General features: G+C 71.9%; 110 protein-coding genes, 1 tRNA gene and 1 pseudogene (1 of these 112 running past the window's edge). 54 read left to right on the forward strand and 58 right to left on the reverse strand.

Annotation, left to right across the window (positions count from 1 at the left end; translation table 11 throughout):
• The coding region (locus tag AB0C33_RS29575) for a transposase (protein WP_358293665.1) at positions 1-224 on the forward strand (224 nt) is incomplete at its 5' end.
• A 471-nt stretch (positions 225-695) separates the two neighbouring features.
• Here the strand turns inward: AB0C33_RS29575 and AB0C33_RS29580 are convergent.
• Positions 696-1019: a hypothetical protein gene (locus AB0C33_RS29580; RefSeq protein ID WP_358293666.1), complete on the reverse strand. Its 324-nt coding sequence runs from the start codon at positions 1017-1019 to the stop codon at positions 696-698.
• Positions 1020-1194: 175 nt separating this feature from the next.
• On the reverse strand, positions 1195-1401 hold the full coding sequence (locus AB0C33_RS29585) for a hypothetical protein (protein WP_358293668.1): 207 nt from the start codon (positions 1399-1401) through the stop codon (positions 1195-1197).
• A gap of 1207 nt (positions 1402-2608) precedes the next feature.
• Between AB0C33_RS29585 and AB0C33_RS29590 the strand changes: the two genes are divergently transcribed.
• A complete protein-coding gene (locus tag AB0C33_RS29590; RefSeq protein WP_358293669.1) occupies positions 2609-2869 on the forward strand; it encodes a hypothetical protein in 261 nt (86 codons plus the stop codon).
• 269 nt (positions 2870-3138) lie between these two features.
• Here the strand turns inward: AB0C33_RS29590 and AB0C33_RS29595 are convergent, their stop codons facing one another.
• Positions 3139-3798, reverse strand: coding sequence for a response regulator transcription factor (locus AB0C33_RS29595; protein ID WP_358293671.1), 660 nt, complete (start codon positions 3796-3798; stop codon positions 3139-3141).
• Positions 3795-5009, reverse strand: a complete 1215-nt coding sequence (locus tag AB0C33_RS29600) for a sensor histidine kinase (protein WP_358293673.1) — start codon at positions 5007-5009, stop codon at positions 3795-3797. Before AB0C33_RS29600 ends, AB0C33_RS29595 begins: the two co-directional genes overlap by 4 nt.
• Before the next feature lie 155 nt (positions 5010-5164).
• Here AB0C33_RS29600 and AB0C33_RS29605 point away from each other — a divergent pair, with 155 nt between their 5' ends.
• The 3 genes and pseudogenes from AB0C33_RS29605 to AB0C33_RS29615 all read left to right on the forward strand — a co-directional run.
• Positions 5165-6184, forward strand: coding sequence for a hypothetical protein (locus tag AB0C33_RS29605; protein WP_358293675.1), 1020 nt, complete (start codon positions 5165-5167; stop codon positions 6182-6184).
• Positions 6181-7983 (forward strand): alpha/beta fold hydrolase, encoded by a 1803-nt coding sequence (locus AB0C33_RS29610; protein ID WP_358293677.1) that lies wholly within the window; start codon positions 6181-6183, stop codon positions 7981-7983. Before AB0C33_RS29605 ends, AB0C33_RS29610 begins: the two co-directional genes overlap by 4 nt.
• A 118-nt stretch (positions 7984-8101) precedes the next feature.
• Positions 8102-8472, forward strand: a pseudogene (locus AB0C33_RS29615) (IS5/IS1182 family transposase); the annotation flags it as partial.
• 2 nt (positions 8473-8474) lie between these two features.
• Here the strand turns inward: AB0C33_RS29615 and AB0C33_RS29620 are convergent.
• Entirely contained in the window at positions 8475-9218 is a 744-nt protein-coding gene (locus tag AB0C33_RS29620; RefSeq protein ID WP_358293679.1) for a hypothetical protein, read from the reverse strand.
• A 357-nt stretch (positions 9219-9575) separates the two neighbouring features.
• On the opposite strand from AB0C33_RS29620, the gene AB0C33_RS29625 reads away from it, so the two are divergent.
• Positions 9576-10112, forward strand: a complete 537-nt coding sequence (locus AB0C33_RS29625; protein ID WP_358294286.1) for a recombinase family protein — start codon at positions 9576-9578, stop codon at positions 10110-10112.
• 284 nt (positions 10113-10396) lie between these two features.
• Here AB0C33_RS29625 and AB0C33_RS29630 read toward each other — a convergent pair whose 3' ends face one another.
• Complete coding sequence (locus AB0C33_RS29630; protein ID WP_358293681.1) at positions 10397-11581, reverse strand: hypothetical protein; 1185 nt, start codon at positions 11579-11581, stop codon at positions 10397-10399.
• Positions 11582-12075: 494 nt separating this feature from the next.
• On the opposite strand from AB0C33_RS29630, the gene AB0C33_RS29635 reads away from it, so the two are divergent.
• Entirely contained in the window at positions 12076-12927 is an 852-nt protein-coding gene (locus tag AB0C33_RS29635; protein ID WP_358293682.1) for a tyrosine-type recombinase/integrase, read from the forward strand.
• An 82-nt stretch (positions 12928-13009) separates the two neighbouring features.
• On the opposite strand, the gene AB0C33_RS29640 is transcribed toward AB0C33_RS29635, so the two are convergent.
• Positions 13010-13083, reverse strand: a tRNA-Pro gene (locus tag AB0C33_RS29640).
• 90 nt (positions 13084-13173) lie between these two features.
• Here AB0C33_RS29640 and AB0C33_RS29645 point away from each other — a divergent pair.
• The 4 genes from AB0C33_RS29645 to AB0C33_RS29660 all read left to right on the forward strand — a co-directional run bounded on the left by AB0C33_RS29645 (position 13174) and on the right by AB0C33_RS29660 (position 15565).
• Positions 13174-13602: a hypothetical protein gene (locus AB0C33_RS29645; RefSeq protein WP_358293684.1), complete on the forward strand. Its 429-nt coding sequence runs from the start codon at positions 13174-13176 to the stop codon at positions 13600-13602.
• A 71-nt stretch (positions 13603-13673) separates the two neighbouring features.
• The gene (locus AB0C33_RS29650) at positions 13674-14219 is read left to right on the forward strand and encodes a hypothetical protein (RefSeq protein ID WP_358293686.1); all 546 of its coding nucleotides are present in this window, start codon (positions 13674-13676) and stop codon (positions 14217-14219) included.
• Between the two features lie 6 nt (positions 14220-14225).
• Entirely contained in the window at positions 14226-15365 is a 1140-nt protein-coding gene (locus tag AB0C33_RS29655) for a hypothetical protein (protein WP_358293687.1), read from the forward strand.
• 5 nt (positions 15366-15370) lie between these two features.
• Complete coding sequence (locus AB0C33_RS29660; protein ID WP_358293688.1) at positions 15371-15565, forward strand: hypothetical protein; 195 nt, start codon at positions 15371-15373, stop codon at positions 15563-15565.
• Positions 15566-15838: 273 nt separating this feature from the next.
• On the opposite strand, the gene AB0C33_RS29665 is transcribed toward AB0C33_RS29660, so the two are convergent.
• Positions 15839-16252: an ATP-binding protein gene (locus AB0C33_RS29665; protein ID WP_352330973.1), complete on the reverse strand. Its 414-nt coding sequence runs from the start codon at positions 16250-16252 to the stop codon at positions 15839-15841.
• Positions 16253-16288: 36 nt separating this feature from the next.
• Entirely contained in the window at positions 16289-17062 is a 774-nt protein-coding gene (locus AB0C33_RS29670; RefSeq protein ID WP_352330971.1) for a SigB/SigF/SigG family RNA polymerase sigma factor, read from the reverse strand.
• Between the two features lie 175 nt (positions 17063-17237).
• Here AB0C33_RS29670 and AB0C33_RS29675 point away from each other — a divergent pair, with 175 nt between their 5' ends.
• Positions 17238-17594: an STAS domain-containing protein gene (locus AB0C33_RS29675; RefSeq protein WP_358294288.1), complete on the forward strand. Its 357-nt coding sequence runs from the start codon at positions 17238-17240 to the stop codon at positions 17592-17594.
• Between the two features lie 4 nt (positions 17595-17598).
• On the opposite strand, the gene AB0C33_RS29680 is transcribed toward AB0C33_RS29675, so the two are convergent.
• On the reverse strand, positions 17599-18321 hold the full coding sequence (locus AB0C33_RS29680) for a GAF and ANTAR domain-containing protein (RefSeq protein ID WP_358293690.1): 723 nt from the start codon (positions 18319-18321) through the stop codon (positions 17599-17601).
• Between the two features lie 58 nt (positions 18322-18379).
• Between AB0C33_RS29680 and AB0C33_RS29685 the strand changes: the two genes are divergently transcribed.
• The 3 genes from AB0C33_RS29685 to AB0C33_RS29695 all read left to right on the forward strand — a co-directional run bounded on the left by AB0C33_RS29685 (position 18380) and on the right by AB0C33_RS29695 (position 22257).
• Positions 18380-20212 carry a SpoIIE family protein phosphatase gene (locus AB0C33_RS29685; RefSeq protein ID WP_358293691.1) on the forward strand — a complete coding sequence of 611 codons (1833 nt, stop codon included), beginning with the start codon at positions 18380-18382 and terminating at the stop codon, positions 20210-20212.
• Between the two features lie 106 nt (positions 20213-20318).
• Positions 20319-21422, forward strand: coding sequence for a glycosyltransferase (locus AB0C33_RS29690; RefSeq protein ID WP_358293693.1), 1104 nt, complete (start codon positions 20319-20321; stop codon positions 21420-21422).
• 112 nt (positions 21423-21534) lie between these two features.
• Positions 21535-22257 (forward strand): glycoside hydrolase family 16 protein, encoded by a 723-nt coding sequence (locus tag AB0C33_RS29695; RefSeq protein WP_358293694.1) that lies wholly within the window; start codon positions 21535-21537, stop codon positions 22255-22257.
• Here AB0C33_RS29695 and AB0C33_RS29700 read toward each other — a convergent pair.
• Positions 22242-23309, reverse strand: coding sequence for a helix-turn-helix domain-containing protein (locus tag AB0C33_RS29700; RefSeq protein WP_358293696.1), 1068 nt, complete (start codon positions 23307-23309; stop codon positions 22242-22244). The two genes, AB0C33_RS29695 and AB0C33_RS29700, sit on opposite strands and share 16 nt — an antisense overlap.
• Positions 23310-23385: 76 nt before the next feature.
• On the opposite strand from AB0C33_RS29700, the gene AB0C33_RS29705 reads away from it, so the two are divergent.
• Together AB0C33_RS29705 and pruA are read left to right on the forward strand one after the other, a co-directional pair.
• Positions 23386-24303 (forward strand): proline dehydrogenase family protein, encoded by a 918-nt coding sequence (locus AB0C33_RS29705; protein ID WP_358293698.1) that lies wholly within the window; start codon positions 23386-23388, stop codon positions 24301-24303.
• Positions 24304-25929, forward strand: coding sequence for an L-glutamate gamma-semialdehyde dehydrogenase (gene pruA, locus AB0C33_RS29710; RefSeq protein WP_358293699.1), 1626 nt, complete (start codon positions 24304-24306; stop codon positions 25927-25929).
• A 57-nt stretch (positions 25930-25986) separates the two neighbouring features.
• Here pruA and AB0C33_RS29715 read toward each other — a convergent pair whose 3' ends face one another.
• Together AB0C33_RS29715 and AB0C33_RS29720 are read right to left on the reverse strand one after the other, a co-directional pair.
• A complete protein-coding gene (locus tag AB0C33_RS29715; RefSeq protein WP_358293701.1) occupies positions 25987-26565 on the reverse strand; it encodes a PIN domain-containing protein in 579 nt (192 codons plus the stop codon).
• Between the two features lie 21 nt (positions 26566-26586).
• Positions 26587-27039, reverse strand: a complete 453-nt coding sequence (locus tag AB0C33_RS29720; protein WP_358293703.1) for a helix-turn-helix domain-containing protein — start codon at positions 27037-27039, stop codon at positions 26587-26589.
• A gap of 127 nt (positions 27040-27166) precedes the next feature.
• Here AB0C33_RS29720 and AB0C33_RS29725 point away from each other — a divergent pair, with 127 nt between their 5' ends.
• Positions 27167-28129: a GlxA family transcriptional regulator gene (locus AB0C33_RS29725; RefSeq protein WP_358293704.1), complete on the forward strand. Its 963-nt coding sequence runs from the start codon at positions 27167-27169 to the stop codon at positions 28127-28129.
• 4 nt (positions 28130-28133) lie between these two features.
• Positions 28134-28757: a DJ-1/PfpI family protein gene (locus AB0C33_RS29730; RefSeq protein WP_358293705.1), complete on the forward strand. Its 624-nt coding sequence runs from the start codon at positions 28134-28136 to the stop codon at positions 28755-28757.
• 58 nt (positions 28758-28815) lie between these two features.
• Here the strand turns inward: AB0C33_RS29730 and AB0C33_RS29735 are convergent, their stop codons facing one another.
• A complete protein-coding gene (locus tag AB0C33_RS29735; RefSeq protein ID WP_358293707.1) occupies positions 28816-29424 on the reverse strand; it encodes a helix-turn-helix domain-containing protein in 609 nt (202 codons plus the stop codon).
• Positions 29425-29489: 65 nt separating this feature from the next.
• Between AB0C33_RS29735 and AB0C33_RS29740 the strand changes: the two genes are divergently transcribed.
• Both AB0C33_RS29740 and AB0C33_RS29745 read left to right on the forward strand, forming a co-directional pair.
• Complete coding sequence (locus AB0C33_RS29740; RefSeq protein ID WP_358293709.1) at positions 29490-30743, forward strand: MFS transporter; 1254 nt, start codon at positions 29490-29492, stop codon at positions 30741-30743.
• Positions 30744-30799: 56 nt separating this feature from the next.
• The gene (locus AB0C33_RS29745) at positions 30800-31606 is read left to right on the forward strand and encodes a serine/threonine-protein kinase (RefSeq protein WP_352358144.1); all 807 of its coding nucleotides are present in this window, start codon (positions 30800-30802) and stop codon (positions 31604-31606) included.
• 25 nt (positions 31607-31631) lie between these two features.
• Here the strand turns inward: AB0C33_RS29745 and AB0C33_RS29750 are convergent, their stop codons facing one another.
• The gene (locus AB0C33_RS29750; protein ID WP_352358146.1) at positions 31632-32378 is read right to left on the reverse strand and encodes a lysophospholipid acyltransferase family protein; all 747 of its coding nucleotides are present in this window, start codon (positions 32376-32378) and stop codon (positions 31632-31634) included.
• Between the two features lie 155 nt (positions 32379-32533).
• Here AB0C33_RS29750 and dhaK point away from each other — a divergent pair, with 155 nt between their 5' ends.
• The 3 genes from dhaK to dhaM are packed head-to-tail and all read left to right on the forward strand — an operon-like array spanning position 32534 to position 34592.
• The gene (dhaK, locus tag AB0C33_RS29755) at positions 32534-33514 is read left to right on the forward strand and encodes a dihydroxyacetone kinase subunit DhaK (protein ID WP_358293710.1); all 981 of its coding nucleotides are present in this window, start codon (positions 32534-32536) and stop codon (positions 33512-33514) included.
• Positions 33514-34218: a dihydroxyacetone kinase subunit DhaL gene (gene dhaL, locus AB0C33_RS29760; RefSeq protein WP_358293712.1), complete on the forward strand. Its 705-nt coding sequence runs from the start codon at positions 33514-33516 to the stop codon at positions 34216-34218. Before dhaK ends, dhaL begins: the two co-directional genes overlap by 1 nt.
• Positions 34218-34592 (forward strand): dihydroxyacetone kinase phosphoryl donor subunit DhaM, encoded by a 375-nt coding sequence (gene dhaM / locus AB0C33_RS29765; protein ID WP_352358152.1) that lies wholly within the window; start codon positions 34218-34220, stop codon positions 34590-34592. Before dhaL ends, dhaM begins: the two co-directional genes overlap by 1 nt.
• Positions 34593-34614: 22 nt before the next feature.
• On the opposite strand, the gene AB0C33_RS29770 is transcribed toward dhaM, so the two are convergent.
• From AB0C33_RS29770 to AB0C33_RS29790, 5 genes are all read right to left on the reverse strand, one after another.
• On the reverse strand, positions 34615-36330 hold the full coding sequence (locus AB0C33_RS29770; protein ID WP_358293714.1) for a thiamine pyrophosphate-binding protein: 1716 nt from the start codon (positions 36328-36330) through the stop codon (positions 34615-34617).
• Positions 36327-37100: a cyclase family protein gene (locus AB0C33_RS29775; protein WP_352321865.1), complete on the reverse strand. Its 774-nt coding sequence runs from the start codon at positions 37098-37100 to the stop codon at positions 36327-36329. The genes AB0C33_RS29770 and AB0C33_RS29775 overlap by 4 nt, the downstream gene beginning before the upstream one ends.
• A 75-nt stretch (positions 37101-37175) precedes the next feature.
• Positions 37176-38117: a carbohydrate kinase family protein gene (locus AB0C33_RS29780; RefSeq protein ID WP_358293716.1), complete on the reverse strand. Its 942-nt coding sequence runs from the start codon at positions 38115-38117 to the stop codon at positions 37176-37178.
• Positions 38093-38746 carry a hypothetical protein gene (locus AB0C33_RS29785; RefSeq protein ID WP_358293718.1) on the reverse strand — a complete coding sequence of 218 codons (654 nt, stop codon included), beginning with the start codon at positions 38744-38746 and terminating at the stop codon, positions 38093-38095. The genes AB0C33_RS29780 and AB0C33_RS29785 overlap by 25 nt, the downstream gene beginning before the upstream one ends.
• A gap of 46 nt (positions 38747-38792) precedes the next feature.
• Positions 38793-39221 carry a CBS domain-containing protein gene (locus tag AB0C33_RS29790; protein ID WP_358293720.1) on the reverse strand — a complete coding sequence of 143 codons (429 nt, stop codon included), beginning with the start codon at positions 39219-39221 and terminating at the stop codon, positions 38793-38795.
• 139 nt (positions 39222-39360) lie between these two features.
• On the opposite strand from AB0C33_RS29790, the gene AB0C33_RS29795 reads away from it, so the two are divergent.
• The 3 genes from AB0C33_RS29795 to AB0C33_RS29805 all read left to right on the forward strand — a co-directional run bounded on the left by AB0C33_RS29795 (position 39361) and on the right by AB0C33_RS29805 (position 42183).
• Positions 39361-40755 carry an aminopeptidase P family protein gene (locus AB0C33_RS29795; RefSeq protein WP_358293722.1) on the forward strand — a complete coding sequence of 465 codons (1395 nt, stop codon included), beginning with the start codon at positions 39361-39363 and terminating at the stop codon, positions 40753-40755.
• Positions 40756-40858: 103 nt separating this feature from the next.
• A complete protein-coding gene (locus AB0C33_RS29800; protein WP_358293723.1) occupies positions 40859-41572 on the forward strand; it encodes a hypothetical protein in 714 nt (237 codons plus the stop codon).
• A gap of 17 nt (positions 41573-41589) precedes the next feature.
• Complete coding sequence (locus AB0C33_RS29805) at positions 41590-42183, forward strand: 4'-phosphopantetheinyl transferase superfamily protein (RefSeq protein WP_358293725.1); 594 nt, start codon at positions 41590-41592, stop codon at positions 42181-42183.
• A gap of 8 nt (positions 42184-42191) precedes the next feature.
• Here AB0C33_RS29805 and AB0C33_RS29810 read toward each other — a convergent pair whose 3' ends face one another.
• Entirely contained in the window at positions 42192-43118 is a 927-nt protein-coding gene (locus AB0C33_RS29810) for a cation diffusion facilitator family transporter (RefSeq protein ID WP_358293726.1), read from the reverse strand.
• Positions 43119-43198: 80 nt separating this feature from the next.
• On the opposite strand from AB0C33_RS29810, the gene AB0C33_RS29815 reads away from it, so the two are divergent.
• The 3 genes from AB0C33_RS29815 to AB0C33_RS29825 are packed head-to-tail and all read left to right on the forward strand — an operon-like array spanning position 43199 to position 45933.
• Positions 43199-43657 (forward strand): MarR family transcriptional regulator, encoded by a 459-nt coding sequence (locus AB0C33_RS29815; protein ID WP_358293728.1) that lies wholly within the window; start codon positions 43199-43201, stop codon positions 43655-43657.
• A gap of 60 nt (positions 43658-43717) precedes the next feature.
• A complete protein-coding gene (locus AB0C33_RS29820; RefSeq protein ID WP_358293730.1) occupies positions 43718-44371 on the forward strand; it encodes an LppX_LprAFG lipoprotein in 654 nt (217 codons plus the stop codon).
• A 5-nt stretch (positions 44372-44376) separates the two neighbouring features.
• Positions 44377-45933, forward strand: a complete 1557-nt coding sequence (locus AB0C33_RS29825) for an MFS transporter (protein ID WP_358293731.1) — start codon at positions 44377-44379, stop codon at positions 45931-45933.
• A gap of 24 nt (positions 45934-45957) precedes the next feature.
• Here the strand turns inward: AB0C33_RS29825 and aspS are convergent, their stop codons facing one another.
• The 5 genes from aspS to AB0C33_RS29850 all read right to left on the reverse strand — a co-directional run bounded on the left by aspS (position 45958) and on the right by AB0C33_RS29850 (position 51603).
• Positions 45958-47214 carry an aspartate--tRNA(Asn) ligase gene (gene aspS / locus AB0C33_RS29830; protein WP_358293733.1) on the reverse strand — a complete coding sequence of 419 codons (1257 nt, stop codon included), beginning with the start codon at positions 47212-47214 and terminating at the stop codon, positions 45958-45960.
• Between the two features lie 272 nt (positions 47215-47486).
• Entirely contained in the window at positions 47487-48878 is a 1392-nt protein-coding gene (gene der / locus AB0C33_RS29835; RefSeq protein WP_352358193.1) for a ribosome biogenesis GTPase Der, read from the reverse strand.
• Between the two features lie 36 nt (positions 48879-48914).
• Positions 48915-49571: a (d)CMP kinase gene (cmk, locus tag AB0C33_RS29840; RefSeq protein ID WP_358293734.1), complete on the reverse strand. Its 657-nt coding sequence runs from the start codon at positions 49569-49571 to the stop codon at positions 48915-48917.
• A gap of 54 nt (positions 49572-49625) precedes the next feature.
• Positions 49626-50984, reverse strand: a complete 1359-nt coding sequence (locus AB0C33_RS29845) for a carotenoid oxygenase family protein (protein ID WP_358293736.1) — start codon at positions 50982-50984, stop codon at positions 49626-49628.
• 13 nt (positions 50985-50997) lie between these two features.
• Positions 50998-51603, reverse strand: coding sequence for a TetR/AcrR family transcriptional regulator (locus AB0C33_RS29850; protein ID WP_358293737.1), 606 nt, complete (start codon positions 51601-51603; stop codon positions 50998-51000).
• 118 nt (positions 51604-51721) lie between these two features.
• Between AB0C33_RS29850 and AB0C33_RS29855 the strand changes: the two genes are divergently transcribed.
• Positions 51722-52576, forward strand: a complete 855-nt coding sequence (locus AB0C33_RS29855) for a glycosyltransferase (RefSeq protein WP_358293738.1) — start codon at positions 51722-51724, stop codon at positions 52574-52576.
• 64 nt (positions 52577-52640) lie between these two features.
• Here the strand turns inward: AB0C33_RS29855 and AB0C33_RS29860 are convergent, their stop codons facing one another.
• The 9 genes from AB0C33_RS29860 to AB0C33_RS29900 all read right to left on the reverse strand — a co-directional run bounded on the left by AB0C33_RS29860 (position 52641) and on the right by AB0C33_RS29900 (position 62307).
• The gene (locus tag AB0C33_RS29860) at positions 52641-53735 is read right to left on the reverse strand and encodes a prephenate dehydrogenase (protein WP_358293739.1); all 1095 of its coding nucleotides are present in this window, start codon (positions 53733-53735) and stop codon (positions 52641-52643) included.
• A gap of 91 nt (positions 53736-53826) precedes the next feature.
• Positions 53827-54186 (reverse strand): chorismate mutase, encoded by a 360-nt coding sequence (gene aroH / locus AB0C33_RS29865; RefSeq protein ID WP_357968329.1) that lies wholly within the window; start codon positions 54184-54186, stop codon positions 53827-53829.
• Positions 54187-54257: 71 nt separating this feature from the next.
• A complete protein-coding gene (locus tag AB0C33_RS29870; RefSeq protein ID WP_358293740.1) occupies positions 54258-56378 on the reverse strand; it encodes a pseudouridine synthase in 2121 nt (706 codons plus the stop codon).
• On the reverse strand, positions 56375-56896 hold the full coding sequence (gene scpB / locus AB0C33_RS29875) for an SMC-Scp complex subunit ScpB (protein WP_358294290.1): 522 nt from the start codon (positions 56894-56896) through the stop codon (positions 56375-56377). The genes AB0C33_RS29870 and scpB overlap by 4 nt, the downstream gene beginning before the upstream one ends.
• A 340-nt stretch (positions 56897-57236) precedes the next feature.
• The gene (locus tag AB0C33_RS29880; RefSeq protein WP_358293741.1) at positions 57237-58058 is read right to left on the reverse strand and encodes a segregation/condensation protein A; all 822 of its coding nucleotides are present in this window, start codon (positions 58056-58058) and stop codon (positions 57237-57239) included.
• The gene (locus AB0C33_RS29885; RefSeq protein WP_352358210.1) at positions 58055-58996 is read right to left on the reverse strand and encodes a ParA family protein; all 942 of its coding nucleotides are present in this window, start codon (positions 58994-58996) and stop codon (positions 58055-58057) included. Before AB0C33_RS29885 ends, AB0C33_RS29880 begins: the two co-directional genes overlap by 4 nt.
• Positions 58997-59113: 117 nt before the next feature.
• Positions 59114-60019 carry a site-specific tyrosine recombinase XerD gene (locus AB0C33_RS29890; RefSeq protein ID WP_352358212.1) on the reverse strand — a complete coding sequence of 302 codons (906 nt, stop codon included), beginning with the start codon at positions 60017-60019 and terminating at the stop codon, positions 59114-59116.
• Positions 60020-60034: 15 nt separating this feature from the next.
• Positions 60035-60646 carry an NUDIX hydrolase gene (locus tag AB0C33_RS29895; protein ID WP_358293743.1) on the reverse strand — a complete coding sequence of 204 codons (612 nt, stop codon included), beginning with the start codon at positions 60644-60646 and terminating at the stop codon, positions 60035-60037.
• Positions 60643-62307 carry a CTP synthase gene (locus tag AB0C33_RS29900; RefSeq protein ID WP_358293745.1) on the reverse strand — a complete coding sequence of 555 codons (1665 nt, stop codon included), beginning with the start codon at positions 62305-62307 and terminating at the stop codon, positions 60643-60645. The genes AB0C33_RS29895 and AB0C33_RS29900 overlap by 4 nt, the downstream gene beginning before the upstream one ends.
• Before the next feature lie 110 nt (positions 62308-62417).
• Between AB0C33_RS29900 and AB0C33_RS29905 the strand changes: the two genes are divergently transcribed.
• The 3 genes from AB0C33_RS29905 (at position 62418) to AB0C33_RS29915 (ending at position 65102) form a co-directional block, all read left to right on the forward strand.
• Positions 62418-63101 (forward strand): DapH/DapD/GlmU-related protein, encoded by a 684-nt coding sequence (locus AB0C33_RS29905; RefSeq protein WP_358293747.1) that lies wholly within the window; start codon positions 62418-62420, stop codon positions 63099-63101.
• A gap of 67 nt (positions 63102-63168) precedes the next feature.
• Entirely contained in the window at positions 63169-64287 is a 1119-nt protein-coding gene (locus AB0C33_RS29910; RefSeq protein WP_358293749.1) for a nitronate monooxygenase family protein, read from the forward strand.
• Between the two features lie 35 nt (positions 64288-64322).
• A complete protein-coding gene (locus tag AB0C33_RS29915) occupies positions 64323-65102 on the forward strand; it encodes a GntR family transcriptional regulator (protein WP_358293751.1) in 780 nt (259 codons plus the stop codon).
• Here AB0C33_RS29915 and AB0C33_RS29920 read toward each other — a convergent pair.
• The gene (locus AB0C33_RS29920) at positions 65059-67449 is read right to left on the reverse strand and encodes an FAD-dependent oxidoreductase (RefSeq protein WP_358293753.1); all 2391 of its coding nucleotides are present in this window, start codon (positions 67447-67449) and stop codon (positions 65059-65061) included. The two genes, AB0C33_RS29915 and AB0C33_RS29920, sit on opposite strands and share 44 nt — an antisense overlap.
• Before the next feature lie 68 nt (positions 67450-67517).
• On the opposite strand from AB0C33_RS29920, the gene AB0C33_RS29925 reads away from it, so the two are divergent.
• The 3 genes from AB0C33_RS29925 to AB0C33_RS29935 are packed head-to-tail and all read left to right on the forward strand — an operon-like array spanning position 67518 to position 70230.
• A complete protein-coding gene (locus AB0C33_RS29925) occupies positions 67518-68423 on the forward strand; it encodes a phosphotransferase (RefSeq protein WP_358293754.1) in 906 nt (301 codons plus the stop codon).
• 4 nt (positions 68424-68427) lie between these two features.
• On the forward strand, positions 68428-69033 hold the full coding sequence (locus tag AB0C33_RS29930) for a DUF4126 domain-containing protein (RefSeq protein WP_358293756.1): 606 nt from the start codon (positions 68428-68430) through the stop codon (positions 69031-69033).
• A gap of 60 nt (positions 69034-69093) precedes the next feature.
• Complete coding sequence (locus AB0C33_RS29935) at positions 69094-70230, forward strand: ScyD/ScyE family protein (protein ID WP_358293757.1); 1137 nt, start codon at positions 69094-69096, stop codon at positions 70228-70230.
• Positions 70231-70383: 153 nt separating this feature from the next.
• On the opposite strand, the gene AB0C33_RS29940 is transcribed toward AB0C33_RS29935, so the two are convergent.
• The 3 genes from AB0C33_RS29940 to AB0C33_RS29950 are packed head-to-tail and all read right to left on the reverse strand — an operon-like array spanning position 70384 to position 72885.
• Positions 70384-71178, reverse strand: a complete 795-nt coding sequence (locus AB0C33_RS29940) for an alpha/beta hydrolase (RefSeq protein ID WP_358293759.1) — start codon at positions 71176-71178, stop codon at positions 70384-70386.
• Positions 71179-71189: 11 nt separating this feature from the next.
• Positions 71190-72098 (reverse strand): alpha/beta hydrolase, encoded by a 909-nt coding sequence (locus tag AB0C33_RS29945; RefSeq protein WP_358293761.1) that lies wholly within the window; start codon positions 72096-72098, stop codon positions 71190-71192.
• On the reverse strand, positions 72088-72885 hold the full coding sequence (locus AB0C33_RS29950; protein ID WP_358293763.1) for a glucose 1-dehydrogenase: 798 nt from the start codon (positions 72883-72885) through the stop codon (positions 72088-72090). Before AB0C33_RS29950 ends, AB0C33_RS29945 begins: the two co-directional genes overlap by 11 nt.
• Before the next feature lie 161 nt (positions 72886-73046).
• On the opposite strand from AB0C33_RS29950, the gene AB0C33_RS29955 reads away from it, so the two are divergent.
• Entirely contained in the window at positions 73047-73652 is a 606-nt protein-coding gene (locus AB0C33_RS29955) for a hypothetical protein (RefSeq protein WP_358293764.1), read from the forward strand.
• A 59-nt stretch (positions 73653-73711) separates the two neighbouring features.
• Positions 73712-74275: a Uma2 family endonuclease gene (locus tag AB0C33_RS29960; protein WP_358293766.1), complete on the forward strand. Its 564-nt coding sequence runs from the start codon at positions 73712-73714 to the stop codon at positions 74273-74275.
• Between the two features lie 72 nt (positions 74276-74347).
• Here AB0C33_RS29960 and AB0C33_RS29965 read toward each other — a convergent pair whose 3' ends face one another.
• Both AB0C33_RS29965 and AB0C33_RS29970 read right to left on the reverse strand, forming a co-directional pair.
• A complete protein-coding gene (locus AB0C33_RS29965) occupies positions 74348-74911 on the reverse strand; it encodes a dihydrofolate reductase family protein (RefSeq protein ID WP_358293768.1) in 564 nt (187 codons plus the stop codon).
• Positions 74912-74995: 84 nt separating this feature from the next.
• Complete coding sequence (locus tag AB0C33_RS29970) at positions 74996-76495, reverse strand: hypothetical protein (protein WP_358293769.1); 1500 nt, start codon at positions 76493-76495, stop codon at positions 74996-74998.
• A 176-nt stretch (positions 76496-76671) separates the two neighbouring features.
• Here AB0C33_RS29970 and AB0C33_RS29975 point away from each other — a divergent pair, with 176 nt between their 5' ends.
• Complete coding sequence (locus AB0C33_RS29975; protein WP_358293771.1) at positions 76672-77145, forward strand: hypothetical protein; 474 nt, start codon at positions 76672-76674, stop codon at positions 77143-77145.
• The gene (locus AB0C33_RS29980) at positions 77145-77468 is read left to right on the forward strand and encodes a transcriptional regulator (protein ID WP_358293772.1); all 324 of its coding nucleotides are present in this window, start codon (positions 77145-77147) and stop codon (positions 77466-77468) included. Before AB0C33_RS29975 ends, AB0C33_RS29980 begins: the two co-directional genes overlap by 1 nt.
• 262 nt (positions 77469-77730) lie before the next feature.
• Here the strand turns inward: AB0C33_RS29980 and AB0C33_RS29985 are convergent, their stop codons facing one another.
• Positions 77731-78288, reverse strand: coding sequence for a hypothetical protein (locus tag AB0C33_RS29985; protein ID WP_358293773.1), 558 nt, complete (start codon positions 78286-78288; stop codon positions 77731-77733).
• Positions 78289-78537: 249 nt separating this feature from the next.
• Between AB0C33_RS29985 and AB0C33_RS29990 the strand changes: the two genes are divergently transcribed.
• A complete protein-coding gene (locus tag AB0C33_RS29990) occupies positions 78538-79410 on the forward strand; it encodes an RIO1 family regulatory kinase/ATPase (protein ID WP_358293775.1) in 873 nt (290 codons plus the stop codon).
• Between the two features lie 57 nt (positions 79411-79467).
• Here AB0C33_RS29990 and AB0C33_RS29995 read toward each other — a convergent pair whose 3' ends face one another.
• The 4 genes from AB0C33_RS29995 to AB0C33_RS30010 all read right to left on the reverse strand — a co-directional run bounded on the left by AB0C33_RS29995 (position 79468) and on the right by AB0C33_RS30010 (position 83797).
• A complete protein-coding gene (locus tag AB0C33_RS29995; protein ID WP_358293777.1) occupies positions 79468-80412 on the reverse strand; it encodes a COX15/CtaA family protein in 945 nt (314 codons plus the stop codon).
• A gap of 199 nt (positions 80413-80611) precedes the next feature.
• Positions 80612-81235, reverse strand: coding sequence for a PepSY domain-containing protein (locus AB0C33_RS30000; RefSeq protein ID WP_358293779.1), 624 nt, complete (start codon positions 81233-81235; stop codon positions 80612-80614).
• A gap of 184 nt (positions 81236-81419) precedes the next feature.
• Positions 81420-83528, reverse strand: a complete 2109-nt coding sequence (gene uvrB, locus AB0C33_RS30005) for an excinuclease ABC subunit UvrB (protein WP_358293781.1) — start codon at positions 83526-83528, stop codon at positions 81420-81422.
• Between the two features lie 35 nt (positions 83529-83563).
• Positions 83564-83797 carry a helix-turn-helix transcriptional regulator gene (locus AB0C33_RS30010; protein ID WP_358293782.1) on the reverse strand — a complete coding sequence of 78 codons (234 nt, stop codon included), beginning with the start codon at positions 83795-83797 and terminating at the stop codon, positions 83564-83566.
• Between the two features lie 140 nt (positions 83798-83937).
• On the opposite strand from AB0C33_RS30010, the gene AB0C33_RS30015 reads away from it, so the two are divergent.
• Genes AB0C33_RS30015 through AB0C33_RS30025 form a run of 3 tightly spaced genes read left to right on the forward strand, consistent with a single transcriptional unit; the run spans position 83938 to position 87576 of the window.
• Positions 83938-85554, forward strand: a complete 1617-nt coding sequence (locus AB0C33_RS30015; RefSeq protein ID WP_358293784.1) for an SPFH domain-containing protein — start codon at positions 83938-83940, stop codon at positions 85552-85554.
• Entirely contained in the window at positions 85551-86792 is a 1242-nt protein-coding gene (locus AB0C33_RS30020) for an SPFH domain-containing protein (protein WP_358293786.1), read from the forward strand. Before AB0C33_RS30015 ends, AB0C33_RS30020 begins: the two co-directional genes overlap by 4 nt.
• Before the next feature lie 10 nt (positions 86793-86802).
• Positions 86803-87576: a sporulation protein gene (locus AB0C33_RS30025; RefSeq protein ID WP_358293788.1), complete on the forward strand. Its 774-nt coding sequence runs from the start codon at positions 86803-86805 to the stop codon at positions 87574-87576.
• A 34-nt stretch (positions 87577-87610) separates the two neighbouring features.
• On the opposite strand, the gene AB0C33_RS30030 is transcribed toward AB0C33_RS30025, so the two are convergent.
• Positions 87611-88495, reverse strand: a complete 885-nt coding sequence (locus AB0C33_RS30030; RefSeq protein WP_358293790.1) for a PIG-L family deacetylase — start codon at positions 88493-88495, stop codon at positions 87611-87613.
• A gap of 192 nt (positions 88496-88687) precedes the next feature.
• Between AB0C33_RS30030 and AB0C33_RS30035 the strand changes: the two genes are divergently transcribed.
• From AB0C33_RS30035 to AB0C33_RS30045, 3 genes are read left to right on the forward strand one after another with little or no spacing between them, the layout of a single operon-like run.
• Positions 88688-89740, forward strand: a complete 1053-nt coding sequence (locus AB0C33_RS30035) for a hypothetical protein (protein ID WP_358293792.1) — start codon at positions 88688-88690, stop codon at positions 89738-89740.
• A 9-nt stretch (positions 89741-89749) separates the two neighbouring features.
• Positions 89750-90370, forward strand: coding sequence for a hypothetical protein (locus AB0C33_RS30040; protein ID WP_358293794.1), 621 nt, complete (start codon positions 89750-89752; stop codon positions 90368-90370).
• Between the two features lie 10 nt (positions 90371-90380).
• Positions 90381-91184 carry an inositol monophosphatase family protein gene (locus AB0C33_RS30045; protein WP_358293796.1) on the forward strand — a complete coding sequence of 268 codons (804 nt, stop codon included), beginning with the start codon at positions 90381-90383 and terminating at the stop codon, positions 91182-91184.
• A 12-nt stretch (positions 91185-91196) separates the two neighbouring features.
• Here AB0C33_RS30045 and AB0C33_RS30050 read toward each other — a convergent pair whose 3' ends face one another.
• Positions 91197-92351: an SLC13 family permease gene (locus AB0C33_RS30050; protein WP_358293798.1), complete on the reverse strand. Its 1155-nt coding sequence runs from the start codon at positions 92349-92351 to the stop codon at positions 91197-91199.
• 75 nt (positions 92352-92426) lie between these two features.
• Here AB0C33_RS30050 and AB0C33_RS30055 point away from each other — a divergent pair, with 75 nt between their 5' ends.
• On the forward strand, positions 92427-98021 hold the full coding sequence (locus tag AB0C33_RS30055) for a TIR domain-containing protein (RefSeq protein WP_358293799.1): 5595 nt from the start codon (positions 92427-92429) through the stop codon (positions 98019-98021).
• Positions 98022-98035: 14 nt separating this feature from the next.
• On the opposite strand, the gene coaE is transcribed toward AB0C33_RS30055, so the two are convergent.
• From coaE to AB0C33_RS30070, 3 genes are read right to left on the reverse strand one after another with little or no spacing between them, the layout of a single operon-like run.
• Positions 98036-98638: a dephospho-CoA kinase gene (gene coaE / locus AB0C33_RS30060; protein ID WP_358293801.1), complete on the reverse strand. Its 603-nt coding sequence runs from the start codon at positions 98636-98638 to the stop codon at positions 98036-98038.
• 48 nt (positions 98639-98686) lie between these two features.
• A complete protein-coding gene (locus AB0C33_RS30065; protein ID WP_358293803.1) occupies positions 98687-98845 on the reverse strand; it encodes a hypothetical protein in 159 nt (52 codons plus the stop codon).
• A gap of 24 nt (positions 98846-98869) precedes the next feature.
• On the reverse strand, positions 98870-99442 hold the full coding sequence (locus tag AB0C33_RS30070; RefSeq protein ID WP_358293805.1) for a dihydrofolate reductase family protein: 573 nt from the start codon (positions 99440-99442) through the stop codon (positions 98870-98872).
• A gap of 72 nt (positions 99443-99514) precedes the next feature.
• Here AB0C33_RS30070 and AB0C33_RS30075 point away from each other — a divergent pair, with 72 nt between their 5' ends.
• Positions 99515-100087: a TetR family transcriptional regulator gene (locus AB0C33_RS30075; RefSeq protein WP_358293807.1), complete on the forward strand. Its 573-nt coding sequence runs from the start codon at positions 99515-99517 to the stop codon at positions 100085-100087.
• A 306-nt stretch (positions 100088-100393) separates the two neighbouring features.
• Here the strand turns inward: AB0C33_RS30075 and AB0C33_RS30080 are convergent, their stop codons facing one another.
• The 3 genes from AB0C33_RS30080 to AB0C33_RS30090 form a co-directional block, all read right to left on the reverse strand.
• The gene (locus AB0C33_RS30080; RefSeq protein ID WP_358293809.1) at positions 100394-100849 is read right to left on the reverse strand and encodes a GNAT family N-acetyltransferase; all 456 of its coding nucleotides are present in this window, start codon (positions 100847-100849) and stop codon (positions 100394-100396) included.
• Positions 100850-100948: 99 nt separating this feature from the next.
• The gene (locus AB0C33_RS30085) at positions 100949-103033 is read right to left on the reverse strand and encodes an alpha/beta hydrolase (protein ID WP_358293811.1); all 2085 of its coding nucleotides are present in this window, start codon (positions 103031-103033) and stop codon (positions 100949-100951) included.
• 434 nt (positions 103034-103467) lie between these two features.
• Positions 103468-104172, reverse strand: a complete 705-nt coding sequence (locus tag AB0C33_RS30090; protein WP_358293812.1) for a TetR/AcrR family transcriptional regulator — start codon at positions 104170-104172, stop codon at positions 103468-103470.
• A gap of 110 nt (positions 104173-104282) precedes the next feature.
• Between AB0C33_RS30090 and AB0C33_RS30095 the strand changes: the two genes are divergently transcribed.
• Both AB0C33_RS30095 and AB0C33_RS30100 read left to right on the forward strand, forming a co-directional pair.
• Positions 104283-105017 (forward strand): SDR family oxidoreductase, encoded by a 735-nt coding sequence (locus tag AB0C33_RS30095; protein ID WP_358293813.1) that lies wholly within the window; start codon positions 104283-104285, stop codon positions 105015-105017.
• 283 nt (positions 105018-105300) lie between these two features.
• Positions 105301-105507 (forward strand): 4-oxalocrotonate tautomerase family protein, encoded by a 207-nt coding sequence (locus AB0C33_RS30100; protein WP_358293814.1) that lies wholly within the window; start codon positions 105301-105303, stop codon positions 105505-105507.
• Between the two features lie 231 nt (positions 105508-105738).
• Here AB0C33_RS30100 and AB0C33_RS30105 read toward each other — a convergent pair whose 3' ends face one another.
• Complete coding sequence (locus AB0C33_RS30105; RefSeq protein ID WP_358293816.1) at positions 105739-106338, reverse strand: TetR/AcrR family transcriptional regulator; 600 nt, start codon at positions 106336-106338, stop codon at positions 105739-105741.
• A 120-nt stretch (positions 106339-106458) separates the two neighbouring features.
• Between AB0C33_RS30105 and AB0C33_RS30110 the strand changes: the two genes are divergently transcribed.
• On the forward strand, positions 106459-107199 hold the full coding sequence (locus AB0C33_RS30110) for an SDR family oxidoreductase (RefSeq protein WP_358293817.1): 741 nt from the start codon (positions 106459-106461) through the stop codon (positions 107197-107199).
• A gap of 130 nt (positions 107200-107329) precedes the next feature.
• Entirely contained in the window at positions 107330-108079 is a 750-nt protein-coding gene (locus tag AB0C33_RS30115) for an SDR family oxidoreductase (RefSeq protein ID WP_358293819.1), read from the forward strand.
• A 420-nt stretch (positions 108080-108499) separates the two neighbouring features.
• On the opposite strand, the gene rpsA is transcribed toward AB0C33_RS30115, so the two are convergent.
• The 3 genes from rpsA to polA form a co-directional block, all read right to left on the reverse strand.
• Positions 108500-109981, reverse strand: a complete 1482-nt coding sequence (rpsA, locus tag AB0C33_RS30120) for a 30S ribosomal protein S1 (protein ID WP_352358288.1) — start codon at positions 109979-109981, stop codon at positions 108500-108502.
• A 189-nt stretch (positions 109982-110170) separates the two neighbouring features.
• Positions 110171-111226, reverse strand: a complete 1056-nt coding sequence (locus tag AB0C33_RS30125; protein WP_358293821.1) for a polysaccharide deacetylase family protein — start codon at positions 111224-111226, stop codon at positions 110171-110173.
• A gap of 161 nt (positions 111227-111387) precedes the next feature.
• Positions 111388-112340, reverse strand: the final stretch of a protein-coding gene (gene polA / locus AB0C33_RS30130) for a DNA polymerase I (protein ID WP_358293823.1). 1738 nt of this gene lie beyond the right edge of the window; only the last 953 of its 2691 coding nucleotides appear in the window; its start codon lies beyond the right edge, outside the window — the gene reads right to left on this strand; it ends in the stop codon at positions 111388-111390.

Raw genomic sequence — 112340 nt, forward strand, 5'->3', positions numbered from 1 at the left:
GCTCCACCAACGCCATCGAGAGCGTCAACGCCCGCATCCGCAAGGCCGTCCGGGCCCGCGGCCACTTCCCGAACGAGACCGCCGCCCTGAAGTGTGTGTTCATGGCCCTGATGAGCCTCGATCCCACCGGGCAGGGCCGCAAGAGATGGACCATGCGCTGGAAGGCGCCGTTGAACGCCTTCCAGATCGCCTTCGAAGGCCGCCTTACCCCTGCCAACCTCTGAACAATTCAACAACCAAGATCAGCCGTTAAGTTGACACTCCCGGCAGCAACGCCCCCCGGACATCACAACGCCGCCCACCCACGACGTGACCGACCTCAACGATCAGCGAACCGTCCATCGAAGACCCGTCGTTGCCGGCATGATCAGCGAATACCACCACGCCGCTTAACCGCAGCTCAGGCCACGTAACTCAATATTCGAGCGGCACAGGTATAGGCGTCCACTGATCCGCGACGCGGTCCGCCTCGCCGCATAAACGGACTGCATGACGCCTGCATAAACGGATATCAGGGAACGATTCACCGCGCGGGTCGGATACGCGTTCGAGGCGAAACGCCGTGAGCTGCGATAACGCTGAATGCCACCGAACGGAACGTATGCACTCTTTCCTTACCAGCGAGTATGCCTCAGCGCGGAGGGCCCACCGACCTCAGAGTCGGAGGGCCCCTTTCGCTGGCTCGCCCGGCCGGATTAGCGCTTGATGTCGTAGCTGTGGCCCACAGCCTTGGGGTAGGAGCTGGGGCAGTGAGCGTACGCAGTGCGCGCGAGCTTGTCGCCCGCGTTCACCTTCCAGGAGCTGTAGACCTTCTTCTTCGCGGTGCCGCTAGCGCAAGTGGCGACTGCGCGGACGTAGCCTCCACCGCCCGAGCAATTCGCCCAGGTGTAGGCGTGCTGATACCCAACTCCGCTGTTGCAGCCGCTGGGGAGCGGCTCGGCCTGGGCGGCGGACGGCATCATCGTGATGGTGGCCGCAGTCAGCATCGTGGCTGCAAGACCAAAGATCGTCTTCTTCATCTGCGCGATCCTAGGCAGCTACGCGCCTTGACGTACCGATCGCGCGTAAATATCCCCCTGTAGGGGGAGAGACTGCCAGGGGTCTCTCCCCTGCAGGGACCAGAAGCCTGCTCCCCCTGCCATCCCCGCTCGCAGCTCACAGGGCGACCGCGAGCGCGTGCCCTCACGCCAGCGGCTACGGCACCCACCCGAGTACCTCAATGCCAAGTACCTTGACGACCGCCGCCGCCTGCGCCTGCACGACCGTCGAGTCCGCCGTGTTCGATACGATGCGCGCCGACCGGAACCCTGCCCCGGCCTCGCCAGCGATCGCGACGACTGGAGGCGCGGTGAAGGTGCCGGCGAGCCAGGTGAAGGTCGCGTTGCCGTCGCCGTCGGTCACCCTGTGCCCGCGTTCCATGCAGGGACCTGCTGGGGCGGCCTTGCCGGGCGGCCCCTGCGGTCCGAGCGGCCCTGCCGGTGCGAGGATGGCGGCGCTGCCGCTGGTGCCGCGCATTCCGCCGCCGTGGTGTAGGTGACGGTCACGGTCCCAGCCGAAGCGGTGACCGACAGCGGCCTGGTCAGGACCGCGTCACTGTCGCAGGCGACCGGCCAGGACACGGATTCCCCCTCGTGCAAGGTCGAGGCACCGTCCGCGGTGCTGACCTGTTCGTCGCCTCCCCACGCGACGAACGTGACCGCCTGCAGGAGTGCCACGCCGTCAGCGCTCCACGATCCGCCCGCGGGAACCTCGATGCGGTGGGCCTGCACCGTGACCGGGGGGTGCGCCCTCGACCGGGCAGGCGGCCGGTGCGATCGGCGTGTACTGCGGTGAGGTCGTCGGTGTAGGTGCCGAGCGTCGTGAGTGTGCCGTCGTCGGCGACCGCGATCAGCTCGATGTGCTCGGTGTCGCCGATGCCGTCGCCGTCGGTGTCGTCGCATCGGCACTCCTGGAACACCGCGACGGGCTGATCATGATCGGGTCGGAATATGCCCATGGTGCCGGTCGTGGTGTGAGTGGTGGCGCCGTCAAGGAGGGGGTCGACGACGGCGGTGACGCCGCCCAGGGCCTCGCCCGCGGCCGTCGCCGCGCCGGACCAGTCGAGCCCTGCCCCGGCTCTCGGCTGGCGGGGAGGCTGTGTCCTTGCGGCTCGGGGATACGATGCGACACTACGACCTGCACTACACCGGACAGACAAGAGCTGCGCCGCTTCCGATGAGGTGCCGAGCCCGCCGCGACAAGCGGAAGCGCACGCCCTCATCCCTGGTGGAGCGGATCACTGTAGTGCGCCTGACCACGAAGTGGCTGATCAGTGAGCACACGCGATTCGTCCAGGGCTCTCACTCACGTGATGCCGCCTGACGATGGCGGGCTTTGGCCTTGGTATGACTTGAGAGGATCGTTGCGCTGGATATCGATCGTACGAGCGCGGGTGTCGTCCAGGCGTTGCGCGGGGCAGGTCGACCTCGGGCGAGAGTGGGGGGAGAGCGTGGCGCCGAGCCGTGCCAGCGCCTGGTCCATACCGGCGATCACCTCCTGGCGTTCCCTGCTGAGGTTGCTCGCTCCGGCGAGCATGGCCGCCTGATGGGCCTGCACGAGGAACTTGGAGGTGGTGGTCTTGCCGTTGTCTAGGGCCGGCCACGATGAGATGGCGCGGACCCCGGCGGGTGGTGAGAGTGGGCCGCAGCATGTGCTCGCTGCGGTCGAGCACATGGCGGATCACGCTGCCGCACTCGGCCACACCGCCAGCGGTGACGGGCAGGTCAATGGCGACCTCGTGGACAGGCAGGCCCCTACCGTCGCTGCTGCCGGCTTTGTCAAAGTAGATGGTGCCTTCGCCGATCACGGTGATGCGGGCGTGGGCACGTAGGCCCGGTTCGAGTGGATCCAGAGGCAGGGAACCGGCGATCTCGGCCAGGTTGGCGAATGCGTCGGTGGCGGTGAGGAAACCCGGGAAGGCCTGCCGCACGCCCGGGTGAGCACTCAAGGCGCTTCACGCCGACGACCCCGGGACATATCGGCAGGCCGTGTCGAAGGACAGCTCAAGCACCTGACGGAGATCTACGACGCCTGCTTCTTCAACAGTCTCGGTCCGTCGCAGTCGCCGGGTTGATCGCGCAGCAGGGGCGTGACAGCGGCCTATGAGGCGCGCACCAGGCGGTTCTCGTAGGCGAAGATCACAGCCTGGACCCTGTCACGAAGCCGGAGCTTGGCCAGGATGCGGCCGACATGGGTCTTCACCGTGCCCTCGGACAGGAACAACAGGCCGGCGATCTCGGCGTTGGACCGGCCGAGCGCGATCTGGTGGAGGATCTCGCGTTCTCTCGGGGTGAGCGCGGCCAGCGGGTCGGGCTCCGCGTGGAGGACGGGCAAGTCGGCGGCGACATGGTCGATGAGCCGGCGGGTGGTGGACGGGGCGATGACCGCGTCGCCGCGGTGCACGGTGCGGATGGCGGCCAGCAGGTCTTCCGGCGGCGCGTCCTTGACCAGGAAGCCGCTGGCCCCGGCTCGTAGCGCCGCGAAGGCGTACTCGTCGAGATCGAACGTGGTGAGCACGACCACCCGGGGCGCGGGCCCGGTGCCGGCGAGCAGGCGGCGGGTCGCCTCGACCCCGCCCATGCGCGGCATCCGGACATCCATGAGGACGACGTCGGCGGTGGTGACGGCCAGCTTCTCCAGCGCTTCCGCGCCGTCGCCGGCCTCGCCGGCCACCGTCATGTCGGGCTGGGCCTCGACCACCATCACGAAGCCGGCCCGGACCATAGCCTGGTCGTCGACGAAAAACACTCTGATCGTCACGTCTGCTCCGTTCGCTGGAGGTAGGGCAGGCGGGCGGACACGTGAAACCCGCCGGTCGTCGCCGGTCCGGCGGCAACCGTACCGCCGAAGGCCTGGAACCGCTCGCGCATGCCGACCAGGCCGAGCCCGGTGCCGCCGGGCGGGCGGGAATCCCCGGGGCCGTCGTCCTGGACCTGGACGGCGAGCCCGGCGCTTCCCCAGCTGAGCACCACCTGGGCCCGGCGGCCGGCGCCCGCGTGCTTGAGCGTGTTCGTCAGCGACTCCTGGACCAGCCGGTAGACGGCCAGTTCGGCGGCGGGACTGAGCCGCCGCTCGGCGCCGTCCTGCCGGAACGTCACCGCGAGCCCGGCGGCTCTGGTGCCCTCCAGCAGCCGGGGCAGCTCGGCCAGCGTCGGCGCGGAGCCGGCCGATTCGGACTCCAGCGGCGTCTCGGCGCGCAGCACGCCCAGCAGGCCGCGCATGTCGGCGAGCGCGTGGCGGCCGGCGTCGGCGATCGTGGTGAGGATGCCGGCGGCCCGGTCCGGGTTGGTGCGCACCGCGTACGTGCCGCCCTGCGCCTGGCTGATCACCACCGACAGCGAATGGGACACCACGTCGTGGATCTCCCTGGCGATCCGGGCGCGCTCGTCGTGCACGGCCCGCCGGGCGCGTTCCTCCCGGTCGGCCTCGGCCCTGCGGGCGCGGTCCTCCAGCGATTCCAGGTACGCGCGTTGCGTCCGCCGCCACAGGCCGAAGCTCCACATCATCATCGTCACGGCGAGCAGGAAGAGGAACACGAACGCCGGGGGCAGGCCGGACGCCTCCCGCGGATTGAGCCAGAACCGCAGACCGACCGCGGCGGACCCGAGCAGGGCCGCGACCGGCCCCCATCCCAGCGCACGCCGTGATCCGTAGGCGCACATCGAGTAGAGCGACCACGGGAACACCAGCATCGACGGGGGCAGCAGCAGACCTCCCGCGCCGGCGAGCATCGCCGCGCATCCGGCGGCGACCGCGCCGAAGGACGCCAGCGGCGCGGTACGGCGCAGCGCCATCGCGGAGTGGGCCAGCAGCGCGCCGGCGAACGCCACCGGCGACGGGCCGGGCGCGATGGTCAGCACGACCCAGGTCCAGCCGAGCAGCGGCAGGCCCACCAGCGTCGCGAGCGCGGCGTCGGCGGCCGGCGTCGGCGTCCTGACCTGTGCGAGCAGCCTTCCGATCACCTGTGACATGGCTCCGAGTCTACGAACGCGCCGGGGGAGGCCGCGTCTGCCTGCGGGCCCGCCCGTGTACGCCTGAGGTCGCATCTTTCCCGGCCGGCAGGCAGACGCGGGAACCGCGTCCGTGGCGGGAGTGTGGAGCACCGGACGACATCGAATGGAGAGTCATGAGGCATCGATCACCCGTCGCGGGCCATCTCGCCGCGGGCTGGGCGGCGGCGTACGCGGGACTGCGCGCCTACTGGAGCATGGGCGGCGAGTGGCTCGCGGCCCGCTGCACCCCCATCGAGGCCGCCACCGCGGCGGATCAGTGCGCCGGCCGGCCGCTGCCGCAGCTCGACGGCCTGGCCGGCTGGGGGAGCGTGCTCGCGCTGGCGGGGCTGGCCGTGCTCGCACTGGCCACGGTGCGGCCCTTCGGGCGTCGCCTGCCACGCACCGCCCTGCTCGCGGCGATCTGGGTCGGCACGCTGGCGCTGCTGTGCTTCGGCGGCCAGATCCTGCTGCTCAACCTGCTGCGGGTGCTCCTGTGGGTCGCCGGGCTGCCCGGCTGGGCGGCCGAGCCGTACTGGACGCTGGTCGTCGACCAGCTCATCGTGCTCGCGGGTGTCGGCGCACTCGCCGTCGCCGCCTGGTCCTTCCAGCGCCGTACGCGGCCGGGGTTGACGGACGCGCGAGCCACCGGCCGGCGGCTGCGCGTGTACGGCTGGACGGCGGCGCTCGCGCCGTTGCCCTACGCGACGCTCAAGGCGGTGTGGGCCCTGGGCCACCCGGTGGGCGGCTACCAGGAGTCCGGGCTGGCGGGCGCGCACCATTGGTACAGCCCGCTGACCGACTTCAGCGTGACCATCCCGGTGTTCGGGGCGCTGTGCGCGGTCGCGCTGATCCAGGGCTGGGCACGTTGGGTGCCCCGGCCGCTGGTGCTGGCCGCCGGCTGGACCGGTGGGGTGGGGCTGCTGTCCATGGGGCTGCCCGCGGCGGTGACCACGCTCGGCGCGCTCGCCGGTCTCAGCGAGCTCCCGAGCGCGCCCGGCAGCGCGAACCCGTGGGTGTTCGGTGTGACGTACGGCGGATTCCTGGTCTGGGGCGCGGCCCTGGTCGGGCTGATCACCTGCTATCAGGCACTCAGCCGGCGCCCGGAGCAGCTCCGGGCCGTCCGGCCCGCCGCGCGGAAGGAGAGCATGCGATGAGGAAGAGACTGACGTGCGTCTTGGCGGTCCTGGCGCTGCTCACGACCGTGCAACCGCAGGCACAGGCCGCGGCCGTGTCATGCGCGGGCGCGACCGAGCGCTGCGACGCCACGCTGGAGACGCCGCTGGACCCGGCGGACCCGGCGGGCGAGAAGCTTTCGATCGCCTACACCTGGGTTCCGGCCACGGACCGGACGCGCCCGCCCACCGGCACGATCCTCGTCCTGCCCGGCGGGCCCGCGCCCTCCCTATGGGCGGTCGACAGCACCAGGGCCTGGCTCGGGCCCGCCCTGGAGCACCAGAACCTGCTCATGCTCGATCAGCGTGGCTGGGGCGGGTCGAGCCCGCTGGCCTGCCCGGGACTCGACCTGACCGAGCCGGCTAGCGTACATGACTGCGCGGGCCGCGGCCGCTTCTTCAACACCGCCCATGCGGCACGTGACATCGAAGCGCTGCGCGCCACGCTCGGAGTGCCGAAGCTGACCGTCTACGGCTATTCCTGGGGCACGCTGCTCGCTCAGGCGTACGCGGCCCGATACCCAGACAGGATCCGCGCGGTGCTGCTCGACAGCGTGCTGTCGGTCGACTCCCGCGGCTACGCGGACATGTCGTTCGCCCCCGCCGCGCGACGCGGCGTGGCCAACCTCGATGCCATCTGCCGGCCGTCAGCGCGGTGCCGGCGTCTGCCCGGCCGGCCGGCCGAGCGCTGGACGGCGCTGATCAAGCGACTGCGGTCGCACCCCGACCCGAAGGTTTCGGTTCGCGACCTGGCCCGTCTCACCGGCAACCTGGCCGATCCGAGCATCGGCCGGGAAGCCGGCGCAGCCGCCGACGCCTTCCTGCGCGGCGACTCCGCGCCCCTGCACCGCCTGGTGACCAGCTTCCCCGACCCGGGGGCGATGCCCAGCAGCCCGGCACAGCTGGCTTACGTCTGCGCGGACTCGGCGTTGCCGTACGACCGGGCGGCCGGTCCGGCGCGGCGGCGCGAGCAACTGGAACGATACCGGTCCCGGCAGCCATCGCGTCCCTACACGGCTGCGGAGGCGTTCGGGGCGGCAGGAGAGGCCGCCGACTGGTGTCTCACCTGGCCCGCACCGAACCCGGCGCCGCCGGTGCCCGCGAAGGCCGCCTACCCGTGGGTGCCCGCGCTAGCCGTCGGCGGCCAGTTCGACACGACCACCCCGCCGGGCAACGCAGCCCGCGCGGCGCGGCGGTTCGGCGGTACGGCCGTGACGGTGCCGTTCGGCGCGCACGTCGGCGCCTCGGCCGGGCAGAGCGGCTACCGTCTGTGCCTGCGATCCGCCGTGCGTTCGTTCGTGACCCGCTTCGACGCCCCCGCGGGGGCGGGCGGCTGCAGCGCGGAGAACTACCGGGCGATGGGCCGCTTCCCGCGCACCTCCGGTGAGCTGCCGCGGCCCCGTGTCCAGGGGCTCGGCCACGAGCAGCGGAAGTTGCTGGCCGCGGCGTTCGCCACGGTGGACGACGCGCTGGCAGCCCGCAACCCCAACGTGGCGATGCCGCCGGGAGACGCCGCCGCCCCCGGGCTGCGCGGCGGGCGGATCGACCACCGCGCCGGCGTGACGCGCCTGGTCGCCGCTCGGTTCGTCGCCGACGTCGCGGTGACGGGGGAGATCCGCACCGGCGACGCCGGGCGGGCCACGGCGGCCGTGGAGATCTCCCGAGCCGGGTCGACGGTGAAGGCGGTCATCACCTGGACGCCGTTCGAGGCGACCGACCGGCCGATGGTCAACGGCACCCTTGACGGGGTCGCCTTCCGAGCCGCGGTCCCGAGGCACTAAGAATGTCCTGAAGATCTTGGTGGTCTGGCCAGGTGGGATTTCAGGATTCAGACTCGGGTCATGATGGGCCGTCGGAGGAGTCCAGCCGGTGCCTGAGGTGTGGGCTGTGTGCCGGGAGATGATCCCGGCACGGAGCATGTTCGCGTTCCTGGCCGAGCATCGTGGGGTTGTTCCCGCCGCAGGCGTTCACGGATATGTACGCGCCGGTCAACGGACGTCCGTCGGTGCCGCCGGGCCTGCTGGCCACGGTCGTCGTCCTGCAAGCCCTGTAGGGAGTGTCCGATGAGGAGGCCGTCGCTGCTGACCTACTTCCGGCGCCGGTTGGCCCGCTCATCGGACCCCGACCGCATCTTTCGGGCCGTCCGCACCGTGGTGGAGCATACCGGGGTGCTGACCGGCCGCACCCGGCGGGCGCTGGATTCGACGGTGCTGCTGGACGCGGTCGCCACCCAGGACACCATCACCCAGCTGATCGCCGCGATCCGCCGCCGTCAAGACGAGCACGGCCCTCCACCAGCAGCAGATTCCCGGCTCCGCATCGGGCCTCCAGTTTCTCCGCCGCGCGGGGGCGAGGCTTCTCTACCAGCTCGATGACCCCGCTGTCCTTGTGGCCCGGCCTCAGTAGCCATCACAACACGCGAAGAGGCCAGCTGCGCCTGATAGGCGCGGCCGAGCACGGTCACGCCGGGCAGAGCCAACGACAACTGCTCCAGCGGATTCACCGCCGGATACAGGTTGTCGCCGAACGCGACATACACCTGTCCGCCCACACCACCCAGATGGTCGGCGCCGTTGAGCAGAGAGGTGAGGTCCCCGTAGGCGCCCTTCTGGGTCACCCACTCCACTGTCATCCCCGTTACGGGCCCCTCGCCCGGCAGGGGAAGGCCCGCTGCCCGAAGGTACTGCTCGCCACCGCCGGCCAGGGCCTGGCGCGCCCATGAGACGAACGGCTCGTAATACGGGTGGTAGACGATCACGACGCGGGCGGGGCCCAGCACGCCCGCGGCGACCACCACCCTCGCCTGCTCAAATGTCCCGCCCGCCGTCGGCGGTTCCCAGCCGAGACAGACGTGGAGATCGGTGGAGATCGCGGGCAGCGAAACCGTGTTGGTGATCACCCGCAGGTGGTCGCTGTGGGGGCCGCTCACGGTCGTCATGAAGTACTCCGACAAGGAGCGGGACGAGGCATTCGACGAAATCGCGCAGGAGCCGGGCATCTCGACTGTGCTCGTCACGAGCTACATGATCCCCCGATGGGGAGCGGTGCAGCTGACCGACGCCATCACAGTGATGTCCTCCCGTGCGCATCTTCCCCGAACCGAGCACAAGCCGGCGACCAGGTGGAACAGGTATCGAAGACAGGCTCGGGAGCCGTGGTTTCAAGCGAAGACCGGACAGTCCAGAGTGGCCGAGACAGAGTTGCGCTTTCTCACTGATGCGCTGCGACGGGGGACTGCTCACCCACAATAGAGGGGCCAGGAGCTCCTACGCCACGTGAGGAGCGAAGCTGGCCGGCCTTCATGCAGCACAAAGGGCTCACCGTACCGCCGGAGGCTTGCCTACGAGTCTCCAGGCGCCGCTAGCAGCTCTGCCTGGTCCGGGTCAGCACCGACAAGCAGAAGACCCAACGCCAGCACGACGCCCTCGACCCGATCTGCCTGAAGGTGTTCGAGGAGAAGATCAGCGGCAACCTAGCCACCGACGACCGGCCCACACTGCTGGAGGCGCTGTCCTACCTGCGCGACGGGGACATGCTGACCGTCCAGGAGGTCGACCGGCTCCGCCGCAACCTCCTGGAAGGGCTCATCGTCCTCAACGACCTGTTCCAGCGCGACATCGCGGTCAAGGCGCTGGAGGGCATCGCGGCCGGCGAGCACACCGAGCGCTCCCTCATCCTCGACCTGGCCCTGGCCCTGTCAGAAGGCCGGCGCCGCGACATCGTCCGCAAGACCAAGAACGGCCTGGAGGCGGCCCGCCGCCGCGGCCGGGTCGGCGGCCGCCCGCCTGTGGTCGACGACGACAAACGCGCCGCCATCCTCGCCCGCCGCCAGCGCGGGGAATCCATCCGCACCCTCGCCGCCGGAGTCGGCGTCGTTCACAAGACCCTCACAGACGCCAAGGATTCGTAGGCCGCCCCGGCAACCAGCCGGATCGGAACGGCGAGTGGCGATAGGCCGCGCCCCGACGCCTCGCTAACGCCACTGGCCGTTCCGTTGCCGCTCGACCCCGTCGCCGCGGCGAAGGCCGCCGCCGATCCGGCCTGGCTGGTCGAAATGATGCGCGGCTGCACCGGATGACCTCAGGAAAGCGTCGAGAGTTGATCTTGATGCCGGTTCGATGGCCGTCCGCTCGGGTCGCTGCGACCGGCACGGCGAAGGTCAGGGCTGGGCAACCTCGGGCGCCACTGAGCCGTTCACGACCCAGCGTCCCTGCGAGTGACCCAGAGGTTCCCCTGGCTCAGCACCCAGACCTCGCGGGTGCCAGGACGCTGGGACAGCCGCATGCCCAGCCCGAAATCCTCCTCCGTATCGGGTAGCTTGATCGGCTCGTGACGCCGGCCGGTGACGTGTTCGAGGGCGGTGTCGTCGAGGGAGGTGAGCCAGACGCCACCCTGCCCATCCGGGGCCAGGTCGGCCTCTCTGTTGGGCAGTGCCACCTTCCCCGTGTGCCACGACCAGGCCGAGCCGTTCCAATGGGCCAGGACCTGCCGCCCGGGCTCGGACTCGTCGCTCGCGTACCAGGTCCAGTAGGCGGCCACCCAGACGTCATCAGGCCCGGTCGCGACCATGCTGTCGCACGCGAGCCAGGCCCTCGGCTCTCCCTTCGGATGGGGCAGCGCCAGGTCGGGAACGCGCTGCCACCGCCCGCGATCCCATCGTGCGAGCTGGATGCGACGTGCACCCTGGACCCCCGCCGCCCAGAGCGCGCGCCCATGCCCTCGCGCGAGCACGTCAGCCTCCGCCACCGGCGTGTGAGCGGAGAGCTTCCCCTTGCTCAGCCGGACGGTTCTCCCCCGGGAGTCGATGAACCACGGATCGGTGCCGCTGACGGTCAGCGCCTTGGCCTCCTCGGCCGGGTCCTCCGTTCGGACGGTCCGCGCCTCCCAGCCGCTGCCGTTCCATCGAGCCACGCAGGACACGTGGTCATTCTTCTCCAGTCGCTTGCCGTATACCCACAGGCTGCCGTCCTCGGTCACGTCGACCTTGGACAGGTGGTCCGAGCACCTCCGCGGCGGAGCGACCACATGCCACGTACCCGCCTCGTACCGCCACACCTTCCCCCGGCGCTCGGTGTCGGTCGTGACCAGGCACCCCTGTTCCTTGTCCAGATAAGGCTCAACCGGCACCTCGGCCGTGCCGACCACCCAGACTGTCCCGTCCCGCTTGACCGCCAGGTCGTCGGGAAACCCGTCCTTGACGGCCTTGGCGAGCTGCCAGTCATCGACGCGATCGGTGTAGGCGGTCTTCTCCGGCCCCGTGGGCGGCAGCCGGCCGTCACAGATGGGGGTGGATGTCGGCTTGGCCAGGGCGGTCGGGGACGGTGGGGCCGCCGCCGACGTGGCCGAGCAACCGCAGAGGAGGATCGACACTGCCAGCACGGCCGCACGTAAGGATCCGGGCATCGGGCCACTTTCAAAGATCATTTCATGCCCCTTCGTGCGTTGGATCCTCCATGCTGCCAAGGTGAGGTGCGGGCCGGCGATCATGCGCGAGGTAGTGCAGGGGATCACGCCTGCCGTACGGACCCTGTCGCTGTCCCGACGAATCGGATCGCGTCCCGCGTCCTGACGTCGTCCTCCGGTCTCAGGTGCCCGGTCGTCGCGGTCATGAGCCCCACCGTTCAGTCCCAAGCTGGATACAAGACGCCTCCTTGATCCTTCCGAACATGACGTTCAAGCAGCTCGCATGGCCAGCGGCCCTGCTGGCCATGGCCTCATGCCTCACCTTCTCCGCCACTACGGCGACCGCGGCGGCCGTCCCCGCGCCCAGGTCCGCCGCGATGGCCTTACGGCCAGCCACACCTCGGCCTTTCAGGTGGCGATGGCCTGCTCGTCGCGTTCCAGGGCGCGCCGGGCCGGTACCTGCACCACGCATGATCACGAACGGGGCGGTCGACCGTGGCGTGCATGGCTGGATCGCCGACGAGTGCGGCCGCTCCACCGTCAAGAACAGCCTGGCCATCCTCGTACGCGTCATGGAGCAAGCCGTGCGCGACGGCATCATCGACCGCAACCCCGCCCGTGTGTCCGGCTGGCAACGCGAGTACAAGAGGGCCGAAGACGAACTGGACGACCCGCGCACGCTGGCGCTGCCGAACTGGGCGGCGCTGGAGCGGCTCTCCCATGCGCTCGTAGCACGTTCGGCCGACCACTTCCCGGGCTGGGGACAGGTCATCGTCTTCGCCGCCTGCACGACCGCACGCATCGGTGAGGTCTCGGGGGTACGTGCGGGAGACATCGACACCCACACGTGGACCTGGACGGTTCGCAGGCAGACCACGCCGAGTCCCGGTGGGCTGGCGGACAAGGGGACGAAGGGCAAGCGGGCCCGGCGAGTGCCACTCATCGCCGAGGTTCGCGATCTGGTGCTCACGCGGTTGCAAGTCACCGGAAACGATCCAATGGCCCGCTTGTTCACGGGCCCGAGGGGCGGTCGCATCACGACGGCGGTACTGCGTGATGCCACGCACTGGGACGAGGTGGTGGCCGCGCTCGGTTATGAGCACCTGCGCCGTCACGATCTTCACCACACCGGCCTGACGTGGATGGCCGAAGCGGGAGTGCCCGTGCACGTTCTTCGTAAGATCGCCGGTCACGGGTCCCTGACGACCACGCAGTGCTATCTCCACCCGGACGGCGCTTCCATCGCCGCCGCGGGTAACGCCCTCAGCGCCCACCTTTCAGGGGGCTGGTCCCAAACTGGTCCCAAACTGAGAGCGGTCTAGATCATCGATCAAGGTTGAGTGATCAACAGAAAAGGCCAGCCGACCTGGGCTTTCACCCAAATTGGCTGGCCTTTCGCAACCGTCGGGACGACAGGATTTGAACCTGCGACCCCTTGACCCCCAGTCAAGTGCGCTACCAAGCTGCGCTACGTCCCGGTTGTGTCGGCCGCCCCCTGCGGGGCGGGACGTCATAACCTTAGCGCACATCGGAGGTAGGCGCGTACACGGAAAGCGGGAGCGGAGGGCGTGGTGGGGCGGAGGCCGAGCGTTGATCGGGCGGAGCTGGCGCGGCTGGTGGCCGGCGGGATGAGCGTGCAGGAGCTGGCCGCTCATTTCGGGGTGTCCGAGTCGGGGGTGCTCCAGGCCAAGCGGGCCGCCGGGCTGGCCAAGCCGATGCTCGACCACAGTGCCGCCGTACCGTGGAAGCTGTCGCGCGTGCACGCGCAGTCCGGGCCGGCCACCAATCTGCGGAACCTGTCGGCGGCGGCGCAGGGGAAGCCGCCGGCGGCGGAGCGGTTGAACACGGCGCTGCGGTGGGCGCAGCGGCTCGTGGACGCGGGGCTCGACGTCCGGTACGACGCGACTGAGGGGTTCAGTGAGGTTCCGGCGTCACCTGCGGGCTCGCACGTCGCGACGGTGCTGGAGGCCGCCAGGAAAGGGCTTGCAGCTCACTGAGCACGCGAGTTTCGACGGCCTTGATCGTGGGCAGTCGCAGGTCTCATTACAGAGACCGGAGGCGAACATCAATGACCACCTTGATCTGGGTGGCCGTCGTCGTGGTCGCGGTGGTGGCGCTCGCCGCAGTGGGCTATGTCGTGCTACAGCAGCAACGCCGCAGCCGTCTCCGCGAACGTTTCGGCCCTGAGTACGAGCGTACGGTGGCCGAGAGTGACAACCGGCGTGAGGCCGAGCGGGAGCTCATCGCCCGCGAGCAGCGCCATTCCGAGCTCGACATCCGGCCGCTGCCGGAGGAGACGCGCGACGCGTACGCCAACCGGTGGACCGAGGTCCAGGAGCGTTTCGTCGACGCCCCCGGGTTCGCGGTGACCGAGGCGGACCAGCTCGTCACCTCGGTGATGGCGGACCGTGGCTACCCCACGGACGACTTCGAGCAGCGGCTGTCCGATCTGTCGGTCGGGCACGCGGCCACTCTCGACCACTACAGGACGGCCCACGAGATCAGCGGGCGGGCGGCCAGGAAGGAAGCCTCGACCGAGGAGCTCCGGCAGGCCATGGTTCACTACCGCGCGCTGTTCGAGGAACTGCTGCACGAGACCACGCGAGGGCGGTGAACGTAGATGAGCAGCAGCAGTAGCAGAAGAAGTGAGGACGAGCTCAAGGTCCCGTCGCAGCGGTCGGACGAGGCCGGCAGGGACGACGAGCACAGGGACCTCACCGACGGGTCCGGCGACCGTTACGACGACACCACCGGACGGCACGACGGCGGCTACCCGAACGACGCCGGTCACACCCCGGCGAGCCACGGGTACGCCCCCGCGGTCCCCGACCGGGACCATGACGACGAGCCGTCCTACAAGGACCCCTATGCGAGCACCGGCGACGCCGGCGACCTGCCGACCGAGCCGCACCGCGAGACCCCTCTGGGACATGGTGCCGATCACCACTCCCCCGACCCCGACCCCGACCCCGCTCACGCCGGCGTCCCCGCCGACGAGACGCCCGGGCACGAGACCTCCCGGGACGTGCTGTCCGGAACCGGGGCACGCCACGACACGCCAGGGACCGACCGGTCCGACGACGTGCTCGTGCACAGCGACCGGTCCGACGACGTGCTGGTCCACGGCGACCGGCCCGAGGACAGGTCGGTGCACGGCGACCGGCCCCACGACGAACTGGCCCATCACGGGCAGGCCCAGGACGACGTCCTGGTCCACGGCGAGCGGGACGACGACGATCTCGCGCGCGACGACCTGATCACTGCTGGAGCGGCCCGCGACGGGCTGGCGACCGACGGCGGTCTCACCGACAACCGTCGCACCGACAACGATCTCACCGGCGGTGAGTTCGGCGAGGGCGGGCGGCCGGTCGAGGGGGCTCCCCTAGAAGGGGCGCCCGTCCAGGGAGCGCCCGTCGAGGGCGCTCCGGTCGAAGACGTTCCCTCGCACGCGGCCCCTCAGGAGGTCGCCCTGTTCGACCAGGACCCCGCCGAGGTGCAGGCCCGCTGGCGGGACGTCCAGGCGTCCTTCGTGGACGACCCCGCCGAGGCGATCCAGCGCGCGGACGGCCTGGTAGGCGAGGTGGTGGAGTCGCTGACCAACTCCCTCACCAGCCGTACCGGCGCTCTGCGCGAACGCTGGAAGGACGTCGACTCCCCCGACACCGAGGACCTGCGTCAGGCGTTCCGCGACTACCGCAACGTCCTGGAGCAATTGCTCGCGCTGTCCACGCATAATCTGACCCCCGAAACGAGGAGGTGATCGGCATGCTCGCAGTCGTCGCAGCGATCATCTTCGGGTTGGGCTTCCTGCTCGACCTCGTGGGTGTGAAGATCGGCGGGATCTCCGGCATGACGTTCGTCCTGCTGGGGCTGACCTTGCTGGCCCTGCATCAGGCAGGCGTCGGCACGGCGAGCATCCGCGGCGGGACCGGCCACTGGCGCGGCCGCAGCCGCCGCTGAGCAGGCTACCGACCAGCCGCTGAGCGCGCTGTCCGGGCGCCGAGCAGCTACTAACCAGCCTGAGAACGCTGTCCGGGTGGGAGGCCAAACGGCCTCCCACCCGAAACACCCAAACACCCAAACACCCCAAAGAACTAAATAGCGCAAAAAATCCGAAAAAACGGGCCTAGGTGAAGAAGCGGGGCCAGGCGAAGGAGCCGGTCCCGGTGGAGAAGCGGGGTCAGGCAAAGGAGCGGGCCCTGGTGAAGAAGCGGGGCCAAGCGAAGAAGCAGGTCACCCCTTACCGGGGAACCTCATGATCACGGTGCTCCCGCCGCTCCCCACCCGCAACGTGAAATCAGAGGACAGCAGCCGCGCCACCCACAACCCCATCCCCCCCACCGCCCCCGGCAGCGGCCCCGGCTTCCAGAAGCCCTCGTCGTGCACCTCGACCACCAGGTCCCCGCTGATCACCCAGGTCCGCATGGCCGCCCGGTCGGCCCCGTGCGTGACCGCGTTGGTCGCCACCTCGTTGACCGCGATGACGAAGTCGCCGACCGCCTCCTCGGGCATCCCCACGGCGCGGGCCTCGTCCTCGGCGAACTGCCGGACCTCCGGCAGGTCCGGCAGGCGGAAGCGCAGCTCCTTCACGGGCACGCCGGGTGGCGGGCTCGTGTAGCCCGACTGAGGCTCGACGTCCTCGTTCACCCGGCGACTCGCCTTTCTCTCACAGCCGGCCAGCGGCTAACCGACCAGCAGCTCACTGCGGAGCTGGTCGAGTACCTTACGGAGAATCCGTGAGACGTGCATCTGCGAGATGCCGAACTCGGCGGCGATCTCGGCCTGCGTCATGTTGCCGAAGAAGCGCAGCAGCAGGATGTGCTTCTCGCGGCTGGGCAGCGCGTCGATGAGCGGCTTGACGGCCTCGCGGTCGACCATGGTGCTCAGCGTGTCGTCGTCCTCGGGGATGACGTCGCCGAGCGAGGCCGCGTCGTCGTCGGTGCCGAGCGGCGCGTCGAGCGACAGCGTGCTGTACGCGGCCGAGGCGTCGAGGGTGAGCAGGACGTCCTCCTCCGAGATGTTCATCTTCGCGGCCAGCTCGGCCACGGTCGGGGACCTGCCGAGGTCCTGGCTGAGGTCGGCGACGAGCCGGTTGAGCTCGGACCGTCGCTCCTGGTAGAGACGCGGGACCCGGATGGCCCAGGTGCGGTCGCGGAAGTGCCGCTTGACCTCACCGGTCATCGTGACGACGGCGTAGCCCCTGAAGGCGTGGCCGAGGGTCGGGTCGAAGCCGTTGACGGCCTTCATCAGGCCGACGTACGCGGCCTGGAGGAGGTCCTCCAGAGGTTCGCCCCGGTAACGGTAACGCCTGGCGATTTCCATGGCCAGCGGCCGGTGCATCTCCACGATGCGCTCGCGCAGCCGTTCCCTGTGGCTGTCGGGTGTGTCTTCCCTGACCATCTCAGCCAGGAGTTCTTCCGCGGTCATCTCCTCGAGGACGTACTCCTGCACAGCCATCGCTGCTCCTCATATGGGTCGCAGGGCGGCCTCCGCCAGCAGAAAAGCCCAGGCAGAGGCACGCCTCGCTCTACTCTCGAGACGGAAGCCCTCTGCTGGACTTCGGTCCCAGTCTCCCCCCTGCCGCGGGAAGTATTCCTCGGTCGCGTGGTGACAGTAGGGTTGCTTCGTGACAATGCCCGAAAACGGCGAAGGGCCCGTGGCCGCCCTGAGCCTGACGTCATCGCCCGTCGGCGAGATCACCGTCGTCAAGGTCGACGGTGTGCTCGACGCCACGACGCGTGAGCAGTTCGCCGACTACCTGTCGCTGGCCGGAGCCGACCTGATACTCGATCTGGCCGGGGTGACGTTCATGGATTCGCGGGCACTCGGGCTGATCGTCCATCACTGGCAGACGAGCCTCGCCTCACGTGCGAAGTTCGCGCTGGTCGGCGTGGAGTACTCCAAGTCGAAGGTGATGTGGATCACCGGGCTGGCCCAGCGTCTGCCGCTCTACGACACGCTCGACGACGCCCTGGCCGCCATCGGCTGAGGCCCTATGAGCGACGCATCGACTTGCGCTGGTGCTCCTCCACCAGCAGCCTGGCCAGATCGGCCACCTTGACCTGATGGTGCTGCGAGATCCTGCGCAGCTCCTCGAAGGCGGCCTCGGCCGTGCATCCGCTGGTCTGCATGATGATGCCCTTGGCCTGGTCGATGACCGACCGGCCGGCCAGGGCCTCCTGGAGCTGGGCGGCGTCGGTGCGCACCTCCTCGAACTCCCACATGTTCGCCATGGCCACCCCGACCTGCTCGGTCAGCATGTCGGCCAGCGAGTGGGCGGCCTGCGGGGAGAAGGCACCCGGCCGCACGGAGTAGAGTCCGACGATGAGCTGCGCCGGCGCCACCTCGATGGGCACCATCAGTACCGAACGCACCCCCCATCGGGTCGCCAGTGCGTTGTAGCGGGGCCAGCGGCTGTCGCTCAGCACGTCGCTCACGCTCGCGCGGGCGCCGCTCTGGCGGGCCTCCAGGGACGGTCCCTCACCGAGTTCACGTTCGCCCTCGACCAGCATGATCAGCTCGCTGTGCGAGCCGGAGACCAGCACCCGCTGGTCGCGCCAGTGTTCGGCCGAGCCGCCCGAGCACCCGGGCACACCGGCCGCCAGCGCCGTGGTCAGCCCGCGCAACACGCTCTCCGTGGAGGTGTCCTCACCCAGTCGCCCCAGCGCCGCCAGGTCTCGGGCGAGCCCGGGAGTGATCATCGCGGTCGATTCCATAGCAAGAAGCCCCTACCCCTTATGGCTACCGTTATCCCCGGTGGCGTAGCGTCAAAGGATGACCATGCCGGACCTCGAACACGCTCTGGACGCGCTGGCGGGACGCGTGTCGTCCTTGCGTGAGGCGAGGACCGCCTACCCTACCGACCTCGCGCCCACGCTCGACGCGGCCCTGGCCGAACTGGACACCGCCGCCGAGCTGCTCGCCGAGGCGCGCGAGGCGCTGCGCAAGGCGCCCAAGCGCGCCGCGAGCAAGAAGGACGGCACCCAGCGGGAGCTGAAGCTGCTGCGCCAGGTGTTCCGGGCCTTCCCGGTGCCGGTGATCGTGCTCGACGGCGGCGGGGTGGTCCGGCGGATCAACCCGGAGACCTCGCGGGTGCTCGGCAGCCCCGACGGCTACCTGGTGGGGCGGTCGTTCCCGCTGCTGGTGGACGTCTCCAGGCGGGCGGCGTTCCGCTCGCACCTGAACTCGGTGCTGCAGACCGGGCAGCCGTCGGCGTTCGAGACGCGGCTGGCGCACCAGGGGCGGACGCACACCGTGCAGCTCGCGCTGACGCGGGTGACGATGCCGGGCGAGCCGCAGCAGATGGTGGCGGCCGTGGCGCTGCCCACCGAGGTGCAGCTCCCCGAGCCCGGGGGGCGGCGGCCCGAGCAGTCCGACGGGGCGCTGCTGCTGGCCGCGTCCAAACGGCAGGACCTGCTGGCCAGGGTCGGCGGGCTGCTGCTGGACGAGGAGGCGCTGCTGCGCCCGGTGGCGCTGCCGCGGACGACGCGCCTGCTGGCGGCCGAGTGGGCCGACTGGGTGATCGCCGACCTGGTGCGCGACGGGCTGCCGCGGCGTTCGGTGGTGGTGGCGCCGAAGAACCATCCGCTGGGCGACCTGGTGCGGCTGGTGGAGTCGGCCGACCCGGCCGGCAGCCAGGTGGTGATGCAGGTGCTGGAGCGCGGCTCGGGCGTGGTGCACGAGATGGTCGACGACGAGTCGCTGCTCGGCTTCACCGCCGACGGGCCGCTGCTGACCGCGATGGGCGCCGGCTCGCTGCTGTCGGTGCCGATCGGGCAGTCCGACGGGGTGCTGACGCTGGTGCGCACGCACGACCGGCCGCCGTTCTCGCTGGCCGACCTCGGTGTGCTCCAGGACGTGGGGATGCAGCTCGGCCTGGCCGTACGCGCCCAGTCGAGCTTCCAGAGCCGTTCGCGGGCCGCCGACGCGCTGTCGGCCAGCGTGGCCCCGCGCAACCTGCCCGACGTGCCCGGCTACGAGGCGTCGGCGGTCTACCATCCGGGTGCGTCGGTGGGCGCGGAGTTCTACGACGTGTTCCCGGTCGCGGGCGGCTGGGGGTTCGCCCTGGGCGGCGCGGCGGGCAAGGGCGAGGAGGCGGCCTCGGTCAGCGCCATGGTGCGCGGCGGGCTGCGGGTGCTCAGCACCTGGGAGTCCCATCCCGACCTGGTGATGCGCAAGGTCAACGAGGCTCTGGTGGCGCAGGGCACGGGCATGTTCGTGATGGCCGTGGTGGGGTTCGTCAAGGGCCGGACGATCCAGCTCTCCTCGGCCGGTCACCATCCGGCGGCGCTGCTGCAGCCCGACGGCAACGTGCGCTTCGCGGCGGGCGGCGGCGTGCCGATGGGCATCTCCCCCGAGGCCGAGACGGGCGTGCAGGAGCTGACCGTCTCCGTCGGGGAGACGCTGGTGCTCTACTCGGAGGGCCTGATCTCCTCCAGGAACGACGCCGGCGAGCCGTACGGCGAGGAGCGGCTGGCCGACGTGCTGGGCCGTTGCGCGGGCCAGTCACCGGCCACCGTGGTCAAGGCCGTGGAGGCCGACCGGCACGCCTTCTCGGGCGGCCAGGTGTGGGACGAGATCGTCGTCCTGGCCCTCAAGGGTGTCTGATCTGCGGGGGTTTGCGATTCGGCTAAACATGGGTATTGTCTTTCCGTAGAACAACGTGCCTAAGACGCAGGCACACCTTGAAGGCTTTTCCACGCTGAGGTGTGCCATGAATATTGCGATCGTCGCGTCCGCCAAGGGAAACCAGCGCCACCGTATCCTCTCCGTAGCGCGCGAGCTGGGCCGCGAACACCACGTCACCATCTACTCCCGCCGTGACGACGCCGAGGGCAAGCCCAAGACGCGGGTGGCCCCGGGGGTCACTCTGGAGCAGATCGACGTGGGCCCGGCCAAGGACCTCACGCCCGAGGACGTCGTGCCGTACCTGAACGACGTGGGCGAGCACCTCATGAAGCGCTGGAACCAGGAGCGCCCGGACGTGATCCACGCCCACTCGTGGACCGGGGGGCTCGCCGCCGTGGCGGGCGCCAAGGGGTTGGACGTTCCGGTCATGCAGACCTTCCACACCGTGGACGCCGCGCACCAGAAGCTGGAGCGGGCGCTCGGACGCCGGGCCAAGGCGGTCATCGCCGGCTCGGGCGACGAGGAGTCGGCGTTGATCAGGCTGGGCGTGCCGCGCGGGAACATCGCGATCGTGCCGCACGGTGTGGACACCGAGCGTTTCCAGCGGCGCGGGGCGATCGCCACCAAGGGCGCCCGCAAGCGGCTGCTGCACGTCGGCCCGCTGTCCCCCGAGCGCGGGGCGTACACGGCGGTGCGGGCGCTGCAGGGGCTGACGGACGTCGAGCTGGTCATCGCCGGCGGCCCCGAGCCCGAGGAACTGGACGACGACAGGGACGCGCGCCGGCTGCGCGCCCTGGCCGAGCAGCTCGGCGTCGCCGACCGGGTGACGCTGCTGGGGCAGGTCAAGCGGGCCTCGGTGCCGAAGCTGATGCGCAGCGCGGACGCCGTGGTGTCGGTGCCGCGCGAGGCCGCGACGGGCGTCGTCGCGCTGGAGGCCATGGCCTGCGGCGTGCCGGTGATCGCCTCGGCCGTGGGCGCCCACCTCGACTCCGTGATCGACGGCGTGACCGGCCTGCTGGTCCCGCCGGACCGGCCGGCGCGCACCGCGCGGCTGGCCCGCGAGATCCTGTGCGACCCGACGCTGCGCACCGCGCTCGGGTACGCCGGCGCCGACCGGGCGCGCTCGCGCTACTCCTGGGAGCGCGTGAGCCAGGAACTGGTCCGCGTCTACGAGTCGGCCTGCGTCTGACGGAGACCGCGCGGGAGGCGGGCGGCGCAAGCCGTCCGCCTCCCGCCGTTCCCGGAGCCTGTCCGGAAGGGGCCCTTGTTACCGGAGTGAGATCTTTGCTTCGATGGTCCGCATGTCTACTCGCGGTTCGAAGCGGGCGGCGGTGGCGGCGCTGATCACGGCCCTCGCCCTGCCCCAGAGCGCACAGGCGGAGACGTCGAGGTGGGGCGCGCCCGTCCTCGTCGAGAACTTCGACGGCTCCTCGGTCGACACGGGCAGGTGGATGGTCTACCACTCGCCGGACGCGGCCCGTAACCCCCGTACGGGCCGGGCCGCCACGGTCGCAGGCGGGATGCTGCGCCTGAAGGGCGGCCGGTACGGCGGCAAGGACCTGTCCGGCGGCGTGGCCACCCGGCTCACCCAGCGGTACGGCAGGTGGGAGGTGCGGTTCAGGGCCGAGGCGGGCAACGGCTACACGCCGGTCGCGCTGCTGTGGCCCACCGCCCAGAGCGAGGGCGACGGTTACGCCGAGGTCGACTTCGCCGAGATCGTGGACCCGCGCCGGCAGGGCGGCGGCATCTTCGTGCACGGCGGGCGCGGGCGGGCGCAACGGCAGCTGCGGGCCGACTTCACCCGCTGGCACACCGCGGCCGTGGACTGGCTGCCCGGCCGATTGACGTTCTGGCTGGACGGCAGGAAGGTGTGGGACTACCGCGGCCCGTACGTGCCCGACGGCGACCGCATGGGCCTGGCGCTGCAGAACGACGTGGTGTGCGAGCCGCGCTGCCGCGACTCCTCCACCCCCGCGACGGTGTCGATGTACGTGGACTGGGTGAAGGTCTACCGGCCGTCCTGAGGCAGCAGCCTGGCCGCCTTCAGCCCGAGGTGCACGGTCAGCCGGTCGTCGCCGTCGGACAGGTCCCGGTGCAGGAGGCGTTCGGCCTTGCCCAGGCGGTAGTAGAGGGTCTGGCGGTGAACGCCCAGCTCGGCGGCCGTCTTCTGGGCGTGGCCGCCGAGATCGAGGTAGACCTCCAGCGTCTGGGCCAGCTCGGCGTCGAGGGCGGCGGTCTCGGCGGCCAGCTCGCGCAGGTCGGCGCGGCCGAGGCGGGCCAGCAGGCGGTGCACGCCCAGGTCCTGCCAGCGGGCGATGGGGGCGTGCCGGGGGAAGTGCTCGGCGATGCGCAGCGCCTGGCGGGCCTCACGCCAGCTCTGCCACGCCTCGGCCGGGTCGTTCCTGGGGGCGCCGATGCCGGCGGCGGTGCCGTACGCGCTCTGCAGGGTCTGGGCGACCTCCCCGGCCAGGTGGGCGGGTGCCAGCAGGGCGACGGGCGAGCCGGTGCGGGCCAGCACGCCGCGCGGAAGCGTCCAGAGGGCGGCCACGCGCTCGCTGGACTCGCGCACGGCGACCGCGGTGACCGGGCCGGGGACCTCGATGGAGGCCGCGGCGCGTTCCTCGGGGTCGGCGGAGAGCAGGGCGAGCAGGCCGCGGCCGAGGTCCTGGCGGCTCCTGGCCTCCTGGGCGAGCGCCGCGGCGGCCCTGGCGACCAGCGGCGCGACGCGGCGCAGCGCCTCGTCGGCGAGGCTGCCGGAGTCCAGCAGCCACAGGTAGCCGTAGGTGACCTCGCCGTGCCGCAGCGGCCAGCAGACCCGGGCCAGCACCTTGAGCTCGGCGTCGGCCGGGATCCGGACCGGGCCGCCGGCCCTGGCGATGCCATAGCGTTCGAAGTAGTCGCGCACCTCGCCGGTGGCGCGCCGGCGCAGGATCGACTCCTGGCGGACCGTGTCGATGTCGCCGTGCTGGGCGCCGTAGGCGAGCAGCCGGAACGAGCGGTCCTCCAGCGTCACGGACGCCCCGAGCGTGGCGGCGATCTCGTCGACGATTTCCTGAAGGTCGGACGTGTTGTGCATTTGTATGACAGCCTGCCACATCGATCGTTACGCGCGTTCATGGCCCCCTCTGACCTGGGGTTTCTAGACTTGAGGCATGTTGGGTCAACTGCTCCTTGCCGCCTCCGGGAGCGGCGTCGTGCGCCGTTCCGTGTCAGGCTTTCCGCTCACCCGCAAGGTGGTGGACCGGTTCGTCGCGGGCGAGAGCGTCCAGGAGGCCCGGAACGCCATCGAACGGCTGCGTGACGCCAACCTGGCCGTTACCGTCGACCACCTCGGCGAGGAGACGCGCGACGCGCGCGCCGCCGAGACCGTGGCGCAGGCGTACGTGACGCTGCTGGAGGCGCTGAAGCCGCTCCAGCTCGGCACCCGGGGCGAGGTGTCGGTCAAGTTGTCGGCGGTCGGGCAGCGGCTCGACGACGGCATGGCCCTGGAGCACGCCCGCGAGATCTGCGCCGCCGCCGCGGCGGGCGGCTCGACCGTGACGCTCGACATGGAGGACCACACCACCGTCGACTCGACGCTGGGCATCCTGCGCAAGCTGCGCGAGGACTACCCGTCCACCGGCGTGGCGATCCAGGCCTACCTGTTCCGCAGCGAGGACGACTGCCGCGACCTGGCCCACGAGGGCTCGCGCGTCCGGCTGGTCAAGGGCGCCTACCGCGAGCCCGCCTCGGCCGCGCACCAGGACAAGCAGGCCGTGGACAAGGCGTACGTGCGATGCCTGCGCATCCTCATGGCGGGGAAGGGTTACCCCATGGTGGCCACGCACGACGACCGGCTGATCTCCATCACCGAGCTGCTCGCCGACCGCTTCGGCCGCACGCTCGGCGACCACGAGTTCCAGATGCTCTACGGGATCCGGACCGACCGGCAGGAGGCCCTGGCCGGGGCCGGCCACACGGTCCGCGTGTACGTCCCCTACGGCGACGACTGGTACGGCTACTTCATGCGCCGGCTGGCCGAGCGTCCCGCCAACGTCGCCTTCTTCCTTCGTGCCCTTGGGGGTAAGTAAATGGATGCCATCAGCAACGTCCCCGTCCCCGTGAACGAGCCCGTGCTCGGCTACGCGCCGGGCAGCGCCGAGCGTTCGGCACTGGAGGACCGCATCAAGGAGCTGGCCGGCTCCCCCGTCGACCTGACCATGACCATCGACGGCGAGCAGCGGCTCGGCGGCGGCGCGCCCATCGACGTGGTGCAGCCGCACAACCATGCCTCCGTCCTGGGCCGTACCAACGACGCTACGGCTCAGGACGTGCAGGACGCCATCGACAGCGCCCTGCGGGCGGCGCCCGCCTGGCGGGCGCTGTCCTTCGACGAGCGGGCCGCGGTCTTCCTCAAGGCCGCCGACCTGCTGGCCGGTCCGTGGCGCCAGACGCTGAACGCGGCCACCGTGCTGGGCCAGTCGAAGTCGGCGCAGCAGGCGGAGATCGACGCGGCCTGCGAGCTGATCGACTTTCTGCGCTTCAACGTGACCTACGCCCGTCAGCTCTACTCCGACCAGCCGATCTCGTCGCCCGGCGTGTGGAACCGGATGGAGTACCGGCCCCTTGAGGGGTTCGTGCTGGCGATCACGCCGTTCAACTTCACCGCCATCGCCGGAAATTTGCCGACTTCTGCCGCTTTGATGGGGAATGTCGTCGTCTGGAAGCCGTCGCCGACGCAGCAGCTCGCCGCGCACCACACGATGCGCCTGCTGGAGGCGGCCGGGCTGCCGCCGGGCGTGATCAACATGGTCACCGGCAACGGGCAGGCCGTCTCCGAGGTCGCGATGACGCACCCGGCCCTGGCCGGCGTGCACTTCACCGGCTCGACCCCCACCTTCCAGCACCTGTGGGGCACGATCGGCGCCAACATCGCCTCCTACCACGGCTACCCGCGCCTGGTGGGCGAGACCGGCGGCAAGGACTTCGTGCTGGCCCACCCGTCGGCCGACCCGGCGGTGCTCTCGACCGCGCTGGTCAGGGGCGCCTTCGAGTACCAGGGCCAGAAGTGCTCGGCGGCCTCGCGGGCGTACGTGCCGCGTTCGGTGTGGAACCGCATGCGTGACGACTTCGTGGGCGTGGCCGAGTCGCTGACCGTGGGCGACGTGGCGGCCGACCTGTCGACGTTCATGGGGGCGGTCATCGACGAGCGGGCCTTCGCCAAGCACAAGGACGCCATCGACCGGGCGCGGGCCGCCTCGAACATCGACGTGCTCACCGGCTCCTACGACTCCGGCGTCGGCTACTTCGTCAAGCCGACCATCCTGGAGTGCGCCGACCCGACGGACGAGATCTTCGTCAAGGAGTACTTCGGGCCGATCCTCGGCGTGCACGTCTACGAGGACCGCGACTTCGACACGGTGCTCGACCAGATGGAGGGCATCGCCCCGTACGCGCTGACCGGCTCGATCATCGCCCAGGACCGGTACGCCATCGCCGCGGCCTCGGAGCGGCTGCGCTTCGCGGCGGGCAACTTCTACGTCAACGACAAGCCGACGGGCGCGGTCGTGGGCCAGCAGCCGTTCGGCGGCGCGCGCGCCTCGGGCACCAACGACAAGGCCGGTTCGATCTTCAACCTGATCCGCTGGGTGAACGCCCGCACGATCAAGGAGACCTTCGTCCCGCCGACCGACCACCGCTACCCCCACATGGGCTGACGCCCCCAAGAGCCACGGCCGGCACCCCCACAGGGGTGCCGGCCGTCTCCAATTCCGTCAGAAACCGCCCTCTACGATCGTCAGTACATTCCGCGCTCCTCTGGCGAAGCCGGGAACCCCTGCCCTGTCCAGCGCAGTGAGGACGTCGTACGTGGTCATGGGCGGACGGCGTTTCCCCGCCGCCATCCGGGCGAGCACGCCCAGCACCTCACGCGGACTGCGGTTCAGCAGCGAGCGCAGGTACGCATCGGGAGTGCTGACGCGCACCCCGTGGCGGCCGAGGAACGACGCCGGGAAGTCCGTGACGTTCCAGGTGACCAGGATCTGGGCGTGACCCGCTATCGCGGCAGCCATGTGATGGCGGTCGTCGAGGTCGGGGCCCTCCATCTGATCGATCAGGTGCTTGTAGTCGTCCTCGGAGACCCGGCTGTCGGCGAAGAACTCACGGATCACCTCCCCGATGCGCGCCGCCGCATGGGCTGAGCGGTGCTGCTCGCGCACGATGACACGTTCCCATTCCGACAGCAGGTGATCGCTCCAGACCCACGTGTGCACGGCGTCCTCGGTCAGCGCGAGCATGAGGTCCGTCAGCGAGAACGGGAACAGCACGTTGGTGTCGACGAAGACCCGCGCCATCAGCCAATGTCCCTTGGGAGATCAGTAGGGTAGTTCCGCCTCCTCGGCGACCTCCATGATCCTGCGACGGGCTTCGGCGCGACGCTCCCGGCGATCCTGGAACTCCAGGACATCTTCCAGGCGAACGACACGATGGCGGCTGCCTGGAAGACGTTGCGCGGGGATCTCGCCCTCGTCCAGCAGTCGCACGACGAAGGGACGCGACAGGCCGAGCAGCTCCGCGACCTCGTTGGGGCTCAACAGGGCTTCGGCGGGCAGGGCCCAGACGGCGTGCCCCTTGCCGAGATCGTGCGCCGCGGCGACCAGCAGCCTGACCAACGAGCGCGGCAACACGAGGTCGGTGCCGTCCGGCCCGCGCAGCACCAGCGACGCGTTCCCTGCGGCAGCCGTCGCCTCCAGGTGTTCGAGCAGCTCGCGGTCACCGCTGTCGGCTTCGACGCGCGTCGCGCCGGCCAGGACGCCGCTGCGGGGCATGACCACCTCCGACCCTCGATATCTGCAATAAGTGTAACCCGCCACCGCCAGCAGGCGGGAGCGGGTGGCGTAATGTGCAAGGTTTGTGTCATTGACGCCAATGCAGGGCCGCGACCAGCATGAAGGCATGCAGCGACGGATCGTGATCGTCGTCTTCCCGGGCTTCCAGTTGCTGGACATGGCCGGGCCGGCGGACGTGTTCGCGACCGCCGACCTGATCGCCCGGGGGCGGGGTTACCGGGTCGAGGTGGCCGGTGTGGATGCGGGGGCGGTGAGCGCGTCGAACGGGGTCACCGTCATGGCGGGGGCGCTCGGCGAGGTGTCGGAGCCGATCGACACGCTCATGGTGGCCGGCGGGCTGTCGGTGCCCCGGCAGCTGGAGGACCGCGCGCTGGTCGGGGCGGTCGCCGCCCTGGCCGCGCGGGCGGGACGGGTGGCCTCGGTCTGCAACGGGGCCTTCCTGCTGGCCGAGGCCGGGCTGCTCGGCCGCCGCCGGGCCACCACCCACTGGCTGTCCGCCGACGACCTGCGCCACCGCTACGCCGACGTCGAAGTGGACCCCGATCCGCTCTACATCGAGGACGGCAACGTGTGGACCTCGGCGGGCGTGCTGTCCGGCGTGGACCTCGCCCTCGCGCTGGTGGCCAGGGACCACGGCCACGAGCTGGCCCGCGACGTCGCCCGCGGGCTCGTCGTCTACCTGCACCGGCCGGGCGGGCAGAGCCAGTTCAGCGCGCCGATGCGGGCCATGACGCCGCGCAGCCTCCCCCTGCGGGAGCTGCAGGGCTACATCGACGCCAACCCGGCCGCCGACCTGAGCGTGCCCGCGCTCGCCCGGCGCGTCGGAATGAGCGAACGGCACTTCTCCCGCGTCTTCACCGAGCAGACCGGCCTGCCACCCGGCCGGTACGTCGAACGCAGCCGCGCCGACGCCGCCAGACGCCTCCTGGAGGTCACCGGGCACCCCCTGGAGACCGTGGCCAGGGAGGCGGGCCTGGGCACGCCGGAGACCCTCTACCGCGTCTTCCGCCGCCACTGGCGGGTGTCGCCGGGCGAGCACCGCCGCAGATTCCAGTCGAAGGAGAAATGACACCATGCACGTGGCAATCCCGCTTTATCCCCGTTTCACCGCTCTTGACGCGGTCGGCCCCTACACCGTGCTGGCGTTCGCGCCCGGCGTCACGGTGACGTTCGTCGCCGGGGAGGTGGGGCCGGTGACCGACGACCAGGGCACCCTGTCGATCGCCGCCACCGCCTCCTACGCCGACCTGCCGCGTCCCGACGTGGTGCTCGTGCCCGGCGGGCCCGGCACCGCGGAGGCGATGTCGGACGAGGCGCTGCTCGGCTGGCTGCGCGAGGCCCACGAGCACACGCGGTGGACGACGTCGGTGTGCAGCGGCTCGTACGTGCTGGGCGCGGCGGGGCTGCTCAAGGGCGTGCGCGCGACCACCCACTGGGCGGTGCTGGACGGACTGACGGGCGTCGGCGCCGAGCCGGTGGGCGAGCGCGTCGTCACGGAGGGCAAGATCGTGACGGCCGCCGGGGTGTCGGCCGGGATCGACATGGCCCTGACCCTGCTGGCCCAGGCCGACGGCGTCGAGACAGCACAGGCGGTGCAGCTCGCGATCGAGTACGACCCGCAGCCGCCGTTCGACGCGGGCTCGCCCGCCAAGGCGCCCGAGGGCACCGTCGAGCGGGCCATGACCCTGATCTCCTGATCGTCCGGCCACGGCGCCCCCGTCCCTCCAGGGACGGGGGCGCCGCGCGTCGCAGGGGTCAGGACCGGTCCTGCGCGGGCGGGTCGCCCGTGGCACCGAGCGGCAGGACGTCGAAGTGCACGACGACGTGGGCGCCGTCGGCGGGGGCGTCCCTGCCGTCCGACAGGCGGCGGAAGCGGTCCAGCACCTCCAGCACCCGGTCGCGCAGGTCGGCCGTCTCCTCGGGGGTGAGCCGCAGCGAGCGGCGGGCGAACACGCCGGCCTGAACCCATTCCTCGGGAGCCCGCATCGCGCCTTCCCGCCACCGGGTCAGCTCCGCGCCGCGCTGCCGGACCATGTCGTCCAGCAGGAACCTCAGCGCGGCGTCCACCTCCTCGGGGTTGTCCTTCGCCGGTCCGAAGCTGAAGCCCCCGGGCGTGATCCGCCAGTACTTCTCCTTGCCCCGGCCCAGCTCGGGCGCGATCTCGATCATGCCGTGGCGGGCCAGCTCGCGCAGGTGGTAGCTGGTGGCCCCGGTGTTCTGCCCGAGCAGGCCGGCCAGGCCGGTGGCGGTGGCCGGGCCGTGCTCGTCGAGCAGCTCGTAGATGCGCAGCCGCAGCGGGTGCGCGAACGACTTCAGCGCCTTCGCGTCGAGGGTGCGGGCGGAGAAGCCCTTGCCTTCTGTCACTGTGCAAGCCTATCTTTGCAAAGGAAACTATGCACACTTTTCCTTACACACTATCGGAGTGAGTCGTGAACCGTCTCGGGCGGGCCTTTTGGTTCCTGTGGTCGTCCACCGCGCTGTCGAACCTGGCCGACGGTGTGCTGCGGGTGGGCGCGCCGCTGCTGGCCGTGTCCATGACCCGCTCCCCCACGCTGGTGTCGCTGGCCGGGGCCGCCGCGACCGCGCCCTGGCTGCTGCTGGCGCTGCACGCGGGGGCGGTGGCCGACCGGGTCGACCGCCGCCGGATCATGACGCTGGCCAACGCCGCGCGTACGGCGGTGCTGGCGGTGGCGGCGCTGCTGGCGACGGCGGGCCTGCTGAACCTGTGGACGCTGCTCGCGGTGATCTTCGCGGCCGGGGTGAGCGAGGTCTTCGCCGACACCTCGGCGCAGTCCGTCCTGCCCATGACCGTCGCCAAGGACGACCTCACCAGGGCCAACGCCCGGATCGTCGGCGTCCAGACCGTCGGCAACGACTTCGTCGGCGCGCCGGTGGCCGGGCTGCTCGCCGGCCTGCTGCCCGCCGCCCTCTTCGGCGCCCCCGCCCTCCTGTACGCCGCCGCGGCCCTGCTGCTGACCGGCATGGCCGGCTCCTTCCGGGCCGCTCCGGCCGCATCCGGGCCGCGCCGCCCGCTGCGCGCCGACATCGGCGAGGCGCTGCGCTACCTGTGGGCCCACCGGCTGCTGCGCAGGCTGGCGATCTCCGCGGGCATGCTGAACATGGCCAACGCCGGATACTTCGCCGTCTTCGTCCTGTGGGCCGTCGGCGACGGGTCGCGCATCGGCCTCGACCCGAGCGGCTACGGCCTCATGATGACCGCGTTCGCGGCCGGCGCGGTGCTCGGCTCGCCGCTGACCGGGCCGGTCACGCGGCTGATCGGCGAGGCCGGCACGCTGGTCGGGGCGTGGCTGATCAGCAGCCTGCTGCTGCTCGTCCCCATGCTCGTGCCGTCGCCGTGGGCGCTGTACCCGGTCGCGGTGGTGTGGGGCGTGACGGGGGCGGCGGCCAACGTGCTGGTCGTCTCGATCCGCCAGCGGCTGATCCCCGGCGAGATGCTGGGACGGGTGAACTCCGCCTACCGGCTGGTCGGCATGGGCGGCATGCCGGTGGGCGCGGCGCTCGGCGGCCTGGCGGGCGACCTGTTCGGGCTGGCCGCCGTCCTGGCCGGGGCCGCGGGGCTGTGCCTGGTGGCGGTGGGGCTCGTGTGGCGCGCCCTGCCTGGGCGAATTTCTGCGGCGCTGACCAGCGAACCTACACTTCCCGACATATCCAGATCACGTTAGGCACCCTATGCCGTGTGCGGAGATGACATGATTATCCCCGAGCTTGAGGGGATGGTATGCGGGAGATCGGCGGACGGTACCTCCTGAACGAGGAGGCCGGTCGTGGGGGTATGGGAGTCGTCTGGCGGGCGTTCGATCGGCTCCTCCACCGAGAGGTGGCGTTGAAGGAGCTGACTCTGGCCGGTGAGGCCGAGATGGTTCGCCGCCGGGTGCTGCGTGAGGCCCGGATGGCGGCCGGCCTGACGCACCCCAACATCGTCACGGTCCACGACCTGATGGAAGTGGGCGGCAAGCTCTGGATCGTGATGGAGTACCTGCACGGGCTCTCACTCCACCAGCTGCTCTCCCAGGTGGGCACGTTGCCCGCGCAGTCGGTGGTGGCGATCGGCCAGCACCTGCTCGCCGCGCTGCGCACCGCGCACAAGGCAGGCGTGCTCCATCGCGACGTCAAGCCCGCGAACGTGATGCTGACCGGCGACCGCGTGGTGCTGACCGACTTCGGCATCGCCACGGCCGAGGGCGACATCCGCATGACGACCTCGCGGCGGCTGCGCGGCACGCCCGCGTTCATGGCCCCGGAGCGGCTGCACGGCGGGCCGGCCAGCAAGGAGGCCGACATGTGGTCCTTCGGCGCGACGCTCTACAGCGCCGTCGAGGGCCAGCCGCCCTACCCCGGGCAGGACGCGGCCACGGTGCTCGGCATGGCCCGCAGCGGCCCGTACCCGCCGCCGCGGCGGGCCGGGGTGATGCGCCCGCTCATCGAGGGGCTGCTCCACCACGACCCGGTGCGCCGCTACACGCCGGAGCAGACGGCGGGCCTGCTGGCGGGCATGCGCGCCAGCGCCTACCAGGCCGCCATCTGACCGGTTCAGGCGGGCTCAGGCGGGCTCAGTCCCGCTGGGCTCGGGCCTCGGCCTCGGCGGCGTCCATGGCGGCCGCCTCCTCGGGGGTGGGCGCGGTGCCGCCCAGGTGCGCGGGCTGCCACCACACGCCCGGCGGCACCTCGGGATAGGTGCGCTGCGCCCGGTCGACCAGCTCCGACAGGCGCGTGTGCAGGTCGACGGTGTGCTGGTTGACGTCCTCCCCGCGCTTGGGGTGGAACGGCTCGCCCACCAGGATGGTGATCGGCACGTGCCGCTGGGTGAGCTGCTTGGGACGGCCCTTCGTCCACAACCGCTGGCTGCCCCACAGGGCGACCGGGATGACCGGCACGTTGGTGGCCTGGGCCATGCGGATCGCGCCGTTCTTGATCTCCTTGACGGTGAAGGAGCGGCTGATCGTGGCCTCGGCGAAGACGCCCACCACCTCGCCGGCCTTGAGCTTGCGCAGCGCGGTGGCGTACGAGCCGGCCCCGGCCCCGCGGTCGACCGGGATGTGGTGCATGCCGCGCATCAGCGGCCCCGAGACGCGGTGGTCGAAGACGTCCTGCTTGGCCATGAAGCGCACCAGCCGCTTGGACGGCACCGCGGCGAACCCCGCGAAGATGAAGTCGAGATAGCTGATGTGATTGCTCACCAGCACCGCTCCCCCGGTCCGCGGCACGTGCTCCGTGCCCTCCATGTGGAAGCGGTAGTCGAGCACGCGAAAGAGGGTCCGCGCGGCGGCGATCACCGGCGGGTACACAATCTCAGCCATGAGCAGAAGGTAGCCTACTCACGCCGGTCGGCAGGCCACCCGGGAGACCTGGTCCCGCCCGGAAAAGATCGGCTCGGGTCACGAGATCGTAGGACATCCCCCCTGTTCACGCGGCGGCGCTTGCCCTCCCGTGAGAACGGGCAGATGTTTTGACCATGAAGAAGCTCATCAACACCGCCGACTCCGTGGTGGAGGACGCGCTGAACGGCATGGCCGCGGCCCATCCCGAGCTGAGGGTCCAGGACCGCGTGGTCTACCGGGCCGCAGGGCCGCGCCCCGGCAAGGTGGGGCTGGTGTCGGGCGGCGGCTCGGGCCACGAGCCCCTGCACGCCGGGTTCGTCGGCCACGGCATGCTGGACGCCGCCTGCCCCGGCGAGATCTTCACCTCGCCCGTGCCCGACCAGATCATCGAGGCCACCAAGGCCGTCGACGGCGGCGCCGGGGTGCTGCACATCGTCAAGAACTACACCGGCGACGTGCTCAACTTCGAGATGGCCGCCGAGCTGGCCGAGGACAACGACGTGGCCTCCGTGCTGGTCGACGACGACGTGGCCGTCCAGAACTCGCTCTACACGGCCGGGCGGCGCGGCACGGGCGCGACGCTGTTCGTGGAGAAGATCGCGGGCGCGCTGGCCGAGGAGGGCGCGCCACTGACCGAGGTGGCCAGGGTGGCCGCCGAGGTGAACGAGCGCAGCCGGTCCTTCGGCATCGCGCTGACCTCGTGCACGACGCCGTCGGCGGGCAAGCCGACGTTCGACCTGCCCGAGACGGACGTGGAGCTGGGCATCGGCATCCACGGCGAGCCCGGCCGCACGCGGGTGCCGATGGCCTCGGCCCGCGAGCTGGCCGCCGTCGCGATGGAGGCCCTGCACAGCGACCTGCCGCTCCGCGGCGACCTGCTGGTGATGGTCAACGGCATGGGCGGCACCCCGCTCATGGAGCTGTACGTGCTGTTCGCCGAGGTCGCGGCGTTCGTGAAGGGCAAGGACGCGCGGGTGGCCCGCTCGCTCGTCGGCAACTACGTGACGAGCCTGGACATGCAAGGCTTCTCGGTCACCGTGTGCCGGGTCGACGACCCGCTCATCCGGCTCTGGGACGCGCCCGTCGAGACGCCGGCGCTGCGCTGGGGGTGTTGATGGACACCAGCTTCTTCGCGGACTGGCTCGACGAGGCAGCCCGGCTGGTCCGCCGCGACCGCGAACGGCTGACGGACCTCGACGCGGCCATCGGCGACGCCGACCACGGCGCGAACCTCGACCGCGGCTTCACCGAGGTCGCCAAGGCGCTGGCCGACCGGCCGCCGGGCTCCCCCGGGCAGGTGCTGGCCGACGCGGGCACGGCCCTCATCCGCCGCGTCGGCGGCGCCTCCGGCCCGCTGTACGGGTCGATGTTCCGGCAGATGGGCCGGACGCTGGAGTCCCCGGTGACGCTGGCCCGCTTCGAGGCGGCGTTCGAGGAGGGGGTGGTCGCGCTGGAACGGCTGGGCAAGGCGGCCGTGGGCGACAAGACCATGGTGGACGCGCTGGTCCCGGCCTCCCGGTCACTGGCCCTGGCCGTACGGGACGGCATCGGGGCGCTGGAGGCGTTCGAACGGGCGGCGGACGCGGCTGCCGAGGGCGCGCGGGAGACGATCCCCCTCCAGGCCCGCAAGGGCCGGGCCAGCTACCTGGGCGAACGCAGCGTGGGCCACGAGGACCCGGGAGCCGCCTCGGCGGCCCTGATCATGCGCGCCCTGGCCACGGTGGCCCGGAACCGGGCAGAGGGCCAGGACCAGGCCGAGAGCCGGACCCCCGGAGAGGGCCGGAGCCCGGCAGAGGGCCAGGGGCGGGCGGAGGGCTGATGGTCGGGGTGGTGCTGGTCTCGCACAGTGCCGGGCTGGCGGCCGAGACGGCGGCGCTGGCCCTGGGGATCGCCGCGGAGCCCGTGCCGGTGGCGGCGGCCGGCGGCACCGCGGACGGCGGCCTGGGCACCAGCTTCGACCTCGTCGAGCAGGCGGTGCGCAGCGTGGACCGGGGCGACGGCGTGCTGATCATCCCCGACCTCGGCAGCTCGGTGCTGACCGCCCGGCTGCTGGAGGAGGACGGGCGGGTGGTGATCGCGGACGTGCCGTTCGTGGAGGGGGCGGTGGCGGCGTGCGTGGCGGCGTGCACGGGCGGGTCGCTGGCGGAGGTGCTGGCCGCCGCCGAAGAGGCCCGCACCTATCGCAAACTCTGACCGTCCCGGCCCCTGGCCCCGCTCAGTGGCCCTTGAAGGCCTCCTCCAGCCACCAGGAGCCGCGTTCGCCGGTGATCCTGGCGTGCACCAGCAGCGGGCGGTCCCTGGGCCCCTTGAGCCATTCGGCCACGCCCGCCAGCCCGGCGGCGTCCGTGACGGTCACCGCCGCGAACCCGTGGCCCCGGGCGATCGCGGCCAGGTCGGCGGGCGGGAAGCGGACCATGCCGAGCGGATGCCCGTGCGGCCCGAAGTGGTGCACCTCCGCCCCGTACGCTTCGTCGTCGTAGACCACGACCACCATGGGCAGCCCCAGCCGGACGACGGTCTCCAGCTCGGCGATGCCCATGAACGCGCCGCCGTCGCCCAGGGCGGCCACCGGGAGCCGGTCCGGACGGGCCAGGGCGGCCCCGATCGCGGTCGCCAGCCCGAGCCCGACCGACTGGAACGCCTGGGTGAAGCAGAACCCGCCCGCGTCCGGCACGTCCAGGAACATCGAGGGGTATCCCATGAAGTTGCCCGAGTCGACGGACACGACGCGCTCGCTCGGGAGCAGGTCGTCCAGGGCGATGGTGAGCGTTCTCGGGTCGATGCGGCCCGCGCCGCTCTCGTCCCGGTACGGCACCGCGCGCCAGCGCCCCTCGTCCCTGATCCGCCGGGCCAGCTCGGCCGACCGGTAGCCCGGCGCGGCGCCGCCCGGCCCGGTGAGGGCCGCCGCCACGGCGCGGACGTCCCCGACCACGCCGAGGTCGGCCCGGACGTGCGCGCCGACGGCCGCCGGGTCGAGGTCGACCTGGGCCACCTTCGCCTCCGGCGGGATCAGCGTGCCGTGGCGGGTCGTCCACATGTTCAGGGCGCAGCCCCAGCCGACGATCAGGTCCGCGCCGCGGATCAGCTCGGCGGCCAGCGGGGTGGCGAAGCCGCCGCTCACGTCGAGGTCCCAGGGGCTGCCGCGGAACAGGCCCTTGGCGACGGCGGAGGTGGCCAGCAGGGCGCCGGTGCGGTCGGCCAGCGCCTCCAGCTCGCGGCGGGCGTGCCGGGCGCCGCGGCCCGCGACGAACACCGGCCGCCGCGCCCCGGCCAGCAGCCGCCCGAGCGCGGCCGTCGCGTCGTCCGCGGCTGCCCGGTCGGGCCCGGCCGTCATGTCCTGCGCCGCTGAGCGGTCGGGCCCGGCGGTCGTGTCCTGTGCCGCTGAGCGGTCGGGCCCGGCCGCGCCGGTCAGGGCAGGTGCGGGGGCGCGGCTGCGGGAGGGGGCGGACTGCACGGCGAGCGGCAGGTTCAGCAGGACCGTGCGGCGTTCCCGCGAGGCCACGCGGAAGGCTTCGAGCGCCTGCTCCTCGGCCCGCGCGGCGTCCGTGAGACGCATGGGGACCGCGCCCACCGCCGCGGCCAGGGCGTCCTGGTCGATGTGGAAGTTGGAGCGCGCGTCCGTCGCCTCACCGGCCAGGACGATCATCGGCGTACGGCTCTTGGCCGCCTCGGCGATCCCCGTCATCGCGTTGGTCAGCCCCGGCCCCTGGTGGACCGTGACGACGCCGACCTCGCCGCTCATCCGGGCGTAGGCGTCGGCCATGGTCGCCGCCCCGCCCTCGTGCCGCGCGGCGACGAACCGCACGCCGTGCTCGACCAGCGCGTTCGTGACGTGGAAGTTGCCGCTGCCGACCACCCCGAACGCCGTGCGGACGCCGCCGGCGGCCAGCGCCCGGCCGACCGCCGCGGCCGCCGTCTCCGGGACGGTCAACGTTCCACCAGGGCCAGGACGCGGACGGGGCTGCCGGAGCCGCCCACGATGGGCAGCGGCGGGGCGACCACGGCGGCCCCGGTCACCGGCAGGCGGTCGAGGTTGCGGAGCTGGGTCAGGCCGTACTTGCCCGCGCCGAGCAGGAAGGAGTGGCAGGGGAAGGGCGGGTCGAAGGAGTGGGCGGCCCCGGCGTCGGTGCCGACGGTCTCCACGCCGAGCCCGAGGATCGGGGTCTCGGCGGCCAGCCAGGACGCGCACTCGACCGAGATGCCCGGCGAGTGCGGGCCGGTCTCGTCGGCGTTGAGGAAGGCGGCCTGGTCGGCGGAGCGGGCGTCCCAGCCGGTGCGGTAGAGCAGCCAGCCGCCGTCGGGCAGCGGGCCGTTGGCGCGTTCCCATTCCTTGACGTGGTCGATCTGCAACAGGAAGTCGGGGTCCTTGGCCGCCTCGGCGGCGAAGTCGAGCACGACCGCGGGCGCGATCAGGCTGCGTACGGGCACCTGGGAGACGTCCTGGCCGTCGCGGGCGGTGACCCAGTGGACGGGGGCGTCGAAGTGGGTGCCGGAGTGCTCGCCGGTGTGGATGTCGTTCCAGTACCAGGCGGGGCCGCGGTCGTCGTAACGGCTGATCTCCTCCAGCCGGAACGGGATGGTGTTGCCGAACGGCTCGGGCAACTGGAGGATCGGCGTCTCGGAGGACAGGGGCGCGGTCAGGTCGACCACCTCGATCGCACCGCCGCGCACGCTGTCCAGGAAGCTCTGCAACACCGACATGTCATCCTCCTTGTTGGGCTGAGCGCATCCTCCTCCAGCGGGACTCACCCGCGCAACGACACGGCAGGGCGGTCTTCACAGGTCGTCCCAGGTGGGTTGGGCGGCGGTGCCGCCGGCCGCGCGGGTGGACAACGATCCGCAGGCCACGGCCACGTCGAGGCACTCACGCGGGCTCATCCCGCGCAGCCTGGCGGCGAGGTAGCCCGCGTCGAAGCTGTCGCCCGCGCCGACGGTGTCCACGGGCTCGACGGCCCTGGCCGGGGCCCGCGTCACCAGGCCGGACTCCCAGGCCAGCGCGCCGTCCGCGCCGTCCTTGACGACGACGGCCGGTCCGAGGGCGCCCAGCCGCGCCGCGACGGCCTCCAGCGGCCCGTCACGGACGCCGGACAGGCGGGCCGCGATCGCCCTGGCCTCGCCGGCGTTGGGCAGGAACACGTCGGTGGCGGCGAGCACGTCCGCCAGGCCGTCCCAGCGGCCAGCCGGGTCGTCGTTGGTGTCCAGCGAGGTCGTGGCGCCCGCCGCGCGCAGCTCCGCCAGCAGCGCGGGCAGCCCGTCCGCCAGTCCCGGCTGCAGGAAGTACGACGACACGTGCACGTGCCGGGCCAGGCCGCGCGGCACGTCCGCGGCGGTCAGGTACGGCAGGCAGCCCGGCGAGGTGAGGATGGCCCGGTCCGTCCCGTCGGCGAGCACGACGGTCATGGCCGTGGGCCGGGGGTCGGTGACGCAGTGGGAGACGTCCACCCCGCGCTCGGCCAGCGCGCCGAGCACGAAACGCCCCGCCGCGTCGTCGCCCACGCGGCCGGCGAAGGCGGCGCGCAGGCCGAGCCTGGCGGCCCCGCACGCGGTGATCGCGCCGGACCCGCCGAGGACCAGGTCGCCGCCCGCGACGAGCTGTTCGCGCTGGCCGTACGCCAGGTCGCGCGGCGCGCCGGTCAGCACGATGTCGGGGTTGGCGTCCCCGACGACCAGAAGGTCGAACCCACCGGCCGCCGTCACGCCTTGGTCCACTGTGCGCATCCGGCGGTCTGGAACGCCTTGTCGCCAGGCTCGATGGTGACGCTCGCCGGCCCGGTCGGCGCGCCCGCGTTGATCACCGAGCCGAGGTCGGGGGACGTGCTGTTCAGCCGGGCCCAGAAGCAGTTCGTGGAACCGGCGACGGGACCGGTCGTGCGGTAGGTGCCGGGCGGCATGTCCACGCCCACGACGAACGTGCGCATCCCGGCCATCGGCCCGGTCTGCGCGGGTCCGGGCTGCGTGGGACCGGTCTGCGCGGGTCCGGGCTGTGTGGGACCGGTCTGTGCCGGTCCGGGCTGCGTGGGACCGGTCTGTGCCGGTCCGGGCTGCGTGGGACCGGTTTGGGCGGGACCGGTCTGGGCTGGACCGGTCTGGAGGGGGTCCGTCTGGAGGGGGCCGGTCTGCGGGGCGTCCGTCGGGGCGGGCTGGGTGGCGGGGACGGAGGCCGAGGGCGGGCCGGTGCCCTCGACCGTCACCGTGACCCTGGGCGCCGGCGAGGCCGACGAGCCCTCCGCGCCGTACCCGACGAAGATGCCCAGGATGAAGGCCACCACGGCGGCCAGCCCGGACACGAGCAGGATGATCGGCGGACTGCTCGTCGCCCGAGGGGGCTCAGGGGGGCCGTACGTCACGGACCCAAGGGTGCCATCTCCATCGACGCCCCTGTCAACGCCCCGGTCAGCGGTGGAGGTAGTCGACGAGCGACGCCTTCTCCGTCTCCAGCTCCTCGATCGCGCTCTTGACCACGTCGCCGATGCTGACGATGCCCACCAGCCGGCCGTTCTCGACCACGGGCATGTGGCGGAACCGGTGGGTGGTCATCGTGCGGCGCAGCTCGTCGACGTTGTCGCCGGGCCCGGCCGTGCGGACCTCGGTCGTCATGATCGAGGAGACCGGCGCGTCGAGGATCTCGGGGCCCCGGTCGTGCAGCCGCCGCACCACGTCGCGCTCGGAGACGATCCCCTGGATCGTCGTGCCGTCGGTGGAGACGACGACCGCGCCGATGTTGTGGTCGGCGAGCTTGCCGAGCAGTTCCCGGACCGTCGCCGCCGGCGCCACCGTGGTGACAGCGTTTCCCTTGTTGCGCAGGATCGTCCCGATGAGCATGTGCACCACCTCTGCTCCCGTTGTCCCCGGCCGAGGGCCGGCTTATGCCCGGTCCTCACAGGCAAACAACCGAGTGGGGACCCCGTCAAGCGGTCACGTAGGCTGACTTGCCGCATCTCCGACGACGTGGAAGGCATCGATGACCGAGCAGCTCAACACCGGAAGCCACGACCTGCCCATCACCCCGGAGCTGGCCGCGTTCATGCGCACCGGCTGGGCCGACACCCGGCGCACCGGCGTGACCGCGCTGCCGATCGCTCCCTGGGCGGCCCGGCGCAGGGCGGCGCTGGCCGCGCGTTTCCCCGGTGAGCGGCTGGTCGTCCCGTCGGGCACGCTCAAGGTGCGCAGCAACGACAGCGACTACCGGTTCCGTCCGCACAGCGCGTACTCCTACCTGACGGGCGCGGGCGAGCCCGGCGACGTGCTGGTCATCGAGCCGTCCGGGCAGGCCGTGCTGTACGTGCGGCCGCGCTCGCCGCGCGAGGAGGGCGAGGAGTTCTACCGCGACCGCCGCTACGGCGAGTTCTGGGTGGGCCGCAGGCCCGACCTGGCCGAGGCGTCGGAGCTGTACCAGATCGAGTGCGCGCACATCCGCGACCTGCGCTCCGAGGGCCCGGCCCGGGTGCTGCGCGGCGTCGACGCCTCCGTCGACGCGCTGGTGCCGGCGGGCGGCCGCGACGCCGAGCTGGAGGTGTTCCTGTCGGAGATGCGGCTGGTCAAGGACGAGTGGGAGGTCGGCGAGTTGCAGTCGGCCGTGGACGCCACCGTGCGCGGCTTCGAGGACGTCGTGCGCGCCCTGCCCGCGGCCCTCGGCCACCCGCGCGGCGAGCGTTACCTGGAGGGCGTCTTCGGGCTGCGCTCGCGCCTGGAGGGGAACGCGGTCGGCTACGACAGCATCGTGGCCTCCGGTGCCCACGCCTGCGTGCTCCACTGGATCCGCAACGACGGCGCGCTGGCCGAGGGCGACCTGCTCCTGCTGGACGCCGGCGTCGAGACCGACACTCTCTACACCGCCGACGTCACCCGGACGTTCCCGCTGTCGGGCCGGTTCACCGCGGCGCAGCGGCAGGCGTACGAGCTGGTGCTGGCCGCCCAGGACGCCGGCATTGCGGCGCTGAAGCCCGGCGCGAGCTTCCGCGACTTCCACCTGGCGGCCATGCGCGTCATCTGCGAGGGCCTGCACGACTGGGGCCTGCTGAAGGACTCCCCCGACGCCCTCATGGAGTCGGGCCTGTACCGCCGCTACACGCTGTGCAGCAGCGGCCACATGCTCGGCCTCGACGTGCACGACTGCGCCAGGTCGCGGGCCGAGGTCTACCTCGACGGCGTGCTGGAGGAGGGCAACGTCCTGACGGTCGAGCCGGGCCTGTACTTCCAGCCCGACGACCTGACGCTGCCCGCCGAGCTGCGCGGCATGGGCATCCGCATCGAGGACGACCTGGTGGTCACCGCCGAGGGCGCCACCCTGATGTCGAAGGCCCTCCCCCGCCACCCCGACGAGATCGAGTCCTGGATGAACGTCGTCCGCTCGTGACGGCCCGGTCACTTCTCGTGGCCGACTGACAAGGTGCGACCTGGGCTGGCATCGTGGGCTGGATCGCGGCGGGCCGGGCAGCCCGCCGCCGTGAGGAGTCCCCATGACCGCCGACCACCACCTCGCCGCCCCCACCACCCCGGACACCGGGGCACCTCCACAGCCCCCCACCGAGGCTCCCACCGAGGCGGAGAGCGGCCGAGAGGCGGAGGGCGGCGGGACGGCGGCGGTGGGCGGCGGGACGGCGGCGGTGGGCGGGTGGTTCACACGGGGGCGGGTGCTCGGCGCGCTGGCGGCGATGCTGGCGGCGGCCGTCGCGGCCGCCGCCGTGCCGCAGTGGATCGACGCCTCCCGGGCCCGGGACGCGCTGGCCCGCCTGGAGCGCGAACGCGCCCTGCGCCTGGAGGTCTCCGGCGCCGCGAGCGCCTTCGGCCAGGCCCTGCTCAGCTACGACTACAAGGACCTCCAGAGCACCCGCTCGACCCTGTCCGCCCAGGCCACGGGCGACTTCCAGGCCACCTACGACGCGGCGTTCGGCGGCGCGACGTCCCAGGTGATCGTCAAGCTCAAGGCCGTCTCCCAGGCCACGGTCCGCGAGGTCTACCTGGCCGACGCCGACGCGGCCACCGCGCACGCCATCGTCGTCGTGGACCAGCAGGTGAACACCGCGCAGGCGATTCGCTCGGTGAAGGATTCGCACCTTAAGATCACGCTTGTGAAGCAGAAGGGCGCCTGGAAGGTCCAGGACGTGACCGTGCTCGGCGCGGCCTCGCAGGACCAGCACAAGCTCGACGACCCCGCGGCGAAGAAGGACTGACGATCGTCCCCCTGGCGATGGGCGGCCGCCCCGAAGAGGTGCGCGCCCCCGAGACGTGGCTGACCGAGGCCGAGCGCGAACGCGCCGACCGGTTCGTCTTCCCCGCCGACCGCGCCTGTTTCGTCGCGGCCCACCTGCTCGTCCGCCTGTGCGCCGCGGCCGTGCTGGATCTGCCGCCGGAGGGGCTGACCCTGCTGCAGCACTGCGAGGTGCACGGCCCCGGCCACGGCAGGCCGTACCTGCGCGAGGCCCCCGAGCTGGGCGTGAGCTTCAGCCACACCCGCGGCTACGTGTGCGCCGCGGCCGGCCCCGGCCGGGTCGGCGTGGACGCCGAGCACGTGCCGACGGGCCCGCTGAACGAGGGCCTGGCCGACCACGCGCTCACGCCCGCCGAACGCGCCCTGGTGACCGGCAACGACGACCTGATCCGCCACTGGACCCGCAAGGAGGCCCTGGTCAAACGCGGCGAGCTCACCCTGGACGAGCTGCGCACGACCGGCGTCGACCCGCTGCCGGTCGGCCACCTGCTGGAATGGCGGGCCGCCCCGGACATCAGGGTCGCCGTCGTCACCGACACGCCGGCCGAGCGGATTCCCGTCCCCGCGCTCTGAGGGCCCGGTCAGCGGCGGCGGGTCGGGGTGGGGTCGAGGAAGACCAGGGTGACGCCGGAGAAGCGGTCGCGCAGCCGCCGGTCGATCTCGTCACAGGCGATCTCCACGCCCGCCGCGCTCGCCTCGTCCCGGAAGTCGATCTTGGCGGCGATCATGATGGAGCCCGGCCCGATCATCATCGTCAGCAGCTCGACCACGTCGTCCACCTCGGGCTGGGCCAGCAGCACCGCGCGGATGCCGACCTCGATCTGCCTGGGGGCGGCCTGGCCGATCAGCAGCGACAGGTTCGACTGGATCAGGATGAGCGCGACCACCAGCAGGAGCAGGCCGATGGCGACCGAGGCCGCGCCGTCCCACAGGGCCGAGCCGGACAACTGCGAGCCGAGCAGCCCGAGCGCCGCGATCACCAGGCCCACCAGCGCGGCGGCGTCCTCGAACAGCACGGCCTTGAGCGCGGTGTCGGACGTGATCCGCACCAGCCGCGCCGGATGCACCTTGTACCGGCCGGCCTCGGCGCGCAACTGCGAGTACGCCTTCGTGAACGAGATGCCCTCGATCACGAACGAGACGGCCAGCACGACGTAGGACGGCGTGAGGTTGCCCAGCTTCTCGCCGTGGCTGATCTCGTGCAGCCCGTGGGTGACGGAGAACCCCGCCCCGCCGACCAGCGTCGCGACCGCCGCCATCATCGCCCAGAAGAACCCCGCCTTGCCGTAGCCGAACGGGTGGCGCTCGTCGGGCGGCTTGCCCGCCCGGCGTACGGAGACCAACAGCAGCAGCTCGGTCATCGTGTCGGCGGCCGAGTGGGCCGCCTCGGACAACATCGCGGCCGAGCCGCCGATCAGCCCCGCGACGAGCTTGGCCAGGGCGATGGTCAGGTTCGCGGCGCCCGCGACCAGCACGGTCGCCAGGCTCTCCCCCGACTTCTCCTCCATCAGATCACTGTACGGCGGCCCTGCGCGGCGGCCCCCCGCAGGTAGCCGCATCGTCGGAGGCGTGCGATAGATTGGGGATCATGAGCGCGCCCCGCTGGCTTTCCCCCGCCGAACAGCGTGCCTGGCGTACGCATCTCGCGCTGCACAAGCTGCTCATGCACCGCCTCGACCGCGAGCTGCAGGAGCACCAGCTCTCGCTGAACGACTACGAGATCCTGGTCAACCTCTCCGAGAGCCCCGAGCGGCGCATGCGGATGAGCGACCTGGCCGACGCCACGATCCAGTCGCGCAGCAGGCTGTCGCACCAGATCTCCCGCATGGAGGCCAAAGGGCTGGTCACCAGGGAAGACTGCCGCGACGACCGGCGCGGCACGTTCGCCGTCCTGACCGACGAGGGCTGGGCGACGATCCAGCGGGTGGCGCCCGACCACGTCGCGAGCGTGCGCGAGCATTTCGTCGACCGGCTCACCGACGACCAGCTGGAGGCGCTGGAGCAGGCGTTCGGTCCCATCGTCGAGCACCTGAAGAAGCTGCGCTGAGGCCCAACCGATATCGGCGACGGCTCACCGGCGTTCCCGGGCGCTCGCTACGATCCGCTCATGCTCCGAAAGCTGCTGATCGTTGTCGTGCTCGCGCTGATGCCGGCCTGCTCCGCGGGGGGCGGCGGGGGTGACGAGCTCCCCGCCGGGCCCGAGGTGATGAAGAAGTCCGCGGAGGCCATGAAGGCCGTCAGGTCGGCCGGTTTCTCGATCGCCACGGAGGGCAAGCCCAACGTGCCGCTCAAGAAGGCCGACGGCAGGCTCACCTCGGCGGGCGACGCCGACGGCACGATCACGCTGGAGGTGCTGGGCACCCTGCAGGAGATCACCTTCGCCCTGATCGGCGACACCGTGCACTTCAAGGGGCCGACCGGCGGCTTCCAGACGATGACCAGGCAGCAGCTCGCCCAGTTCTACGACCCGTCGGTGATCCTCGACCCGGGCAAGGGCATCGCGCAGCTGCTCGCCTCGGCGACCGACCCCACGGTGGAGGCGGTCGAGGACGGCTCGTACCGGGTGGCCACGACGTTCTCCGGGCAGGTCGTCGGGCAGATCGTCCCGGGCGTCACGCAGGGCGTCAACGGCAAGGTCTGGATCGACAAGGCCAGCGGCAGGCTCACCAAGGCGAGCCTGCCGCTGCAGAACGGCACGGTGACGGTGACGTTCAGCGACTACGACGCGCCGGTCACGATCACGCCGCCGCCGTCCGGATGAGCCCGGTGAGCCGGAACGTCCCGGCGGACCGCGCCCGCCGGGTCGCGCTCGGCGCGGGCGGCGCGGTGGTGCTGCTGGCCGCGCTCGACGCCTACGTGGTCGTGACGGTCCTGATGGACATCGCCCACGACGTCGGCGTGCCGCAGAACCACCTGGAGCGGGTCACGCCGGTCGTCACCGGGTTCCTGCTCGGCTACGTCGCCGCGATGCCGCTGCTCGGCCAGCTCTCCGACCGCTACGGCCGGCGGCCGCTGATCCACGCCTGCCTGGCGGCGTTCGCGCTCGGCTCGGTGCTGACCGCGCTGGCGGCCGGTGAGGCGATGGTGGTGTCGGGCCGTACGGTGCAGGGCGTGGCGGGCGGGGCGCTGCTGCCGATCACGATGGCGCTGATCGGCGACCTGTGGGAGGCGCGCGACCGGCCGCTCGCGCTGGGCGCGGTGGGCGCGGCGCAGGAGCTGGGCAGCGCCCTCGGCCCCCTGTACGGCGGCGTGCTGGCGCTGGTCCCGCCGGTCGCCGTGGCGGGCGTGGAGCTGGGCGGCTGGCACGCCATCTTCTGGGTCAACGTGCCCCTCGCCGCCCTGGCCGCCGTCGCCGTACAGCGTACGGTCCCGGCCCGGCCGCCCTCCGGCACGGCCCGCGTCGACGTCGTCGGCGGCGCCCTGCTGGCGCTGGCGCTGGCCCTCCTGGTCGTCGGCCTGTACAACCCCGATCCGGCCACGACCGTGCTGCCGCCGTGGGGTCCGCCGGTGATCGCGGCCGGGGCGGTGGCGGGCGGCGTCTTCGTCTGGTGGGAGATCCGCTCCCCCGTCCGGCTGCTCGACCTGTCGGCCGCCCGCAAGTCGCCGCTGCTGGCGACGCTGGGCGTGAGCTTCCTGGCGGGCGCGGCGCTGCTGGTGACGATGGTTTTCGTGCAGTTCGCCGCCCAGACGCTGCTGGACAAGGACGCCCTGGGCGCGGCGCTGGTCCTGGCCCGGTTCCTCGGCGCGCTGGCCGTGGGCGCGCTGCTCGGCGGCGTGCTGGCCCGGCGGGCCGGCGAACGCGCGGTGGCGGTGCCCGGCCTGCTGATCGCCGCGGCCGGATACTGGCTGATGAGCCGCTGGCCGCTCGACCTGGCCGGCGCGGGCCTGGCCGTGGACGCCGACCTGGTCGTGGCGGGGCTCGGCCTCGGCCTGGTGATCGCGCCGGTCTCGTCGGCGGTCCTGCGGGTCAGCCCGGCCGTCCAGCACGGCGTCGCCTCGGCGGCGGTCGTGGTGGCCAGGATGATGGGCATGCTCGTCGGCGTGGCGGGCGTGTCGGCGTGGGGGTTCCACCGGTTCCAGTCGCTGACCGCGAACCTGGACACGCCGCTGCCGTTCGGCGTGGACGCGCAGACCTACCAGCGGCGGCTGGCCGACTACCTGGCCCAGGTCGATGCCGCCCTGCACGTCGAGTACACCGAGATGTTCCTGCTCACGGCGTTCGTCTGCCTGCTGGGGGCGGCGGTGGCGCTGCTCATGCCGCGCCGCGCCCTGCCGGAGGCGGCGCCCGCCCTCGCGGACGCCGCCCCCGACCCCGAACACTGACCGTGAATCAGGTGGCGCCGCCGGTCAGGGCGACAGGCGGTGCAGGTCGCGGGGGAAGGCGGTGGTCTGGCGGATGTTGGCGGCGCCGGTCAGCCGGGCCGTCCAGCGTTCCAGGCCGAGGGCGAACCCGCCGTGCGGCGGCATCCCGTACCGGAACGCCTGGAGGTAGCCCTCGTACGGCTGCACGTCCCCGTCCAGGGCCTGGACGTAGTCGTCGTACCGGTGCAGGCGCTGGCCGCCGGTCACCAGCTCCAGGCCCCTGAACAGCAGGTCGAAGCCGTTGGAGTAGCCCGGTCTGGCCGGGTCGGGATGGGTGTAGAACGGCCGCTTGGACATCGGGTAGCCGGTGACGAACAGGAACTCCGACCCGTGCTCGCGCAGCGCCCAGTCCGACAACCAGCGTTCCTGGGCCGGTGACAGGTCGGGCTCGTCCTCGCCGGTCAGCCGCTGTGCCTCGGTGAAGTGCACGGCCGGGATCTCGGCGGGCACGGCGGGCAGCACGGCCCCGGCCGCCTCGACGGCGGACGCGGCCCGGCGGCGCACCGACTCCACCATGCCGGCGACGACCTCCCGCAGCACGGCCATCACGTCCCGGTGGTCGGCCACGAAGCCCAGCTCGGCGTCGAGGCTGGTGTACTGGGCCAGGTGGCGGACGGTGTCGTGCGGCTCGGCGCGGAAGACCGGCCCGACCTCGTAGACCCGCTCGAACACCCCGACCATCGTCTGCTTGTAGAACTGCGGCGACTGCGCGAGGTAGGCGCGGCGGCCGAAGTAGTCGATGCCGAAGACGTTCGCGCCGGACTCGGTGGCCGAGGCCACGATCTTGGGCGTGTGGATCTCGGTGAACCCGAGGCCGTCCAGCGTCTCGCGGAACCCGGCCACGCTCGCCGCCGAGATCTCCAGCGGCGCCCGCAGCAGCGGATGCCGCAGCGCGACGGGCGCGTGGTCGAGGACCGTCGGCAGCGTCGCGGCCACGACCGGCCGGTAGAGGTCGAACGGCGGCGCCTGGGCGGGCTCGGCCAGGACCTCGATCTCCGGGCCGGTCAGCTCGACCCCGCCCGGCGCCTGCCCGGCCGGGGTCACGGTGCCGGTGACCCGGACGACGCTCTCCTCCGGCGGCAGCTCCCCGTCCGCGCTGACCACCTGGGCCAGCCCGGCACGGTCGCGTACGACCAGGAAGGAGACGGATTTCAGGTGCCGGCGGCGATGGACCCAACCGGCGATCGTCACTCGTCGGCCGGCGTGCTCAGCGAGCGACGCCGACAGGACACGAGAGATCATTACAGCTCCTCTGCAGGAAATGCATGACCCCTTGGGAGTGCGGGGGAGAAGGGAGCTCCCGGTGCCACCGCACTTTCGCCGCCCGCGAGGGGCGGCCTCCACGACCCGATGACGAGGGTCAGCCGGCGGGGCATTTCCTCCCCGCACTCGGGAGTGTCTTCACCAGCGGACACGGGACCGCCTTCACAGCTGCCGGCGGCTCTCTGGGCCCGTGCGGCCCGCTGGCTACTCGTCTCCGTCCACGTGTTGCCGTAGATGATACGGCAACGCCGTTACTTGTCCTTCTTGGGGCGCTTCTCCCGGATCTTCATCGTGACGTCGATCGGCGACCCGGCGAACCCGAACTCCTCGCGGATGCGCCGCTCGATGAAGCGCCGGTAGGTGTCCTCCAGCCAGCCGGAGGTGAACAGCACGAACTTGGGCGGCTCGACGGACGCCTGCGTGGCGAACAGGATCTTCGGCTGCTTGCCACCCCGGACGGGCGGCGGCGTCGCGTGCACCAGCTCGGTGAGGAACGCGTTGAGCCGCGCCGTCGGCACCCGGGTGGACCAGGAGTCGAGCGCCTTCTCCAGCGCCGGCACCAGCCGGTCCATGTGACGGCCGGTCTTGGCGGAGATGTTCACCCGCAGCGCCCACGGGGTGCGCACGAGCTGCCGGTCGATCTCCTTCTCCAGGTAGTAGCGGCGGTCTTCGTCGACGAGGTCCCACTTGTTGAAGGCCACCACCATGGCCCGCCCCGACTCGATCACCAGGCCGATGATCCGCAGGTCCTGCTCGGTGAGCGGCTCGCTGGCGTCGATCAGCACGATCGCCACCTCCGAGCGCTCCAGGGCGGCGCGGGTGCGCATGGCCGCGTAGAAGTCGGCGCCCTGCAGCTCGCGGTCGCGCCGCCGGATGCCGGCGGTGTCGACGAAGCGCCAGGTGCGCCCGCCCAGCTCGATCAGCTCGTCGACCGGGTCGCGGGTGGTGCCCGCCATCGGGTCGACCAGCACCCGCTCCTCGCCCGCCAGCTTGTTGAGCAGCGAGGACTTGCCCACGTTGGGCTTGCCGAGCAGCGCCACGCGGGCCGGGCCGCGCTCGCCGCCGAAGGTCACCTGCGGCGTCTCGGGCAGCGCGTCGAGCACCACGTCGAGCAGGTCGCCGCTGGAGCGGCCGTGCAGCGCGGAGACCGGGTAGGGCTCGCCCAGGCCGAGCGCCCACAGCGCCGCGGCCTCCAGCTCCAGCTGCTGGTTGTCGACCTTGTTGGCGGCCAGGAGCACCGGCTTGCCCGACTGGCGCAGCACCGCGCCCACGATCTCGTCGGCGTCGGTGGCGCCCACGGTGGCGTCGACCACGAACACGATCACGTCGGCCAGCTCGACGGCGACCTGGGCCTGCTCGGCGATGCGCAGGTTCATGCCGGTGGCGTCAGGGTCCCAGCCGCCGGTGTCGACGACGGTGAAGCGGCGGCCGCGCCAGTTGGCGTCGTAGGTGACGCGGTCGCGGGTGACGCCCGGAACGTCTTCCACGACTGCCTCGCGGCGGCCGATGATGCGGTTGACCAGCGTGGACTTGCCCACGTTGGGGCGGCCCACGATGGCCACGACCGGCAGAGGCGTGGTGTCGCCGTGCTCGGTGACTTCCAGCTCGTCGAGGTCAGCCTCGACCCAATCCCCCGTTGACATGCTTGTTCATCCTTAGGTGAGTACCGCACCTGGAGGTCAGGTGCGCTCCTTGACCAGCCTCAGCACCTCCGCGATGACCTCTTCGAGGTTCAGCGCGGTGGTGTCGAGCTCGACGGCGCCATCCGCCATCGAGAGCGGGTCCGTCTTACGTGTCGAGTCCAGGGTGTCACGCCGCTCCATGGCGGCCTGCTGCGCCTCCACCGTCGAGCCGGCCAGCTCGGCGCTCCTGCGCCGGGCGCGGGCCTCGGCGCTGGCCGTCAGGTAGACCTTGACAGGCGCGTCGGGGCAGACGACCTTGCCGATGTCGCGGCCCTCGACCACGATGTCACCGGCGCCGGCGATCTCCCGCTGCAGCGCGACCAGCCGCCTGCGCACCTCGGGGACGGCGGCCACGGCGGAGACCGAGCCGGTCACCTCGGCCTCCCGGATGGGCCCGCCCACGTCGACGCCGTCGACCAGGATCGTCGGCCCCTCGGGGTCGGTGCCGGAGACGATGGACGGCTCGCCGCAACGGGCCGCGACCGCCTCGGGATCGGCCAGGTCGACGCCCTGCCGGAGCATCCACCACGTCATCGCCCGGTACATGGCCCCGGTGTCGAGGTAACGCAGGCCCAGCGCACGGGCGACCCCGCGCGACACGCTCGACTTGCCCGACCCCGAAGGACCGTCCATGGCGACGACCAGACCGGACACGGCCTCTCCCTCTTCACGTGTGTTTCCCCAACCTGAAGAGGCTACCGCCTCCGGTCAGTCCGCGATCCAGCTCCCGTGGAAGCCGAGCGGGACCCTGGCGGGCAGGTGCACGACCGCGACCGGCTCGCCGGTGAAGTCCTGGGCCGAAAGGATCACCAGGTCGGCCGCTCCCCTGGCCGGGTCGTTGACGTAGGTGAGCAGGTAACCGTCGTCCTCGGCGGCGCCGGAGGGCACGAAGACCGGCTCCCCCACGTACGCGCCGCGCCCGAACCGCCGCGCCTCCTGCGTGCCGCGTTCCAGGTCGTGCTTGATGAGCGTGTTGTCGAACGCCTCGTCCGGCAGGTCCTCCAGCTCGGCGGCCGGGTAGATCACGTCGTGCAGGTCGGCGGCGGCCGAGGTGTAGCCGTAGCGGTACGGGCCGCCGGTGCGGCGCTCGTCGATGCGGGGGAACTCCTGGGGGCGGTCGTCCAGGCGGGTGGTGGTGACCCGGCCCGCGCCGGGGTCGATGCGCCACCGGTCGAGCGTGGGCGCGCCGCCCAGGTCGAGCCGGGCGTCCACGAACCGCTTGGGGTAGCGGACGACGTCCACCACGACCTGGTCGCCGTCGTCGTAGGCGTTGAGGGTGTGGAAGACCCAGCAGGGGTCGATCTCCACCCACTGCACGTCGCCGGTCTCGCGGGAGAGCAGGCCGAGCCGGGCGGGCCGGGCGTCGTCCCACGCGTACGGGAGCGGCGCGCCGCGCTCGGCGTGGGCCATGCTGAGCGTGACCGGCAGGTCGTAGATCACGACGTGCCGGCGGGTCAGCGCGAAGTCGTGCAGCATCGGGCGGTCGGCGACGGGAATGTCCCTGACCTGGGCCACCACGCCCTTGGGGTCGATCACGATGTGCTGATGGTGGTCCCAGCCGGCGAAGTAGGCCATCGCGTGCAGCTCGCCGGTGACCGGGTCGAGGTGGGTGTGGGCGGCGTACCCGCCGGGCAGGCCGCCGACGAAGTCGCACGCGCCGACCGTGTCGAGCTCGTAGCTCAGCTCGTACGGCAGCCCGCCCGCCTCGACGGTCGCGAACGTGCGCCCGGCGATGCCGATGACGTGCGTGTTGGCCGCGAAGTCCATGCCCGCGTGCACCGGGCCCGGCGCCGGCGGCTCGCCCAGCCGGCGGGCCACCTCGGCGTTGCGCACCCACCGGTTGCGGTACCACTCGGCCCGCCCGCCGCGCAGCCGCACGCCGTGGACCATGCCCTCCCCCATGAACAGGTGGGTGGCGGCCGGGTCGTCGAGGCTGAGCGGGTTGGGGCCGTTGCGCAGGTAGCGGCCGTCGAGCTCGGCGGGGATGCGGCCGGTGACCTCCAGGTCGAAGGCCGTGATCTCCTCCGTCGCGGGTGCGAATCCGTTGCGGAAGGGGGTGCTGGTCATCGTGCGCTTCCTCTCAGGTCAGGAACGGCGTGAGCACGGAGGTGTAGAGCAGCCGGTAGCGCCGCTCCGCCTCGGCGCTGTCGAAGAAGCCGGAGATCTCCAGGCTCACCGCGCCGTGGATCGCCATCCACAGCACGTCGGCTATCTCGCCGGCGGCGGCCCCGCGCAGCCGTCCGGCCTCCAGGCAGGCGGCCACGGCCTCGACCAGGATGTCGAAGGTCCGCCGGCCGGCCGCGACCGCGTCGGGGGCGGGCTGGAAGCCGTGCATCGCGTTCTGGAACATGACCCGGTAGTAGTCGGGCTCGTCCAGCGCGTACTCGCGGTAGGCCGCCAGGCCCGCGTGCAGCGCCGGGAGCGGGTCCTCCTCGGCGGGGACGGCCAGCAGGCGCGCCTCCAGCCGGGCGAAGCCCTCCAGCCACAGCGCCTCGCTGAGGCCGTCCTTGCCGCCGAAGAGGGTGTAGATCACCTTCGTGGAGCAGCCGACCTCGCCGGAGATGCGCCGGACGGTGAGCGCCGCCGGGCCCTCGGCGACGAGCAGGTGTTTGGCGGCGTCGAGGATGGCCGTCCTGACCACGCTCTGGCCTTCCTGCTGGGCTTGCCGGTACGCGGTGACCGCCATGTGAGTAACACCGTTTCTTGTCGGTAACGCTGTTACCGACCTTTGTACGCCTCCTGCGTCCCGCCGTCAATGCCGCCGGCGAGGAGTAAGGGCGTCCGCCCAGGTAAGGAGGTCCGGCGTGACGGAGACGAACCGAGCGCGGGTCACGGTCGTGGTGGCCACCAGGGATCGGGTCAGAACGCTGGCCCGGACGATCCCCCGCCACCCCAGGCCGGTGATCCTCGTCGACAACGGCTCCTCCGACGGGACCGCCGGGTTCGTCCGCAAGCACTTCCCCGACGTCCAGGTGGTCGAGGCGGGGGCCAATCTGGGCGCGCCGGGCCGCAACGTCGGCGTGCGCCTGGCCGAGACGCCCTACGTCGCCTTCGCCGACGACGACTCCTGGTGGGCGCCCGGCGCCCTGGAGCTGGCCGCCGACGTGCTGGACGCCCATCCCCGCCTGGCCGTTCTGGGCGCGCGCGTGCTGGTAGGGCCGCAGGAGCGGCTGGACGCGGTGTCGGAGGCGATGCGCGACTCACCGCTCGGCGTCGAGGACGACCTGCCGGGGCCGAGCGTTCTGGGCTTCCTGGCCTGCGGGGCCGTCGTGCGCAGGGAGGCGTTCCTGGAGGCGGGCGGCTTCGACGACGTGATCTTCTTCTTCGGCGAGGAGGAACGGCTGGCCGTGGACCTGGCCGCACGCGGCTGGGGGCTGGCCTACGTGGACGACGTCGTCGCCCACCACCACCCCTCCCCCGCCCGCGATCCGCGCGGCAGGCAGGCGCTGGCGGCGCGCAACGCCGTGCTGACCGCCGTGCTGCGCCGTCCGTGGCCGGTGGTGGCGCGCCGGTCCCTGGAGGCGCTGCTGGGCGGTCCGGCGGGCCGAGAGGGGCTGCGCACCGCCGTACGGCGGCTGCCCAGGGCCCTGGCCGCCCGGCGCGGCCTGCCGGTCGCCGTGGAACGCGCCCGCCGCAGGCTGGAACGCGCGGCCGGCTGACGCCGTGGGCGGGGGCTCGGCGCCCGCCCGTCGCGTCGTGCTCAGTGTCCCCGGTCAGGGAACGTCAGGGGACCTGCCAGCCGCGTTCGCGCAGGGCGTCGGCGAGCGGGGAGGCCGCGTCCGGCTGGACCCACAGCTCGGCGATGCCCAGGGGCAGCCCGGGCGCGTGCTCCAGCCGCACGTCCTCGACGTTGACGCCGACCTCGTCGCACACCTGGAACAGCCGCGCCAGCTGGCCGGGACGGTCACCGATGACCACCTGGACGACCACGTACGCGGGAGCGGGGCCGCCGTGCTTGCCGGGGATGCGCCCGTGCCCGGCGACGCCGCGCTTGAGGAGCTGGGTGAGGTCGCCGCTCGCGGTGCCGTCGCCCTCGGCCAGGGAGCGCAGCGCGGTCGCGGCCTCGGCCAGGTCGCGGGAGACCGCCTCCAGCACCTCGGCGACCGGGGTCGCGTTGCCCGACAGGATGCCGAGCCAGAGCCCGGGATCGCCGCCCGCGATCCTGGTCACGTCGCGCACCCCCTGGCCGGCCAGGCCGAGCGCGACCTCGGTGGCGTCGGCCAGGCGGGCCGCCACGGCCGAGGCGGCGACGTGGGGGGCGTGCGAGACGACGGCGACCGCGCGGTCGTGCTCCTCCGCGCCCACCTCGACGGGGTTGGCGCCGCACAGCTCGACCAGCTTGAGCACCGCCGCCCTGGCGTCGTCGGCGGCCTCGCCGGTCGGGCAGAGCGCCCATGGCCGGCCGAGGAACAGGTCGGCCCTGGCCGCGCCCGGACCGGACTTCTCCCGCCCGGCCAGCGGGTGGGAGGCGACGTAGGTCGTCAGGTCGCAGCCGAGCCGCGCGGCCATGCGGATGGGCTCGGCCTTGACGCTGGCGACGTCGGTGTAGAAGCGGGCCACGCCGCGGCTCTGCAGCTTCAGCAGCTCGTCGGCCACGTGTGCCGGGGGCACCGCGATGACCGCCAGGTCGACCTGCCCGGCGGGCAGCCGCTCCGGCTCCCACTCCTCGCCCGCGCCCAGTTCCCTGGCCAGCCGCACGGCGGCCGCGTCACGGTCGGCGAGCAGCACGCGCACGTCGTGCTTGCGCAGCGCCAGGGCCGCCGAGGTGCCGATGAGACCGGTGCCGACGACGAGCACGGTACGGAGTTCCGAGGCCATATCGATGTCCTGATTTATCGGGCTAGTGAGAGTGTTGCCTGCCGTGTCCGTCAGGCACGGGCCGCACGACGATCCGGCTCACGCCGGTCGCCTACTGGGCGATGTCCTGCCGCAGCGCCACCGCGCCCCGAAGATACACATGCTGCATCTCTGCCCGCGGACGGTCGGTCTCCACATGCGCCATCAGGCGCACCACGCGCGGCAGCGCCCCCGGCACGCCGATCTCGGTGCAGCAGATCAGCGGCACGTCGTGGAAACCCAGCTTGCGGGCCGCGAGGGCGGGGAACTCGGAGGTCAGGTCGGGGGTGGCGGTGAACAGCACGCTGATCACGTCGTCGGTGGTCAGGCTGTTGCGCTCCATGATCGCCTGGACCAGCTCGGTCGTCCCCTGGATGATCGAGTCGCGGTCGTCGGCATCCACCTGGATCGCCCCGCGGATCGCCCGCACCATGCGCCCTGTTCCCCTTCCATAGCGGGAGAGCCCGTGCGGAGATGCGCACGGGCCCCTGCGTTCCGGCCAGATTACAGCTTCACGGCCGCGTAAAGCTCGCCGACCTCCTTCAGGCTCAGCGCGCGGACCGTGCCGGCCTTTGTGCGGCCCAGCTTCACCGGACCGAACTCGATCCGGGCCAGGTCGATCACCCGGTGACCGGCCTCCTCCAGCATGCGCCGCACGACGTGCTTGCGGCCCTCGTGCAACACCACCTCGACCAGCGCCTGCTGGCCGTGCTCCTGGACGATGGCGAAGCTGTCGGCCTTGGCGATGCCGTCCTCCAGCTCGATGCCCTGCTTGAGCCTGCGGCCCAGGTCGCGCGGGATCGGCCCCGGCACCTTGGCCCAGTACTTCTTCTGCACCCCGTAGCTCGGGTGCGTCAGCCGGTTGGCCAGCTCGCCGTCGTTGGTGAGCAGCAGCAGGCCCTCGGTCTCGGTGTCGAGCCGGCCGACGTGGAACAGGCGGGGAGCCAGCTCCTCGACGTAGTCGGCCAGGCACGGGCGGCCCTGCGGGTCGTCCATGGTGGACACGACGCCGATCGGCTTGTTGAGTGCGTAGTAGACGAGGTCGGGGGCGGTCGGGATGCGCTTGCCGTCGACGTGAATGACCTGGGCGGCGGGGTCGACCTTGGCGCCGAAGCGGCGCACCACCTGGCCGTTGACCGTGACGCGGCCGTCGCCGATCATCTCCTCGCAGGCGCGCCTGCTGGCCACGCCCGCCTGGGCGAGCACCTTCTGCAGGCGAACGCCGTTGGGCACCTCGGTGGTGTCGCGCTCGTCGGTGTAGTCGTCGTCGTAGAAGGCACGGTCGCGCAGCGGCTGACGGGCGGCCTTGACGCGCCTGGCCTGGGGGCTCTCGGCGCCGGCCGTACGACGTCCGCCGCCGAGCGTCTGCACGTCGTCGCGCCTCGGGGTGCGCGGCTGCTGCCCGCGGGGGTTGTCCTCGCGCCTGCCGAAACGGGCGCGGGTGTTGCCGGCGGAGGCGGACCTGGGAGCGTCGTCCCTGCGCCCGCCGCGGTCGGCACGGAAGCCGCCGCGCTCCTGACGCTCGCCGTCGCCGCCACGTACGGGACGCCCGTCGCCACGGGAGCCGGCGTAACCGCCACGCTCCCCGCGCCGCTCGCCCGCGTAGCCGCCGCGGCCCGCGGAGGATCCGCCACGACCGCCGGAGAACCCGCCACGGCCGCCGGAGAACCCACCGCGGTCGCCCGAGAAGCCACCGCGCTCGCCGGAGCCGCCACGGTCGCCGGAGTATCCGCCGCGGTCGCCCGAGTACCCGCCGCGGTCGCCACCGGCGTAGCCGCCGCGCTCACCGCGCCGGTCGCCGCCGTAGCCGCCGCGCCGGTCGTCGCCGAACCTGCCCCGGTCGCCGGACCGGGAAGCCCCGCCGAAGCCCTCACCACGCGGCCGGTCCCCGCCCTCACGACGCGGACGCTCGAAACCGCCCTCGTGACGGGGACGGTCGAATCGGTCACCGCCCTCACGACGGGGACGGTCGAAACGGTCGCCGCCGCGCGGGCCGCGGTCACCGCGGTCGTCACGGGGACGGTCGTCGCGGAAGCGGTCGCCGCGGTCGCCACCGGCGGGCCGGTCGGCGCGCTGGTAGCGGTCGTCGCGGTCGCCACGCGCCGGACGGTCCGCGCGGTCGCCGCGCGAGTAGCCGTCACGGTCGCCACCGGAACGCCCGAAGCGGTCACCACCGGAAGCGGGACGACCGGAACGGTCACCGCCGAAGCCTGGACGGCCCGAACGGTCACCACTGAAACCGGGACGACCCGAACGGTCACCACTGAAACCGGGACGACCCGAACGGTCACCGCCGAAGCCGGAGCGCTCGCCGCCGGAGCGACCCGAACGGTCACCACTGAAGCCGGAGCGGTCGCCGCCGGAGGTGGGACGGCCGGAGCGGTCGCCGCCGCGGAAGCCGGAGTCCTGGCGGGGTCGGTCGTCGCGGTCGCCGAAGCGGGCGCGGGCGCCGCCGCGGTCGGCGCGAAGGGAGTCGCGGCGGGGGTCGTCCCCGCCGAAGCCGCCGCCGGAGCCGTCGCGGCGGTTGTCGTCGGAGCGGAAGGCGGGACGCCCGCCGCGGCCGGAGCCGCCGGTACGTCCACGACCGCGTCCATCACCGGACGGGGTGCTGCGCCTGTTGATCACTTTGTTGTCTCCTCGAGGTTCTCCACGTCGTCGGGGAGGAAGGGGGCGAGCTCGGGAAGCTCGCTCAGGTCCCGCAGTCCCAGACGTTCCAGGAAGTATGAGCTTGTCCGGTAGAGCACTGCCTGGCTCTCCGGGTCGGTGCCGGCCTCCTCGACCAGCCCCCTGGCGACGAGCGTCCGCATGACGCCGTCGCTGTTGACGCCGCGTACGGCGGCGACACGGGCGCGGCTCACCGGTTGCCGGTAGGCCACGACCGCGAGGGTCTCCAGCGCGGCCTGGGTCAGCCGCGTCTGCTGGCCGTCGCGGACGAACCGCTCGACCAGCGCCGCGCAGTCGGCCCGCGTGTAGAAACGCCAGCCACCCGCGACTTCCCGCAGATCAAAACCCCGTCTGGCGGCCGTATATTCCGCCGCCAGCCCCCTGAGTGCCGCCGCGACCTCGTGGGTGGGGCGCTCCAGCACCTGGGCCAGCGTGATCTCGGCGACGGGCTCGTCGACGACCATCAGGATGGCCTCCAGGGCCGCCTCAAGAGCGGGCCCCTCCCCCTGAACGTTCTCCTCCTGGCCCTGCTGGCCTTCCTCCCGGTCGGCGGCGGTGTCCGAGGGCCGCTCGGGGCCCGCGGAAGGCGACTCGGTCAAGGACGACTCGGGCGACGGCGACTCGGGGGCCGGCGACTCAGGGGCCGGCGACTCGGGCGAGGGCTTCGGCGGCGCGACCGGCAATTCGGGGCCGGCGGGCAGGGCGGACGCCTCCTCCGGCGAGGACGGCTGGACGAGGGAGCCCGGGAGCGTCATCCAGGCGGGCAGCGGCGATCCCGAGTCGGGGGCCTTGCGGGGGCCCGGCAGGGGGTTGGGGTTGTCAGTCATTCGATGGTTTCTCCGCGGATTCCTCGTAGTCGTCCCCCACCGCGACGTCGCCGTCGTCGGCGCCCGTCCAGGTCACGTGGAGCTCTCCCAGCGCCTCGACCTGCTCGAACGTCACCGCGGACTCCCGGAACAGCTCCAGCACGGCCAGGAAGCGGGCGATGACCTGGAAGGTGCCCTCGCAGTCGGCCGTCAGCGCGCGGAAGGTGGCCCGGCGCAGCCTGCGCAGGTGCATGACCAGGAGGGCCGCCTGCTCCTTGACGCTGGCCAGCGGCTGGTAGATGTGGCCGACGCTGACGGTGGGCGGCAGTTTCGGGGTGAACGCCTTGGCCGCGATGCGGGCGAGCTGCTCGGGCCCGATGCCGAGGATGAGCTCGGGCAGCAGGTTGGCGAACTGCGGCTCCAGCGACACCGTGCGGGGGAAGCGCAGGCTCTCCTCGGCCATCCGCCCCGCGAAGACCTTCGCGACCTCCTTGTACGCCTTGTACTGCAGCAGCCGGGCGAACAGCAGGTCTCTGGCCTCCAGGAGCGCGAGGTCCTCTTCGTCCTCCACCTCGCCGGACGGCAGCAGCCGGGCCGCCTTCAGGTCGAGCAGCGTGGCCGCGACCAGCAGGAAGTGGCTGGTCTGGTCGAGGTCCCACTCCGGGCCCTTGGACCGGATGTAGGCGATGAACTCGTCGGTGACCTTGGAGAGCGAGACCTCGGTGATGTCGAGCTTGTGCTTGGCGATCAGGCCGAGGAGCAGGTCGAAGGGGCCTTCGAAGACGTCCAGGTGTACCTGGAAGCCTTGGGGGGCCTCGGTCTGCTCTGCGGTCACCTGGCCATTGTCGCAGGAGCCGGCCAGCGCGAGAGCACCTCGCGGGCCAGTTCGCGGTAGGCGTTGGCGCCGAGGGACGACGGGTCGAAGGTGGTGATCGGCTCGCCGGCGACGGTGGCGTCGGGGAAGCGGACCGTACGGTTGATCACCGTGTGGAACACCTTGTCGCCGAACGCCTCCACCACGCGGGCCAGCACCTCGCGGCCGTGCAGGGTACGGGCGTCGTACATGGTGGCGAGCAGGCCCTCGATCTCGAGGTCTTCGTTGAGCCGCTCCTGGACCTTGGAGATGGTGTCCATGAGCAGCGCCACGCCGCGCAGGGCGAAGAACTCGCACTCCAGCGGCACCATGACGCCGTGGGCGCAGGTCAGCGCGTTGATGGTGAGCAGGCCGAGCGACGGCTGGCAGTCGATGAGGCAGACGTCGTAGTGCGGCAGCAGCGGCTTGATCACCCGGCCGAGCACCTGCTCGCGGGCGACCTCGGTGACGAGCTGCACTTCGGCGGCCGACAGGTCGATGTTGCTGGGCAGCAGGTCGAGGCCCTCGACGCCGGTCTCCAGCAGGACGTCCTCGGCGGTGACGCCGCGGTCCATCAGCAGGTTGTAGACGGTCAGGTCGAGCTGGAGCGGGTTGATGCCCAGGCCGACCGAGAGCGCGCCCTGCGGGTCGAAGTCGACCAGCAGCACCTTCAGCCCGCACTCGACCAGCGCCGCGCCCAGGTTGATGGTGGTGGTCGTCTTGCCGACGCCGCCCTTCTGGTTGACCATCGCGACCACTCGCGCCGGGCCGTGCACCTGCGGCGGGACCGGTTCAGGGAACACCGGTCGCGGGCGCTGGGTGGGGCCCAGGTTGACGCCGTTGGAAGGCGCGTTGGTCTTGGTGTCACCCCAGGGGTTGTCGGGGGTCCCCGGGGTCGAACCCTTGGTCGTCACAGTCACCAGCTCGAACCTCCCTGACGATCCCGAACCGGACCGTCCGGACGGACACTATGGCGTCACCACTAAACGCGGCAAGGCGGCACGCCGGGGCACCGCGCACGCGCAAAAGACTATAGATCACTGCCGGGCGCGCGGGTGCGCCGCGGCGTAGACCTCGCGGAGTTTGTCGACCGTCACCAGGGTGTAGACCTGCGTGGTGGTGACGGAGGCGTGACCGAGCAGCTCCTGGACCACCCGGACGTCCGCGCCGCCGTCGAGCAGGTGGGTGGCGAAGGAGTGGCGCAGGACGTGCGGGCTGATGCCGGCCAGGCCGGCGCGTTCGGCCGCGGCCTGGAGCACTTCCCAGGCTCCCTGCCTGGTCAGCCGGCCGCCGCGGGCGTTGAGGAAGACCCCGGGGGTGCCGCGGCCGTGGGCCAGCAGGCCGGGCCTGGCACGGACGAGGTAGGCGTCGAGCGCCGAGCGGGCGTAGCGGCCGAGCGGGACGACGCGGGTGCGGCCGCCCTTGCCGCGCAGTCGCACCTGGTCGGGTTCGAGGTCGTCCACGGCCAGGCCGACGGCTTCGGAGATGCGGGCGCCGGTGCCGTACAGGACCTCCAGCAGGGCGCGGTTGCGCAGGGTGAGCGGGGCGCCGTCGGGGCCGGAGGCGGCGATGAGGCGTTCGACCTCGTCGACGGCGATCGCCTTGGGCAGCCTGCGGAGCTGGCGCGGCGGGCGTACCTCGTGGGCGGGGTCGTGGGCCGTGACGCCTTCGCGCAGGGCGAACCGGTGGAGGCCCCGTACGGCCGAGACGGCCCGCGCGGCCGAGCTGGCCACGAGGGCGGGATGTTCCCGGTCGCCCTCGCGCAACGCGGCGAGGAAGGCCTGGACGTCGGCCTCCCCCACCTCGTCGAGCTTCAGCCGCCCGCGCGCCTGCAGATGTTCGAAGTATCGCCGCAGGTCACGGCGGTAGGACGCGAGCGTGTTGGCAGCCAGGCCCCGCTCCACCGCCAGATGGGCGAGGTAGCTGGAGAGCACCGCCTCCACGACATGGTCCTTCCGTCACGCCTCCGGGGCGTCGGCGGGGCGCAACAGGGCGAATCCCTCAACCGAAGCCGCATATGCGGCGAGGATACCGGCCACGGCCGGGGAATTGTGGATCATTCCCATGAGCGCCTTCTCGACCGCGTCGGACAGCGGCACCCATTCGACCGGCATGCCGATCTCCTCGTGCCGGTGGACGAAGGTGTTCTCCTCGTCGGGGATCCTGCTCAAGCCGCGGGCGAGGAAGACCCTGATCCGCTCGTCGGTCATGCCGGGAGAGGAGCGCAGGTCGACCAGGGTGTGCCAGGTGTCGGCGCGGTAGCCGGACTCCTCGGCGAGCTCGCGGGCCGCGGTGTCGGCGAGCGGTTCGCCCGCCACGTCGCGGATGCCGGCCGGCAGCTCCCACATGAGCTGCCGGGTGGGGTGGCGGTACTGCCTGATCATCAGGACGCGGTCGTGGTCGTCGAGCGCGAGCACGGCGACCGAGCCGGGGTGGACGACGTAGTCGCGGTCGGCGACCTCGTCCTGGGGCATCCTGACCGTGTCGGTGACGACCTTGATCACGTAGCCCTGGAAGTGCTCCTTGGACGCGACGACGTCCCACGCCTCGGGCGTGTCTCGGACGTTCACTTGCCGACCTTGGTGGTCACGCGGCTGTCGGCGTAGGTCAGGGCGGCGCCGATGAGGCCCTTGAACATCGGGTTGGCCCGGGTGGGACGGGAGCGGAACTCGGGGTGCGCCTGCGTGCCGATGAAGAACGGGTGCACGTCGACGGGCAGCTCGGTGTACTCCACCAGGCGGCCGTCGGGCGACAGGCCGGAGAAGACCAGGCCGACGTTCTCCAGGCGCTCGCGGTAGGCGTTGTTCACCTCGTACCTGTGACGGTGGCGCTCGTCGGCCTTGGCCTTGCCGCCGTAGAGCTGCCTGGCCAGGGTGCCCTCGCCGAGCTTGGCGGTGTAGCTGCCGAGCCGCATGGTGCCGCCCATGTCGCGCTCGCCGGCGACGACGTCCTCCTGGTCGGCCATGGTGGAGATGACCGCGTGCTTGGTGTCGGGGTCGAACTCGGCGGAGTTGGCGTCCTCGATGCCGGCCATGTTGCGGGCCGCCTCGATGACCATGCCCTGCATGCCGAGGCAGATGCCGAGCAGCGGGATCCGGCCCTCGCGGGCGTGCCGGATGGCGCCGATCTTGCCCTCGATGCCGCGCACGCCGAACCCGCCGGGGATCAGCACGCCGTCGACGCCGTCGAGCTCGCGCTCGGCGCCCTCGGGGGTCTCGCAGTCGTCGCTCTTGACCCAGCGGATGTTGACCCGCGCGTCGTTGGCGAAACCGCCGGCGCGCAGCGCCTCGGTGACCGACAGGTACGCGTCGGGCAGGTCGATGTACTTGCCGACCAGCGCGATCGTGACCTCCTTGGCCGGGCGGTGCACGCGGCGCAGGAGCTGCTCCCACTCCTTCCAGTCGACGTCGCGGAAGGGCAGGCCGAGGCGGCGCACGACGTAGGCGTCGAGGCCCTCGGCGTGCAGCACCTTGGGGATGTCGTAGATGGAGGCGGCGTCGACGGCCGAGACGACGGCGTCCTCGTCGACGTCGCACATGAGGCTGATCTTGCGCTTGATCGCCGTCTGGACCGGACGGTCGGAGCGCAGCACGATCGCGTCGGGCTGGATGCCGATGCTGCGCAGCGCGGCCACGCTGTGCTGGGTCGGCTTGGTCTTCAGCTCACCGGACGGGCCGATGTAGGGCAGCAGCGACACGTGCAGGAAGAAGACGTTGTCGCGGCCGACCTCGTGCCTGATCTGGCGGACGGCCTCCAGGAAGGGCAGCGACTCGATGTCGCCGACCGTGCCGCCGACCTCGGTGATCACGACGTCGACGTCGGGGCCGGCCATGCCCCGGATGCGGTCCTTGATCTCGTTGGTGATGTGCGGGATGACCTGGACGGTGTCGCCCAGGTATTCGCCGCGCCGCTCCTTGGCGATGACGTTGGAGTAGACCTGGCCGGTGGTGACGTTGGCCGAGCCGTGCAGGTCGGTGTCGAGGAACCGCTCGTAGTGGCCGACGTCGAGGTCGGTCTCGGAGCCGTCGTCGGTGACGAAGACCTCGCCGTGCTGGAACGGGTTCATCGTGCCGGGGTCGACGTTGAGGTAAGGGTCGAGCTTCTGCATGGTGACCCGGAGACCGCGCCCCTTGAGCAGCCGGCCGAGGCTGGAGGCCGTGAGCCCCTTGCCGAGACTGGAGGCGACACCGCCGGTGACGAACAGATGCTTGGTTTGCGATGCGCTGCGCAAAGGGGCTCCCGTGGCTCGAATGGTGGCCGAAGTGTCCACGGGCTCTCAGGATATCAAACAACGCCCCTCACATGCCCGAACGGCATGACCTAGCGGTAACTTTGGGCCCTATGTCACTAGTACGCCGGGCCATGGGCGCACTGATTCACCGTGCGTACGCGGCGATCCGCCACGCCGGGGCGATCTCCCCGGACTCCACGGCGGGTTACCGTTTCCGCCGGATCGGCGAGGGAGTCAGCATCGCCTTCCCGCCGGGGGCGATCTTCGGCGAGCGGTGGATCGAGATCGGCGAGCACACGCTGATCGGCGAGCGTGTGTCGATCTCCTGCGGCATGTGGCCGGGCGTCGAGCTCGGCCCGGACTCGATCCTGCGGATCGGCGGCTCGTGCTCGATCGGCAGGGGCTCGCACATCGTGGCCCACCAGTCGATCGACATCGGCGACCACGTCTTCACCGGCCCGTACGTCTACATCACCGACCAGAACCACGTCTACGACGACCCCGAGACGCCGATCGGTCGGCAGTGGCCGCGCAACAGCCCGGTCTCGATCGGCGCCGGGTCCTGGCTCGGCACGGGCGCGATCATCCTGCCGGGCACGGTCCTCGGGCGGCAGTGCGTGGTGGCGGGGGGCGCGGTGGTGCGCGGCGAGTTCCCCGACCACAGCGTGGTCGCCGGGGTGCCCGCCAAACGCGTCCGCGGGTACACGCCGGAGCTCGGCTGGCACGCCCCCGGCGCCGCCGAGGCGGCCGCCGCGATCGCCTTGGCGCTCGACGGGCAGACCGGGCCGTCCTGAGGTCCGGGACGCGCGGACCCGGGAACGGGGATGGACCGAACAAGCTTCTGGAGGTTAGCGTCGGTGCATGCGGACCGCCATCTGTGAGCGCCTGGGCGTCGAGTTCCCGTTGTTCGCCTTCAGCCACTGCCGCGACGTGGTGGCCGCGGTCACGAACGCGGGCGGGTTCGGGGTGCTGGGGGCCGTCGCGTACTCGCCGGAGCGGCTGGACGCCGAGCTGACCTGGATCGACGAGCGGGTGGGCGGCCGGCCGTACGGGGTGGACGTGCTCGTCCCCGGCCGGATCGACGCCTCGGCGCTCGACCTGCGGGCCCACCTGCTGGACTTCGTGCCCGACCGTCACCGCGACTTCGTCGCCCACCTGCTGTCCAAGTACGGCGTGAACGCGCCGCCGCAGCCCCTGAGCGCGGTGGCCGACGAGTTCGGCCGGCGGGTGACGGCGCCGGGCGCGACCGCGCTGGTCGACGTGGCGCTCAAGCACCCGATCGGGCTCATCGCCAGCGCGCTCGGACCGCCGCCGCCGGAGATGGTGACGAGCGCCAGGAAGGCGAGCGTGCCGGTGGCCGCGCTGGTCGGAACCGTGGAGCACGCCCGCAGGCAGGTGGCGGCCGGGGCGGACATCGTCGTGGCCCAGGGCACCGAGGCGGGCGGCCACACCGGCGAGATCTCCACGATGGTGCTCGTGCCGCAGGTCGTGGACGCGGTCGCGCCGGTCCCGGTGCTGGCCGCGGGCGGCATCGCCTCGGGACGCCAGATGGCCGCGGCCATGGCGCTCGGGGCCGAGGGCGTCTGGTGCGGCTCGGTGTGGCTGACCACCGAGGAGGCGGAGACGTCGCCCGCGCTGCGGCGCAAGCTGCTGGCCGCCTCGTCGCTGGACACCGTCCGGTCCCGGTCGCGCACGGGCAAGCCGGCGCGGCAGCTCAGGTCGGCCTGGACCGAGGAGTGGGACTCCGGGCAGGAGAGCCCGGGGCCGCTGGGCATGCCCCTGCAACTGCTGCTGGCCGAGGGGGCGATGGCCCGCATCGGCGCGGCGGCCGACCGCGGCGACCCCGGGGCCGTGGAGCTCGTCACCTACTACGTGGGCCAGGTGGTGGGCCAGCTCGATCGCGTGCGACCGGCCCGCGACGTGGTGTACGACATGATCAGCGAGTTCACCGACGCCGTGACCCGCCTCTCGTCGTCCTGAGTGGTTCCTCCCGTATGGCCCGATAGCATGCGCGTGTGGTCGGGACACCGCCTGAGCTGGAGCGTGGCACCGGGGTTCCCGCGCACACGCAGATCGAGCAGTGGCTGCTGGCGGCGATCTCCACCGGCGAGATGGCCCCGGGCGACCGGCTGCCCGGCGAGCGGGAGCTGGCCGCCCGCCTCGGCGTGAGCCGGATGACCCTGCGCCAGGCCCTGGCCACCCTCGAACGCGACGGCGTGCTGATCAGGCTCCCCGGCAGGTCGGGCGGCGCGTTCGTGGCCGAGCCGCGCATCGAGTGCGACCTGACGGGCCTGGCCGGGTTCACCGAGCAGATGCGCCGCGCCCACCTGCGGGCCGAGGCGCGGATCCTGACGGCCGCCACCGTGCCCGCGCCGGCGGCCGTGGCCGCCGCGCTCGGCGTCGGGCCGGGCGAGCCGGTGCACGAGGTGGCCCGGGTGCGGTCGGCGGGCCGCTCGCCGGTGGCGCTCGAACGCTCCTTCTTCCCCGCGCTGCCCGGCTTCCTGGAGGAGGACCTCGGCGGCTCGCTCTACGCCCTGCTGGCCGGCCGCTACGGGCTGGAGCCGCGGACCGCGGTCGAGCATCTGGACCCGGTGATCGCCGGTCCGCAGGAGGCGGCCGAACTGGGCATCGCGGCGGGCGCGCCGCTCATGCTGATCGAGCGCACGGCCTACGCCGCCGACGGCGCCCCCGTCGAGTACGCCCGCGACCTGTTCCGCCCCGACCGGGTGCGCCTGTCGGTGCGCAGCGGCGTCACCGCGCCCGCGACCCCGCCGGGTCGTGCAGCGGCTCCCTGACCACGACGCCCGGCACCCACTCCCCCTCGACCTCGACCTCCACCGCGGCGCCTGGCTCGGCCCCCGGCCCGGCGGGCAGGTACGCGTAGGCGATCGACCGCTCGACCGTGTACCCGTAGCCGCCGGAGGTGACCCGGGCCACGACCTGGCCGTCCACCCGGACGGGCTCGTTGCCCAGGGCGACCGCCCGCGGGTCGGCCAGGGTGAGGCAGCGCAGGCGGCGGACCGGGTCGGGGTCGAGGGCGTCGCGGCCGAGGAAGTCTTTGCCGGGCTTGACGCAGAACCCGAGCCCGGCCTCGTACGGCGTCGTCTCGGGCCCGATGTCGGCGCCCCACACCCGGTAACCCTTCTCCAGCCGGAGGCTGTCGATGGCCCGGTAGCCGCCCGCGACCAGCCCGTACGGCTCGCCCGCCCGCCACAGCGTCTCCCACAGCGCGAGCCCGTACTCGCTGGAGCAGTACAGCTCCCAGCCGTGCTCCCCCACGAACGTCACCCGCAGCGCCAGCGCGGGCACGTCGCCCACGGTGAGCTCCCGGGCCGACATGAACGGCAGGTCCGGCGGGTCCGGGGTCAGCCCGGCCAGGATGTCGCGGGCCTTCGGGCCCCACAGGGCGAAACAGGCGTACTGGCCGGTGACGTCGGCGATCCTGGCCGTCGATCCGGTGAGCGCGGCCTGCCGGCGCAGCCAGGCGAGGTCGCGGGAGCCCGACGCGGTGCCGGTGACGATCAGGAACTCCTGCTCGCCGCGCCGGGTGACGGTGAAGTCGCACTCGATGCCGCCGCGCCGGTTCAGCGCCTGCGTGTAGGTGACGGCGCCCACCTGGCGGGCCACGTGGTTGTCGCACACCCATTCCAGCAGGGCGGCGGCGTCCGGCCCGGTGACCTCGATCTTGGCGAAGGAGCTCTCGTCGAACAGCCCGGCCGTGGTGCGGGTGGCGCGGTGCTCGGCACCGACGGCGGGCGACCACAGGCGTCCGGCCCAGCCGCGGGGGCGCTCGTCCGTGCCGTCGGGGGCGGCGGAGTAGTGGTTGACCCGCTCCCAGCCCGCCTTCTCGCCGAAGACCGCCCCGTGGGCGGCGTGCCAGGAGTAGGCGGGCGAGACCCGCAGCGGGCGCCCGGCCGCGCGCTCGTGACCCGGGTAGCGGATGTCGTAGTACGTCTCGTAGTTCTCGACCGAGCGTTTGACGGTGTACGACGGCGACCGGTACTGGCGGCCGAAGCGGCGGACGTCCATGTGGTGGACGTCCATGCCGGGCTCGCCGTCGACGATCCAGTCGGCCATGACCCTGCCGATGCCGCCCGCGCCGGCGATGCCGTGGGCGCAGAACCCGGCCGCCACGAAGAACCCGCCCACCTCGGTCTCCCCCAGGCAGAACTCGTTGTCAGGGGTGAACGCCTCCGGCCCGTTGATCAGCTTGCGGATGCCGACGTCGGCCATCGCGGGCACCCGGATCCGGGAGTTGGCGGAGATCTCCTCCAGACGCGGCCAGTCCTCGGGCAGCAGCCTGCCGTTGAAGTCGGCCGGCACGGCGTCGTAGGAGGTCGCGGAGGCCGTCCAGGGGGCGCAGGTGCGCTCGTAGCCGCCCATGACCAGGCCGCGCACCTCCTGCCGGTAGTAGACGAGCAGGTCGGGGTCGCGCAGCGTGGGCAGGACGGGGTGGTCGTGGCAGGCGTCGGTGACGACGTACTGGTGGGACATCGGCACGATCGGGATGCGCACCCCGGCCATGCGGCCGATCTCGGCGGCGAACATGCCGCCGCAGTTGACCACGATCTCGCAGGCGATGTCGCCCTGGTCGGTGCGGACGCCGGTGACGCGCCCGCGCTCGACGTCGATGCCCAGCACCCGCGTACGGGTGCGCAGGCGGGCGCCGCCCTCGCGGGCGCGGGAGGCGAGGGCGTAACACAGCATCGAGGGGTCGATCTGGCCGTCGGTCGGCAGGTACGCCGCTCCCACCACCCCTGACGGGTCCATCAGCGGGAACAGCTCCACCGCCGCGGCGACCGAGATCTCCTCCAGCGGCAGCCCGAACGTCCTGGCCCAGCCGATCTGGCGGCGGATCTCGGCCATCCGCTCGGGGGTGGAGGCCAGCTTGAGTCCGCCGCACTCGGTCCAGCCGGCGTCCAGGGTGCGGTAGAGCTCGACGGAGTACTGGTTCATCCGGGTCAGGGTGGGGTCGGAGCGGAGCTGGCCGACCAGGCCCGCCGAGTGGAAGGTGGAGCCGCTGGTGAGCTCGTCCCGCTCCAGCAGGACGACGTCGCGTTCGCCGCGCCGGGTGAGGTGGTAGGCGACGGACGCGCCGCCCACCCCGCCGCCGATGATCACGATGCGGGCCGAGTCGCTCATGGTCGCGAGGCTAACCCGCGTCCCCTAAAAGGTCTAGACCGTTTAGGACGGCGGAGCTAGCATCGATCATGGCGATCGCCCGGGTCCTCGACCGCATCCCGCTGCTGTCCGGCCTGCCGCGCTCCGTCGAGGAGCTGCCCGGCGGGATGACCAACCGCAACTACAAGGTCACCACCCCGGACGGGGTCTACGTCGTGCGCGTGGCCGCCAGCGACGGCTCCCTGCTGGGCATCGACAAGGACGCCGAGCACGCCGACTCGCTCGCCGCCGCACGGGCCGGGGTCGGGGCGCCCGTGCACGGCTACCTGCCGGAGGCGGGCGTGCTGGTGATCGGGTTCCTGCCGGGCCGGACGTTCACCGAGGCCGACCTGTGGGAGCCGGCGAACCTGGCGCGGGTGGCGGAGGTGTGCCGGCGGTTGCACGCGGGGCCGCGCTTCGTCCGCGATTTCGACATGTTCGAGGTGCAGCGGGGGTATCTGCGGATCGTCCAGGAGCGAGGTTTCCGACTTCCTGCGAAATATCTGGATTTCATGCCCGTCGCCGCAGAAATCAGGAAATGTCTGGCGGCGCGCGCCGAGCCCACCGTCCCCTGCCACAACGACCTCCTCCCCGGCAACATCGTCGAGTGCGGCGACCGCCTCCATCTCATCGACTACGAGTACGCCGGCAACAACGACCCCTGCTTCGAGCTCGGCAACCTCTGGAGCGAGGCGGACCTGCCGCCCGGCCACCTGGAGGAGCTCGTCACCGCCTACTACGGCCGCCGCCTGCGCCACAGGATCGCCCGCGCCCGGCTGCTCGGCCTGATGTCCAAGTACGGCTGGACCCTGTGGGCCTCGATCCAGGACGGCGCCAACGACACGATCGACTTCGACTTCTGGTCCTGGGGCATGGAGAAGTACGAGCGTGCGGCGGCCGAGTTCACCCGGCCGGGCCTGGCCCGCGTGATGGAGGCCGCGGCGGGGGCAGACTAGGGGGATGTTCGCCGCGCTGACCGGTCTCGGCCTCTCCACCGCCGCCGGCCTTAACGCCTACATCCCGCTCCTGGTCGTGGGCGTGCTGGCCAACCTCACCGACAAGGTGAAGCTGCCCGACGGCTACGCCTGGCTGTCGAACTGGGGCGTGCTGGCGATCATCGCGGTGCTGCTGCTCGCCGAGATGGTGCTCGACAAGGTGCCGGCCGTCGACACCGTCAACGACGCCATCCAGACCGTGGTGCGCCCGGCCGCGGGCGGCGTGGTCTTCTCCGCCACCAACGCCGCCGCCGAGCTCGACCACTCGACCTGGATGACCGGGAACCCGTGGGCCGGCTGGCTGCTGGGCATCGTGATGGCGCTGGCCGTCCACACGCTGAAGGCGACGGCCCGTCCGGTGATCAACGCGGGCACGGCGGGGGTGGGCGCGCCCGTGGTGAGCACCGCCGAGGACGCCGGCTCGCTCGGCATGAGCCTGATCGCGGTGTTCCTGCCGGTGCTGGTGATCGTCGCGCTGCTGCTGTTCGTCGTGCTCGCGTGGTGGACCTTCCGGCGGGTACGCCGGCTGCGCGCCCGGCGCAGGATCAGGAGGAATCCACCCGCAGGCTGAGTACGCCTCCCCCTGCGGGCTGATTCGCCGCCCCCTCCGGCGCTTCTACGGTGTTCCCTCATGAAGCGAGTCATCATCACGGGGGGAGTCGCTGCTCTCGGCCTGGCCGCGTCGGTCGCGCCCGTCCCGGCGTCGGCGTCCGCGCAGGCGAGCGTCACGGTCGTCGCCGCCAAGCTCGACGGCCCGCGCGGCCTGACCTTCGGCCCCGACGGCGCCCTGTACGTCGCCGAGTCCGGTTCCGGCGGGAAGATCAAGTGCGCGACCGTGCCCGCCGAGCCGGGCGGCGAGGCGAGCAAGGTGTGCCTCGGCCTCACCGGGAAGATCTCCAAGCTGGCCGACGGCACGCTGACCACCGTGGTCAAGGACCTGCCCTCGGCCGGCTCCGACGGGATGGGCACCGGCCCGCACGACGTCGCCTTCGCCGCGGACGGCTCCATGCTGGTGCCCGTCGGCCTGGGCGGCAACGGCAAACTGCGGGCCGACCTCGGCCCCAAGGGCCGCACCCTCGGCACGCTGCTGAAGATCAAGGACGGGAAGTCGTCCGTCATGGGCGACCTGCTGGCGTTCGAGGTCAACCACAACCCCGACAAGAAGGACAAGGGCAGCGCGATCGACTCGTACCCGTTCGCGGTCGTGCCGACCCCGCAGGGCGGCGCGCTGGTCACGGACGTGGGCGGCAACGACGTGCTCCAGGTCAGCGCGTCGGGCAAGGTGACGCTGCGGGCGGTGTTCCACGCGCGCAAGGTCGCGGCCCCGGCCATGCTCAAGCTGCCCAAGGGCAGCAAGGTGCCGATGCAGTCGGTGCCGATGGGCATCGCGGCCGCCCCCGACGGCTCCTACTACGTGGCCGAGCACGCCGGGTTCCCGCAGCCCGAGGGCGTGGCCAGGGTGTTCAGGCTGGCCGGGAAGAAGGCCGAGACCGCCGTCAAGGGCTTCACCACCGCGGTCGACGTCGCCTTCGACGCCTCGGGCCGCCTGCTCGTGCTCGGCTCGGTCGGCCCGGTGCCCGCCGACCACCAGCCCCGTACGTCGCTCTACCGCATCGAGGCCGACGGCACGCGCACCGAGCTGCTCAAGCCGGGCACGCTGACCGTGCCGCTGGGCATGGCGGTCGCCGGCGACGGTTCGGTCTACGTGTCGAACAAGGGCTTCACCCCCGGCAAGGGCGAGATCGTCCGGGTGGAGCTGCCCGCATAGACGTGTGAGCGCCATGGCCCCCAACCCCCGTGGCGCGCTCACACGAAGGGCCCGGCAGCAGCGTCCGCGCTGCCGGGCCCTTCACCATGCCGGTCAACGCCGGTCAACGCCGGTCAACGCCGGTCAACGCCGGTCAACGCCGGTCAACGCCGGTCAACGCGCCCTGAGCCAGCCCTCCAGCACGCGGACGAACTCCGCCGGGCGCTCCTCGTGCAGCCGGTGGCCCGAGCCCTCCCAGCACACGACCTTCGAGTCCGGATGCTTGAGCAGACCGGACTCCCAGGCCGCGCGTCCGGGGTCGGCCCAGATCGACAACACCGGGCAGCGCCGGCGGGCCAGGTACTCGTCGCTGACCGGCCGCACGCCGATGGCCCCGGGGGCGGTGAACATGGCCTCGAAAGCCTCGGCCAGCACGTGCGGGGGCATGCCGTACAGGCGGCGTTTGTGCCAGCGCCGGATGACGGCGGGCGTCGCGGAGGTGGTGCACCACCGGTCGATCTCCTCGGCGACGGCGTGCGGGTGCGCGCCGCGCAGGCCCGCGATCATGCCGGGGAAGCCCGCGGCGAGGTCCTGGCCCATGCCGTAGCCGGGGTCGAGGGTGACCAGCGCCCGTACGCGGCCCGGATGCTCGACCGCGAGGATCGAGACGACCTGGCCGCCCATGGAGTGGCCGACCGCGACCACCTCGGGGACGTCCAGGCGGTCGAGCAGCGTGTTCAGGTCCTTAGCCATCGCCTGCGGGGTGTTGCCGGTCTCCGGGACCGAGGAGTAGCCGTGGCCACGCAGGTCCACGGCGATGACGCGGTGGCGGGCGGCCAAGGCGTCGATGTGCCAGGACCACTGGTGGGAGTCGGCGCCCCAGCCGTGCACGAGCAGCAGCGGCGGCTCGCCGACGCCGTCGTCGGTGTAGAAGAGGCTGATGGTTGCCGAAATTTCGGCGTACGGCATGAAAAATCCCCTTATTTGACGGCGCGGATGGCGGCGCACACCCGGTCCGTGGCGTCGGCGGCGGCGGGCAGGATCGCGCCCGTGCCGAAGAAGCCGTGGAACAGGCCCTCGTACCGGACGCACTCCGCCTCGACCCCGGAGTGGCGCAGGTGGCGGGCGTACGCCTCGCCCTCGTCGCGCAGCGGGTCGTGCCCGGCCGTGATCACCAGGGCCGGCGGCAGGCCGCTCACGTCCGCGCCCAGCGGGGAGCTGTACGGCTCCCCGCGCCGCTCCCGGTCGGGCTGGTAGCAGTCCCAGAACCACCGCATGTGCGCCGTCGTCAGGAAATATCCCTCGCCGTTCTGGTCGTACGAGGGCCAGTGACGGACGCCGTCCGTCGCGGGATAGACCAGCACCTGCAGCACGATCGGCGGCCCGCCCTCCTCGCGCGCCCGCAGGCAGGTGACGGTGGCGAGGTTGCCGCCCGCGCTGTCGCCCGCCACCACCAGCGCCCCCGGGTCGGCGCCGAGCCCGGTCGCGTGCTCGTGGGCCCACCGGGTGACGGCGTAGGCGTCCTCGACGGCGGCCGGATAGGGGTGCTCGGGCGCGAGCCGGTAGTCGGCGGCGACCACCACCGCCCCGGACCCGGCGCAGATCTGCCGGCAGACGCCGTCGTGGCTGTCCAGCGACCCCAGGGTGAAGCCGCCGCCGTGGAAGTACACGACGAGCGGCCGCCCCTCGGCGCCCTCAGGTGGCCAGTAGACCCGCACGGGGACGCCCGCCGCGTCGCGGTCCTCCACCCGGCCCACGGGCATCGGCTCCGGGCTCGGGACCGAGGCCAGCACGCGGCGCGCCGCCACCGGGTCCCAGGGGCCCTCGCCCTTGGGGAAGAATTCGCTCATCAGGTCGATGACCGCGCGGGTCGGCTCGTCAACGGCCATCTCCGGCCCCCTCCTCCGCGACGGGAGCGGCCTCGCGCGGGACGGAGCCGAGCAGGGCCGTCTCCCCCGCCGTCCAGCCGCCGTCGATCGCCAGCTCCGCGCCCGTGACGTACGAGGCCGCGTCGGACAGCAGGAACGCGATGGCCTCGGCGACCTCCTCGGGCTCACCCCATCGCCCGGCGGCGGCCAGCGGGAACGTGCCCTCGCCCGAGACCGCGCCCAGCGAGGCCGTCATCGGAGTGACGATCATCCCGGGATGCACCGAGTTCACCCTGATGCGGTCCCGCCCGAACTCCAGCGCCGCGATCTTGGTCAGCCCGCGTACGCCCCACTTCGACGCGCCGTACCCGCCCGTGCCGGGCAGGGCGGTCAGCCCCGCGACCGACGAGAGGTTCACCACGGCCCCGCCGCCGGACGCCCGCATGGCCCCGGCCACGGCCTTCAGCCCGAGGAACACGCCGACCAGGTTCACCTGGAGCACCCGCTCGAACTCCGCCAGGGTCTGCTGCTCGATGGTCCGCACGGTGACGATCCCGGCGTTGTTCACCAGCCCGTCGAGCCGCCCGTGCGCCTCGACGGTCGCGGACACCACGGCCGTCCACTGCTCTGGGTCCGTCACGTCGTGCGGGACGAACGTGCCTCCGACGTCCTTGGCGGTGGCCGTCCCCTCCTCGGTGAGCACGTCGGTGAGCACGACCCGCGCCCCGGCCGCCGCGCACCGGCGCGCCGTTGCCGCGCCCATGCCCCGGGCGGCGCCCGTGATGATCACCACCTTGCCGTCGAGCACGCGCACCCCTCATCCGAGACGACCGAACATGTGCACTGAAACACGCGCCCACGTCCCCGATCAAGAGCTTGCTCGGCACGGTCGCCGGAACCCGGGATCCCCGTCACGCGTTGAACCCCTTGGGGGTCGAACTATCCTTCTAGGCAACAACCCAACGGGAGGTGGCGGAGATCAGCGAGTTCCTTGTCATCGTGCTGGCCATCCTGGCGTTTCTCCTGCTGCTGACCGGCGTGGGCGTCTATCTGCTGGTCAAGGTGGGCAAGAAGGCGGCCAAGAAGGCCCGGCAGGCCACCACCCGGCTGACCACGCACGTCAACGCCATGGGCACCGGCGACGCGGCCGAGGTCGAACGCCTCCGCCTCGACCTGCGCCGCGAGGTGACCCTCACCCGACAGGCCGTCGAACAGGCCCAGCAGCGCGGCTGGGGCCTCGGCGACCTGCCCCGGCTGCTGGCCGACCTGTCGGCCCAGGCCGACGTGCACGACGGCCAGCTCGCCACGTACGCCCAGCAGCGCCGCCTCTCGCCGTACGTCGACCACGCCGCCCTCGACCGGCTGCGCGAGCACCAGGCCAAGCTGACCGCCATGTGCGCCCGCATCCGCGCCGACCTCCTGGGCGACCAGATGCACCACGCGTCCTCCGGCATCGACGAGCTGTACTCGCGCACGGAGCTGGAGATCGAGGCCCGCCGCCGTCCCCCGGACCCGCTGGACCAGATCGACGAGCTCTACCGCCGCTCGATGGAGCAGCGCAAAGACCACTCCTGAGGTCCGCCTGACGTGGCACCATGAGCGCGCCGAGCGCTCGTCCGGAAGGTGCCCGCCCGATGTCCCCAGCCCTGCCCGCCTGGTCGCGCCCCTTCACCGCCGCCGGCCCGCTCGACGCGCTCCCGCCGGACGCTCCCCGGCACGCCGAGCTGATCGACGGCGTGCTCGCGACGCGGCCGCCGCAGAGCGCCTTCCGCATGTTCGCGACCCGGCTGTTCGAGCGGTCGCTCAGGCCGCCCGCGCACCTGGCGGTGATCCGCTCGATGACCGTGGCCCTCGGGCCGCGCCTGCTGCTCGCGCCGGACGTCCTGGTGGCCCGCAGGCCGGCGATCGGCCCGGCCACCACGTCGTTCCGTCCTGATCAGGTGCACCTCGTCTGCGAGGTGGTCCCGGCGGCGTCCCGGGAGCGGGATCGCCGTACCAGGCCGATCAGGTACGCCGGGGCGGGCATCGAGCACTACTGGCGCGTGGAGTGCGAAGACGACCAACCGGTGGTGCACGCCTTCCACCTCGACCGCGACGCCGGGGCCTACGTGTCCGCCGGCGTCCATCGCGGGCGGCTGCGCCTCGACGTCGGGTTCGACGTGGACATCGACCTGGGCCTGGAATGGCCGCCCGCCTAGCTCCGGGCGTGGCCATGACGGGCCCAGGCGGTCCTGGGGCCCCTCGGCGGCGCGGACCGGCCGCGGCCGGGGTCAGCGGTGCCTGCGGTACTGGAGTTCCATGATGCCGCTGTCGGAGGCGAAGCTGGAGACCAGGTCGAGCCGGTAGGACTTGGGGAAGCCGTCGAACAGCCGGGTGCCCTCGCCCGCGACGTAGGGGAACACGCTCAGCCGGAACTCGTCGATCAGGTCGAGCCGCATGAGCGACCGCCAGAGGCCGACACCGCCCCAGACCAGGATGTGGCCGTCGCCGTCCAGCCGGAGTTCGTCGATCTCCTCCGCCGGGTCGCCGTCGGCGACGGTGGTGTTGGCCCAGTCGGCCGTCTTCATGGTCCGGGAGAAGACGACCTTGCGCCCGGCGGTCAGGATGTCGGCGAACGGGTGGTCGGTGGCGGTCGTCATGCCCTTGGCGATGCCCTCGTAGGCGTTGCGGCCCATGACGTGCGCGTGCGCGCTCCGCAGGAAGTCGAGGTAGGCCGGGGAGTCGGGCCGGTTGTTCTCGGGCAGGTCGAAGCAGAACTTCCAGAAGTCGGTGCCCTCGTCGGCGAGCAGGCCGTCGAGGGAGTAGTTGAAGACCGTCGCTATGAGCTTCCGCATGATCGCATCTCCGTGGTCGCGGGTCGTCCGGTGACACGTACGACGCCGGAGCCGCCCGGAAATCATCGGTGTCCGGCCGGCCGCTCAGTACTTGTCGACGCAGATGGTCAGCGCGGGGACGGGCCACGTCCAGGAATGTCTGGTCACGCCATCGCAGGCGGTGGCGTCCTTGTCGGCGTTCCCCCGCAGAACGCGCCGCACGGTGAACGTCTTCGGCGCTCGGCACTTCCGGGCGAAGTCCACGTACTCGTCGTTCTTCGACCACTTGTAGCAGTAGTTCCGCCCGAACTGGTAGGCCAGGCAGTAGAGCACGTCGTCGTGGACGAGGTAGCGGTGGTTGGTCTCGCCGTCGCAGAGTCCGGAGGGAGTGGTGATGGCGGCCACCCGATAGGGCGCGCCCTGCTTGCAACTGTCGACCACAGGCGCGTCCGGCAGGCCGGACAGGCAGTCGCCGACCTCGAAGGCGGCCGCCGGCTGACTCGCCGCCGAGGTCGGGGCCACGGTCGGGGCCACGGTCGGGGCCGAGGTGGGTGGCGTCTGGGTGGGGAAGTCGGTGGGCGTGGGGAACGACGACGACGTCTCGGCGGGCTCGGTCGTGGCCTCCGACGAGCCGGTCAGGGCCTCGCGTACGTTGTTCTTGATCACGTTTTTCGCGACCACCGCGAGCACCACCAGCACGACGGCCACCACCGCGGCCCCGATGCCGACCATTTTCGACCGTCCGGCACCCGAAGCCGCCTCGGCCTGCCGGGCAGGCGGCGAGACCGGCTCCGGCTGGGCGGCCTCACGTAATCGCGCGGCCCACTGCGCGGGCATGGGACGGCTGAACGGGGGCTGGTCGAGCGCGGTCGTGGCGAACTCCGCCAGGCCGGGATGGACGGCGGCCAACGCGGACACGTCGGTGGTGGACGGGTCACGGGCGAAGACGCGGATGGCCAGCAGCGCGAACCGGTAGGCGTCACCCTGCGGCGTCCCCGGCTGCTCCCCGGCGGGGATCCGCCGGTCGGGCGGCGTCTCCACGGGCGGCAACGCCCGCGCTCCGCCCAGCCCCATCGCGTCGCAGCCGATGAGGAAACATCCCGGCGGCGGCTCTGTCGTGAACAGCACGTTCTCAGGGGACAGGTCGCCGACGACGACGCCCGCCGCGTGCAGGCGGGCGAGCGTGTCGGCGAGATCGGCCAGGATCAGCAGGCGGTCGCGGTCGGTGACGTCCTCCTGGCCGAACAGGCGATCTAGGGTCGCGAGCCGGCGTACGGCGCCGGACGGGCCGGGCGTCTCGCGGAAGAACCGCTGAGGCACGGTGCGCATCAGGAAGCCGACGACGGCGCCGTTCTCCTCCACCAGTTCGGCGGGCCAGGCCGCGCGCTCCTCCAACCAGGCGACGTCCGCGGGGGAGAGACGGCCGGCCAGCTGCGTCATCGCGGTGAGGACGGCGACGTCGAGGCCCGGTCGGACGTCGTAGTCGATCTCCTTGTACGCGACGCCCGGCCGGCCGTTGATCCTGCCGCTGAGCTCCTCGTAAACCATTCCCTGGCCCTCACGGCCGAGCGGCCGCCCGAGGGCGAGCTTTGCGCGGCCGATCACGGTTTGTCACCTCTGGCCTTGACCATGCAGCGACCCTAGTTCCACCGGCACCGGAGATCAAAGAGACATGCCTCACCTCCGGCACCGGGCCGTTCGGCCGCCGACGACTTTCCCAAGAGGAAAACAGATGCTACTTTCCTTACAGGAAAGCAGTAGCCGATCCCCGGAGAAGGCCCATGAACCAGCACGACGCCCAGACTTCGCTCGACGACATCCACCGCCTCCAGGCCAGGACCCGGCAGCAGATCGTCCGCCAGAGCTTCGCGCTCCCCCGCGTGCTCGTCTCCGCGCTCGGCCTCTTCGTCATGCTCGCGGCCTTGGACCTGCCGAGCCCGTGGTACTACCTCGGCGCGGCGCTCGGGGTGGTCGTGTACGCGGGCGTGGGGATCGTCTGCGAGCACCGGGCCTCGGTCCGGCGGAAGGCCACCGGCCGGGAGGCCCTGTTCCACGGCGTGCTGCTGGCCTGCGTCATGGTGGGCTTCGGCATCGGCCGGATCGCCTCTTTCGCGCTGTTCGACCTGCCGCCGCACGGGCTGCTGTCGCAGGCGGTCGCGGGCGCGGTGGTGGCGGCCCTGGTGTACGTCGCGGCCACGCCCGTCAACCGCCTGGTCATGCAGTCGATCGTGCGGCAGGACGGCGGGGTCGCCTGATGGATCCGCTCTTCGACGAGTTCCTGCACGTCCCGGCGCGTCTGTCCATCGTGGCGCTGCTGGCGCCAGCCGAATGGGTGGACTTCGGCTTCCTCAGGGACTCGGTCGGCACCAGCGACTCGGCGCTGTCCAAACAGGTCTCCGCGCTGGCCGCCGCCGGGTATGTGGTCGTCCGCAAGGACCAGGACAAGCGGGCGCGGCGGACGTACGTGCAGCTCACCCCGCAGGGGAGGTCGGCCTTCCAGCGGCATGCGGCGGCCCTGGAGCGGATCGTCGCCCTCGCCCGCGACTCCGCCGCCCGCCCCGCCGCCGACCAGAAGTGACACGGCCCACCGGTTCCGACCCCGGCGAGCGGACAGCGCGGCTACAGGCCCCAGCCACAGCAAGCGGACGCGACGGTTCACGGCGGGCGCGGTGGTTCACGGCGGGCGCGGTGGTTCACGGCGGGCGCGGTGGTTCACGGCGGGCGCGGTGGTTCACGGCGGGCGCGGTGGTTCACGGTGGGCGCGGTGGTTCACGGTGGGGGCGTTCCAGGTTTCCGGCCACGGCATTTCGCCGAGCCTTTCGGCCGGGCGCGAGTCGCGCTCAGCTGTTCCAGTCCGCGTAGATCATGGCGGCCAGTTCCTGTTCCGTGGCGCCCTTGCGGACCAGGGCCTTGGTGGCCTGGGCCTGGGCCGTCGTGGGCAGGCGGCCTTCGATCAGCACGGGCAGCGAGAGCCGGCGCACCAGCACCTCCGTGGCCGCGATCCCGTACGGGCGGCGCGTCACGGCCACGTTGACCCGCAACGCGTGCTCGTTGCCGGGCGGCACGCCGGGGCGGTCGATCTCGACGGCCGAGTAGCGGAAGCCGTTCGCGAGGTCGCAGGAGGCGCATCCGGCCGGGCCGCGGCTCAATCGGCCGCCGCACTCTGGGCACGTCAGGCGGTCGTAGGCGGCGTCCACGACCCGCCAGGGGTGCTTGTCGGGCTCGTCGACCACCATGCGGGCGATGAGCTGCTCGTCCGGCGGGGCCACGGTGCCGAACTCCGCCAGCAGGAAGGCACGCCAGCCCTCCTCGACCAGTTCGTCCACCAGCCCGGCGCAGCGGTCGCAGTCCGGCGCGCCGGCGGGTTCCTGATGTCCGCACACCTCACATCGCCGCATGGCCGAACCGTACAAGCCGGGCAGGTCGCGGCGCACCCGGTTATCGGGCCGCCGTTTAATCGATTGCGAGTGCCGTGCCGGACCCGGCATACTCGTCCGCGTCGATCGCAGCGAGACGAAGGGAGGCTGAGACCGTGACGACCGTTGCCCGCGTGCCGTTTTCCGCGACCTCAGACCTTCCCACCAGGTGTCCGCTGACCTGATCCGTCCGGCGAGCCGGTGGGGCCTCGAAACTGGAGACATCTCACCGTGCCCAAGCACTCGCAACACCGCCGCCGTGGCAAGTTCGCGCTCGACGCCGACGACATCGAATGGCTCGAAAGCGCCCCCGAGACCGATGACGGGCCGCCCGAGGGCGACCGCTGGTCCACCTGGGACCAGAGCACGCCCACCGAGAAGGGGCCGAAGCCGCACCCCGGCTGGCTGGTCACCGAGCTGGCCGCCGTCGACACCGAGCTCGGCCTGCTCAAGACCGGCAAGGAGGCCGACGTCCACCTGATCTCGCGGGGCGTGCCGGGCACCGACCGGGTCTGCCTGCTGGCGGCCAAACGTTACCGCTCCTCCGAGCATCGCCTGTTCCACCGGGACTCCGGTTACCTGGAGGGCCGCAGGGCCCGCGAGAGCCGGATGAACCGGGCGATGGCCAACCGCACCGCCTTCGGCAAGCAGGTGATCGCCGCGCAGTGGGCGGTGGCCGAGTTCACGGCGCTCTGCCGGCTGTGGGAGCTGGGGGTGCCGGTGCCGTACCCGGTGCAGATCGTGGGGACGGAGATCCTGGAGGAGTTCGTCGGCACCCCCGACGGGTACGCCGCCCCGCGCCTGGCCCAGGTCTCCGACGGCCTCGACGACCTGTGGGAGCAGCTCGTGGCGGCCATGGTGACGCTGGCCGCGGAAGGGCTGGCGCACGGGGACCTGTCGCCGTACAACCTGCTGGTGCACCAGGGGCGGCTGGTGATCATCGACCTGCCGCAGATCGTCGACGTGGTCGCCCATCCCGCGGGCCCGTCGTACCTGGAACGGGACGCCCGCAACGTGGCCACCTGGTTCGCCGCCAAGGGCGTGGCCGCCGCGGACCCCGAGGCGCTCGCCGACCTGCTCCGCAAGGAGTCCGGCCGGACGTGACCGGCGGAACGCGCGCGGCCCGGCCGCCGGAGCGCCGGGCCCGTCCGCGCGGATCGGCTAAGTGCGGGCGGGGGCGGGCAGGGGCCGTTCCTCCCCTGCCACCGCCGGGAGCCGGGTGTCGAGGAGGACGCGAACCGCGCCCACCCACACCGTCGCCGAGCCCAGCAGGTGGGCGAGGACGACGACCTCGGGCAGGTCCGTCACGATCTGCGTCAGGCCGACGAGCCCCTGGCCGAACAGCACGGCGAGGAACAACGTGGTGCGCTGGTGGGCCGCCGAGCCCGGCTCGCGCCGGGTCCTGAGCCACAGGGCGACGGCCAGGCCGAGGCTGAGCGCGGCGGCGACCCCGTGCAGCCAGACCATCGCCGTCCAGTTGAACGGCATGCGCGGCACGTCGGAGGAGTCACCCGCGTGCGGCCCGGTGCCGGTGACGATCGTGCCGGCCGCGACCAGCACCGCCACGGACGCCACCAGCGCCGCCGGAAGGCGGCCCACCGGCACGGAGAGTGGCCGCGCGGGCCGGTCGAGCAGGCGGGCCTTGTGCCAGACGACCGTGGTGGCGGTCAGGAACAGCACGGCGGCCAGGAAGTGCGCGGCGACGAGGTACGGGCTCAGCCGCGCCCACACGGTGAGGCCGCCGACGACCGCGTTCAGCATGACGATCCAGAACTGCACCCACCCCCACCGGGTCAGCTCGGGCACCGGACGGCGCTGCAGCCGGGCCACGACGATGAGCCAGCCGACGGCGACGCACACGACCCCGGACAACACCCGGTTGGTGAACTCGATCGCGCCGTGGACGCCGAGCTCGGGCGTGGCCGCGAAGCCGGCCTCCGAGCAGCGCGGCCACCCGTCACAGCCCAGCCCGGACCCGGTCAGGCGGACGACTCCGCCAGTCACGATGATCATCAGGCTGGTGGCCAGCGCCGCGCCCGCGGCCCGTCGCAGGGCGGCTCGTTCGAAGGCGACCCGGGCGGCGAGCCACTGGAAGGGAGTGGTCATGGGGGAAGAGGTCTCTCTGCTGCTCGGCGAACCGCCGCGGGTGGCGGCCGCAAACACGATCAAGACCTTACTCTACAGCCCGTAGAGCACCCCTCCCGGCTCCGCCTCCTCGGCAGGCGTCCAGCGCCGTGCGGCACCCCCTTGCGGCCCGGGACGGCCACCTCCGCCGATGGCCGGAGGTGGCCTGCTCCCCCGTGGGTCAGCTGGTTTCGTTCTTCTTGGTGACCTCGCCGGTGGCGGCGTCGACCATCACCTCGTGCTTGGTCCCGTCCGGGGTCATCACGTCCGACTGCCAGACGGTCTTGCCGTTCTCGGTGTCGAGCTTCAGCTTGGCGACGTGTCCCTCCGGTACGGCCGCGGCGACCTTGTCGGCGGCCTGGGCGTAGTCGAGCTTGGCCTCGGTGATGCGGGTGTGCATCTTGGCCTTCTCCTGCTCGTCCATCTGCTCGGCCGTCGGCCCCTTGACGACCTTGCCGGACTGTACGTCGACCTGGTGTTCCGTGCCGTCGGAGCCGACGACCTTGACCTCCCAGAGCATGCCGTTCTCCTCGCTCTCGACGGAGACGACCTTGGATCCGGGCACCGCGGCCATCGCGACCTTGGCGGCGTCCTTGAGCTCTCCGGCTCCTGGCTTCATGGACGTGGCGCCCGGCGAGGGGGACATGGTCCCCGTTTCGGGCGGGCTTTCCATCGTCGGAGTCGGGCTTCCCATGGTGGGGCCCGGCGTCGGTTCGACGGCGAACTGGCCGACTTCCCGTACGGCGCCGCAGCCGGCGGCGAGCAGTGCCGCACCGACCAGAGCCCCGATGATCGACTTGTTCATACCTGGACCGCTGCCCCAGGAACCCGCCTTCATTCCCGCAGGTCAGAACCCTGGACCACGGCCGGGGCCGGCAAGGGCTCGCCACGCGGGGACCCGCCGCCGACCCGCCGGCCCCTACTGGACGCCCGTTTCGCCCACGCTGTCGGCCACTACTGGACGCCCGCTTCGCGCATGTCGCCGGCCCCTATTTGACGCCTGCTTCGCGCATGTCGCGCAGCTCGCGCTTGAGCTCCTTGATCTCGTCGCGCAGCCGCGCGGCCACCTCGAACTGAAGGTCGGCGGCCGACTGGTGCATCTGCTCGGTCAGCGACTCGATCAGCGACTCCATCTGCGCCCGCGGCATCTCGCCCGCGATGGCCTTGGCGTGCTGGCCCGCCTGGCGGGCGGCGAAGCCGGGCACCGGGGCCTTGCCGCGCGACTGCTGACGGCCGCCGCCGAGCAGCTTGTCGGTGTCGGCGTCCTCGCGCTGGAGGGAGTCGAGGATGTCGGCGATCTTCTTGCGCAGCGGCTGCGGGTCGATGCCGTTGGCCTCGTTGTAGGCCATCTGCTTGGCCCGGCGCCGGTTGGTCTCGTCGATGGCCCGCTCCATCGACGGCGTGACCTTGTCGGCGTACATGTGGACCTGGCCGGACACGTTACGGGCGGCGCGGCCGATGGTCTGGATCAGGGAGGTCTCCGAGCGCAGGAAGCCCTCCTTGTCGGCGTCGAGGATGGCCACCAGCGACACCTCGGGCAGGTCGAGGCCCTCACGCAGCAGGTTGATGCCGACCAGCACGTCGAACTCGCCGATGCGCAGCTCGCGCAGCAGCTCGATGCGGCGCAGCGTGTCGACCTCGCTGTGCAGGTAGCGCACCCGGATGCCGAGCTCCAGGAGATAGTCGGTCAAGTCTTCGGACATCTTCTTGGTCAGCGTGGTGACCAGGACGCGCTCGTCGCGCTCGGCGCGCTCGCGGATCTCGTGGACCAGGTCGTCGATCTGCCCCTTGGTGGGCTTGACGACGATCTCGGGGTCGACCAGGCCGGTGGGCCGGATGACCTGCTCGACGACGTCGCCCTTGACCCGCCCCAGCTCGTACGGCCCGGGCGTGGCCGACAGGTAGACCGACTGCCCGATGCGCTCCAGGAACTCCTCCCACTTCAGCGGCCGGTTGTCCAGCGCGGACGGCAGCCGGAACCCGTGGTCGACCAGCGTGCGCTTGCGCGAGGCGTCGCCCTCGTACATCGCGCCGATCTGCGGCACGGTCTGGTGGGACTCGTCGAGGACCAGCAGGAAGTCTTCGGGGAAGTAGTCGAGCAGCGTGTTGGGCGCGGTGCCGGCGGCGCGGCCGTCGAGGTGACGGGAGTAGTTCTCGATGCCGGAGCAGGTGCCGATCTGGCGCATCATCTCGATGTCGTAGGTGGTGCGCATGCGCAGCCGCTGGGCCTCCAGCAGCTTGCCCTGCCGCTCCAGCTCCGACAGGCGCGCGGCCAGCTCGGCCTCGATGCCGGCCACGGCCGCCGCCATGCGCTCCTCGCCGGCGATGTAGTGGGAGGCGGGGAAGATGTAGAGCTCTTCGTCCTCCGTGATGACCTCGCCGGTCAGCGGATGCATGGTGGCGAGCTTCTCGATCTCGTCGCCGAACATCTCGATGCGCACGGCCAGCTCTTCGTACTTCGGGATGATCTCGATCGTGTCGCCGCGCACCCGGAACGTGCCCCGGGTGAAGGCCAGGTCGTTGCGCGTGTACTGCATGTCGACCAGGCGGCGCAGGAGCTGGTCGCGGTCGACCTCCATGCCGACGCGGAGCCTGGCCATGCGGTCGACGTACTCCTGCGGGGTGCCCAGGCCGTAGATGCACGAGACGGAGGCGACCACGATGGTGTCGCGGCGGGTGAGCAGCGAGTTGGTGGCCGAGTGGCGCAGCCGCTCGACCTCGTCGTTGATCGAGGAGTCCTTCTCGATGTACGTGTCGCTCTGCGGCACGTACGCCTCGGGCTGGTAGTAGTCGTAATAGGAGACGAAATATTCGACCGCGTTGTTGGGCAGCATCTCGCGCAGCTCGTTGGCGAACTGGGCGGCGAGCGTCTTGTTGGGCTGCATGACCAGCGCGGGCCGCTGCAGCCGCTCGATCAGCCAGGCGATCGTGGCCGTCTTGCCGGTGCCCGTGGCGCCGAGCAGGACGCTGTCCTTCTCCCCGGCCCGGACGCGGCGCTCCAGCTCGGCGATGGCCGTCGGCTGGTCGCCGGATGGAGTCATCTCGGTGACGACCTCGAAAGGCGCCACCTTCCGCTGCAAATCTGTGACCGGACGCATGCTGCCACTGTAGGCGGCGCCACCGACAGAAACCGTCAGGCCGTGGGCTGCCCGATCCGGGGGAACGGCGTGGTGGAGAACACCACCTCGACCGGCACCTCGAAGTACCGCGCCATGCGCAACGCCAGGTGAAGACTCGGGCTGTATTCGCCCCGCTCCAGGTATCCCACGGTCTGGTAGTGCACCCCCAGCGCCTGCGCGAGCTGCCTGCGGCTCACCCCCCGCTCGGCCCGCAGCAACGCGATGCGGTTGTGGACGGTCTCACTCATCAACCCTCCAGGTAGCAGACCTGCTCCATCCATAACACCCCTGCTATGGGACGTAACAGTCATATGACGACACATTGCAAGCGAACAGCAAGTCATACCCGATACGGTCGGATTCGCCTGTAGCGGAAAAGGAAGGTTCGATGTCACGACCCCGAGAGGCACTGATCCAGGCAGGTCAGGGCATAGCCCAAGCGGTCGCTCAAGGAGGTGACGTACGGCAGGCGATGAGCCAGGCGATCGGCCAGGTCGCCGACCAGGCCGGCCAGCTCACCGGCCAGGCCCCCGGCTTCGCGCTCAACCCGCACGACTTCGCCGCCGCCCGCGACGGCGGCGCCTCCGTCGGCACGCTGATCGAGGCCAGGTCCGCCTCGCTGAACGAGGCCGGCGAGATCGTCAACCGCAGCTTCGCCGAGAACGGCATGCACGTCATCTCGCCGGTGGTGATCCCCAAGGGCAGCACGGCCAAGGTGGTCATCCCGCTGACGGTCCTGGTGGTCCTGGGCCTGATCGGCGCGCTCGGCGGCATCGTGCCGGGGTCGGACATCTTCTTCGGCCCGCACTACTGGGTGGTGCTGGTGCTGGCCGCCGCGTTCCTGTGGTGGCGCAGGAGCGTGGTGATGGTCCCCGAGGGCTGCAAGGCGCTGATCACCAAGTTCGGCAAGCTGGTGCACATCGCCGATCCGGGCCGGGTGACGCTGTTCAACCCGTGGAAGCGGGTCAGCTACATCGTCAACACCACCCGCGAGTACCCGTTCAACGCCCCCATCAGGGAGGCGCCGACCCAGCAGGGCGTCAAGGCCAGCGTCGACCTGTTCCTGCAGTTCAGGATCGAGAACCCGGCCGAGTTCATCTTCGTGCTCGGCTCGGTCAGCGGCTTCCAGTCCAAGCTGCAGAACGCCATCAGCGAGGTCACCCGCTCGCTGATCTACGCCCAGCGGGCCGAGGACATCTACGACCTGGTGGGCGAGAGCACCCTCGGCATGCTGGAGAACCTGAACCAGCAGTTCCTGCCCGCCGTACGGCTCACCGACGTGAACATCACCCACGCCGAGCCGTCCAGCCAGGAGTACCGCATGGACCTGGCCGCCCCCGAGATGGTCCGGGTGGCCAAGGAGGCCTACACCTACGAGTACGAGCTCCAGCTCCGCAAGGAGCAGAACGAGGGCGACCTGGTCAAGGAGCTGGCGGGGCTCCAGGAGACGCTCAGCGCCATCCAGGCCGAGATCGCCGGCTACCAGGCCCGTATGGACACCGCGCTCGAACGCGCCAGCCACCAGGCCACCGCGCAGGCCAGGCAGCGCCTGGTCGAGGCCGAGTCCACGGCCAACGCCAACGCCGCGCTCCTGGAGGCCCAGGCCCTGGACATCCGGGCGCTGTCGGCCGCCGAGGCCCCCGAGATCCTCGACTACCGCTTCCAGCAGGACCTGCTGACCAAGCTGGAGTCGGTGGCCACCCGGCTGCCGCAGGTGGTGCAGGTGGGCGAGCAGACCGACATCGACTTCCTGGCCCTGGCCCAGCAGCTCGTGGGCGGCAAGGGCGCGGCGCTGTTCTCCGCCGAGGACATGGCCGCCATCCGCGGCCGGCTCGGCGAGATCGCCGCCCGCGTCAGCAGCCGCGAGGACGAGATCGCGGCCCTGCTGAAGAAGGCCGCCGCCGACGTGAGCGAGCCGCAGGCCACGCCTGAGCCCGACCACGACCTGGAAAGCACGGTCGAGCGCCTGCTGCCCGGCCGCCTGAGCGAGGGTGAGGTCCGATGACCCGCGAGTTCTCGAAGATCAAGGAGTCGCTGGCCTCCTGGTCCGACATCCGCCAGCTGCTGCGCGGCGGCGAGCAGGGCCAGCTCGTGCCGGTGGTGATCCCCAAGGACCGGCGCGGCTTCGCCTGGATGGCGCTCGTCCTGCTGGCCCTGTACTTCGCCGGGATGGCCGCGCTCACCGACCTCACCCTGCCCGCCGCGCTGGCCGCGCTGTTCTTCCTGGTCGTGGCGCTGGTCACGATCTGGCGCCAGGCGATCATCGAGATCGAGGAGGGCACCACCGGCGTGCGCAGCCGCTGGGGGGCGATCACCGGCACGCTCCCGCCGGGCCGCCACTATCTGTGGCTGCCGTGGGACCGGGTGGACGCGGTCGTGGACACCTCCACCGAGATCCCGTACTCGGCGCCGATCGTGGCCTGCCCGACGGCCGAGAACGTGCCGCTGAAGTCGATCGAGTTCTTCCTGAAGTTCCGCATCGTGGACCCGGTGGCGTTCGTCCGGACGATCGGCGCGGGCAACTTCGACCTCGTGCTCTCCAGCGCCGTGCAGGACGCGATCAGGCAGCGCAGCCGGCGGGTCAACACCGAGCGCGCCTACGACCTGCGCGGCTCCGACGTCGGCGACATGCAGGAGGCGCTCAACCGCCAGCTCGGCCGGTACGGCGTGCGCGTCACCGGCGCCAACATCCCCGACGTCCAGCTCCCCGACCAGTACCAGCAGCACCTGGCCACCCGGGAGAAGGTCGCCAAGGAGCTGTCGGCCTACGAGCGCGAGTGGGAGCTGACCCGCAAGCGCCGCATCGACACGCTGCTCATGGAGATCGAGCGCTCCAAGAAGACCCGCGACGCCCGCGTGGTCGAGGTCAAGGCCGCCCACAACACCGCGCGCAAGAACGTGGCGCGCATGCTGGAGGAGCAGGAGACCGAGGCCCAGCGCGTGACGTGGGAGATCGAGGCGCGCGGCAGGGCCGACCTGACCGCCGCCGAGAACGAGGCCAAGGCCCTGCGCAGGCTGGCCGAGTCCTACCGCGACAACCGGGCCGTGCTGCAGTACGAGCTGGCCCGCCGGCGCCTGGACGTGGGCGCCAAGCTCGCCGAGAACGCCCCCCAGCCGCTGGTCGTACGGACCCAGCAGGGCCAGGCCGACTCGGCGCTGTCCACCCTCGTCCTGGCCCAGCTGCTCCCCCGCATCTCGGGCACGGGACACACCGCCGGCAACGGCCAGACCCCCACCGCATAGGAGAGACCCCATGGTGTTCCGCAAGTTGATGGCCGCCTTCGGCGCGGGCGTCGAGGTCGACACGGTGCTGACCGACGCGTCCGTGCGTCCCGGCGAGCCGCTGCGCGGCGTCGTGCACTTCCGCGGCGGCGGCTCGGACTACAAGGTCGAGGGCATCTACCTCGACCTGACCGCCGTGGTGGAGGTCGAGAGCGGCGACAACGAGTACAAGACGACCTACAGCTTCCTGCGCCAGCAGGTGGCCGGGACGTTCCAGCTCGCCTCGGGCGCCCAGCACCAGCAGCCGTTCGAGATCATGGTGCCGTGGGAGACGCCGATCAGCGCGATCGGCGGCCACCCGCTGCACGGCATGCGGCTCGGCGTCCAGACAGAGCTGGCGCTGGCGGGCGCGATCGACAAGGGCGACCTCGACCCGCTGTTCGTCAGCCCGCTGCCGGCCCAGGAGCACGTCATCGCCGCCCTCGACCGGCTGGGCTTCGGCTTCAAGAAGGCCGACCTGGAGCGCGGCACGCTGTACGGCTCGACGATGCCGTTCTTCCAGGAGATCGAGTACTACGCGGGCGGCCAGTGGCGGCGGCACTTCAACGAGCTGGAGCTGACGTTCATCGCCGGGCCGCGGCAGATGGACGTCATCCTGGAGGCCGACAAGCGCGGCGGCTTCCTGACCTCCAGCCACGACACCTACAACCGCTTCACCGTGCGCTACGACGACCACCCCGGCGCGGCCGACCAGGCGTTGCAGCACGGCCTGGAGCAGATGGCCCGCCGCCGCGGCTGGTTCTAGCCGGGCGCTCCCCCGAGCCGGGCGGCGGCCCGGCTCAGGGGACCCGGTACATGCGCTCGGTCCAGGCCCGGTAGCGCCAGGTGTGCCCGACGCGGTAGTCGTGGCCCAGGTAGACGCCGAAGACCTGGCGCTTGAGCTCGCGCAGCGCCCCCGCGACGTTGGGGGCCCAGCCGGTCATCGGGTAGCCCCGGTAGGAGACCGCCCGCAGCCCCAGCCCGCTCGCCGCGGCCAGCGCGAAGCGGGCCGAGGCGACGTGGTCGGGGTGGTCGCACAACCCCCGGCCGGTGGGCGGCTCGGGGTCGAGCGTGCGCAGCACCGTCGGCCGGAAGCGGGCGTAGAGCGCGCGCAGCACGCCGACCACGTCCCGCCGGCCGACGCAGCGCGGCTCGGGGCCGGCGCCGAACCGGCGCACGCAGGAGCGGTCCTGCCACAGCCTGGTCAGCGCGTCGCGGCCGCCGTCGGCGCGCGGGTCGCCGCCGTCCGGCAGTCCGACGAAGGCGAGCCTGACCGCCGGCCTGTCGGCCAGCTCCTCCATACGGACGGGGAAGCCGCCCGCCGTGATCGTCGTGACCCGCCAGACGTCGGGCGCGCCGGCCAGGAAGGCGTACGCGGCCCGCAGGCCCCGCGCGCGGTCGCGGGTGTAGGCGACGGGGTCGCGGTCGTCGTCCCAGCCGGCCTGGCCCTCGCCCGCGGTCAGGTAGACGGTCACCGTCGGGCGGTGCCACTGGACGGCGCCGTACAGGTCGGGGCTCATGAACAGCAGGTCGTCGTCCGGATGGGCCACGACCTGCATGAACCGCTCCGACGACGACGGCCGGTGGACCTCCGCCCACGCCGCCGCGGGCGGGGCCGGGCACGCCAGCACGGCCACCAGCACCAGCGCCAGCGCGGCCGCCGAGAACATCCTGATCCCCTTCATCCCCACCCCCGTGCGCTTCCAGTATCGAACCTGGTCAGGTCCCGGTCCTGAGCTGCCAGGGGGAGATGTCATGTCATTCCCGGGTAGGAGATACCTCCTTCCCGTGCGCTGGAAGTCGCATGCCGACGGTCGTTACGATGACCTAGGGGATTGACTGATCGTCGGACGGGCGGGCGAACGATGGCACGGTTCATGGCGGCGCTGAAGCGGGTCGTCCCATGGGCGGCCCAGAACGCCGACGGCGCCATCGCGCTGTTACTGGCCATCGTGATCGGCGTGCTCGGCATCATGCCCGACACGGTGGTGCCGACCGATGTGCAGACCCAGCTCGTCAACGCCGCGACTCTGGTGATCATGGCGCTGGTGGCCACCGCCCTGCTGCGCGACCGCGCCCGTCAGGCCCCGGTCGAGGAGACCATCACCTCCGGCGCGCTGGCCCAGCTCCCCGTCCGGCTGTCGCGGCTGGAGGAGATCGAGACGCTCGTCCACGGCACCCGCAAGGCCCTCGACGCGCTGCAACTGGTCAGGGTGCTGGGCAGCAAGCAGGAGATCGCCCAGATGCACGCCGAGGCGCGCAAGGACACCACCCGGTGGAGCTTCAAGGGCGGCACCGGCACCTACCTGCGCGCGGTCACCCTGCCCTCGTGCGTGGCCGCCGCCCGCCGGGACAAACGGCACCTCGTGGTGCGGGTCGAGGTGATCGACCCGTCCAACGTCGAGGTGTGCGAGACGTACGCCCACTACCGGCGCTCCCTGTCGGACTCCCCCGACGCGACCGGCGAGACGTGGACGACCGACCGGGTCAGGAAGGAGTCGTACGCGACGATCCTGGCCGCCTTCTGGTACCGCCAGCGTTACGGCCTGCTCGACATCGAGGTCGGCCTGTCGTCGTCGATGACGACGTTCCGCTGGGACCTGTCGGCCACCCGGCTGATCATGACGGTGGAGGACCCCAACCGCGCCATGACCGCGCTGGCCGGCACGTTCTACTACGAGAACTGCGACACCGAGCTGCGGCTCAGCTTCGAGCAGGCGCGGCGGGTGCCGATGGACATGTACAAGAAGGCGCCGCTCGGCGACGAGCCCACGATCGAGGAGGTCCAGGACCTGTTCGGTCGCATCGGGGTGCCTCTCCCCAAGGCCTACGACGGCCGCGACGTCGTGGACATCGCGCGCAAGGCCTTGCGCGCCGTCGATCCCTACGGCGAGGCGCGTCCTGCGGCCCTCCGACGAGACGGAACGTGAGTGCGACTCATGAGCTACCGGTCGGTCTTCCAGCGGGTCCGCGACGGACAGGCCAGGTCGTGGGCGCTCGGCGTGCTGAGGGAAACCGCGCGCCCCAGGGCCGTACGCCATCCGCTCGGCTTCGTCTGCCTGCCGCTGGAGCGTGAGGGCGGCGAGGGGGTATGCCTCCATCTGTGGTCCGACTCGCTCCAGCACGCCGAGAGCACCACCTCGCAGATCCACTGCCACAGCTGGGACCTGGTCAGCCACGTGCTCTACGGCCAGGTGCGCAACGTGCACGCGGTGGTCACCGACGCGGGGCCCGACGCCACGCACCGGGTGTTCGAGGTGGTCAGCGGTGCCGACGGCGACCGCATCTCGCCCACCCGCCGCACCGTGCGGCACGCGACCGGGCTGGTGGAGCTGTTCGGCCCCGGCGACACCTACACCCTGCCGGCCGACCGCTTCCACAGCAGCGTGGTGCCGGAGGGCGGCGAGGCGGCCACGATCGCGCTCGGGCGCGGCCGGCCCGGCAGCCGCGACCTGTCGCTCGGCCCGCTCGGGGCGGGCGGCCACCACGTTCCCCGGGAACCGCTGAACGCCGAGGAGACGGCGCTGGCCGTCCGGCTGATCACCGCCCACCTGACCTGAGGGGTGCCCGATGGACCTGGATCACGCTCGCTCTGTGGCCGTCGAGGCCGCCCAGGCCGCCGGGGCGCTGCTCGCGGCGGGCACGCGTGGGGCCGTCGGCATCCGGGCCAAGGGCGACGCCGGCGACGTCGTCACCGATCTCGACCTGGCCTCGGAGAAGCTGCTGGTCGAGCGCATCCTGACGGCCTTCCCCTCGCACACGATCGTGGCCGAGGAGTCCGGGCTGATCGGCGCGGCGGGCGGCGAGTGGACGTGGCTGGTCGACCCGCTCGACGGCACCAACAACGTGGCCATCGGGCTGCCCACGTACGTCGTGGGGGTGGCGTTGTGCCGGGCCGGGCGGCCCGTGCTGGGCGTGGTGCACGACCCGGTGACGGCCCAGACCTGGTCGGCGATCCGGGGGCGCGGGGCCGTGGCGTCCACGGGGGCGCGGCTGGCGCCGCCGTACACGGCCAGCCCGCACGGCCCGCTGCTGGCCTGGACCCAGGGGTACGGCGTGAGCAGGGGCGACGCCACCGTGCTGGCGTTGAAGGCGGCGCTGGAGGTGGGCGCGCGGCGGGTGCTGCAACTGTGGGCGCCGCTGCTGTCGTGGGCGATGCTGGCCCGCGGCGACATCGACGGCATCGTCGGCTACCGCGCCGAGGCGGTCGATCTGCCGGCCGGCGCGCTGCTGGCCCAGGAGGCCGGGATCGAGATCAGGGCGCTCGACGGCGGCCCGTTCGAGGAGAGCATCGACGGCACGGCCGAGGACCGCAGCTTCGTGGCCGCTCACCCGCGGGCGCTTCCCGGGCTGATGTCGCTGCTGCCGGGCTGACGCCCCCGGCGCTCAGCCGAACGTGACCAGGGCCCAGACCGTGGCCAGCAGCCCGATGACGGCCAGGCCGGCGCCGGTGAGCAGGAAGCGGCGCAGCGGCACCGCGACGCCGTGGCGGCGGCACGACTCGAACCACAGGAGCGTGGCCAGCGAGGCCCACGGGGTGATCACCGTGCCCACGTTCGTGCCCACGAGCAGGGCCAGCAGGCGGTCCTGGTCGGCGGCCGTGATCACCGCCTCGACGGCCTTGTAGGCGGGCAGGTTGTTGATCGCGTTGGACAGGCCCGCGCCCACCGCGGCCGTCCGGTACGGGTCGCCCTCCGTGCCGATCATCCACGTCATCAGCGCGTCGAGCCCGTGGGCGCTGAGCGTGGGCACCACCAGGAACAGCCCGGTCACGAAGACGACGAGCTGCCAGGGCAGCAGGCTCCAGGTCAGCTTGGCCCGGTCGCGGACCAGGAAGGCGGCCACCACCAGCACGGCCGCGGCGGTGGCGGCGACGGCGACGTGCGCCTTGAGCAGCAGCAGGACGATGAACAGCAGGCAGCCGGCCGAGGCCGCGCCGAACAGCACGCGGTCGGCCACCGGCTCCAGCACCGGCGGCGTGTAGCGCAGGTCGCGGCGCTCGCCCCGGCGCCAGAAGAACACCCACAGGAACACCATCGTCACCGCGATGGAGGCGAGCTGCGGGGCCCACATGCGGGCGGCGAAGCCCTGGGCGTCGAGGCCGAGCTTGTCCATGGCGAGCAGGTTGGTCAGGTTGGAGACGGGCAGCAGCAGGCTCGCGGTGTTGGCCAGCCAGATGGTGGTCATCGCCAGCGGCAGGGCGGCGATGCGGGCCCGGGGCGCCAGGGCGAGCATGACGGGGGTGAGCAGGACGGCGGTCGTGTCAAGGTTCAGAAAAATCGTGACAAATGACGCGAAAGCCGTACAAAGAAAGAAAAGTGCGGTGTAGTTACCGCGGCCCAGCACCGCCATCCTGGCCGCGATGGCGTCGAAGACCTGCGCTTCCTTGGTCAGCTCGGCCAGCACGATGATGGCGACCAGGAAGACCAGCAGTGGCCCGATGTCAGCGAGGCTCTCCGCGGCGTCGCGCCACGGCAGCAGACCGGTCGCCACGAAGACCAGACCGAGAGCAAGCAGCCCGATCCGGATCAGATCGAGCACAGCCAGACGCCGCCACACCCGACGATGATCGCACACCGACTGCAAATCACCGATTCCTCGGTGGATACTGAGCAGATGGCACGTGACGGCAGGCCGACCGAGATCTTCGTCAGCTACTCCCCGGCCGACACCGCCTGGGCGACCTGGATCGCCTGGGAGCTGGAGGCGGCCGGCTACCGGACCATGATCCAAGCCTGGGACTTCGTGCCCGGCACCAACTTCATCGACTTCATGGACCGCGGGGTCAGCGAGGCGCAGCTCGTCGTGGCCGTGCTCTCGCGCAACTACCTCACCTCGCGCTACGGGCGCATGGAGTGGCAGGCGGCCATGCGCGCCGACCCCGACAACCCCTCCAACAAACTCGTCACGATCCGGCTGGAGGACGTGCAGCTGGAGGGCCTGCTGTCCACGATCACCTGGGTCGATCTGCTCGGCGTCACCGACTCCGGGCAGGCCAGGGCGCTGCTGCTGGGCCGGGTCGGCGAGGCGCTGGCCGGGCGGGCCAAGCCGGCGGCCGCCCCCGCCTTCCCCTCCGGCCGGGTCGTGCCGCCTCCGGCCGTCCCGACGCTGCCCCCGACGACCGACCTGGCCAGGGCCCGCCGCACCCCGGTGACGGCCCCCAAGTTCCCGCCCTCGGGCGGCGACGACCGCGGGCGCGAGTCGGTCAACGTCCTGCACATCGGCGGGCCGAGGTTCGGGCGGGCGCTGCCCGATCCCGGCGAGCCGTTCACGCCGGAGGACATGCAGGCCCGCATCTGGGCCGACCTGACGGCCATGTACGACCGGGGCATGCCGCGTCCCGACCTCATGGTGGTCAGCGGCGACCTGACCGAGTCCGGGAGCCTCGGGCAGTTCGCGCAGGCCACGCAGTTCGTCACGGACCTGCGGCTGCTGATCGGGCTGGAGCCCCACCGGCTGGTGCTGCTGCCCGGCCCGCGCGACGTCACCAAGGCCGCGGCCAGCGCGTACTTCATGACCTGCGAGGCCGACGACGTGAGCCCGCAGCCCCCCTACTGGCCCAAGTGGCGGCACTTCGCCGGGCTGTTCCGCGAGGTCTACCAGGGGCTCGACGACCGGGTGTTCGACGGTGGCCAGCCCTGGACGTTGTTCGAGGTGCCCGACCTGCGGGTGGTCGTGGCCGGGCTCAACTCGACGATGGCGATGAGCCATCTGGAGCGTGACGCGTACGCGCTGCTGGGCGAGGCGCAGGCCGCGTGGTTCGCCGAGCGGCTGCGTCCCTACGAGGAGAGCGCCTGGCTGCGGCTGGGCGCGATCGGCCATCCGCCCGCCGCGTTGCGGGACGCGCCCACGTTCGACCGGCTGCTCACCCACCGGCTCAACCTGCTCTTCCACGGGTCCGGCGCGGGCGTCCCGGCCGCCGAGCCGCGGCCGGGCTTCGCCGCGGTCGCGGCCCCGCGCTCCGGCCGCCACCAGGTGATCGAGATCTCCCCCGACGGCATGCGCACCTGGACGCCCGACACCGGCAAGCCCGCACGCGCCCGGCACGGCTGGCGGGCGGTGCGGGCCACGTTCACCGGCGAGACCCCCGGCACCCCGCCGCCCGCCCCCCAGCCCGAGGAGCGCGAGCCGAGCCCCGTCGAGCTGCTGCTCGACCGCATCACCGAGGTCTGCGAGGCCCGGCACGAGCGGGCCAAGATCCGGCGCTTCCCCGACCACCTGGTGGTCACCCATCCCGAGGACGGGTTCGTCCGGCAGCTCATGATCGGCGCGCACGTCGGCGAGCTGACCGAGGCCGCCGCGACCGGGTTCGCCCGCCGCGCCCACGCCGCCGACCTGGCCGCCGAGCTGATCTACCAGGGTCCGCCGGCCTCCCGCGCGCTCCGCGACGACCTCATGCGCAAGGGCGTGCGGGTGCGCAGCTTCCTGGAGTTCCAGGGCCTGCTCGACCTGTCGGGATATGTCGCCGAGCAGACCGCCCGGCTCACCGGCGACCGCCGCTACCCGCCCGGCCTGTACGTCCCCCAGCGCTACCGCGAGCTCGACCGGCCGGGCAGCCAGATCAGGCAGGGGCTCACCGACGAGCTGATGCGGCTGCTGGCCGCCGACCACGGCCGGTTCCTGCTGCTGCTCGGCGACTTCGGACACGGCAAGACGTTCGCGCTGCGCGAGCTGGCCAGGCGCATCCCCGCCGAGCTGCCGCACCTGACGCCGATCTTCATCGAGCTGCGCGCCCTGGACAAGGCCCACTCGGTCGACGCCCTGGTCGCCGCGCACCTGGCCGGGCACGGCGAGGAGTTCATCGACCTCAAGGCGTTCCGCTACCTGCTCCGGCAGGGGCGCATCGTGCTGCTGTTCGACGGGTTCGACGAGCTGGTCACCCGGCTGACCTACGACCGGGCGGCCGACCACCTGGCCACCCTGCTGGCCGCGGCCGAGGACAAGGCCAAGATCGTGGTGGCCAGCCGTACGCAGCACTTCAAGTCGCACAGCCAGGTGCTGACCTCGCTCGGCGAGATGGTGGGCGTGCTGCCGCAGCGGCGGGTGCTCAGCGTGGAGGACTTCACGCACGACCAGATCCGCTCCTACCTGGCCAACCGGTTCGACGACGGCGACGAGGCCGGCGCCCGCATGTCGCTCATGGGCGAGATCAAAGACCTGCTGGCGCTGGCCCAGAACCCGCGCATGCTCAGCTTCATCGCCGACCTCGACGCCGACCGCCTGCGCACGGTCGCCGGCGCCCAGCACACCCTCAGCCCGGCCCTGCTGTACGAGGAGATCCTCAGCACCTGGCTGGCCTTCGAGGAACGGCGGGCCCGCGTCCCGGGCTCGCCCGGCGCGTTGTCGATCGGCGAGCTGTGGCGGGTGGTGACCGCGCTGGCGCTGCGCCTGTGGGACAGCGGCGAGACGCTGCTCGGCGTCGACGAGCTGACCGAGATCGGCGAGACGCTGAGCGACCTGGCCTCGGGCCAGCTCTCGCCCGCGCACGCCGCGCACGCGATGGGCTCGGGCAGCCTGCTCGTGCGCACCGAGGAGGGCATGTTCGGGTTCATCCACGCCTCGGTGATGGAATGGCTCATCGCCCGCCACATCGCCGCGAACCTCGACAACCCCCTCCCGCTGACCCGCAGGCCGCTGTCGGCGCTGACCGTCGAGTTCCTGTGCGACCTGGCCGACGTACGGGCGTTGCGCGCCTGGGTGGCCGACCCGCCCGCCGACGACGTGGCCAGGGCGAACGCGGTCAAGATCGCGGCCAGGCTGCGCACCCCGGCCAAGGCCGACCTGCGCGGCGCGAACCTCAAGGGCGAGGACCTGTCGGCGCGCGACCTGCAGGAGGTCGACCTGACCGGCGCCGACCTGTCGGAGGCCACCCTGGCCGGCACGGACCTGTCCAGGGCCGTCCTGCGCGACGCGAGCCTGGCCGGCGCCCGGCTCGACGGCGCCCGGCTGACCGGCGCCGACCTGACCGGGGCCGACCTGTCGGGCGCGCGGCTGGCGCAGGTCGACCTGAGCGACGTCACGGTCGAGGGCGCCCGCTGGCACCGGGCGTCCCTGATCAACGTCACCGGCACGCTGCCGCACCTGCCGGGCGCGGCGGTGGTGCCGGGCCAGCCGGTGGAGGTGGAGTTCGCGCCGGCCGGCATCGGCGTCCCGTACGGCTACCACTTCCAGACCTCCCGCCTGCCCGAGCCCATCGCCTACAGCCCCGACGGCTCGACCATCGCCATCGGCAACGAGGACGGCGGCGTGCTGCTGTGCGCGGGCGGCTCCCCGGTCCGGACCCTCCAGGGCCACCGCGGCCGCGTCTACGCCGTCACCTTCGCCGGCGACCTGCTAGCCACCGGCGCGAGCGACGGCACGGTCCAGCTCTGGGACACCCTCACCGGCCGGCGCCTGCACACCCTGACCGGCCATCCCGACGGCGTGTGGCCGGTACGCCTCAGCGCCTCGGGCGAGCTGGTGGCGGCCGGCGGCGGCGACGGCGTGGTCCGGGTGTGGGAGACCGCGACCGGCCGGCTGGTCCACGAGCTCCCGGGCCACCGGGCGCCGGTCTACACCGCCTCCTTCGGCCGCTCGCAGCTGGTGACCGGCGACTCCGCGGGCGTCGTCCGGGTCTGGGACCTGAGCGCCGGGCAGACGGCCGTGACCCTCGACGGCCACCGCGGCAGCGTCTACCGGGCCGTGCACAGCCCCGACGGCACCCTGCTGGCCACCGGCGACGAGGCGGGCACGATCCGGCTCTGGGACACCGCCACCTGGTCCCCCCGGCACGAGCTGACCGGCCACACCGGCAGCGTCTACTGCCTGACCTTCTCCCCCGACGGCTCGATGCTGGCCAGCGGCGACACGTCCGGCAGCGTGCGCCTGTGGGAGGCGTCGGGCGAGCCGCTCGGCGTGCACACCACCCATACGGCGGCCGTCTACCAGGTGACCTTCAGCCCCGACGGCCGCACGCTGGCCAGCGGCGACTCCGGCGGCACGGTCCGGCTGCAGCCCGTGGGCGGCGGCAAGCGCGTCGAGCTGACCGGGCATCGCAGCTCGGTCTGGCCGTTCGCGTTCCGTCCCGACGGCCAGCAGCTGGCCACCAGCAGCAACGACGGCACCGTGCGCCTGTGGGACCCGATTTCCGGGCAGTGCCAGCGGGTGCTGCGCGGCCACGGCCGGCGGATCTCGTCGGTGCGCTTCAGCGCCGACGGCTCGATGCTGGCCACCAGCGGCAACGACGGCGTCGTCCGGGTGTGGGAGCCGCGCACCGGGCGGCGGCTGCGGGAGTTCACCGGCACCGCCGACCGGCTGATCTCCGCGCTGTTCTCGCCCGCCGGCCCGGTGCTGGCCACCTCCAGCAACGACGGCGGCGTGCACTTCTGGAACGCCACCACCGGCGACTACGAGCGCGAGCTGCACGCCGAGACCGACCACGTGTGGGCCGAGGCGTTCAGCCCCGACGGCAACATGCTGGCCACCGCCAACGACGACGACAGCGTCAAGATCTGGTACCGGCCGACCGGCCGCATGGCCGTCGACCTGGTCGACCACCGGGGGCGGGTGCGCTCGATCGCCTTCAGCCCCCTCGGCGACTACGTGGCCACCGGCTGCGACGACAAGCTCGTCCGCCTGTGGCACGTCTCCTCCGGCGGCCGGGTGGCGACGCTGGAGGGCCACACCGACCGGGTGTACTCCGTGGCCTTCTCCCCCGACGGCCGCTACCTGGCCAGCGCCGGCAACGACGGCCGCGCGCTGGTGTGGGAGCTGCGGCCCGGCCAGCCCTGGCAGCCGCGCCTGGCGCACACGCTCACCCAGCACGAAGGCCGGCTGTGGAGCCTGGCCTTCGACGCCACGGGCCGCCACCTGGCGACCGGCGGCGACGACATGACCGTGCGGGTGTGGGAGACCGCGACCGGGCAGCTGCTGCACACCCTCACCGGGCACGCGCGCCGGGTGTGGTCGGTGGCCTACAGCCCCACGTCCGACCTGCTGGCCAGCGCAGGCGACGACGGCGTGGTGATCCTCTGGGAGGGCGGCGAGCGGCGGGCGACGCTGCTGGGGCTGCCCGAGGGCTGGGCCGCCCTGGCGCCGGACGGACGGTACAAGGTGCACGGTGAGCCGGGCGGGCAGTTCTGGCACGTCATCGGGATGTCACGGTTCGAGCTGGGGGAGCTGGATCCGTACCTGCCGGAGGTGAGTCAGGTGCCGCTCGACTCGCCCTTCTGACCGCAGGCGGGTGACTAACCGCGGGCGGCGCGGCGTACGAGCTCGTGCCAGACCTCGTCGACCCGGGCCTCCAGGTCGTCGAGCGAGCCCTCGTTGGGGATCACCAGGTCGGCGGCGGCCAGGCGGTCCTCCCGGCTCGCCTGGGCGGCGATGCGGGCCTTGGCGTCGGCCTCCGGCATCCCGCGGTGGTCGGCGAGGCGCCGGATCCGCACCTCGTCGGCCGCGTCGACCACGATCACCATGTCGTACATGGGCGCCAGCTTGTTCTCCACGAGCAGCGGCACGTCGTAGACCACGATCGCGTCGTCGGCCGCCTGGCCCTGCAGCTCGGCCACCCGCTCCCCCACCAGCGGATGCACGATCGCGTTGAGCGCGGCCAGCCGGTCGGGGTCGGCGAAGACCACCGCGCCCAGCCGCTCCCGGTTCAGCGAGCCGTCGGGGCGCAGCACCCCTTCCCCGAACGCGGCCACCACCCGGGACAGCCCCACCGTGCCGGGCTCGACCACCTCTCGCGCGATCTTGTCGGCGTCGATGACGACGGCGCCCCTGGCCGACAGCCGCTTGGACACCTCGCTCTTGCCGGAGCCGATGCCGCCGGTGAGCCCAATCTTCAGCACCGGAAAAGACTACCCATCCCGGCGTACCCGGTCATCCCGCCGGCTCGCTCAGTACCCGCCGCGGCGCGGGGCGGCGGTCGGACGGCGGGACGGGTTGGCCCGGCCCGTGGGCTTGAGGTCGCGCGCCGGCTGGTCGTGCCGGTGCGGAGAGCGGGCCTGCTGGTCGGACTTGGCCTGGGTGATCGTGGCGGGAAGTTTGATCTGCATACTTTTCCTCCTTGGGGGTGGGGGTCAGGCGCGGGTGAGCCAGGTGACCTGGGCGCCGTTGTCGAAGGACTCGCGCCTGGTCGGGGTGAACAGGGTGGGGCTGAACCGGCCGGCGAACATGGAGATGCCCGCCCCGGCCACCACGGGGTAGCGCTTGAGGATGATCTCGTCGATCTCCGGGAGCAGGGAGCCGGCGAGCTTGCCGCCGCCGCAGAGGTAGATGTCCATGCCGGTGTCCTCGGCCTTCAGCCGCCGGACGAGCTCGATCGGGTCGCCCTTCTCCACGTGCACCGCAGGGTCGTCGATGGTCAGCGTGCTGGAGACGACGTACTGGCGCAGGTGGGAGTACGGGCTGGTGGTGGGCACCTCCAGGGCCGGCTCGAAGGTGCCGCGGCCCATCACCAGGGTGTCGAACACCTTGTTGGGCACGCCCTCAAGGCCGACGAGCCTGCGGACGTGGGTGGGCAGCGTCTCGGGATAGCGGGTGTTGATCCAGTCGGCCATCTCGGCGGACACGGGGTAGAAGTCGAACTCGGCGCCGGGCCCGGCGATGTAGCCGTCGAGGGAGACGCCGATGTAGTAGACAAGCTTTCGCATTCGGAGCAACTCCTGCTGTAGTACTATGACTGAAGTGGTTTGAACATAGTACTACGTCTGGAGTGGTGTCAAGTGCGGAAGAACCCCGAGCGGAGGCAGGCGCTGATCGACGCGGCCATCGAGGTGCTGGCCAGGGAAGGAGCGCGCGGGCTGACGTTCCGGGCCGTCGACGCCGAGGCGGCCGTGCCCCCCGGCACGGCCTCCAACTACTTCGCCAACCGCGACGACCTGTTCACCCAGGTCGGCGGACGCATCTACGAACGTTTGCTGCCCGACGAGGCCACGCTCGCCCGCGGCCAGGAGGGCGTGCGGGACGAGACCCGCTACGCCGAGCTCATGCACGAGCTGGTGGACCGGGTCACCGCCTTCAACTCCGGCTACCTGGCCCTGCTCGAACTGCGGCTGGAGTCCACCCGGCGTCCTGAGCTGCGCGCCGTGCTCACCAAGCGCATCCGCGAGGACATCGACGCCAACATCGGCTACCACGCGACGTCGGGCCTGCCCGGCGACTCGACCTCGGTGGTCCTGCTCTACCTCGCCCTGAACTGGCTCATCGTCGAACGGCTGACTTTGCCGGACATCTTCAGCGAGCAGGAGGTCCGCCAGCTCGTGGACGCCGCCGTGCGGAGATCACTGAACGGCTGACAACGCCCGGACCGGACGAGCCGCGCAGGACGACGGGCCTGCCCGCGCGGCCGTTTCGGGCCGGGGCGCCTGCGACGACCTCGGCCTTGCCGTCGCCGGCGACGTCCAGGACCCTGCCCGAGCGGTCACCCGTCTGCGACTGCTCACCGATCGGGTCAGTGGTGCTCCCGTCGGGAGCCGTCATGGCGTCCTGGCTGATGAGACGGGCCGCGAGGCGAGCTCTTCGCCCCCGGAATCACCACAACCCCACCCCCGCCTGCCCGGACGCCGTGGCGTCGGGCACCGGACAGGCCCCCAGGGAAACGATCAGTCTGCGCTGCGGCGCAGGTGGATCAGGGTGAGGTGGTCGTCCATCCGCTCCCGGCGGGTCTCGCGGTAGCCGAGCCGCCGGTACAGCCGCAGATTTCCCTCCGACAGATGCCCCGTGAACAGGTCGAACACCCCCGCCTCCGGCACCTGCTCGTGCAGCGCCGCGAGCAGGGCCGTGCCGAGCCCCTGCCCCTGCCGGTCGGGCGCGACCACGAGCCGTCCGACCAGGCAGGTGGTGCCGGCCACCTGCCCGCGCACTGCGCCGACGATCCGGCCGGCGTCCATGGCCTTGAGCACGACGCCCGTCTCGACGGCCTTGCGCACCTGCTCCAGCGACTCCACGAGCGGCGGGATGTAGGGGTCGCCGTAGAGCTGGGCCTCGCTCACGTACGCCGCCCGCTGCAGGGTGAGGATCTCGCCCGCGTCCGCCGCCACCGCCCGTTCGATCTTCACGCCAGCACCCTATCGGCTGCCTTCCCAGCGCCACCGCCGACTTCCCCGCCCTCCAGACCGCCCGCCGCCCGGCCTTGGACGGTCCTCCCGCGCTGCCGGCTAGGGAGCGTTGCCCCCCGTGAGCTCACCCGGGCAGAACGTGCCCTGCTTCGGCAGGACGCCGTTGACCAGGTAGTCGTGCACCTTCGTACGCAGACAGGCCGCGCGCAGCCTGCTCACGCCCTGCGCCAGGTACGCGCCCTGCCCGTCCCCGTGCCACAGGACCCTCGCCCCGGGGATCTGCCCGGCCGCCCTTGCCGCCCCGGAGGACGGCGTCTCGTTGTCCAGCCGTCCGACGCCGACCAACACCGGGGGCGCCTTGAGCCCGGCTGGCAACGGGTGCGGCGCCCAGCCCGGCGAGCGCGCCGCCCCCAGGCACCTGGCGACCTCCGCCCGCCCGCTCAGCCACCCCACCCGTGGGGCCGCCTTCCGCAGCCGCGCCTCCACCTGGAGAAAAAGGCGATAACCGGGCACCGCCAACCCGAAGTCATGACACCACCTGACCCCCTCCGCACTTGCCGGCCCCACCTCCCCCACCTCCCCGGGCTGCGACACCGCCCCCGCCGTCCCCGAAGCCGCCCGCGCATCGGACAGGACGCCTCCCCCCGCCACTCCAGAGCCCACCGCCCCAGAGGCCGCAGTACCAGGGGCCGCGGTACCAGGGGCCGCGGTACCAGGGGCCGCCGCTCCAGGAACTGTCGCTCCAGGAACTGCCGTGTCCGGGACCGCCGCTTCAAGAACTTCCGCTCCGCGCCGAGAGGTCGCCCCAGCCGGTCCCTGAGGCGTCGCCCCCGAGTTCCCCGGCAGCGCCTCAGAGGGCCGGGTGCCGGCCGGTGCAGGAGGCGTCTGCCCTGCGCCGAGGGGTGTTCCCGCCGTACCTGCGGAGGCCGCCTGGCCCGCGCCGAGGCGGGCTCCGGCCGTAGCTGCGGGGGGCGGCTTGCCCGGGACGGGGGTGGCTGCCGTCGGGGCGGGAGGGGTGGGCTGTGGGGGCTCGGCGGGGAGCAGGGCGGCCAGGCCCGTGGCGTCGCCCGTTCGGGCTCTGGAGAGGGCCTGCGCGAGCGCCGGCCACCGTGCGGGCGTGAGGCCCGCCCATACGGCGGCGGCGATCTCGTGCCCGCTCACCGTACGCTCGCCGCCACCGAGCCGCAGAGGCGCGCGCCTGACCAGACCGTCGAACACCCGGACGGCGTCCGCGCGGCCGAGCGGGCAGCCGGGACGGTTCCGGCACCAGTCGCGGAAGTACCCGAGCTGCCGCTCCTGGGCGCGGGCGTGGGCGAGCAGCCGCCGTTCGAGCCCGGTCTCGGTGTGGTCGGGCAGCCCCTCCAGGTACATCCGCCCGGCCCGGCCGGGGAACAGCTCCAGGTACGCCTGCCCGTACACGCTCCCGTAGCCGTTGCCGAGGTAGCGCAGCCGCGACTCCCCCAGCGCGGCACGTACGGCATCGAGGTCGTGGGCGACCTGCCAGGACGTCAGCCCGCCGTAGGCGGCCCCGAGCGCGGCGCGGCAGGCCCGGTCGTAGACGGCGTTGTCCCGGGCGAACGCGCGCCAGGCCGTCCGTCCCTCGGCCACCTGCAGCCGGGCCGGGTCCGGCCGGGGTCGGGGGCACGCCCCCGTGTGCCCCCCATCCCCGGCCCCGCGCGCCTCGACCAGCACGACGTCGAACCACCTGGCCAGTTCGCCCACGGTGTCCGGCCGCGCCACGACCTCTCGTACGACCGACGCGGCCCCCGTGTTGACCACCAGCGCGCCGAGCCGCCGCAGCGGGTCCTGGGCGGGCATCATGGCGAGCCGGACGGCCACGCGGGCCTCGCGCGGCCTGGCCCAGTCGGCGGGGACGGGCAACGTGGCGCACCGCATACCGCCGCCGCACTCGGACCAGACGAGCCTCTCCCGCCCAGGCGCCGGCCGCACCGCCCCGGCAACGCCCCGCTCCTGCGGCCCCGCCGCCCCGAGCTCCGACGCCGCCGATCCGGCCGTGTCCTGCCTGGGCTTCTCAGGCCAGGCCGCCTCGGGTCGCGGCTCCGCGAGCTCGGTCACGTCGCGTTCCGGCCATGGGGTCGGCGAGGCGACCAGGCGCATCGCCTGCCCGACTCCCCCGCCTGCCGCCGGAACCAGGACGGTGACCGCCGCCACCACCGGGATCACGCGCCGAACCATACGCACCGCATCGCCCCCGAACGCTCGTACCTCCAGCCGCATGTCAGTTTCCCAGCGGCCGTCTTCGCAGGTAGAGAAGTCGTAAAAGGTCGATGGGTAAAATCTCGCGCCCGCTCGGCGATTCTCCGTGCCACCGGACCCCCGCCCCCTCACAGAACCCCGCTCGGGCCAGAGGAGGGAAAAGACAGATCGGCTGCAATCAGACCCTCAGGGGCCGCCCAGCCCTGCCCTGCGGCTCAGCCTCCGCGCCACAGGCCACTCTTGAGGGACGCGACGCGCCACATGCCAGGGTGGCACCAGCGCCTCCGCGTCGGCGCCGTCCGTACCTGGCCGGGAAACGGCGAGAAGGCGAACCCGGGCAGCGGGACGCTGCGCCGCGAAAGCCGGCGACCGAGCGGGCAGCGTGTTCTTGAGCGTGGCCGTCATCCCCGGACGGGTTGCGTGATGCGCTCAAGCCATCGCCGCAGAAGGGCGGTCTCGGCCGGTTCCAGGGCCTCGGTCCCGGTGAGATCGAGTTGTGCGTGCAGGCGCAGCGCGGCGGCGTACAGCGGGTCGGCGTCGTTCTGAGCGGCCGGCCCGGCCAGGACGTGCGAGAACACGGCGTCTCGCATGCGGTGGGACAGAGCGGGGTCGTCGAACAGAGCCGGTCTGGCGATGTGGTCGAGGGCGGTGCCGACGTTCGCCGACAGGATCAGCTGAGCGGCGGTCTGCGGCTCGGCCTTCAACGCCCCCGCCGCCGCGCACCGCGTGAGCGCCGCCACCAGCAGGTCCATCACGCGATCTCGCGCCGTCGAGTGTGACCACGGCCGCGGAGTGAACATCAACTGGTAGAGGGCCGGCTTCGCCCGGGCGAAGGCCATGTGGCCGTCCCAGCCGGCGCGCAGGTCGGCGACCGGGTCGCCGGTCTGCTCCTGGGCGGCCTTGAGCGCGGCATATTGCTCGTAGCCGTGGTCGGCGACGGCGTCCAGCAACCCGCGCTTGTCACCGAACAACCGGTAAAGCACGGGCTGGCTCACGCCGACGGCCTCGCAGACCGCGCGCGTGGCCACCTCATGGTCCGAGGACGACGCCAGCTGCCGCTCCGCGGCCTCGATCATCGCCGCGCGAAGCGCGTCCGTCTCTGCCATGCGATCAATGATAGTGCCAATCGATAGCGGCGATACGAAGTGTGCTACCGTCGATTCACGTAACGCCGATACGGGGAATCCGTATCACCGCTAGAGATCAGGGAGTTTCCATGAGTGACCAGCGTGTGGCCGTCGTCAGCGGCGGCTCCCGGGGCATCGGCAAGGCGATCGCGGTGGCGCTGGCGGCACGGGGCTGTGCGGTCGCAGTGGGGTTCCAAGGGTCGGCCTCCGCCGCGGCGCAGGTGGTCGAGGAGATCTCGGCATCCGGCGGCCGGGCGATCCCGGTCCAGGCCGACGTGGCCGACGAGGACGCCGTCGCGGAGATGTTCGAGGCGACGGAGAAGTCCTTCGGCGGGGTCGATGTGGTCGTCAACTCGGCGGGGCGGCTGTCGTTGTCCCCGATCGCCGACCTCGACCTCCACGAGCTGGACGCTCTGCACCGCACCAACATCCGCGGCGCGTTCGTGATGGCCCGGGAGGCCGCGCGCCGCATGCGCGACGGTGGCGCGATCGTCAACCTGTCCACCTCCGTGGTCGGCCTGCATTTCCCGGGTTACGGGGCGTACGCCGCCAGCAAGGGAGCCGTCGAGGCGATGACACTGGTGCTCGCCCGGGAACTGCGCGGGCGGAACATCACGGTCAACGCGGTCGCGCCGGGCCCGACCGCCACCGAACTGTTCCTCGACGGCAAGACCGAGGCGACGATCCAGCAGCTCGCCAAGCAGCCGCCGCTGGAACGGCTCGGCACCCCCGAGGACATCGCCGAGGTCGTCGCCTTCCTGGCGAGCCCGGCCGGGCACTGGATCAACGGCCAGGTCGTGCGCGCCAACGGCGGGATCATCTGATGGCCGCCGCGCGACAGGCCATCGTCGCCACCGGGGCCTCCAGCGGGTTCGGCCGGCGAGCCGTTCCAGGGCGGCGGGCGCGTTGCGGTCCGCGATTCGCCTCATGCCGACGCCGACGGTGTGCCCGGCTCGCGCCAGGGCCGGAGCCGTCAGGACGGTAGCGAGCGAGGTCGTCCCGATCGTCGCCGACCGTATCCGCGCCGGGTTCTACCGCCGCGCCGGCAGCGCAGACCTCCGGCCATCCGCGGCCCCACTCTGAATCCCCACACGAAAGGAAACCGACATGCCGTTCGCCAACCTCAAGGTTCCCGCCGACACCCTGACCCCCGAGTCCAAGAAGAAGCTCATCGACGCAGTCACCGACGCCTATGCCACCGTCTACGGAGAACGAGCTCGGGCCACCACCCTGGTCCTCCTGGAGGAGGTTCCGGACGGCGGCTGGGGTCTGGGTGGCAACATCCTCACCGCGGACATGCTCGGCCGCAGCTGACCCGTCCGGGAGACCGGGCCGCCCCCGGCCCGGTCCCACCGCCGAACCTCACCCCGGCCCCCAGCGCAGAGACCGTTTGACCTGTCCCGAATCGCCCAACCAAGTCACGGATGTGCCCGCGCCATCCCGGACAGCAGGGCGAGCCGCGGTGAGTGACCACACCTGGGGCCGGGTGAGCCGGACGCCGCAGATCAAGCGCGGAGGCCGCAGATCAAGCGCGGAGGGCGTCGATCAAGCGCGGAGGGCGTCGATCAGGGCGTCCACGGCGGCGAGCGCGACGGAGGCGTCGAGTCCCGCGCGGGAGACCAGGGACAGGCCCTGGACGGTGAACAGCAGGAGCTGCGCCTGGGCCTCGGGGGTGGCGGCCCGGGCGACCTCGCCGTCGGCCTGCGCGCGGCGCAGGGCGTCGGCGACGATCCGGGTGAAGCGGTCGTGCGAGCGGGCGACGATCTCGCGGGCCTCGGCATCCTGCGGAACCAGTTCGGCGGTGGTGTTGCCGATCATGCACCCTTGCGGAACGCCGGCCTCGGAGGCGTACTCCGGCGTCCGGGCCGGGTTGGCGAGCACCTCGCGCAGCGCCGGCAGCACCGGCCCGGACGCCAGCGCCGCGATCAGCTCGCGCTCGTAGGTGTCCCAGTACAGCTGGACCGCCGCCAGGTAGAACTGCCGCTTGTCGCCGAAGGCGCCGTACAGGCTGCCTCGCTCCAGATCCAGCGCTTCGACGAGGTCCTGGATGGAGGTCTCTCCGTAGCCCCGCGACCAGAACAGCAGCAGCGCGCGCTGCAGCGCCTGGTCCTTGTCGAATGCGCGAGGGCGTCCTGTCCGTGCCATGTGCCCAGGTTACGACTTTTTGACCGCTTGCACAAAAGTCTGTACGTTGAAGGCCGAGCAACTTATTGAACGGTCGCATAGAAGTCGTCGGCGCTCGCACCGGCGGAGAGGCAGAACCCCATGGACTTTCACGGCAAGACGGCGCTGATCACCGGATCGGGCGCCATCGGCGGGCTCGGGCACGCCACGGCGAAGGTGCTCGCCGCCGGCGGGGCGAACCTGATCATCACCGGCACCGACCCGGGCCGCGGCGCCCAGGTCGTGGACGACGTGCGGACCGGCGCGACCGGCTCCGTACGCTTCATCGGCGCCGACCTGGCCGACCCGCAGGCCGTACGGCGGCTGGCCGAGGAGGCCGGGGCGGTGGACATCCTCGTCAACAACGCCGGTGTCGTCCCGTTCAGCGCGACCACCGACCAGGACCTCGCCGCCTACGACGCGGCCTTCGCGGTCAACGTGCGCGCGCCGTTCATCCTGGTCGCCCAGCTCGCACCGAAGATGGCCGCCGGCGGGGGCGGCAGCATCGTCAACGTCACCTCCACCGCCGCCGGCCTGGGCATGCCGCCGATGGCGGTCTACGGCGCCACCAAGGCAGCGCTGGAGTCCCTGACCCGCACCTGGGCCGCCGAGTTCGCTGCCTCCGGCGTACGCGTCAACGCCGTGGCGCCCGGCCCGATGACCACCTCCAAGGTGGTGGCGGTCATGGGACCGGACGTCGGCGGCATGGGCCTGACGACCGCGCTCAAGCGCGCCGCCGCCCCGGCCGAGGTCGCTCGCGTCATCGCCTTCATCGCCGGCGACCAGGCCAGTTATGTGACCGGCGCCGTCGTGGCCGCCGACGGCGGACGCACCGCCATCTGACCCCGAACGCACCGGCCAGAGCCACGTCCGCAGTACGGGGCCGGCCTCTGGCGGGTGCCTCACGATGGCGGGACGGCCCGTCATCATCACCACAACCGTGCGCCTTGCGCCAGTCAGGAGGATGACTTCCATGGGTCGTCTCGCAGGAAAGCATGCACTGATCACCGGTGGGACGAGCGGCATCGGGCTGGAGACAGCCCGTCAGTTCCTCGCCGAGGGAGCGATTGTCGCGATCACCGGCCGCTCACGGGAACGGCTGGCCGAGACCGCCCGGCAGCTGGACGGCCCGCTGCTGCCCATCGTCAGCGACGCCGGCGACGTCCCCGGCCAGGCGGCGCTCGCCGCGCGGTTGCAGCAGGAATGGCCGAAGCTCGACATCGTGATGAGCAACGCCGCCGACGTCACCCATCTCCCGATCGAGCAATGGAGCGAGGAGGCGTTCGACACGCTCGTCGCCACCAATCTCAAGGGGCCGTTCTTCCTGGTCAGAGCTTTGCTTCCGCTCTTGTCACAGCAGGCCTCGGTCATTCTCGTCGGCTCGGTCTCCGCTTACGTCGGGCACGAGAACGCGGCGGTCTACGGTGCCGCCAAGGCGGGCCTGCTGTCCCTTTCCCGCGGGCTGACCTATGAGCTGAAGGACCGGGGCATCCGGGTCAACGGGCTGAGCCCGGGGCCGACCCTCACGGACGCGTTCAAGTCGCTCGGCCCCGAGCGACAGGCCGCCATCTACGACGAACTCCGGCGGACCGTGCCCCTGCATCGCATCGGCACCACCACCGAGGTGGCGAAGGCGGCCGTCTACCTGGCCTCCGACGAGTCCGCCTACACCGCCGGCACCGTCCTGCGCGTCGATGGCGGCATCGGGGAACTCGCCTACTGACCTCCGTCCGTCAGCGGCCTGCCGGCAGTCTTGGACGCGCGGATCAGCGAGGTGTTTCATGAGCGTGTCGTCGTATCGCTGATCTTGCCTGAGGCGGCCACGACCTCCGCTCACGGAATGGGCGCGGTCATCCCCCCTGCTCGCAGAGCGCGGCCACCGTGGTGGACGCGGACCGGCGTCCGGTGGGGGTCCCGGAGGACGACCACCTGTTCAAGGAGATGGCTCCGGCACGGCACGGTGTGTCGATGTCGGAGTCGCGCCGGCGGCGGCACGAGCACCACCAGGCCGTCGCCGTCACGGCGGCCCAGCTCATGACCACCCCGGCGATCCCTACGGCAAGCCCCCCGCGAGGCCCGTCCCAGAGAAGGGCATGAAAAAGCCCCGCACGGAAACCCGTGCGGGGCTTTTCAAGGCTGAGCCTTAGCTCTGGCCGCCCGCGAGCTTCTCGCGGAGGGCTGCGAGCGCCTCGTCAGAGGCGAGCGCGCCGCTGGCCGGAGCCGACGACGAGCTGCCCGACGGAGGAGCGGTCTCGCCGCTGTAGGACGAGGGAGCGGCCTCGCCGGCCTCCGCCTCGGCCTTGCGGGCCTCCTCGATCTGCTTGCGGTGAGCCTCGAAGCGAGTCTGGGCCTCGGCGTACTGCCGCTCCCACTCCTCACGCTGCTTGTCGAAGCCCTCGAGCCACTCCCCGGTCTCCGGGTCGAAGCCCTCGGGGTAGATGTAGTTGCCCTGGTCGTCGTACGTGGCCGCCATGCCGTAGAGGGTCGGGTCGAACTCGACCTCGGTGCCGACACCCTCGTTGGCCTGCTTCAGCGAGAGGCTGATGCGACGGCGGTCGAGGTCGATGTCGATGATCTTCACGAAGATCTCGTCGCCGACCTGGACGACCTGCTCCGGGATCTCCACGTGGCGCTCGGCCAGCTCGGAGATGTGGACCAGGCCCTCGATGCCCTCCTCGACCCGGACGAACGCGCCGAACGGCACCAGCTTGGTGACGCGGCCCGGCACGACCTGGCCGATCTGGTGGGTACGGGCGAACTGCTGCCACGGGTCTTCCTGCGTGGCCTTGAGCGACAGGGAGACGCGCTCGCGCTCCATGTCGACGTCGAGGACCTCGACCGTGACCTCCTGGCCGACCTCGACGACCTCGGACGGGTGGTCGATGTGCTTCCAGGACAGCTCGGACACGTGGACCAGACCGTCGACCCCGCCGAGGTCGACGAAGGCGCCGAAGTTGACGATCGAGGAGACGACGCCCTTGCGGACCTGGCCCTTCTGCAGGGTGTTGAGGAACGTCTGGCGAACCTCGGACTGCGTCTGCTCCAGCCAGGCGCGGCGGGAGAGAACCACGTTGTTGCGGTTCTTGTCGAGTTCGATGATCTTCGCCTCGAGCTCGCGGCCGACGTACGGCTGCAGGTCGCGGACCCGTCGCATCTCGACCAGGGAGGCGGGGAGGAAGCCGCGCAGGCCGATGTCGAGGATGAGACCACCCTTGACGACCTCGATGACGGTACCGGTGACGATGCCGTCCTCGTCCTTGATCTTCTCGATCGTGCCCCAGGCGCGCTCGTACTGCGCGCGCTTCTTGGACAGGATCAGGCGGCCCTCTTTGTCCTCCTTCTGGAGAACAAGGGCCTCGACGTGCTCCCCGACCTCCACGACGTCAGCAGGGTCGACATCGTGCTTGATCGAAAGCTCGCGCGAGGGGATGACACCCTCGGTCTTGTAGCCGATGTCGAGAAGGACCTCGTCTCGATCGACCTTGACGACGGTGCCCTCGACGATGTCGCCGTCGTTGAAGTATTTGATGGTCTCGTCGATCGCGGCGAGGAAGGCTTCCTCGGACCCGATGTCGTTGACCGCTACCTGCGGGGTGCTCGAGGTGGCCTCAGTGCTGGACGTCATGTGTGGAATTGCTCCGAACGCGGACAGATGTCGATGTGGCGTGCGCGGCAGGCCCTCTTCCGCATCAAGCCGAGGAATTACGACATCGACGTGACCGAGCGCGAGCCCGCTCCGTCTGAGGCGCGCGCGAGCCCACAGCGCAGCGATCAGCATATGAGACCTTGGCCGCGGGGTCAATCCGGAGGCACATCAGTACCCGATGATCTGGGACTCCCGCTTGGGGTTGATATTACCCCGTAGTCTGCGCGGGACGGAGATCCGCGTGGGATCGCCGTCCGAGACGTAGCGCTCGCCAGGGTGCTTGTTCAGCCACTCCAGCCAGTACTGCGAGCACCACTTGCGGCACTCTCCCCGCTTACCGTTGCTCTGGATCCGCTGGATCGCCCCGCGGTCGAAGTCTTTCGCGAAGGGCGAAAGCGACGGCTGGGCCCCGGCGAGGAACACGCCCGCGAAATCATAGCGGGTCCCGTCCCAGGAGCCGGTACGGGCGAGCTTCTTGGGCCGCGGCAGCGACCCGTACGGCAGGGCCAGGGTCTTGTCCGGCGGCGCCCCCAGCTTCTTCAGCAGGCGCTCCAGCCGGACGATCTGCTCGCGCACCTTCTTCTTGCCCAGCCGCCGCAGGTCCGGATGGGACCAGGTGTGGTTGGCGACCTCGAAGCCGTGATCGACCAGCCACCGCACCGCGGCCGCCTGCCGCTCCTGGTCGCGCAGCCCGAACGGCTCACGGGTGATCCAGAACGTCGCGGCCGGCCGGAACGAGGGGTATCGGGCGGCCACGTCGAGGATCACGCCGACGGCGGTGTCGGGCTCGGGGTTGCCCGCGTCGTCGAGCGCGAAGTGGCTCGGGTGACCGTCGTCGAACGTCAGCACGACCGGGAACCGCCCGGCCGGCACCCGGATGTCGCCGGTGGCGAACTCTCTGGCCGTGATGGGCACGTAGCCCTGCTTGGCCAGTTTCTCCAGCTCCTGCCTGAGCTGGGCGGGGGTGCGGTCGATGGAGGCCACGCGCTTGCGCAGGATCCGGTGGTACATGATGACCGGCACCAGGCCCGCCTCGTTGGCACGCACCTGCCGGGCGAACTCGGGGGTGGCGACCACGCCGGGGGGCTGGGAGGTGTCCTGCGGCTGCCCCTGCGGGGGTGAGACGGGGGCGATCACGCCGACCCGGGCCGACGCCTGGGTAGTAGGAGTCTCACCGTCAGGTAAGAGGCTCAGCCCGACGACGGCCACGGTCACCACGGCCACGTTCGCGATTGCGATGATCCGCGTGAAGGACGCTGGTACCCGCACAAATCTCCCGACATCTCGGCCAAACTGTCATCAGCGTAGACGAGAAGCCCCGGAGACGGCGGGGCCACGCCGTTCGCGATATGTCGGACTGCCCCGCCGTGTCGGGATAAACATCGTCAGTGGCCGGCGTCCTGCCACGTACGCCCGACGCCCACCGAGACCTCCAGCGGAACGCGCAGGTGGTAGGCGGCGTTCATCTGGTCGCACACGAGCTGCCGCAACGTCTCCAGCTCGCCCGGCGCGACCTCGAACACCAGCTCGTCGTGGACCTGCAGCAACATCCGCGAGGCCAGCCCCTCCTCGGCGATGGCCTGGTGGACGTGGAGCATGGCGACCTTGATGATGTCGGCCGCCGAGCCCTGGATGGGGGCGTTGAGCGCCATGCGCTCGGCCATCTCCCTGCGCTGGCGGTTGTCGCTGGTCAGGTCGGGCAGGTAGCGGCGGCGGCCCATGATCGTCTCGGTGTAGCCGTCGGTGCGCGCCTGGGCCACGATGGCCTGCAGGAAGTCGCGCACGCCGCCGAACTCGGTGAAGTACTCCTCCTTCAGCGCCCGCGCCTCCGAGACCGGGATGTTGAGCTGCCCGGACAGGCCGAAGTCGGACAGCCCGTAGGCCAGGCCGTAGTTCATCGCCTTGATGCGCGCCCGCAGCTCGCTGTCGATCTGCTCCGGCGGCAGGTCGAACACCCGGGCCGCGGTGGCCTGGTGGAAGTCGTGGCCGGACTCGAAGGCCTCGATCAGCGACTCGTCGCCGGACAGGTGGGCCATGATGCGCAGCTCGATCTGGCTGTAGTCGGCCGTCAGCAGCCGCTCGTAGCCCTCGCCGACCACGAAGCCCTGCCGGATGCGGCGGCCCTCGGCGGTGCGGATCGGGATGTTCTGCAGGTTGGGCTTCTCCGACGACAGGCGGCCGGTGGCGGCGATGATCTGATTGAACGTGGTGTGGATGCGACCGTCGTCGCCGACCTCCTTGATCAGGCCCTCGACCGTGGTGCGCAGCTTCTGCTGGTCGCGGTGGCGCAGCATGATCGTCGGCAGCTCGTGCTCGGTCTGGGTGGCGAGCCAGGCGA

This window comes from Nonomuraea sp. NPDC048881 (assembly GCF_040649795.1).
Lineage (GTDB): Bacteria > Actinomycetota > Actinomycetes > Streptosporangiales > Streptosporangiaceae > Nonomuraea.

Bases quoted from the DNA above. Each gene is read 5' to 3' on its own strand.
- AB0C33_RS29635 (WP_358293682.1), top strand. From the start codon at position 12,076: ATGATCACGAACGGGGCGGTCGACCGTGGCGTGCATGGCTGGATCGCC.
- AB0C33_RS29905 (WP_358293747.1), top strand. From the start codon at position 62,418: ATGTCACTAGTACGCCGGGCCATGGGCGCACTGATTCACCGTGCGTAC.
- AB0C33_RS29790 (WP_358293720.1), bottom strand. From the start codon at position 39,221: ATGCTCATCGGGACGATCCTGCGCAACAAGGGAAACGCTGTCACCACG.
- AB0C33_RS29985 (WP_358293773.1), bottom strand. From the start codon at position 78,288: ATGCGGCGATGTGAGGTGTGCGGACATCAGGAACCCGCCGGCGCGCCG.
- AB0C33_RS30090 (WP_358293812.1), bottom strand. From the start codon at position 104,172: ATGGCAGAGACGGACGCGCTTCGCGCGGCGATGATCGAGGCCGCGGAG.
- dhaL (WP_358293712.1), top strand. From the start codon at position 33,514: ATGGACACCAGCTTCTTCGCGGACTGGCTCGACGAGGCAGCCCGGCTG.
- AB0C33_RS29975 (WP_358293771.1), top strand. From the start codon at position 76,672: ATGAACCAGCACGACGCCCAGACTTCGCTCGACGACATCCACCGCCTC.
- AB0C33_RS30070 (WP_358293805.1), bottom strand. From the start codon at position 99,442: ATGCGAAAGCTTGTCTACTACATCGGCGTCTCCCTCGACGGCTACATC.
- AB0C33_RS30055 (WP_358293799.1), top strand. From the start codon at position 92,427: ATGGCACGTGACGGCAGGCCGACCGAGATCTTCGTCAGCTACTCCCCG.
- AB0C33_RS29935 (WP_358293757.1), top strand. From the start codon at position 69,094: ATGAAGCGAGTCATCATCACGGGGGGAGTCGCTGCTCTCGGCCTGGCC.
- AB0C33_RS30095 (WP_358293813.1), top strand. From the start codon at position 104,283: ATGAGTGACCAGCGTGTGGCCGTCGTCAGCGGCGGCTCCCGGGGCATC.
- AB0C33_RS30105 (WP_358293816.1), bottom strand. From the start codon at position 106,338: ATGGCACGGACAGGACGCCCTCGCGCATTCGACAAGGACCAGGCGCTG.
- AB0C33_RS30100 (WP_358293814.1), top strand. From the start codon at position 105,301: ATGCCGTTCGCCAACCTCAAGGTTCCCGCCGACACCCTGACCCCCGAG.
- AB0C33_RS29750 (WP_352358146.1), bottom strand. From the start codon at position 32,378: ATGGCTGAGATTGTGTACCCGCCGGTGATCGCCGCCGCGCGGACCCTC.
- AB0C33_RS30025 (WP_358293788.1), top strand. From the start codon at position 86,803: ATGGTGTTCCGCAAGTTGATGGCCGCCTTCGGCGCGGGCGTCGAGGTC.
- AB0C33_RS29845 (WP_358293736.1), bottom strand. From the start codon at position 50,984: ATGACCAGCACCCCCTTCCGCAACGGATTCGCACCCGCGACGGAGGAG.
- AB0C33_RS29980 (WP_358293772.1), top strand. From the start codon at position 77,145: ATGGATCCGCTCTTCGACGAGTTCCTGCACGTCCCGGCGCGTCTGTCC.
- AB0C33_RS29690 (WP_358293693.1), top strand. From the start codon at position 20,319: ATGAATATTGCGATCGTCGCGTCCGCCAAGGGAAACCAGCGCCACCGT.
- aroH (WP_357968329.1), bottom strand. From the start codon at position 54,186: ATGGTGCGGGCGATCCGCGGGGCGATCCAGGTGGATGCCGACGACCGC.
- AB0C33_RS29700 (WP_358293696.1), bottom strand. From the start codon at position 23,309: ATGCACAACACGTCCGACCTTCAGGAAATCGTCGACGAGATCGCCGCC.
- AB0C33_RS29925 (WP_358293754.1), top strand. From the start codon at position 67,518: ATGGCGATCGCCCGGGTCCTCGACCGCATCCCGCTGCTGTCCGGCCTG.
- dhaM (WP_352358152.1), top strand. From the start codon at position 34,218: ATGGTCGGGGTGGTGCTGGTCTCGCACAGTGCCGGGCTGGCGGCCGAG.
- AB0C33_RS29810 (WP_358293726.1), bottom strand. From the start codon at position 43,118: ATGGAGGAGAAGTCGGGGGAGAGCCTGGCGACCGTGCTGGTCGCGGGC.
- AB0C33_RS29930 (WP_358293756.1), top strand. From the start codon at position 68,428: ATGTTCGCCGCGCTGACCGGTCTCGGCCTCTCCACCGCCGCCGGCCTT.
- AB0C33_RS29605 (WP_358293675.1), top strand. From the start codon at position 5,165: ATGAGGCATCGATCACCCGTCGCGGGCCATCTCGCCGCGGGCTGGGCG.
- AB0C33_RS29730 (WP_358293705.1), top strand. From the start codon at position 28,134: ATGCACGTGGCAATCCCGCTTTATCCCCGTTTCACCGCTCTTGACGCG.
- AB0C33_RS29940 (WP_358293759.1), bottom strand. From the start codon at position 71,178: ATGCCGTACGCCGAAATTTCGGCAACCATCAGCCTCTTCTACACCGAC.
- der (WP_352358193.1), bottom strand. From the start codon at position 48,878: ATGTCAACGGGGGATTGGGTCGAGGCTGACCTCGACGAGCTGGAAGTC.
- AB0C33_RS29965 (WP_358293768.1), bottom strand. From the start codon at position 74,911: ATGCGGAAGCTCATAGCGACGGTCTTCAACTACTCCCTCGACGGCCTG.
- AB0C33_RS29995 (WP_358293777.1), bottom strand. From the start codon at position 80,412: ATGACCACTCCCTTCCAGTGGCTCGCCGCCCGGGTCGCCTTCGAACGA.
- rpsA (WP_352358288.1), bottom strand. From the start codon at position 109,981: ATGACGTCCAGCACTGAGGCCACCTCGAGCACCCCGCAGGTAGCGGTC.
- AB0C33_RS29705 (WP_358293698.1), top strand. From the start codon at position 23,386: ATGTTGGGTCAACTGCTCCTTGCCGCCTCCGGGAGCGGCGTCGTGCGC.
- AB0C33_RS29850 (WP_358293737.1), bottom strand. From the start codon at position 51,603: ATGGCGGTCACCGCGTACCGGCAAGCCCAGCAGGAAGGCCAGAGCGTG.
- AB0C33_RS29725 (WP_358293704.1), top strand. From the start codon at position 27,167: ATGCAGCGACGGATCGTGATCGTCGTCTTCCCGGGCTTCCAGTTGCTG.
- AB0C33_RS29800 (WP_358293723.1), top strand. From the start codon at position 40,859: ATGACCGCCGACCACCACCTCGCCGCCCCCACCACCCCGGACACCGGG.
- AB0C33_RS29910 (WP_358293749.1), top strand. From the start codon at position 63,169: ATGCGGACCGCCATCTGTGAGCGCCTGGGCGTCGAGTTCCCGTTGTTC.
- AB0C33_RS29715 (WP_358293701.1), bottom strand. From the start codon at position 26,565: ATGGCGCGGGTCTTCGTCGACACCAACGTGCTGTTCCCGTTCTCGCTG.
- AB0C33_RS30020 (WP_358293786.1), top strand. From the start codon at position 85,551: ATGACCCGCGAGTTCTCGAAGATCAAGGAGTCGCTGGCCTCCTGGTCC.
- AB0C33_RS29860 (WP_358293739.1), bottom strand. From the start codon at position 53,735: ATGGCCTCGGAACTCCGTACCGTGCTCGTCGTCGGCACCGGTCTCATC.
- AB0C33_RS30110 (WP_358293817.1), top strand. From the start codon at position 106,459: ATGGACTTTCACGGCAAGACGGCGCTGATCACCGGATCGGGCGCCATC.
- AB0C33_RS29680 (WP_358293690.1), bottom strand. From the start codon at position 18,321: ATGGAATCGACCGCGATGATCACTCCCGGGCTCGCCCGAGACCTGGCG.
- AB0C33_RS30015 (WP_358293784.1), top strand. From the start codon at position 83,938: ATGTCACGACCCCGAGAGGCACTGATCCAGGCAGGTCAGGGCATAGCC.
- uvrB (WP_358293781.1), bottom strand. From the start codon at position 83,528: ATGCGTCCGGTCACAGATTTGCAGCGGAAGGTGGCGCCTTTCGAGGTC.
- pruA (WP_358293699.1), top strand. From the start codon at position 24,304: ATGGATGCCATCAGCAACGTCCCCGTCCCCGTGAACGAGCCCGTGCTC.
- AB0C33_RS30040 (WP_358293794.1), top strand. From the start codon at position 89,750: ATGAGCTACCGGTCGGTCTTCCAGCGGGTCCGCGACGGACAGGCCAGG.
- AB0C33_RS29815 (WP_358293728.1), top strand. From the start codon at position 43,199: ATGAGCGCGCCCCGCTGGCTTTCCCCCGCCGAACAGCGTGCCTGGCGT.
- AB0C33_RS29920 (WP_358293753.1), bottom strand. From the start codon at position 67,449: ATGAGCGACTCGGCCCGCATCGTGATCATCGGCGGCGGGGTGGGCGGC.
- AB0C33_RS29720 (WP_358293703.1), bottom strand. From the start codon at position 27,039: ATGCCCCGCAGCGGCGTCCTGGCCGGCGCGACGCGCGTCGAAGCCGAC.
- AB0C33_RS29795 (WP_358293722.1), top strand. From the start codon at position 39,361: ATGACCGAGCAGCTCAACACCGGAAGCCACGACCTGCCCATCACCCCG.
- AB0C33_RS30030 (WP_358293790.1), bottom strand. From the start codon at position 88,495: ATGAAGGGGATCAGGATGTTCTCGGCGGCCGCGCTGGCGCTGGTGCTG.
- AB0C33_RS29600 (WP_358293673.1), bottom strand. From the start codon at position 5,009: ATGTCACAGGTGATCGGAAGGCTGCTCGCACAGGTCAGGACGCCGACG.
- AB0C33_RS30010 (WP_358293782.1), bottom strand. From the start codon at position 83,797: ATGAGTGAGACCGTCCACAACCGCATCGCGTTGCTGCGGGCCGAGCGG.
- AB0C33_RS30000 (WP_358293779.1), bottom strand. From the start codon at position 81,235: ATGAACAAGTCGATCATCGGGGCTCTGGTCGGTGCGGCACTGCTCGCC.
- AB0C33_RS29580 (WP_358293666.1), bottom strand. From the start codon at position 1,019: ATGAAGAAGACGATCTTTGGTCTTGCAGCCACGATGCTGACTGCGGCC.
- aspS (WP_358293733.1), bottom strand. From the start codon at position 47,214: ATGATCTCTCGTGTCCTGTCGGCGTCGCTCGCTGAGCACGCCGGCCGA.
- AB0C33_RS29820 (WP_358293730.1), top strand. From the start codon at position 43,718: ATGCTCCGAAAGCTGCTGATCGTTGTCGTGCTCGCGCTGATGCCGGCC.
- AB0C33_RS29660 (WP_358293688.1), top strand. From the start codon at position 15,371: ATGCTCGCAGTCGTCGCAGCGATCATCTTCGGGTTGGGCTTCCTGCTC.
- AB0C33_RS29805 (WP_358293725.1), top strand. From the start codon at position 41,590: ATGGGCGGCCGCCCCGAAGAGGTGCGCGCCCCCGAGACGTGGCTGACC.
- dhaK (WP_358293710.1), top strand. From the start codon at position 32,534: ATGAAGAAGCTCATCAACACCGCCGACTCCGTGGTGGAGGACGCGCTG.
- AB0C33_RS30115 (WP_358293819.1), top strand. From the start codon at position 107,330: ATGGGTCGTCTCGCAGGAAAGCATGCACTGATCACCGGTGGGACGAGC.
- AB0C33_RS29780 (WP_358293716.1), bottom strand. From the start codon at position 38,117: ATGCGCACAGTGGACCAAGGCGTGACGGCGGCCGGTGGGTTCGACCTT.
- AB0C33_RS29745 (WP_352358144.1), top strand. From the start codon at position 30,800: ATGCGGGAGATCGGCGGACGGTACCTCCTGAACGAGGAGGCCGGTCGT.
- AB0C33_RS30065 (WP_358293803.1), bottom strand. From the start codon at position 98,845: ATGCAGATCAAACTTCCCGCCACGATCACCCAGGCCAAGTCCGACCAG.
- AB0C33_RS29650 (WP_358293686.1), top strand. From the start codon at position 13,674: ATGACCACCTTGATCTGGGTGGCCGTCGTCGTGGTCGCGGTGGTGGCG.
- AB0C33_RS29610 (WP_358293677.1), top strand. From the start codon at position 6,181: ATGAGGAAGAGACTGACGTGCGTCTTGGCGGTCCTGGCGCTGCTCACG.
- AB0C33_RS30035 (WP_358293792.1), top strand. From the start codon at position 88,688: ATGGCGGCGCTGAAGCGGGTCGTCCCATGGGCGGCCCAGAACGCCGAC.
- AB0C33_RS29655 (WP_358293687.1), top strand. From the start codon at position 14,226: ATGAGCAGCAGCAGTAGCAGAAGAAGTGAGGACGAGCTCAAGGTCCCG.
- AB0C33_RS29960 (WP_358293766.1), top strand. From the start codon at position 73,712: ATGTCCCCAGCCCTGCCCGCCTGGTCGCGCCCCTTCACCGCCGCCGGC.
- AB0C33_RS29945 (WP_358293761.1), bottom strand. From the start codon at position 72,098: ATGGCCGTTGACGAGCCGACCCGCGCGGTCATCGACCTGATGAGCGAA.
- AB0C33_RS29775 (WP_352321865.1), bottom strand. From the start codon at position 37,100: ATGTCGGTGTTGCAGAGCTTCCTGGACAGCGTGCGCGGCGGTGCGATC.
- AB0C33_RS30045 (WP_358293796.1), top strand. From the start codon at position 90,381: ATGGACCTGGATCACGCTCGCTCTGTGGCCGTCGAGGCCGCCCAGGCC.
- AB0C33_RS29675 (WP_358294288.1), top strand. From the start codon at position 17,238: ATGCCCGAAAACGGCGAAGGGCCCGTGGCCGCCCTGAGCCTGACGTCA.
- AB0C33_RS29695 (WP_358293694.1), top strand. From the start codon at position 21,535: ATGTCTACTCGCGGTTCGAAGCGGGCGGCGGTGGCGGCGCTGATCACG.
- AB0C33_RS29670 (WP_352330971.1), bottom strand. From the start codon at position 17,062: ATGGCTGTGCAGGAGTACGTCCTCGAGGAGATGACCGCGGAAGAACTC.
- AB0C33_RS29685 (WP_358293691.1), top strand. From the start codon at position 18,380: ATGACCATGCCGGACCTCGAACACGCTCTGGACGCGCTGGCGGGACGC.